This window comes from Sporosarcina sp. FSL K6-5500, assembly GCF_038005665.1.
In the GTDB taxonomy this organism is placed as follows: Bacteria; Bacillota; Bacilli; order Bacillales_A; family Planococcaceae; genus Sporosarcina; species Sporosarcina psychrophila.
This window is the reverse complement of record NZ_JBBOTP010000001.1, coordinates 3,547,401-3,662,743: the sequence shown is the minus strand read 5'-3', so window position 1 is coordinate 3,662,743 and position 115,343 is coordinate 3,547,401. Positions and strand designations below refer to the sequence as shown.

Below are 115,343 nucleotides of genomic sequence, written 5' to 3'. Positions count from 1 at the left end.
AACGCTGCTGCACAACCACCAAGTCCACCACCTATGATGACAACATCTTTATCCACCGTTTTCATTTATAAATATACTTCTTTGCCTGTTTTTGCTGACTCATAGACGGCATTCAACATTCTCATGATTTGCACACCATCAGCAACAGGTGCAATGGTTTCTTTTCCTTCTTTACAACAGTCAACGAAATGATTGATTTCGTTTTTAAAGGCTTTTTCAAAATCGAAGCTCAAATTATCAACTTGTGGTGTAACATTTAAAATCGTGTTGCTTTTCTCCGTTACCATCACTAATTTCGGTTCAATTTCTGCTCCACCTTTTTCACCAAACAATTTAACGTATAACTCATCCTCTTTGGCATGAAGTGTAAAGCTAACATCTACAAACAAAGAGGCTCCATTGTCAAACCGAATGAGTGCATTTGCTAAATCTTCCACATCATTTAATGCAGGGTCGTAATCAGCTGCTTGGTAGAACGATAGATTTTGTATATGGCTACGATTGCCTAACTTTGAATATGTATTACCACTAACTGAGACAGGTCGTGGTTTCCCCATCATATACCAACAGATGTCAATCATATGGACACCTAAATCAATAAGCGGCCCACCACCAGATTTCGACTGATCGCTAAACCAGCCACCAGGATTTCCCAGCCTTCTTAAACAGGAAGCCTTTGCGTAATAAATTTCACCAAGTTCATCTTGTTCAATAAATTGCTTGAGTAGCTTTGTATTGTCTCCATGACGTCTGACAAACCCAACTTGTAGTACTTTACCGGACTTCTTAACCGCCGCTTCGACAGCTAATGCTTGTGCAACAGTCATAGATAATGGCTTCTCAACCAAAACATGCTTACCTGCTTCCAATGCCGCAATTGCAATCACTGCATGTGTGTTATTCCACGTACAAATACTAACCGCATCAATTTCCGGATTTTGCAATAACTCTTCATAGTTACTATATAGTTCAGTGACACTATAGCGCTCACCAACTTTGGCTAGACGCTGTTCATTGCTATCACATAACGCCACTAACTCTACTCCATCGTTTTTCATATATGGAATAATATGAAACTCGGAAATAGAACCTCCTCCAATTACACCAACTTTCAACATAGACATAACTCCCTTCTATATAATAGGAATAGTACGCGATTAAATAGTAAAATTATTCAAAATACTAATTATATAAACTGAATAAAGGCGCCTTACAAGGGATAGCCGAAGCGGATTTGATGGGAATCTTTACTTCGACTTATTAATAGTTAATAATCTTCGTCAATGTCGTTGACTTTTTATTGAACAACTCATCATAAGCAGCTGGTGCATCCTGAAAATCAACTTCATCCGTTAAAAATGATTGGACATTAATCCGCTTGTCATTTACTAAACGTAAGTACTCTGCCACATTTCTTCCCTCTGTCCAGCGAACGTAACCGTATGGATAATCGATTGCCTGTTTCTCATAAACTTGGTCATATCGTCCTGGCCCACCAGCGCGTGAAATAAGTATTTGCGCTTCCTTCGCAAACAGTAAATTTCTAGGAAAGTCCGGTTCAATGTCACCGACAATTACGACTTTTCCTTGATGTCGAATCCACTCTAAACTTTGATTTGTCAGCGATGAACCTTTACCACCCGCACATAATAGAACCGCATCTGCCCCATATTTTTTCGTACATTTCTCGATTTCGCTTTCCATCTCTGGGATAGTAGAAAAAGAACGAATACTCGTTTCTTCATGAAGCATTGCGGCTCTTTCTGCTTGATTATCGAAAGCAATCACATTATATGCAGCAGCATTGGCTATTTTAGCGATCATTTGACCAAGCAGTCCTAGGCCAATAATAACAATTGTTTCCCCGAATTCTAGTTTTGCAATCCTTAGTGCATGTATTGCAATCGCACCAATTCCTGCTAAAGCTGCTTCCTTTGCCTCCACGCCAGACGGAACCTTTGCACATAATGTCGTTGGAACTAATAGACAGTCAGAATGCCCTACATATGGAGCACCATAACAGGCAACAATATCCCCTTTTTGATAATCTTCCACACCTTCACCACACTCCATAACAACACCAACCGCACTATAGCCTAATGTGATATCTCTATCCTCACTAATTCCAATCAAGCTTAGTTCAGTCCCAGGTGAAATGACCGAGTGCAGTGTTTTAATTAATAGATAGGAAGGTTTAATCGCCGGTTCCATACACTTAACAATATGAACATTTTGATTTCTCGTGACAATTGATTTCATTTCATCCGCTCCTTACTCTTTAAACCATTTGTCTAAGTTTTCTTTCACAAAAGCATCATCATGTAAATGCGGATAATCGACATACACACGATCTATTTCCTCCGATTGATTTGGGCTTAATTTTTCTTTATCAAGTAAGCACCAACGACCTTTCAACAGCCCTTGTCTTGCCAACACTTCATTAATACCTGCAATGCTCCCTTTAAATTGATTATTCGGGTCAAAAAAAGCAGCGTTTGCATCGGTTATTTCTTGCCCTAAGGTTAATAATTCGCTTGGAATGTCCTCTTTAGATCGAATGTTTTTTATCTTATTAAACATATCTACTGTTGTTTTCGTCCAGACTGACCAATGCCCAAGTAGCCCCCCGACAATCTGTTTCTCTATCTTTTTACCGTCTACATCAATACGGTAGGTCGTTAACAAGTCATTAACGATATTGTCATCATTTCCAGTGTAAATAGCTATTTCTTCATTTCTTTTGGAATGGCAAACCGCTCGAATCACATCGTGAGATTGATATCGATTAAAAGGTGCGATCTTTATGCCATGAACATTCGGTATATCAGCAAGCTTCCTCCAAAAATCATAGGAAAGAATCCGGCCCCCTACCGCCGGCTGCAAGTAAAATCCAATAACCGGGATAATCCCAGCAATTTTTTCAGTCCGATCAAGTAGCTCTTCCTCAGAAGCGTTGTGTAAACCTCCCATACTTAGCAATCCAAGGTCATAGCCAATCGCTTTTATAAATTCCGCCTCATTAATCGCCTGTTCTATGGGACCACTAATTCCGCCAATTTTTATGAATGAATCGGGAACTAGTGCCTTCCTCATCTCTTCAATCGCAAGGGTTAATACTTTTTCAAATAAACTAAACTGCGGATCACGAATTTCAAACTGAGTTGTATGGACACCAACTGCTACCCCACCCACACCTGCATCAATATAATAGCGAGTAAGTGCGCGCTGACCGGCTTCATCTAGTTGCCGTTCTTCTGTTAGGGCTAATGGATGCGCCGGAATAACAGTTCCCTCAAGTAATTGTTTTTTCACAGCAGGATTCAACATTTAAAATGCTCCTTTTCGTTCTTGAAAATGGGTTGGTTTATTATATGTTTCTCCATTATTCACTAACCACTCTGCCGTCATATCAATCATTTGTTGAAGTGTTACTTTTGGATAGCCAAATAACCGATGCGCTTTGGAAGCATTATTTAACAATGCTGTCGGCTGTTCTTCATTGTCATATATAGGTTTCTTATCAAATCGCGTTCCAAATTCTTCAGCCAACCAACGGACTGAAATGGTCTCCGGTCCAGTCACATTCACTATTTTCGGTGGAGTATCACAATGTAGCAAGGACCGTACTGCGTATTCGTTTGCATCTCCTTGCCAAATTACGTTTACACTCCCCATTGTTAAATCAATAGTTTTACCTTCTAAAACTTGTTGAGCGATTTCTACTAACACTCCATACCTCATATCAATTGCATAATTTAGTCGAAATAGAAGCAGTGGCGTTTCATTTTTACGAGAAAAGTTTGTTAGGATACGCTCTCTCCCTAAACAAGATTGTGCATACTCACCAATCGGACTAACAGCTGTCTCTTCAGAACAATTACCACTCACCACACTCGTCAGTGGATAAATATTACCAGATGAAAATGCAACGATACGGGAATTTTTAAACTTATTTGCAATCCTACCCGGTAAATAAGCATTCATTGCCCATGTGAAATGTTCATTGCCAGCAGTTCCAAATTTATTCCCTGCCATTAAAATAATATTTTTTACATCCGGGAGTGATTGTAGTTGCTCATCATTTAGTAAATCAACAGCGATTGTTTCAATTCCAAAGTCCTCTAACTCTTCTTTTAAACTGCCATTTGAAAACCGAGAAACGCCAATCACCTTCTTATCCAAACCCGCTTCATCAATCGCCCGTTTCGTCATCTTCGCTAATGTTGGTCCCATTTTTCCACCAATACCTAAAATTAAGATATCACCATCTACTAATCTAAGATCATTGATTAGTTCTGTTGATGGTTTCGTCATAAGATCTTCAAGCTCTGCAATTGTCTTCATTTCAACACTCCCTATTTTCATTTAATAAAAACTAGTTATCTGATACTTCTAAATTGCTATTCAATAGTATTGTATGTAGACTTTCATTAAAAGACAAGTCTTATTTGAGTCCTTTTATGTCGAATTTCTTTTATCATGCATTAGCGCTGTTATTTCTCATTTTTGACAGAATTACTAGAAGAAAGTATTATAAACAAAACATTAGGTTAAGAGACACTATCCCGTTATTTCACTTTTCTACAACGATAAGGAGGGAACTATTTATGCATAGAAAGAATAATGTACAAGATAATTCAGATATTAATATCGGTATCATCGGGCCAAAAGCACTTGTCGATCAAACACGGGAAACACTGAAAACGTTTCCAAACTTTAAACCTGTTTTTCGAATCATCGAACCTACTAGTCTTATCACAGAAATAACTAGGGAATTAATGAACGATGTCGAAGTATTAATGTTTACTGAATATCACTCATATAACATCGTCAAACAAGTTGTCGATTTTATAATCCCTGTGCATCATATGCCCTTAATGGGCACTGGACTTTACAGGTCATTATTTATCATTAAAAGTAGGTACAGTTTAAAATGCCTGTCCATTGATACAGTTGAAGAAAAGTATGTTGAACAAATTTTATCAGAACTTGAAGAAGTTAATTATGAACTTCTTATCTATAAAAACCCTTTACAAAGTACAATCATTGAGGAAATAGTACAATTCCATATTGGCAATTATCAGGACTATAATGCAATTGCACTTACAGGGATTCAGGACGTAGCGATTCAATTATCTGCTCGCCATATTCCCCATGAATGGGTAACACCTACTCAACAGGACATGATCGTTTCTTTGGAACGAGCCCTCTTAGCAACGAATACACGCAGAAATAAAGAATCGCAAATTGTTTTCGGTTTAATTAATATAGATAATTTCAAAGGCGTAACGGAAAAGTATTCTTCTGAGCATGATGTTCAATTATTAAAATTAACTATCCAACAAATGCTACTTGATTATATTAAACTGCTTGATGGGCATCTAATCAATTTAGGTGGAGAAGAATATTCATTCATTACCACCCGCGGTATTTTCGAACGTGAAACAAGGGGCTATAAATTCATTCCCTTACTCCAAGATATTAAAAATGAACTTGGCATTACGATAAGTCTTGGTGTCGGCTTTGGCCGTACCGCTGCCGAAGCAGGCAATCACGCACGATTAGCGCTCCGTCAATCAAAAGATTTAGGTGGAAACGTTTGCTATATTGTTCGTGAAGATCGCAGTGTCTTGGGGCCTGTCGATATAACAAGCCATAAACAATATGAAAGATATAATTTAGCCATTACAGACCCACATTTGTTAGATAAAGCTGAAAAGGCCGGGATGTCAGCTTCCTATATGACAAAATTAATGGCACGCGTTTCTAGGCATAAAAAAATTGATTATACTGCCCAAGAATTAGCTTCGACATTAAATGTAACCATTAGGAGCGCCAACCGAATTCTATTAAAATGGATGGATGCTGAACTGGTTGATATTGTTGGCGAAGAAAAATTATCGCACAAAGGAAGGCCCCGTCGTATTTATCGACTAAGCTTTATTGAGGAAGAGCAAAGATAACAAACAACTTTATAAGTCGATGGGAAAATCACTGTATTTTTCATCGGCTTTCATTTGACTACTAAAACCTCAGCTCTGAAAGATATAGTATTTTCACTGTTTGTTAAATAATTATTGTTTTTCTATAATGACTACTTTCGTTAGCCGCCTCAACGAAACGGATAACCTCTTTTGTTTCACTTAAAGGAACCCTCGAAATTCCATCGTGAAAAAAATCCATAATTTGCTCCAATAAACTAGCGTAATAAGGTTTTTGGTATAAATTAATATCGACATATTCAGTACCATTCTCAAAGTGAATCAATGCGCCAAACTGAGCGTTTCCTTTTCGATTACCTCTAACCGTTCCTATACGCCCATCCTTCCAAACACCTGTAATAACGTCATGTTCTTTGTCTGTTATGGTCGTTACCGACTTTGCGCCTTGACCTAGAATAGTAAACAGCATCTCTATCATATGAATCCCATACCCAAAAAAGCCTTGTTGTTTATCCAGTAGTTCCATGGGTCCAAAACAATCAGCACCTATAACTCTTCCTCTATCCGAAATTCTAAGAACGTTTGTTAAATTTTCTGCATAACGTAGCGCAGATGTACTCATAATGGGTGTCTGATTGCCCTCAGCTAATTGAATCATTGCGATAGCAACTTTTGAACTTAGACTAAAAGGTTTATCGATAAAAACAGGTTTTTTAAACGCAACAAGCTTTTGTAATTGCTCATGATGCACTGTCCCATCGACTGATTCCAACAAAATCGCATCACTTTCATGCGCAACTTCCTCAATAGAATCCACGATTTCAACATCAAAGCTATCCCTGAGTTCTCTAGTAAAGCCGTCAATCCGGGACATGCTAAGCTCGAAATTAGGTGATCCTCCTGGAAAAGCAATCACTACTTTTCCACCTTGCACATGGTATCTTTCACTCGGATCATTTAATAACTTGGTAAATGCCAACACATGCGATGTATCTAGCCCAATAATGCCGATCTTCAAAGTACAAACGGTATCCTCCACTCCTTTCTAATCATTTTCACCTATATAAGTTGAACAAATGAATACCTTATATACACTGAGCGAAGACGCTTTACAAGAGGCAGCTAAATCTCTAAGACTAGCGGCGAAACTGCTTGGCTTATGACAGAAGGCATCCTCTAGAGCCGAAGCTTATTCAGTGGGACACTTTATTTCAATCCTGACATTTGAATTCCTTCCGTAAAGTAACGCTGGAAGAATAGGAATATGAGGAAAGTCGGTATAAAAGAAACTGTCGAACCAGCCATTTCAATACCAAAGTTCCCTTCTTTCCCAAGCATTGAAGCTAATCCAAGCGTCACTGGGAACATTTTCTCTTGTGTTAAGTAAATCAGTGGTTGGAATAAATCATTCCAGTTTGAAATAAATGAAAATGTTCCCACTGTAGCTACAACAGGTATCGAAAGTGGTAAAATGACTTTGAAAAATATTTGTATATCATTCGCCCCGTCAATATATGCAGCTTCTTCCAAATCATTCGGTATATTTTGTAGAAATTGTCTAACTAAAAATACACCCATAATTCCCCATAACTCTGGAACAATCAATGCCCAATAAGTATTTATCCAACCGAAATCAGAGAACATAATGAATTTAGGTATAATTAATAGTTGCTGCGGAATCATGATAACTGCCATGAAAACCCAAAATACGATTTCTCGTCCTGGGAATTTCTTCTTCGCAAAAATATAGCCTAAAACCGCACAAAATATCATTTGACTCGCTACTGGAATGACGGTAATAATAACAGAGTTGAAAATCCATCTGATAAATATTCCGTCTCTCATTATATATAAATAGTTTTTCATTGTAGGATGGTCCGGTATCCAGAATAATGGATCTAATTGTGCATATTGAACATCCTTAAAAGATCCTAAAATCATAATAAGAAACGGCAATAGAAAACAAAATCCCAAAACAATTAACGCTATATACGAGATCATTTTTTTAAGCATTTTTTCAATCTCCTTTCTGCGGTCATCTACACATTAGTAATTATTCGATTCTTGTCCTAGATATTTTCTCTGTATAAGCGAGATAACTAGGATAATAAAAAATAATACATAAGAAAGTACAGCTGCATAACTTAAGTTAAGACTTGTAAATCCTTGTTCATACAAATAATATACAATGGTTGTCGTAGCATAATTCGGACCTCCACCTGTTAATAAATAAGCTGAATCGAAAATTTGGAACGAACCGATTGTTGTTGTTATTGCGACAAAAAAGTGAATGGGCTTTAATAATGGAAATGTTATCGTCCAAAATATTTTAAATGATGATGCCCCATCAATTCGTGCCGCCTCATACAATTGTCGATCAATCGACTGAAGTCCAGCAAAGTAATAAATCATCGTACTTCCGGCAACTTTAAATATACTCAAACCCGCTAAAACTGCTAGGGCTTGGCTAGAATTAGATAAAAACAATTGTGGTTCGATACCAATAAAACTAAGCAAGTAGTTGATCATTCCCGCCTCTGTACCTCTAAATAACCAACCCCAGATTCCGGCAATAATTACGAATGAAGTGACCACTGGCAAGAAAAAGATTCCTTTAAAAAATCCTGCTGATTTAACACCCGAATTGATAATTAACGCTAAAATTAACCCTAAGCCCATCGTTGGCACAATATAATATGCTGAAAATTTCACTGTATTCCAAATAGCTTTCCACGCCAATGAATCGGTCAAGAAGTACTTCCAATGTTTAAGTCCTACAAATTCCGGGTCACCAATTACTTTCCAATCCATAAATGTTAAATAAAAGCTCAATGCAAAAGGATATATCTGAAAGATTATGAAATGGATTAAAACAGGGATGAGAAAGATATATACGATAGCATTACGGTTCCACTCACGCTTCACTCTTTCTCCCAGTGGCAATTTACTCTTTTTAGAAGCTACTGCATTACTCAGTGTAATCACCCTTTCATATGTAAGTTAGTAACAGAGAGCTTGATCGTTTATTGATCAAACTCTCTGCTTTACTAACATTTTATTTGCCGATCTTACCTTCAATCGCTTTTGCGGCGGCATCTGCTGCTTCTTTTGGTGTTTTCTTCCCTTCCATCATTGTTTGAAGTTCAGCTTGTATTAACGGCATGATTGTACGTCCTTCTGGATGGATAACTCCCGGTAATGCAAATTGTGTATAATCCGCTAGCTGTGCAAGATATTTTTGCTCTCCAAAGATATCTTTAGCTGATTCTCTAGTAGGGATATACTGTGTGACTGTGTTAAATTTCTTCTGATTATCCGAATCCGTCACGACTTTGATAAATTCTGCTGCAGCTGCTGGATTATCCGTATTAATTGGCGCTACAAACATCCCTGTTGTTCCATATGTTAATTGTTCCTTATTTTTCATTGGTGGAGCAATAACGAATTCAAAAAGGTTTTGACTTAACATACGACTTACTGAAATACCTGAACCTTGAACTGCTAACATTTTTCCGCCTTCCCATAGTGCATCATGTTCTAATGCAGTAATTGAATCTTTCGGAATCCAGCCCTCGTTATACATTTTATTGATGAACTCAAATGCTTCCACTCCTGCTTCATTGTTAATTAATACTTCATTATCTGCCGTAATAACATCTCCGCCAGCTTGCCATAGGAATGGATATAACGTTCCATTCATTGATCCTCCACCTTGAAAACTTGTTGCATAAAAGCCCTTGTCTTTTGCTTTTTCAGCCCACTTTTCAAAATCTTCCCAAGTTGCAGGTAAATTTGCAGGATCTTCACCAATCGCTTTGATTACATCGACATTATATAAATATGTGTAGGCTTCTTGTAAGATTGGCAGTCCATATAACTCATCTTTCCAAGTTGTAGAAACTAACGCTGTATCTACAAAATCATCAATATCAAAGCCTTCTAAATAGGGATCTAACGCTAGTAACATACCCGCATCAGCGTACTGTGGCATCTGATCAGGTATTACGTAAAACACATCAGGACCATTGTTTGCTGCTAAAGCTGTAAGTACTTTTTGATCACGATTGGCCCAAGGAATCTGTTCAAAATTTACTTTCACACCTGTTTGCTCTTCATAAGTAGCGATGACTTCATCCCACATCGCGCCCTCAGTTTCTTGATCACCGGTAAATGGATGTGCCCAAACTGTTATTTCACCAGAGAGCCCCGTTTCCTTTTCTGTTTCTGCTCCCACCACTTCTGGTTTTTCTTCACCAGTTTCTTCTTTTTCAGCGCCAGTGTCAGTAGAACTACATCCTACAATTAAAGCTCCAAGTAATAGTAATAATAGAAAAAATCCAATTCTTCTCATCTAAATAACCCCTCTCAAATTATATTGATTTGATTTAGTTATAATTGGTCTATTAAACTACAATATGAATTACCCCCCCTTTGCAATTCGGTAGCGACTCTCACTGCACAATATACTTTTCTCGGCTCTAAACCGATTGGGTAAGAATCTATTGAGTACTCCTTCAAACTTTCTCTACTACAGTTAACAAAAATACTTGTGATTACCTTTTCAATACAATTAAATAGACTGAAGTAATTGAATTGCGCGTCCATTTTTATCAGATTACATTATTTCTCATCAAGAGACAAGTCTCTAAAGCGTCTTTAATTGGGGACATGCGATTATTATTTTTTTAAAATCCTTCCATATTTGTGCATATTAATGGTTGCTAATTTCAATGTTTTTAATATATAGTTAACTATTGAGAGGTGATCGACATGGTTGGTTGGGAAAAATTTAATAGAATTTCTTATAGAATGATCGAGTTAGCTTATATTAATTTGCTTTGGATCTTTTTTACTTTAGTTGGCTTAATCGCTTTCGGTATCTTTCCAGCTACAGCTGCCATGTTTGCAGTTGTCCGTAAATTAATTCGAGGTGAAGAGAAATTCAAAATACTTCCTATGTTTTGGACTTTATTTCGGACTGACTTTTTAAAGACAAATGGTTTTGGACTTATTTTTCTAGTCATTAGCTACTGCTTTTATTTCAATTTTTATTTCTTACAGTTAAATAGTGGTGAATTACAGTTTTTATTCCCCGTACTAATTTTCATACTTATTTCAAGCATCATCACATTACTATTTTTCTTCCCAGTCTATGTACATTTCAACTTAAAGTTCTTTCAATACATCAAACAGTCTTTCTTAATCGCAATTACATCTCCGATTGAAGTCATCACTATTGGCGCTTTAGCTGGTGGTATCTACTTTGTCTCTACACTTTTCCCTGGGATTATCCCACTATTTACTGGTAGCGTATTTGCATATATAGCTACACTAATAAGTTTCAAATCATTTGCTCGAATAGAGAAGAAGATAGGAGCACTAACTTAACGCTTTTTCCCCAGATTTTTACATTGGCCACATAAATGGTGCTCCTCTTCCCAAAAAGTAAACGCAGATGGGACTTTTCAGTAGTACTTTGTGAACGAATTAATTATAAACAAGCCAGCGGTTCAGTCGGATTAATCGACTGAATCGCTGGCTTATTAATTACTATTTGTGTGAATTACTATCAAGAAAAAGTACCAGATATAGAAACAAATAAGATTTATTTCCTTACCCATAGTTGTGCTTCTCACCTACTAATTATTCACCCTTACTGCAATTCGGCATGCCAGGAACTTTCCCACTCGCTGGCGTCAGTCTTTTTTTTCTGCACTGCTCTTCAAGCACCTTTGTTAACACTCGTTGAATAATAGCCGATTCGATTGTTGCAAATGCTGGATCGGCAAGGTTTGTTTTTTCTAGTGGATCCTTAGTAAGATTGTAGAGCTCATATTGCTCCGGAACTGGTTCTGTTTTTGTTATCGGCACATAACAACCATTTTGTTCAGTTATGACTGTATCACTAGATCCTGGATTCGTCCAAAATTTTGGGTTGTCAAAATATCGGGCGAATTTCCATATCTCATCGCTCTTATCTATTCCAGTTTCTAACTTAGTAATCACCGCCTCGATGTCATTCGGTTCAACAACCGATTTATAGGGTTTGCCCGTGATTGCATTTGTTTGATGTAAACCTTTGAATACATCATCATCTGTCATGAAATAGAGTGGTTCATTTGCACCAAAAAACCTTTCATGCCCATAAAATAATGGAGTCAAATTTCTACCAACTAACGGAAGTGCTTCGGTGTGATCTTTTGAAAGATTTTCACGGATTAAGTCTACGTTTATTCCCGTTAGTCCCAGTAATGTTGGAAGTATGTCGACATGGCTTGTTAGCATATTTGTATATTTAGCTCCTCTGAATAGGGTTGGATTATGAATGATTAATGGGACATGAATCGATTCTTCATACATATTATACCACTTTTGATAGAGTCCGCCATGCGCTCCCAGTTGTTCTCCATGATCAGACGTGAATACAATAATTGTGTTGTCATAGAAACTTGAGTTTTGAAGTGCGGTTAGGACCTTAAGCATTTCATTGTCGGCCTTTTTTTGTAAGCTGTAATACAATTGACGATAAAAATTATTGTCGATTATCGGTTGCAATGCTTTTGGATACGTAACACGATAGCTTTCCTGAGCAGATGGTTTAGTAAACAATGATTCCCCTACTGTTGGTGCCGGTGGGATGTATGGGAGAGTTGGGTCGACTTCAAAATTGAAATTCGGGGAAACTGCGGATAGCACTCCATATAACGCAATATCATGAGGGTTTATGAAGGAGCACTTTATAAACCAAGGTGTCATGTTATTCGTACACTTTGAAATTTCATGTAGGGATTCGATAAGCTTTACTGTTTCAGCAGCGTACACTTCATCCCGCCCACTTGTGCCTATTCCCGCAGACGAACCGGAATTTCGAGGATCCGCGCCATGGGGTTCCGGTCCAATCCAATCGGAGTATCCAAAGTTTTCGAGTCGGTTCGCTTTTTCATATATTTTTTCTTGCTCTTTATTTGGAACGCCAGTTGCTGGATTATAGCTAGGTAATGCATTATGCGTGCCCGGGATTAAGATATCCTCGTCTGAAGCATGCCATTTCCCTTTCCAAAATGTATCATATCCTGCAGATCGAAAGTAATCCCCCATCGTTGGAACAGTGTTTGGATCAAGCCAAAATACATCTGGGTCAAATGATCCCTTAGCAGCACCTGGCGTTTGAGTAACGCCGTGAAGCGAAGGATATTGTCCAGTATATAATGTTGCCCGGCTTGGTGAGCAGGCTGTACTCCCAGCATAATGATTATAAAACTCCATACCATTCTTCCGTAGTAATTCTTGCGCAACTAAATTTTCTTTTCGCCATTCCTTCAATCCCTTTGTTTCATAAACCGATGGAAAGCGTTCCTGATCAACCATTAAGAACAGAATGTTGGGTTGTTTCTTCTTGTAGGGATATTTTCTTTTGTAGGAATCCATTGTTATTATCACCCTTTCTAAAATCATAAGTACTTATATACCATATGTAGAAAGGCGTCGTATTGTATCAGTGATTTGCATAAGTCTTCTTAAATCAAAAAACTGACGTACCCATTTATAGGTCGTCAGTTTTCACTTCCAAGACATTCTCCATATAATCTTTACCCCATTCATACATTGTTTCTAGAATTGGCATAAGACTTCTACCATGTTCAGTAAGTGAATACTCAACTTTTGGAGGAACAACAGCATATACTTCGCGATGGACAATCAAATGGTCTTCAAGTTCACGCAATTGATTTACAAGCATCCGTTGGGTGATACCAGGTATGAGGGTCTTTAATTCACCGAAGCGTTTAGTTCCTTCCTTGCCAAGATGCCATAACACAAGCATTTTCCACTTGCCGCCAATAATAGCAAGCGTCAATTCTTTTTCACAATTAAACGCTTTCTCCCCTAAGTTCGGCATTTACTCCACCTCCATTCTCTATCATAGTATACTTTTCACCACTATGTATGAAAAAAGTACGTACTTTGAATTCAATCATATACAGACTTTATTAAAAACTAAATCATTAACTATTTCCTATTCGATAATCAGCGCTCTCTTTTAATTCCTTTCCTGCTTTGCACATTGCAATACCTAACTATCCTCGCATGTTATTCAGTTAGCTGTCTAGTAAAGCAACTTTGGTTACAGGATAGATATACTAAAAAAGTACACCGATAGTATGAATGAACAAAAGAACTGATTTCCTTTTCGAAAAAGCGAAATCAGTTCTTTTGTTTATTCTTTTAACCATCGCAGATTTGGTTGTACGATTAGCTCACATAAAGTTTGCACACTTTGGACTAGAAACAAATAAGTGCCTTTATAGTCCGAAAATATCCCCTACAGGCTCGGTACATAGGTAAGAGATATCATTCCAAATTAGCATGTCGTCCATACATCACTTCAGAATTCAATCCTTTTTTCTCCATAAATCTCAAAATAACTGCATCATAAAATAAGAGAAGCGATTGCTCGAACAGTGATCCCATCGGTTGGATTGACTTCCCACTATTGCCTTCCCCTTTTGCTTGGGCAGGTATTTCAATTTTAATATCTGCTAACTTCCCAATTGTAGAATCAGAATTAATGGTAACAGCTACCACTGTTGCACCAATGCTCTTCGCTTTTTTAGTCATTGCAGCCAAACTTTGGGTCTCACCGGATCCAGAACCGACAATGAAAATATCATCTGGTTCTAGATTCGGAGTTACCGTTTCGCCTACAATATACGAATCAAGACCTACGTGCATCATTCGCATTACGAATGCCTTAGCCATGAATCCAGATCGTCCCCCACCTGCAACAAATACCTTTTTCGCACATAAAATTCCTTCTACTAATTTTTCGGCTTCTTCACTATTAATTAGATTAATGGTTCGCTTTAGCTCGGCCAAAATTTCATCTGCGTAACTTGTGGTGTTCATGTTACACCATCACGCCTTCTTTAATTAGCTTTTGAATTTGTGCAGCTTCTGCTTTTTTGTCGTCTTTACTTGTGATTCCACCACCAACAATGATTAGATCTGGTTGTGCTTTAATCACTTCTGGTAATGTCTCAAGCTTAATACCACCAGCAATAGCAGTTTTAGCATTTTTTACAATGCTTTTAATTGTGCGTAGGTCTGCGAATGAATCTTTACCTTCTGCTTGCAAATCATAGCCTGTGTGTACACAGATATAATCTACACCCATCAAATCAAGCTCTGCAGCACGTGTTTTAATGTCTTTTACTGCAATCATATCGACCAATATTTTTTTACCGAGTTTTTTTGCTGCTTCAACAGCACCTTTAATAGATGAATCTTCTGCTTGCGCAAGAATAGTAATAATGTCAGCGCCTGCAGCAGAAGCATTACCTACTTCATAACCTGCAGCATCCATGATTTTAAGGTCTGCAAGAACTTCTAGGTTAGGATATGCAGCTTTTACTTCTGCAACTGCTTTTAGTCCTTCTTTGTTTATAACTGGCGTACCGATTTCAACGATATCGATATATTCCTCTACTTCTTTAATAAGTTCGATGGCCTCTGGGATGTTAACAAGATCTAATGCTAATTGTAATTTCATTTTTTCATTCTCCTTTTATTCGTTTTTCGGTGCAAACTTAGTGTATATCCTAAAGTCAAAATTGTGAAGTACGCACTTTTAAATCACATACAGACAAATAGTATACTGTGAAAATCCTTTTAAGTAATGGAGTTACAAGATAACAAATTGATTTCATCATTTCATTACTGCCTCTAAGTCAATATATTGATTATAAAAAAGTTAAGTTTTCTTGAAAAAATTGAGTTCAGAGTCTGTTGACATTACTATCCTCTATATATGTTGAACAAATGAATACGGCGTATGTGCTTTACAAGGACTTTTGGGAAGCAACTGAAAAAATCCCGATACTTAGCACTAATTATAATTCCTTCCAATACCGCTTCGACGCTTTGTGGATGCCTCCCGCGATAAGCCAGAAAGAAGATCACTTTCGGTCTTCTCGCTCCGGCTACCACGAAGTCGCGCCTTCGCTATATAGTCTCTATATAGGGAAGCTCATTTCATTATCGGAGATTAGTGCAGCATGTAGTGCGTCTTTCTTCAATGAAGTTAGTATCAAATAGTAATCACATTATATCTCAATCCATACATCTCTAAATCACAACTCCGTTAATAATGAATTCCCCAGCGCAGGCGCGGCAGAGGCAACCCCAAAGCGCCAAGCGTTCTACAATCCACACCCCGAATTACAACTCTCTCCTTATTGAGCGCCACAGTAAATTCAGTGGGATTCTTTAATTCAACATATATGTATAAGCCAACTGTTTCATTTTCACACTCCTTATCATTTCTTTTTATAATTACAAGCAACAGTATACTTTTAGTCACTATATGATGATAAAGTGCGTACTTACATTAATTGACCACAGTTAGTATAGTGAGAACTGTTGCGATTATCATTCAAAGCTTAAACGGAATATTAATTGTAAAAGTAGGGGGAATCGAATATGGATACCGAAAATCCCTCGGAAGGATTTGATGTTAAACATTGTTTAACGGAATCCCAAGAGGAATGGATCATGCAAGACATGACTTTTATTTTATTTGGAGCAACGGGAGATTTAGCTCAACGAAAGTTATTTCCTGCTTTATATAATTTATTTCTCGATGGAAAAATGCCGGATTCTATCTCAATAGTCGGTTTAGGTAGATACTATTGTTCTAACGAATTTTTTCAATCTAAAGTGGAAAAAGCACTCCGGTTATATTCCAGAAGAGCTGTTCAAACTTTTGGTTTGCAAGATTTCCTAACTAAGTTTCGCTACTTTGCATTTGATGTAACAGACCATGAATCCTATCTGAATTTGTTCGAACTCATCGAAAACAGAGAAAATGAGTTAGATATACCAGAAAACCGACTTTTCTATTTGTCTGTCGCACCGAAGTTGGTTGATGTTATTACGTCAAATCTTTACGCAAATGGTATAAGTCAAACTTTAGGCTGGAAGCGAATCATTGTTGAAAAACCGTTTGGAAGTGACCTGAAATCGGCACAGCAATTGAATGATACTTTGAGCAAAGCCTTCAACGAAAAAGAAATCTATAGAATCGACCACTATCTTGGAAAACCAATGGTCCAAAGTTTTGAAACCTTAGTACTAGCCAACCCAGCATTAGCAGCTTTATTAGATCATAAACAAATTTCCAATGTTCAAATCACAGCAAGTGAAACGGTTGGGGTAGAAACACGAGCTGATTATTATGATCAGGCTGGAGCCTTACGTGATATGGTTCAGAACCACCTTTTTCAGTTAGTGATGATGACAGCACTGCACCTCCCCGGGGAAGTAACGACCAAAGAAAACGAAATCAAGAAAATGGAAATCATAGAATCTCTTCGACCAATTCTTAAAGATAAAGTTTACCTGGATGTTGTTCGTGGACAGTACGAATCTGGAGCGATTCTTGATACACCAGTTGCTGGCTATAAAGAGGAGCCCGGGGTGAATGACTCTTCAATGAATGATACTTATTTCGCAGCGCGTTTATATATTGATAATCCGTCTTGGAATGGAATCCCAATTTATATACGCACGGGGAAGCGGATGGATAAGAAGTCTACACGAATTGTCTTTGAGTTAAAGAATAAGGTAGAAGAATCAAATGTACTTCAAACTGAAGAGATAACTCCTAATTTATTAACATTCGAGATTAGTCCAAACGAAAGTATATCTTTAAGGGTGAATATGAAAAATCCTTCTAGTAACCGTTTTTATCCTGTTTATATGAACCACTCGACCAATTCTAAAGACCAACCAGAAGCATATGAACTACTTCTATTTGATGCAATGCTCGGTAATAAATCATTCTTTGCCCATTGGAAAGAAGTCGAATTATCATGGAAATGGATCCAACCGATTTTGGAGGCATTTCAGGAGGATATGTTGCCTTTATATCCTTACCCTGCTGGCTCTACAGGTCCAGAAGCAGCCAATCAACTATTGCAATCCAATCAATTTAATTGGTGGTAAATAAAAGATAAAGTCCAAAGGAGATAAAAAAATGACAGTTTCATTTGATTACACCAATGTTTTATCGTTCATGAAAAATAGTGAACTTGAAAATCTAAGCGGATTTGTAAAACAAGCTCATAACCAAATCCATCAACAAACAGGACCAGGTTCTGATTTCTTAGGATGGGTTGACTGGCCAGTTACCTATGATACAGAGGAGTTTACCAGGGTGAAAATAGCTGCTAAACGAATTCAACAACAGTCAGACGTGCTAGTTGTTATTGGTATTGGAGGTTCTTATCTGGGGTCTAAAGCAGCAATTGAAGCATTATCACATACGTTTCATAACCAAATCAAAGGTAATACGGAAGTATACTTTGCTGGACAAAATATCAGTTCTACCTACATCGAACATTTACTACATGTGTTAGAAGGGAAAGACGTTTCTATAAATGTTATTTCCAAATCAGGTACAACAACAGAACCCGCTTTAGCATTCCGTATTCTCCGTGAATATATGGAACAAAAGTATGGAAAAGAAGAGGCAAGAAGTAGAATTTATGTAACTACTGATCAAAATGAAGGTGCACTTCGAAACCTTGCTTACGAAGAAGGTTATGAATCATTTGTTATTCCGGATAACATAGGTGGGCGGTACTCAGTTCTGACGCCTGTTGGCTTACTTCCAATCGCAGTAGCCGGTCTCGATATTGACAAAATGATGGCAGGAGCAAAAGCCGCCTATATCAAATACGATGATCCCGTTCTCGCAACGAATGAAAGTTACCAGTATGCAGCGGTAAGAAATATTTTCTATAATAAAGGGAAATCAATTGAATTACTTGTGAATTATGAACCTGGTCTACATTATGTAGCTGAATGGTGGAAGCAGCTCTTTGGAGAAAGTGAAAGTAAAGATGAAAAAGGACTCTTCCCTGCATCAGTTAATTTTACAACGGATTTACATTCGATGGGTCAGTATATACAAGAAGGGCGTCGTCTTTTCATTGAAACAGTCCTACAGATAAAAAAGCCCCAAATTGAACGAACGATTCAAGATGATATAGACAATATTGACGGTTTGAATTTCCTATCAGGAAAAACAATGGATGAGGTAAATAAGAAAGCTGCACTGGGTACTGCCCTCGCTCACATTGATGGAGGTGTTCCAAACTTGCTTATTGAGTTGGATGAACTCAATGAATTTACCTTTGGGGAAATGATATATTTCTTCGAAAAGGCTTGTGCAATAAGTGGAACATTGCTCGGGGTAAATCCATTTGACCAACCAGGGGTAGAAGCTTATAAACAGAATATGTTTGCGCTACTTGGCAAGTCTGGTTTTGAAGTAGAAAAACAAAGTTTAGAAAGTCGCTTAGATAAAATCAAATAACGTATACAAAGGAATGAGAGTAAAATATGATCAAACAACAAATGGGCGTTATTGGTTTGGGCGTAATGGGGATGAACCTTGCGCTAAACATCGAAAGTAAAGGCTATTCGGTAGCTGTCTATGATTATTGGACAGATCGAACAGATGAATTTTCCAACAAAGAAGCGAAAGATAAAGCTATTCATGGTAGCTACAGCATTGAAGATCTAGTCGCTTCGCTAGAAGTTCCACGTAAGATCTTATTAATGGTTAAAGCCGGGGAAACAACAGATACAGTGATCCAGTCCCTTGTCCCTCATCTTCAACAAGGGGATATTCTTATCGATGGAGGAAATACATTCTTTAAAGATACAAATAGACGCACAGCAACCTTAAAAGAATCTGGCATACATTTCATTGGTGCTGGTGTTTCTGGTGGAGAAGAAGGAGCTCGTAACGGCCCATCGATTATGCCTGGAGGCTCAAAAGAAGCTTACGAACAAGTGAAGCCCATTCTTGATGCTATTTCGGCAAAAGTTGACGGCATTCCCTGCAGTGCATATATGGGCCTTGATGGAGCAGGACATTATGTGAAAATGGTTCATAATGGTATTGAATATGGCGATATGCAACTGATTTCCGAAGCCTATTTCATCATGAAACATGCACTTGGTCTTGAAGCGCAGGAGTTGCATGAAATATTTTCAGAATGGAACAAGGGTGAACTCGACAGCTATCTCATTGAAATCACAGCAGATATTTTCACAAAGATGGATGAAGAAACTGGGAAACCGCTCATTGATCAAATTCTAGATGTAGCCGGACAAAAAGGCACAGGAAAATGGACTAGCCAAAATGCGTTAGACTTAGGCGTGTCCCTTCCAATCGTCACAGAGTCCGTATTTGCACGATTTATTTCTTCTATTAAGGGAGAGCGCGTTGCAGCAAGTAAACTACTAAAAGGCCCTGAACTGAAAAAGTATGTAGGTGATCCAAAAGAGTTGATTGAAGCGATTCGTAAAGCTTTATATATGAGTAAAATTTGTTCATATGCCCAAGGTTTTGCGCAAATGCGTGCAGCATCTGAGGAGTATGAGTGGAAAATCCCTTACGGAGAAGTAGCCATGATTTTCCGTGGAGGATGTATCATTCGTGCCCAGTTCTTACAGAATATCAAAGAGGCATTTGATACTAACAGTGACTTGCCAAACCTTTTAGTTGATCCCTATTTCCAAGAAATAGTAGGAGACTATCAGAATTCGCTTCGCGAAGTAGTAGCCGTAGCCACTCAACATGGGATTCCAATTCCTGCTCTCTCAAGTGCATTGGCTTACTATGATAGTTACCGTACGGAGACATTACCGGCCAATCTTATCCAAGCTCAACGCGATTATTTTGGCGCACATACCTATGAACGCCTGGATAAAGAAGGCCATTTCCATACTGAATGGGCAAAAACAAAAGCGCAAGCGCCTGGTCAGGGGCGATAGGCATAAGACGGGTAAAGGAAAGGCAGCCTAAGTTCGCGACTTCGTGTCACAACGACTGCATGACCTGCATCCTGCAGGCCCAAGCGGCGTTCTTTGCCGCACAGCCGGACCGACAAATTAAGGAACACAGCCAAAGTACGCCGCGTCCTGCGGCAAAGTCTGCGTGACCCACATTCTGTGGGCCTCCGAGCCCCTAGGCGCTGGAGTCTAGACGTGAAATAGCCTATTTCGCAGGTTATTCATAGTACGAGATTTTATAGTTTCCTAAGCTCTAAAAAAAGTACCGCGTACCGAAACGACTCATAATCGTTTTGGTACCCGGTATTTTTCACCATGTTTTCAAAAATTGAATCGTGCTGTTGCGTCCCGCATCCATAAGTCCCTCTTTTGTTTCTTGATCCATATCAAACTGGGTTGCACTATAATCATCAACTGGGATGAAAATGATATTTCTTTCATGCTTTCTCGAAATATACCTTTCATCATGCGAATTTTTCATCGTCGAAAAAAGGGCTTCAAATAAATCTAAGGCATTGTCAATTTTATGTCCTGGCATTTCTTCTTGGCTACGACTTAACTTCAAACCAAGGACTGGACGTTCTGTATTTCCACCTTCGTCGTTAAATATCCACATAGGAAAGTTGCTCAACACCCCGCCATCCACAACAATCGTCTCTCCCTTCCCTACTTTTAATCGTACCGGTTCAAAGAAAAATGGAATTCCGCAACTCATGCGTAATGCACGAGCAATTGGAAACGTTTCTGCTGATATTCCATAGCCCTCCAAATCGTCGGGAAGCACAATCATTTTTCCATTCGTTAAATCCGAAGCAACAAGCTTTAGTTTTCCCGGCGGTAAATCTGAAAATGTATAGACATCTTTTGCTGCTAATTTTTCTAAAAACCAATTCTCCAAAGCATTACCTTGGTATAAACCAAGTCGCCAGTACAGTTGAAACCATTTCATTAACGGTAAAGGAATTATTGTTTTCCGTGGATCAAGAAGTACCTGGAAATCTTGTTCATCCAGCATCTTTTCAATTTCCTTAGCCGAATAACCAGCCGCAATGAAACTGGCAAGAATTGCGCCCGCACTCGTTCCAGCTACACGATGAAATCGATACCCCTTTTCTTCGAGGACTTGATAAGCCCCAACTAACGCGAATCCTTTTAATCCTCCTCCTGAAAAAACTCCATCTATTAACATAGATAATCTCCCCCATTTCTATGCCTTGTTACACTGTAGGAGGAACGGGAGGAAATTAGAACGAACTTATGGATTCAAACGCTAGGGAATGGGATGATTTTTATAGATATGCTTGGTTGAGTCTGACTTATGATTGGTTAAGTAGCAGATAGGATTGGTCGGGGCTAACTTATGATTGGTTGAGCAGCATATATAATCGGTCGGGGCTAACTTATGATTGGTTGAGCAGCATATATGATCGGTCGGGGCTAACTTATGATTGGTTGAGTAGCATATATGATCGGTCGGGGCTAACTTATGATTGGTTGAGTAGCATATATGATCGGTCGGGGCTAACTTATGATTGGTTGAGCAGCATATATGATCGGTCATGGCTGACTTATGATTGGTTGAGTAGCATATATGATCGTTCACCTTACAGATATAGTCGGCTAACAAATTCTACTGATGAAAGCTCAACCAAACGACCTTCTATCGTTTTCTACAGAATAAAAAAAGAAGAGGCAAATGCCCCTCCCGTAGATTACTTTTTTCAACACATTTATATTTCTACTACTTTCCTGCTAACAATCTGTTGTATTTCTGAGCCGTCCAGTGTTTCCTTTTGCATTAATAGATCCACCAACTGTTTGAATTCTGACACGTGTTCTTTAATGAGGTTTTCTGTTTTGAGAAGTGCTTCATCAAAAAGAATTTGCATCTTCGCTTCTTTCTCGCTTTTATTGAAAGTTAGCGTGAAGCCGTTTTGTAATAAACCTGTATCAACCATGCGCTCGATGATTTCTTTCGCTTGTTGAACATCGCCGCTTACGCCAATACTGTGTTCGCCAAGATATATTCGTTCGGCAACGCCACCAGCAAGGATCATACTGACTTGGTCTAATAATTCACTATACGTAGACAAGTGAAGCTCTTTCTGAATCGGTGCTACATACCCAAGTGCTTGGCCGCGTGGAATAATTGTTGCTTTCCTTACTGAACCAGGCTTTGTTACTGCAGCTACTAGCGCGTGACCGGATTCATGAATGGCTACTCTTCTCTTCGTCTCCGGGTCATTCATCGAACGGGAGGCGCTTCCAAGAATGGTGCGGTCAATTGCAAAGTCAAGATCACTCTTAGCAATTTGTTCACGTCCATCTCGAATTGCTCTTCTGCTCGCTGTTTTAAAGAGAGAACTCAGTTCAGCTCCTGAAAATCCTGATGTACTTTCGGCAAGAGTATCTAATGCAGCAAAGACTTCATCAGCCAACAGCTTACCTCTCGTGTGAATATCAATAATTTCTCTTCTTCCAGTCGTATCAGGTAAGGGTACTTGGAATGAATAATCGATTCGACCTGGACGAAGAAAAGCTTCATCTAACATATCTTTTCGGTTCGTTGCTGCAATGAATAGCACACCGTCGTTATTATTGCCACCATCTAGCTGAACAAGAAGTTCCGTTAATGTTTTTTCCGCTTCTTCCCCACCATGTGTTTTCCGTTTACCTGCAAGTGCATCGACTTCATCAATAAATATGACTGCTGGTCGTTGCTTTCTTGCATTTTCAAACAGAGATCGTACACGGGAAGCACCTACACCAACAAATAGTTCTGTGAACGCTGACCCGCTGGACGAAAAAAAGGTTGCTCCTATTTCGCGTGCAATTGCTTGTGCAAGTAAAGTCTTCCCAGTACCCGGTGGACCATATAAAAGAATTCCGTTGGGTGGCTGAATACCTACTTGGGCCGACCGTTTCGGATCTTTCACAATAGATAACGTCTGTAAAATCTCTTCCTTCATTTCTTCAGGAAGCCCACCAATATCTTGTAATGTTATATCGGGTAAAGGCGTCGATTTAGATGCGCTATTTTTCATAGAAGAGGCACCTACGCCGATCTTTCCTTTTTTATGAAGCACAATTAATGTAATGAGCAGCGTAATGAACACTCCTCCGAACAATAAACTACTTAATTTGCTTTGATCGGAATAGTTATATGATATATTATATTTTTCGACTAATTGTTCGACTAACTGGCTTTCAGGACGAACTTGAGTTACGTATTGCTCATCTTTCGTCTGTAAGAATAATGTTCCGTTAGACGTTTCTTTAAGCGATACAACTTGATCGTTTTGAGCTTGAATTGTTTTTTCCAATTCGGAAAACGATACTGCGATTCCTTTATTTGCATCAAAGAAGTACCACCCCACACTTGCTACTGTTCCAGTGACTAAGAGGACGAGAACCATAATCTTTGTTGCAAACTTCGAAACATGCTTCAAGCCTACGACAACTCCTTTTAGAATATACTTCTATTATAAGGGCTGATGAGCTATTATAACAGGTGGAATTATTGGATATGCTTGTACAAAGTATGAACGCTTGGTCGTTGGTATTAAATCCCATTAATTTATCACATAATAACAATGTTATCCACAGCACCTATGTCTGCTACACTATACTAGTAAGAAAATACCCGAATGATAGAGGAGAAAAAATGATTAAGAATATATTTACCAGTCTTTATTTAATCGCGGGCCTACTTATTTTTGCAGGTTGCGGTCAAAGTACAACACAGTCACCTATACCTGATAATGTAAATGGGGATTCCGAATTAGTAGAAGAACAAGCAAACGAAGAACAGAACAAAGTTGTTAAAGTGGAAGATGCAGATTCCATTGAACAGCAAAATCTACCGCTCTCGAGGATGAAAGTTCATTACATAGATGTCGGACAGGCAGACGCCACATTGATTGAATACAACCAGGGTGATGAAGCATTTGCAGTACTCATCGATACCGGAGATTGGAGCTCCACAGAAGTTGTGTCCTATCTTCAAGCCCACAACATAACAGACATCGATATTGTCGCGATTACGCATCCCCATGCAGATCACATTGGGCAACTGGATAAAATCATCCGTACATTTGATGTATCAGAAGTATGGATGAATGGTGAAACTACGAATTCGCAAGTTTTCACGAGTGCACTTGCTGCAATTGAAGACAATAACGTAGATTACTATGAGCCTGAGGTTGGCGATGTATTCGACATTGGGCCGCTAGAGGTTGCAGTACTTCATCCGAAATCGCTGTCAGGCGATACAAATAACAATTCGATTGCGATTCGTTTACAATACGGAGAGATTTCCTTCCTCTTTACTGGTGACAGTGAAGAGGAAGCAGAAAGTGAAATGCTTAGTAGTGGTGCAAACCTAAAGGCAGATATTTTACAAGTGGGTCACCATGGCTCGAAAACATCAACAACCGATAGTTTTCTAAAGGCCGTTCAACCAGATATAGCGATTTATTCGGCAAGTGTTGACAATCAATACGGACATCCGCATATCGAAACGATTAATCGGCTTGAAAAAAGCGGTGTTCTCGTTTATGGAACGGATATTCACGGAACAGTTATTGTTGAAACAGATGGTAAGACTTTTAGCGTCCATACAAATAACCAAGGGACTATAAAGCACACACCACCTGAAGTAGAAACTGAAGTTGTACCTACACCTGAACCAAAAAATGAGACACAGCCAGTTTCAAGTGCCTCATGTGTTAATATCAACTCAGCAAGTGAAGTGGAGGTACAGCGAATTATCCACATCGGTCCCGCCCGTTCACAAGATTTAATCCAACTCCGCCCTTACCAATCAGTTGACGATCTTAGGAAAATAAAAGGCATCGGACCTGCCCGGATTACCGACATTCTCACGCAAGGCATTGCGTGCACAGGAGGATAATTATGTATTCAGCATATCTTGATCGATTCACAGACAATGACAAAGCACTTCTTTTAGTTGAAAAGTTGCAGAAAGAATTCCATGTCGACATAAACACGCTCCCAATTGACAGCAAGGCTGGCACATGGTTTTTAGTTGAAATCCAAGGGGATGAAATCACTTCATTCCAAGTGGACGAAGGAAAAACAGCTGAAATGGAACAAGAAGTAGACGACAGAATACAACGGTTAAAACCCAAGAAAACCAGTCGCTTCAAACGAAACTAGTTGTAGTAGCAACTGTCATAAATCAAAGAAAAGCTGTCGCGCCCATTGTAAAAAATGGATGTGACAGCTTTACTGTTTTACTGTTTTTTAGTTACATCTAGTCTTTCATTACCCATATAGAAAACGGCAATAACTGCAATTCCAACTGGTATAAGTGACCAGAGATATGTGGCTGAAATTGATGTAGACATTGCATTTACAATCACATCCAATATATCTGGCGGGATGTTGGCGCGAGCTTCTGGCTGAAATACCGTTTGGATATTTCCAAGTGATTCCGGTCCGCCCTGCCCGCTTCCACCAAGTTTCACAAAACCAGTGCTCATTTCACTTGTTAGCAATTTTGTTTGAATCGCACCGAAGATGGTAATCCCGAGGGCAAGGCCTAACGAACGGAAAAACGAGTTCGTTGAGTTAGCCGATCCCCTATAGCGGTAGTCCATTTCATGCATCGATGCAGAGGGCAGTAATGAAAAAGAAAACCCTACGCCAAATCCAACAAGTACCATAAATAGGGATAATGCGATTCGTGATGTATCAGGTGTGATTGTGCTCATTAACACCATACCGATTGAATAAGCGATAACCGAGATCACCATGATATTGCGATACGATGTTTTCGTCTGCAATATTCCTCCAAGAGCACTTCCAGCGACCGAACCAAGAAGCATCGGCATAAGAATAATTCCCGCATTTGTGGCAGATCCACCGTATACAGCCTGCACAAAAAGAGGGATGAAAATTGTCAGGCCAATAAATGTAGCACCATATAAGAATGCCAGGGCCTGGGATGATGCAAAAAGTCTGTTCTTGAACATCCAAAATGAAATAATCGGTTCTTTTGCTCTCGTTTCAGCCCATATAAAGACAATAAAAAAGACAATAAATATACTAAAGAGGGTAATACTTTGCCATGATAACCACTCAAACTTTTTCCCGCCCAATTCAAGCCCAAACATCAGGCTGACGACAGCTGTAACAAGTGTAATTGCGCCTAGCCAGTCGATTGTCTGCTTGATCGGTTGTGCAGCTTCTTTATAATAGCGAATGATCAAGAATAAAGAAATCGCGCCGATTGGAATATTGACGTAAAATACCCAGTGCCAGCTTATTGATTCCGTAATCCATGCGCCTAGCAAAGGACCTAGAACACTTGAAGCGCCAAATACAGCACCAAGAAGGCCTGTCATTTTACCACGCTGTTCAGGAGGAAATACATCAAAGACAATAGTGAATGCAATTGGTAATAATGCCCCTCCCCCAATTCCTTGGATCGCCCGGAATACCGCAAGCTGCGGAACCGTTTGTGCAAGCCCACAAAGAGCAGACCCAACTAAGAAAACAATGATACCAAATAAAAAGAACCTTTTTCGTCCATACATATCGGATAACTTTCCGAAAATCGGCATACCCGCAAGTACAGCTACTGCATAAGCAGACGTAATCCAAATGTAGCTGTCCACACCGCCCAAATCTCCCAATATTGAACCGAGCGCTGTCGCTACAATTGTATTATCCATTGCAGCCATTAATATTCCCAATAAAATCCCCGTCAAAACGAGGCGTAATCGTATCTTATCTTCCAATGCAGTCTCTCCTTCATTAAACACCGTTGTGAATTTTATAATGCTTTGCTTGTAAAAATGCCCAAACATTTCATAACTAAGTATACGAATTATAGCAGCAGAGTTTCTACATTACAATGCTGTTTCAACACTTATTTAAGTACTGATGCGAATTGTATTCGAGTAAATTTCAGGCTCTAAACTGTAAGAAACTAGAAGTCTTACTAATCTAGCTGGATCTTTCTTAATCTAATTGAAACTTAGACGTAAGGTTGAGCGTCTATATCCAGGTACACTTTTTCGAATGACACCAACTGGAGGAACTATAATGAATCGAGCAGATATGAAGAAAAATAAGAAACGTAGAAAATGGCCATGGGTCATTGCAGTAATCAGCCTAATAATCGGCGGTTTTGCATTGAATGTCTATTTTGACTTGACGTCAACGTTGAAAGCTATGTATAAACCGATTGACCGCGAATTATCTGAGAAGCGAGCAGAAGGAATTACTTTGGGTAACCAAGATCCGTTTTCAGTGCTTGTCTTGGGTGTTGATGAACGCGAAGGTGATAAAGGTCGCTCGGATACGATGATTGTAATGGCTGTTAATCCTAAGTTAAAAACGACGAAAATGGTCAGTATTCCAAGGGATACGTACACAGAGATCATTGGCCACGGGACCACAGATAAATTAAACCATGCGTATGCATTCGGTGGCATTCAGATGTCACTGGATTCGGTCGAGAATCTACTGGATATTCCCATTGATTATGTTATGGAAGTCAATATGGAAGGTTTCCAGACAATTGTAGATACCGTCGGCGGTATCAGTGTTAACAATCCTTTTGAATTTACACAGGATTCGATTCATTACGCTACTGGTGACATCACCTTGGACGGCAAAGAAGCACTATCCTATGTGCGGATGCGGAAAGGCGATCCTAACGGCGACTTCGGGCGTCAAGATCGACAGAAACAGGTAATTGAAGGAGTACTGCATGAAGGAACCTCCATAAAGAGTCTGTTAAAATACCGCAGTGTCTTCAATGCCCTGGGTGACAATGTAAAAACAAATATGACGTTCGATGAAATGGTAGACGTCCAAAAGAATTACCGTGACGCGGCTGGTAAAGTGGAGCAACTTCATTTTGAAAAAGGTGAAGGCAAGCGAATGAACGGCGGTATATGGTATTACATTATGGATGAAACAGAATTACAGGAAGTTACAGGTACCATGAAGCAACATTTGGAATTGAATTAAAGTAATCCGCGGAATGTTAAACTCCGCGGATTTTTTGATGTTGTTTGCTATGGGTTTCCACTTGCTGCTTTCGGGTGTACCCACTGTTTCACGGATTTACCCGCGATTTTCGAACATACCCTCGGATCCACCAATAATTCTCTCTATACCCGCACTTGCCCATTTCCACGGATGACATACTTTGTCGTTGTCAACGCCTTTAATCCCATCGGACCCCGTGCATGCAATTTCTGTGTGCTAATTCCAATCTCCGCGCCATAACCAAATTCAAAACCATCCGTAAATCGAGTCGAAGCATTATGATAGACTGCGGCGGCATCGACATAATTCAAGAAAATCGTAGCATGCTTTTCATCATTGGTGATAATCGCTTCGGAATGCTTTGTCCCGTATTTGGTAATATGAGTAATTGCTTCCTCCATACTCGTTACAATTTTGACACTAACTGTTAACCCGAGATATTCCGTTGACCAATCTGATTCGGATGCAGCTCGCACCTTTTCACATTCTCGAACAACAGTTTCATCTCCGTATATCTCCACATCGTTCTCCTGCAATTTTTCGATAAGTCCTTTTCCATACAACGTAAACCACTTGTCATGGATTAAGATTGTCTCAATGGCATTGCAAACGGATGGACGCTGAATCTTTGCATTCAATGCAATATTAGTAGCCATTTCTAGCTCTGCTGATTCGTCAATATAGATGTGGCAATTACCCGCCCCAGTTTGAATGACCGGAACTGTTGCTTCACGAATTACTGTTTCAATAAGTGTTTTGCCACCCCTTGGAATTAGAACGTCCAAGTATTCATTAAGCCGGAACAGTTCTTTTGCCGTCTCCCTGCTCGTATCTTCAATTAATTGGATAGATATTTTGGGAACATCACTTTTATCAAGAGCAGCATGAATTGACTTTATAAGAGCCAAGTTCGAATATTTCGCAGAAGAACTTCCGCGTAAAATGACGGCGTTCCCCGTTTTAAGGGCAAGCGTCGCCGCGTCAACAGTGACATTCGGTCTCGCTTCATAAATCATACCGATAACGCCAATTGGTACCCGCTTCACTTCAATAAGCAATGCATTGTCTTTTTCAATGGTCTCCACTGTCTCTCCAATCGGATCCTGTAATTCGATTAACAGATGGATGGCATTCGCCATGTCTTCTATTCGTTTTCCAGTGAGTAGGATGCGGTCAAGAATTGCGTCAGTAAAACCTTTCGCTTTTCCATCGTCCAAGTCTTTCTGATTTTCAGCAAGTATGGACGTTTGATCGGCCACTAATTGTTCGGCAATTAATGCCAGTGCTTTGTTCTTTTGGTCGGTTGTGATGTTCACCAACGAATAACTTACTTCTTTTGCAGCTTTCCCTTTTAAGTGTACTTCGCTCATGCTAAATCCCCTCATTTCATATTTGTGCCCAGCGGTCCCGGTGAATGACTTCAACAGCCGATGAAACTAGTTCACCTTCTTTTTCCTTGTTTCTGTCTTCAATCGCGTTTCTTAATTCACCAGAAGAATAACTTACTTCTCCTTTACCTAAAATCCCATTCACGCCAAATACTTCAACAACGTCACCTTTGTGAAAATCCCCGTTTACTTTAACAACACCTGCAGGTAATAAGCTTTTTCCGTTATATAAAATAGCCACTTCCGCCCCTTGATCAACGTGAAGTTCACCTGTCGATTCGGAATGCAACACGATCCATTGTCTGCTCGTATTAATCTTAGCGATAGCTGGATTGGAAATATAGGTGCCGTCGCCTCCCCCCTGTAAAATCGTTAGTAGTTTATTCGAACCTTCTCCCCTTCCGATGAAAACGGAAACACCTAGTGATGTTGCTGTTTTTGCAGCTAGTAGTTTTGATTTCATGCCACCTGTCCCCACTTTTGATCCCGTATCGGCAGCTCCTTTTAGTAAGTCATCTGTAATCTGTTCAAGATAATCAAGTCGTTTCGCTAATGGATATTTGCGTGGATTTGATTCATAAAGTCCATTAATATCCGTTAAAATAATAAGCTGGTCCGCATGGAGAAAGCCACTGACAAGTGCTGACAGCATATCATTGTCACCGAAAGTCAGTTCTTCAACAGAGACTGTGTCGTTTTCATTAATAATGGGCACGATTCCGCGTTCCAACAGTTCCGTCATAGTCGCAAATGCATTTCTATAGCGCTCACGATTCGAAAAATCGATTCGTGTCAATAAAATCTGAGCTGGCACGATTCCATGAACACTAAACTTTTCAATATAAGATTGCATTAACAAACCCTGGCCCACCGCCGAAGCCGCCTGTTTCCCTTTGATTGTTATTGGCCGCGATGAATAGCCTAACTTTGCAAACCCAGCCGCGACTGCACCAGAAGAAACAAGGATCACTTCATGCCCTGCTTTACGTAGTACGGCAAGCGCATCGATATGATCGTTGAATTTCGTTTGATCGATTTCACCTTTAACATTTGTTAAAGAACTGCTTCCTATTTTCACGACAATCCGTTGTTTTTTCATTCCAATACCCCATTCCTTCTTGTGGTGGAAAACAAAAAAAAGCCCACTCGTCCTGATATTAAGGACGAAAGGGCTTAGCTTCCGCGGTACCACCATAATTGGATGCATGCGAACACATCCCACTTATCCCCATAACGCCGAGGGGGGCGCCTATGTTTTACATAAGACTACGAAGGTAGGTTCTGCGATTGTCGTGACGGAATCTTCCAGCTGATAAATTCCGCTCTCTTTCACAACATGGATTCGCATAGTAATCCTTCATCACCGTTCAAGTTTTAGAAGATTTTAAACTATCATACAACACTTAACTGAATTGTCAAGCGTGTATGAGTGAACTACTTTTACTTCAGATATTATGAACGGACAATGAATATCGTCACTGCCCCTCTAAAGTAATGACAAATAGTAATACTCCCATATGTCGGTGCCTTTTCAGGTATTGAAGTTCATTTTATTATGAGCAAGATGGTGACGAGAACAACAGGTAGAATTGCGAATAGAACGAATTTCTTATACATTTTTTCGTTAGTTCAAGCTTAGAACGTTTTTCAACTATTTAGAGCACCCTATAGATTATCCATAACATTTAATCTTTTAAACCATTCAGCATAGTTTCTTAAAATTAAACCGGCTTGCGCTGCGCTAACCAATTCAAAAGTTCTGTCGAAGTCATTGGCTTAGCAAAATAATAGCCTTGGAAGATTAACGACTCCGACTCTTGGCTTAGAAATTGTACTTGCTCTTCAGTTTCTACACCTTCTAGTACAATATCTAAATTTAACGTTCGACCGATTGCGAGAATTGCCTTGAGAATAGATGAATCTTTCTCAGATTGTGGTACATCGTCAATAAATGACTTATCTATTTTCAAAGTCGAAATCGGCAATCTTTTCAAGTAAGACAAAGATGAAACTCCTGTTCCGAAATCATCCAATGCTACAGAAAAACCTTTTTCTCGAAACGTATCGAGGGCTTTCACCGCATCTTCAATCGAATTCACTACACTCGTTTCCGTAATTTCTAATTCTAAATTATACGGTTCCAACTTATACTTTTTCACCATTTCCGTTAATACATTAAGTAGGATTGGTGATGTAACATAATCCCCAGGAATATTAATTGAAACGGGGTGTACTTGGAAAGTCGTTTTTCCCCACTCTGCAATCTGTTTGCAAACTTGCTCGATTATCCAGTTCGTGACGTCTCCTATTCGTGTGCTTTGTTCAAGTAGTGGTATGAAAGTTACTGGAGATAGCATACCGTATTTCGGATGCTTCCAACGAATCAAAGCTTCAAACCCCGACAATTCATTAGTACTAGCCCTTACTTTCGGCTGATAAACCATGAATAATTGTCCTTCGTGCATCGCACCTTCTATACTCTCTAGGATTTCTTCTTCGAATGAATGAGAATGGATTGCATTATCAAAACGAATCACCTGGTAATCATAGCGTGTCGATGGATGCTCTAACACAGTAAGCGCTTCTGTATACAAACGCTTCGGATCCCGATGTTCTTCCGTAGTTGACATCGCGCAGACCGCTTCAATCTTAATTAATTTGCCATCGATTTCAGTCAGTGCTTTAAGTTGCTCTGCAACCTTATTCATGGTGCGTTCAAACTCAACGATTCCGTCCACCCCCTGAAGAAGAAAGACAAAACGCTTGCCCTGAAGCTGGTAAAGTTTCATAGAGGATGATGACCACTGAGAGAAAAAACGACCCAAATACTGAATAACTTTGTCTCCGAAAATATACCCTTGTTCAACATTGATTTTTTCAATGTCGGGGATATACCACATTGCAAGACTTCCATCATAAGAGGGACTGTTCAACATTTTCTCAAAGCTCCGCCTGTTTGGGATTCTCGTTAAGGACTCGAAATAGTTTACGCGGTAATCAATATACCGATCAATAAAACTCGATAATAGTAATAATAGCAGCAATAGACCCAAACCAATTGAAACTGTAATGTTAAGATAGTTCATATCCATTTGATGAATCTCATGCAGACTATCAATCTTGTCACGATGAATATAGTAAGTAGTCCCCATGAGTCCGGTATAATGCATGCTAGAAATTGCTAACCCCATAACGAGCGAAGTAACTGTTTTCAGGAGTTTATTTTTCAAAAGATGCTGAAGAGAAGAAAAAATGTAGATTGCGATAAAAGAAATACTAATTGCAATCGCCACAGATGCAGTAAAAATTGTGCGATCATATGTATAGATAGCATCTGATTCCATAGACGCCATCCCAATATAATGCATGGCAGAGATACCAATTCCCATTGCGACACCCGAAATCAAACTTAATCCAATCGTTTTTCGCGTGCGGTTGACTAAAGTAAACACTAAAAATGAACTTGCAATTGCTGGAATAATCGACAAAAATGTGAGCTCAGGTTTGTAAGTCATCGAAATGGGTAATAAATAGGCACCCATTCCAATAAAATGCATGGACCATATCCCGAACCCCAAAGCAACCGATGCTAATATGAGCCACAAATTTCGATGAAAAAAGCTATTCTCTTGCATTCGCTCATTCATTGATATCGCGGTATAGGAAGCAAAGCTCGCAATGATAACGGACAAAAGAATGATTGAAAAAGAGTATTCACCAACAACTACACTATATGATTCCATGGAAGGATGAGTAAACAAAATCGGTTCTCCTTTACAACTATTATAAGATAATTCTCTACTAATTATAGTTCTATATAATCATGTGTCAACCTGTTCCATTCTACCTTCAAGATTATTTCACAGCATTTCGAAAAAAGTTCCTATCTTCAGGTTAACTTTGGTTAATCAACACATGTTCAATCCGTAACAATAACATTCTGCAATCTAAGATATTACTATTTTGTTATTGTTGTAAAAAGTAGCAAACCCACCTTCTCTTCTTCCTATACCCAGTAAAAGCCCAATCGTCCTGGTATTAAGGACGAAAGGGCTTAACTTTCGCGGCGATAATTCCCTCTATGTTTTTGCATAAGATTACGAAGGCTAATGCAGGAGTTTGTGATGTTGGGATTCGCTAGCTGATAAATCCCATTCTCTTTCACACCTTATTGCCACATATTACTCCTTCTTCACCACTCAATTACCGATAGTTTCAAATAACCAAACAATACTAAATTTGATTTGTGAAGCATTGATTAATTCAAAGAATCTATTTTACCAACTGTTCCTTTTTTCCTTGCCCATGTGAAGATAATTGCAGCAATTAATGTGAAACCTAGGTAGCCCATCACTGGATAGACAGTACCAACAAGTGTGATGAATCCAATAAAACTCGCGCCGAACGCAGCTACACCAAAAATTGTAACGGCACCTTTAAAACGCACTGTTTCAGTTTTAACGATACGAGCTGAAAATGCGTATAACATTCCAACCGCTGTATTGTAAATCATCCCCAATAAGATAATGGACATAATTGCCCCCATTATAGGGCTAATATTATTTGCCAAAAACAGCATTGGCATCGGTACACTTGCAATCGCTTTTAACTGAGTCAGCATTGAGACATTGATAAGCAGGATGAGTAGTCCCAATCCAAGACCACCGATGATTCCACCCCATGCCGCAACCTTCTCATCCTTTACAGTGCCACCCATAACCGTGAGCATCGCGGCTCCAGCTGCCAAATTATAAGAGACATATAAAATTGCGCCCAGTAGCCAATGGGATGCACCTCTATTTTGAGTGACAACAGCGGCTGACAGATCAGCAGTTGCAAAGTCAAAATTTATTAATGAGTAAACTGTAATTACGATCACTATTAATAGTAAAAACGGAGTAAATGCTCCGATGAGTGTAATCACTTTTTGAACACTCAACGTTACCGTCAATATGGTTACAATCGCCATCAAAATACTTCCAATGAAACTAGGAATGCCAAATTGCTGTTCAAAAATTGCTCCAGCCCCTGAGAACATGACTACAGTTACCCCGAAAAGGAAAAATGTAATAATAACATCAACAAGTACCCCTAAATAACGACCACATATATGATAGATTACACGTTGATGAGACTTAGTTTGCAAACGACTTCCCAATTGTGTCAAGTTCATCCCTAAAAATGCAAATAAGACAGTTGCTACAAGTGTTCCAACGATACTAATTGGTCCAAAACTAGTGAAAAACTGTAAAATTTCCTGACCTGATGCAAATCCTGCTCCAACAATCACTCCGATAAAAGCTCCAGCGATTTGAAAACTTTTTCTCATAACTCATCCCCCGTTTTAGCCGCAGTGTCTCTTTATAGTCAAACTACTACAATAGATTTTATTTTCTGATTTCTCCAGTCAGAAAGGACGATTTAAGTCATCCTTCCCTACACCTATTCAGCCTTTCTCATCACACCTCATTCAGCTTTGAAGTGTAACTCGTCTACCGTGAATTTATTCATAGCTTTCAAGTTTGGTTCGTAACCTATTCCATATGCGGTTGGAACAGTAATATAGCCGTCCTCCACTACAACTTCTGGAGTAATAACGTCTTCCTCCCAGTAACGTGAGGATCCAGCAGTGTCCCCTGGTAATATGAAGTTTGGAAGTGTTGTGAGCGCTACATTATGCGCACGGCCGATTCCTGATTCCAGCATTCCGCCGCACCAAACAGGTATTTGACGTTCCATGCAATAATCATGAATTTTCTTCGCTTCAGTAAGACCTCCAACACGACCGATTTTAATGTTAATGATTTGCGTACTACCAAGCTCAATCGCTTTTCGTGTATCTTCAAGGGAGTGAATGCTTTCATCCAAACAGATTGGTGTTTTCAATTGTTTTTGTAATTTCGCATGGTCGATAATATCGTCTGAAGCAAGCGGCTGTTCAATCATCGTCAAGTTAAATTCATCCAGCTGTTTGAGAAGTTCAATGTCGTCCAATGTATAAGCCGAGTTGGCATCTGCCATAAGTGGCACATCCGGGAAATTCTTGCGCAACTCGCGGATTACATCAACGTCATAGCCCGGTTTGATTTTCACTTTAATACGCTTGTATCCCTCTTCCACAAAACCACGTACCGTTTCGACTAGATTAGCAATATTTTCATGGATCCCGATACTGATACCCACTTCAATTTTATCGCGTTCGCCACCAAGAGCCTTCGCCAATGTCAATTTGTTACGCTTAGCATAAAGATCCCAAATTGCGCCTTCCAAAGTGGATTTCGCCATATTATTTTTACGGATGGCAGCGAACAATTCACTTACTTCGTCGGGATGTCCGATTTCCCTTCCTAATACGATAGGTATCAGAAAATCACGGATCATATGTAAATTCGTTTCAAGTGTTTCTTCGCTGTACCAAGGCGAGTGAAATGCCACTGACTCCCCCCATCCCGTATTACCCAGCTCATCTTTCACTTCAAGTAACAGAAAATCTTTATCTTGGAACGTACCAAAACTAGTTGTGAACGGGTGCTTCATTCTCATTTTCATTTTTCGGATGTTGATTTCTTTTATAATCATTCGGATTCTCCTCTATTTTTTATTGTCAGTGGAATTGTGTTTCTTTTTACAAATTGATAATAATGAACGCCTTCTTCAGACCTATTCACTCCTACTAGCGCATAGCCAGAACCAAATAACGATTGAAAAACGGTCCTAATTTTCAATCGCCAGTCGAGCGCTAGTTCAGGTTCATTCTTTTTGATCGACTGAAATTGTTCTGGTACCGGAACTTCAACACCAACACTGTTTAACAGGACATTTTCCGAATCCACAACTAGTGTTGGATTTCCTTTATGGGATTTCTCAACTATAAATGGTCGATCATAGTCGGAAACTTGCGGTGTCCACTTGTCCTCGACCCTTTCGCTCGAAACCCACCATTCGACTTGAAGACGGTCTGATGGTAATCCTTTGTTCAAACCATCTTCCATTTCACCGTAACAATTCACTAAATAAGTATCGCAAATTGCGTACAGTTTCGACACATTTAAATAAGCATTGCGACTTTCCAATGGATCGAATGTCCAAGTAATCAAATTGTATCCCATTTCCTTGGCAATTTTACGCTGTTCATCCTTTAGCAACTTTCCGATTCCCATCAGTTGATAGTTCGGAAGAATGCCAAGCATATGTGAACATAAATACGGCTTACCATTGGTGAAACCCGGAAAACCATATGAAAAGCCAACGATTTCATCACCTAAGAAAGCGCCTAACAATAACCCGCCATTTTTCGCTGCCGTATAGGTTTGATGAGTCGGTATCGGTTCAAGGCCCCAGATTGCTCGTTCAAGCGATTGGACCAGGCGCATGTCTTCATTGGTTTCTAGTTTGCGAATGGATAGGTTGACGTCCATTTGGTTCACTTCCTTCTCTCTAACTGCCCGAATGAATGGATGACCGTTCGAACGAGTATTTCAATTCCGGTCAGTATACTATCATGATTGAATGTCATGTTGGGATGATGAAGGCCTGGCGATAAGTCGCAGCCAAGACCGAGCATTGTCGCTTTAACAGAAGGCCTTTTTAATGTGTAGTAATGGAAGTCTTCTCCGCCTGGTGTGACAATAGGCGGCACCAAAAATTGTTCCCCAACTGTTTCCCTTATCGCTTGTGCCATCATTTCGACAGCAGTGTCATCGACTTGGGCAGCTGCAATTTCCGCGATTATTTCATAATTAATGATAACATCAGACAGTTCTGCAACCGAACTAATCGCTTTATCAACTAAATTCATCAGTTTGTCCATAACCACGTTTGTTTGGGCGCGTAAATCCAGACTAAATACTGCACTTCCGGGAATGATGTTGGCTGACTCTCCACCCGCTTGGAACATCGTCATTTTTGCAGAATGCGGGACCATTGGGTCAACGTGGATGGAGTGGATTGCCTGTACGAGAAGTGCCATCACTTCTATGGCGTTTTGTCCAAGATGCGGTCTTGCTCCATGCGCATCTGTCCCCACGATTGTTCCTTTAATCATTTTTGCAGCACCATGCATAATGGCTGGGGATGCATAGCCATGACCGATTTCTTGAATCGGACGGAGATGGACACCATACAAATAGTCGATATCGTCAACGATCCCTTTTTCCACAAATGATAATGCGCCCGTCCCCTTTTCCTCAGCTGGTTGAAAAATCACTTTTAGTCGCCCGTTTTTCGGATACCTAAGCTTTTTCAAAACGAGTAAAGCGCCAATTGCAATCGTCATATGCGCATCATGTCCGCATGAATGGTTCGCTTGAAAGACCCCATCCACTTCCTGCCAGAGTGCATCGATATCTGTTCGAAGTCCAATACAAGGATCACCAGACCCCAGTGTTACTACAAGTCCCGTTGAATCGTCGAATGTCGTAACTTGAAATCCTTCATTCTCTAACAATTGTTGCAAATAATTTGTCGTCTCAAATTCCTGCCAACTAATTTCAGGATGTGAGTGTAAATGGTTAAAAACCTTTTCAACAATCGGCTTCATTTCTTGTAACACTGCTTTCATTTTCAATCAACTCCTTCAACAAATAAGAAATCGCTTGGTATCGATTGATACGTTTCACGTCTTTTTTCGAAACTGTCCTTCTCCTTCACGGACAATCCTGCAATAATCGCATTCATGAATGAAAATAGAGAAGCCGTTGCATCGAGCGTCGACTTGTTAGGCGAATAAATTGGAAATAACAAATCACTGAATGTATGAATCGGGGCTAACATTGAATCAGTAATTCCGATAATGAAAGCTTGTTGTCTATGTGCCAATTCCGCAATTTGAATTGTTTCTTTCAAGTATCGATGAAACGAAATGGCGATGACAACGGACTTATCGTTCATTTGACTGAGCGTTTGGATTACATCCTCCGTTTCTGGTCGTAACAGTCTGACATTTCCTTTCACTAAACCAAGCGTGTATGAGAGCCAATTAGCTGCAGTATACGAAGAGCGCAGGCCAAGAATATAAATGGTTTCTGCTTGAGAGAGCTGCTCGATTGCCTTTTCGTAGTCTTCTTCTTTAATTTGTTTCATCGTCTCTCCAATCGCTATTCGATCCCGCTCCATCACTTTTGTGAAAAAATGCGGTACCTGTTCAAGTTCCAGTTTAGATTTCTGATATGTTGTGAAGCTACTCTCTTGAAATAGCAATTGTTCACGGATGACCTTTTGTAGTTCCCCATAACCAGAGAGATGTAGGCTATAGCAAAAGCGAATGACTGTCGTTTCGCTGACACCGATTGTCGCCCCAATTTCTTGTGCCGTAGACATCGCAATATTTCTTGGGTTATCGATTATATAAGTCGCGACTTTTTTCTGGCTTTTTGACAATTGGTCGTAATACTCGTGAATCAGGTCCTTTAATTTCATCTTCACTCTTCCTTTTTGAAGTTATTCCGTCATTATCTTTACAAATGAAGTGCTGACTTCACAATTAATTATTTTATTACCTTAACATACTTGTTCGCGGAATACAATGTATTTTCTGATACTTATGCTTTCCTGGGAACCTTTAGCCTCTGTTTCAATTACTACTCGAAAATTATTTGCTCTATATGTTGAATTAATGAATCCCATTGAACCTGCTGTGACGCTCAATAAGGAGAGAGTTGTAATTCCGGATATTAGGTTGTAGAACGCTTGGCGCTCAGCGAAGGCGCGACTTCGTGGTAGCCGGAGCGATAAGACTAAGGAGGGATGCAGTTCAATCCCTCCCAAGCGGTCTTCTTTCTGGCTTATCGCGGGAGGCATGCACAAAGCGTCGAAGCGATATTGGCGGGAATTCTAATTAGTTCTAAGTATTGGGACTTTTTCAGTGGCCTCCCAAAAGCCTTTGTAATGCGCATACGCCGTATTCATTTGGTCAACATATATAGAGGGGTTATACATACGTTAAATATGGTAAAATAGCTATGCGAGGTGGTTATATAATGAATGAAAACGAAAAAATTCTTGGGGATGAACGTCGCCAATTAATCGTCGATACGTTACAGACGTCCGATAAACCTATTACAGGAAGAATACTCGGAGAAATGACAAATGTCAGCCGTCAGGTGATTGTTGGAGATATTACATTGCTGAAAGCAAAAAACGAACCTATTGTCGCAACAAGTCAGGGCTATATTTATATGCATGTGCAAGCGGCACCCAGGAGAATCGAAAAGACGATTGTTTGCAAACATACTCCGGACCAAACGATGGAGGAGTTGAACATTTTTGTCGATAACGGCGTTACAGTAAAGGACGTCAAAATTGAACATCCTGTCTATGGAGATCTTAGTGCGTCAATAATGGTTTCCAATCGGAATGAAGTAAAAGAATTCATCAAGCGAATCAAAGAGGCAGATGCTATTTATTTATCAAAGCTAACAGAAGGTGGTATTCATCTTCATACGGTATTGGCGGACGACGAAGAAAATATCAGAAAAGCGGAAGAAGCACTTAGAAAAGCTGATATTCTCGTCGAATGAAAAAATAAATCGGGAGTTTTATTTACAATCGGAGCAATTAGCATACAAACTTGAAAAGGTCGATTTCCCATACGAGAAATCGACCTTTTCAAGTTTACCAAAAAGTAATTGCCATCCATCTTCTCAAAATTGAATAGGGTATTCTTTTGATTCATTATCATCAACAAATTCTAAGTCCCTATATGACTTCATTCCATAATAATTTTAATGAAAAATTCATGTTCTTCATCTATACCTACGCAATATTGTTTATCAAGTGTTATTTTCATTGGAAAAATTTCAGATTTCTTTTCCGAGAACAGCCATCTTCTACCTATGCTAGTTAAAATAATAAAAACACCATTTTTATTTTCTTGCATAAAGTTTAAAGAAGAAGTAGTAATTGGATCATTATCACTATCAAAAATATTTATTTCTTTGAATTGCTCGCCAACCCTTGGTGAATCTTTTACAATTAAACCAATTTCACTGATATTCAAAATGTTATTTACTGCAAATGTCGATTCACTATTTGGATTTACATAGTATCGAGCTATGAGTTCTACTATATTTCCTGCTGGATCTTCAAAATAGCAAGCATGTGCAGGCCAAAATGCAAAATCAGCCTCGTCTTCTCCGTCTTCTAATAAAAGCGTTGTTTTTCCTTTTAACCATTCCTTCGCTTCTTGAAATTGATTGGGTGGAATATTGAATGCAAAATGATAATATGGTTCCCCTACTACATTTTCATTCGTGAATTCTAAAATGCTTGTTCCTACTTGAATTTGAAAACTTTTTGAACTTTCACCACAAAGAGGAAAACCTAAATATTGCGTATAAAATTCTTTCATTTTTTCTAATTTACCTGTTTGTAATGTCAGTATTTTTATTTCCATAAACAATATTCTCCTCATCAAGAAAATTTAATAGTTCATTTTTTAAATTCTATGTCACTTTTCCACTTATAATGCGTGTAAAATAATTGAATAGGCAAAGTAACTATTAATGCCAAAGTTAATACTATTTTTAGTGAATCAGAGATCTCGGAAATAAGTAGCATTATAATCAGAATAATACTAGGTGGAATCATCCATAAAGTCCTAATAAACTTTTTTCTATAATTCAATCTCCAATAAATTAAACCGCTATTACGACCATTTTTCAATGTAAATACCTCCGCATTATAAAACCACTAAGTAACATTAAGTAATAAAAGATTCTTTCTTCTGTTTTCGTCATAAAGTTAGTGCCATACATAAAAAGTTATCCCAGCTATTAAAGGTAATGAACCTGTATTAGCATCGATAAAGCATTCTCATAAATTCAAATCTACTTCCATTTGTCTCCTGCATAAATGTATCAACTTCATCAAACCCGATTTCCCTATATATTTTTATAGCTCTTTGATTGAAAGTTGCTACTGATAATGTTATTTTTTCTGGTCTGTATTTTGATTTAGCAAAATCCAAACCTGCTTGGACAAATCCCAAACCGTTGCCATTACCAGTTAAATCTGGCCTCATGCCTAACCCTATATCAATGGTGTTTTTAGCTACTTCATTAAAAGTAAAGAAGCCTATAGCATCATTGTCTTTAGTAACAAAGAAGTTTGAGTCACCCCGTTTTTGAGCTTCTAAGAACTCAACTAGATCTTCTTTATCTGCTACCATATCGTAAAAAGAATATTCCGCATTATAGTGCCAATTATATGCAATCTCTTCCGCTTGTTCTTGTGTCAAACTTTCAAACTTATATCCCACAATTATCCCCCTCAAAGACTTCCACACATTCCCTATTACAACTAACTGTCCGCAATAGATAAGCATTTCCTGTTATCCCTGCCTTTTTCCTGTTCCACACGAAACGTGCTAGTTATCTAGCAATCTGTGTTCCATCCCTTCAATCACTTTCTGTTGGTCAAGAATAATTTATAAGAGTCATAAACCTTTTTTATAATAAATAAGTGTCGTGCTGTCATTTATTTTCTTGGTTTCTCCTGTTTTTATAAAGCCCATCTTTTCATATAAATAACAATTACGTTTTTCTTCCGCTATAGTAGCCAACTCCCAACTAACCGCTTGAGGAAAAAGTCCCTCTATTTGTGATATTGCTTTCTGTGCAATTCCTTGCCCCTGGTATTTCGGTTGTATAAACATTGGGCTGATCCAAAATTCAGTTTCCTCTTTCCACCAGACACTAATAGCCCCAACAAGAATAGTATCCGATTTTATTTTATAAACTCCTCCTGACGTGTTGTTTATCCTTGTTATCATTCGCTCGATCGTTTCATTCGCTGGATTAGTATTGTAATCCTCATAAACTTCTAGTAATGGTAAAAATGCATTTACTTGTATATCAAAAAGAGATTGCGCATCAAATTCGTTTGCTTTTTCTAACGTAACTTCCATAACTGGTACCCCATTTCTACTAATAAAATCATTGTTATAGTGAATCAAAAGACAATATAGTCCTTCCAGTTCACAGTGAAATCTCCTACTACTAAAATCAATATTATCAATAGAAATAATCCAATTGGAATCATTAAGCTTATATAAGTTTCGCTCCATTTATACAGAGTTTTTCGCTTGCTTAAATACCTATCTATCATAAAGTAAATTAGAGCCGCGGGCAGACTAATCCAAAGTAATAATAATCCGAAAATCATATGAAAAAGTAACGATAGAAAACACTCTAACTTTACTGACTCATTTTTCGTGAATTTGGATGAAAGTAAGTCGCTTACTAGAAGAAGTAAACACCCCATATAGAAGAATGGCCGGAAAACTGTATAGAATATACCCTTGCGTTGTAACTAAAATCTTTCCCAAATATCGCCATAGTGAGTACACGTTACTTTCGTAGAAGTATGGTGTCACTAACGCTAATAATATTGCATAAATAGGAACTGTAATCGCCGCAGTTATTATTTTCCTCGGCAACTTTCTGCTAATAACTTCTTTAACGCTCAATCTTCCCACCCTAACTGATAAGCAATTCGATCAGGCATTTCGTTTAATCATTTCTTCTGTATAATCTACCAAAGTGCGATAAGATGAAGTTCCGTTTAGAAAGTGAGATGCCTCAATCACAGCCCCTAGCGAATTTAATTGAATTCTTTGTTTCGACATATTTAGTTCTTAATTTACTAATTTTCTAAAAAGATTTTTTCGGTAATCCCGTTCCATACTACCTTCAAAACCAGCTTCTCTTCTTGTTTCGTTGAAGGGCTATTAGAACTTAAACTTTTGTGTTGAAACTTACCTTTTTCGTTCAATGAAACATTGTTTGTACCAAAATTCAGCACTCCATTGGTGCTTGTTTCAACGAAATAATCAAAGGTTTTAACACTGTCTAACTCATTACCTTTATAAATAATCTGAATTTCATATTGTTCATCTCCGTCAGTTTGGGTCACGGTCACTTCTGCCCACCAATTTTCGCCTTCACCAATGAATGTCAATTCTTTTGTTTGCCATACACTAAAAAATACACTCATTGAAACTATGAGAATGAATAAAACTTTTTTCAACGCCTCCCCTTCCTTGCGAAACGATATAGTAAAATAAGAACTGCGATTGCAAACAAAGCAATTACGCAGATATATAATGGATTAAATATATCTGAGTTCTCCTTGTCAATAAGCGCTACATTGTTTCCACTGCTAGGATTCTTGTGACTCGTTTTTAGAAAATCAGCATAATAAGTTGCGATTTCTTCATTTTCATTATTTATTATGCCGTTAAGGACTTGAACCATACCATTTGGCCCTCCTACAGGTGTAAGAAATGTCGCAGAATCACTCTTTTCTAAAAACAGAAGAAACTCACCGCCTTCGTTCTGAAATCCCTCAGCCCAACCGACATCATACATGTCAATTCCAGCGATTATTTGTTTAGTAGCCTCTCCTTTATAAACATTTTCAACGGCAAACGTATATCCTTGAAAAATAAATTCACTGTCTATCGGCTTACTTGAAAAGTCGTAAGTTCCACTTATAACTACTTCAGCTTCGTCGCTAACTTCTTGCGGGTCCATCTCGATCCAACTTGTAGCAGAAACACTTACGCTTACTATCATCATTGATAAAAAGACAGTCATTACGAAAAGTCGATACACTAATCTTTTCATAAAGGCACCTTCCTTTTATTTATTTGACGCCTCTTGAGCAAGAAGGTTCATTATTAAGAATAATTTAATAACAATACAATGGAAATAAAAAAGCAATTCAAATTAAAGCAGTATAGCTTTAATATTTTTTTACAGGCTAATTAACCCCTAATAATTCCATGACTCATTCCAATCAGAACTTCTTTTCCGCTTTGATTATGATAAAAGGTAATCATGGCTATTGTCTTAAATTCAACTTCTGTTATCGTGAATTCACAAGTAATCGTGTCCCCTGACAGGGCGAAGGTAACCACTTAACATCTCTCTTGCAATATTAACTAAATCCCCGATACTCGCAGTAAAAGACCTTGTACATAAAGCTCTTTTTCATCTCATTCCATATGATATTTTCCCTTATCACCTATTACCTCTGAAAACTGTTGTGTTTCTTCCACATTAAACGTTTTTAATCACGTGAAAATAGCCCCAACTTTAAGCTTCATTATTCAATCGCTCCCACTATTAATCTGACTTCATTGAATAAAGAGTATCACTTTCAAGCTTGAATGAATAGTCACTCATTAACAATTACCTGTTAAACATTACTTACTTTTATCGAAAAAGTTATTCCATTTTAAAATTTCCTCAACTTTGGAAAAGGTGTTTAATCTTTAATATATAAAATAACCTTGTCTATGTAACTATCTATTTGTTTTCCGTAATTTACTTCTAAACATTCAAGGGTTAAAGGATTCTTACTAGCCTCTACCTGTTCCCTAAATGCAAATTCGGAGTCAACTTGACTTATTTGGCTAATTATCCGTATACGTTCCTTTAGCCTTATTTGAATCACCTTAAAACCATTCAGATAGTATTCCACATATTTATACCTAAAATAATGTTTCTTAAACAACCCTACTTTTTTAGTGATAAATAGCGTCCTCAAATAATTGGTACGATGAACTTTGTAATATCTAACTTCCCTTTCCGCTTTTACGATCAATAATTATTTCCCTTTTTATTCCTACTGTCTAATTGTTTTAAGGACAAGGGGAAGACAATAACCCTTACACGAGGAATTTAGTTTCATACTGTAATTAAGAATAGGAGGTGAAAAAAATGGGATATCATGAAAATAATCATTATGAGAAGAACTATTGTGAGAAGAAAAAGGATTCAAAAAGCATGGAAGCAAAATTAGAAGATATTTTGATACAACTTCAACAACAAAAGCAATGGCAATTCCAGTATCAAAATCAAAATCAATACCAAAATCAATTACAGTATCAAGATCAAGACCAGAAGCAAGCTCAAGTCGATACTGATACAAGTACCTTCGAAAATATCGGAAGTCCAACAATCACTATTACTAATAACGTAGATGTTGTTGCAGTCGCTGTTGCCGTCGCAGCATTATTACAAGGTCCATTAGGAGCAGGTCTTTCTTTTGATACAGTAAAAGAATTGAAGAATATGCTTCAAGCATAATAGTATTTGTTCCACCTATATATATTGAATAATTGAATAGCTATATAAGCTGAGGGAAGGCGTCTTACACGGGTAGCCTCCTAGCGAATTTAATAGAATTCTTTATTTCAACATATATGATTAAAATTTTCTGCCACAAATTACTGAACTAACGTCCGTGAATACGAATAGCTTTGTAAGGTCTGACTTCTCTTTCCGCTTCTAGCTATTAAAACCCAAGTTTCCTTTTAATTTTTAATTATTAGTTTTTCAGGGTCAAAGAAGAACAAAAAACTTACATGATGGATTTGATTTCATATTGTAATTAAGAATAGGAGGAGAAGAAATGGGAAATCATTCAAAAAAGTGTGATTGTTATCATTGTAATGAAAAGAATCATTATGATAAGTACGATTGTTGTGAGAAGAAAAAGGATTTAAGAAACATGGAAGCAAAATTAGATGATATTTTGATACAACTTCAACAACAAAATCAATGGCAATTCCAATATCAAAATCAATACCAGAAACAATTCCAGTATCAAGATCAAGATCAAAACCAGAAGCAAACTCAAGTTGATACTGATACAAGTACCTTCGAAAATATAGGAAGTCCAACAATCACTGTTACAAATAACGTTGATGTTGTTGCGGTCGCTGTTGCCGTCGCAGCATTATTACAGGGACCATTAGGTACAGGCATTTCTCTTGATGCCGTCAAAGAATTGAAGAATATACTTCAAGCATAATAGTAATCGATTCATCTAATTTGAATTTTCTCAGTAGCGGAGAATGCATAGTTATATTCTCTGCTACTGATTACATAACTAATGTGTACTTAACATATACAATTCCTCTTTGTCTTTTTGTTGTAATAACTCGATTTCTATTTGTTCATCCACTTAAATTTTTTTGCCATTCAATAAAACAACCAAGCTATCAGCGGACCAACGATAGACCCAATAATAGCGGAGAGCGTCATTGCAATGGAACTATAGGATGCTTCCTGCTCCCCGATTTCAATTGCTTTCGATGTCCCAAGAGCATGAGCTGCTGCTCCCAGTCCGATGCCACGACCGATTGCAGTATCGATACGATACCATTTCAAAAATGTTGGTCCTAGAATGATACCGGTAAATCCTGCAATCATGACAAAAGCGATTGTTAGCGAAGTTGCTCCACCCAATTCCGAAGCAATCTGTATAGCTATAGGTGTTGTAATCGATTTAGGTAATAATGACACAACGATTTCTTTTGAGAATCCTGCCATTTTTGCAAAAAGTACACCGCTTACCATACCAAAAAGAACGCCCGTCATTACACCGCCAAGTATGGGAAGCATATTCTGTTTGATTAACTCCCTTTGTTTATATAAAGGGATTGCCAATGATACAATCGCGGGTCCCAGCAACAGGTCAACCCACTTTCCACCGAGCATATAAGTTTCATATGGGACTTTGAAAAGAATGAGGATCAAAATAATGCCAACTGTTGTTGTTAGTATTGGTATGAAAAATGCTTTACGATATTTAAAGTATAACAAGTTCATAACAAGATAAACTGCAATCGTTACAATAACAAAGAGGATTGAATACATCATTACTTGCATGAAATTCCCTCCTTGTTAGCAGATTTCTTGGCAAGAAATTGACTTATATAACTAGAAATCCACATCGTCAAAAACGTGCTAATCATCGTGATTGGTATTAACAGAAATCCTTTTCCTGCAAAAACATGTCCGTAATTCATCACACCGACAGTCGCTGGGATAAAATATAATGGTAAATAAGATAAAAGGAAGAAAGAACCTGATTCAATCCATTCAAGCTGAAATACTTTCAATGAAAGGGCCGCCAACAATACTAAAAGTCCTATTATGCTTCCCGGAAGCGGCAAATGTAGAAAAACTTGAAGCCAGTTCCCCATCAAGACAAAACTGTACAAGACTATTATTTGAAGAACTATTTTTATGTATTTCATAGATAAATCCCGTCTCCTTTCGTATCAGTATAAAGATATATAAGTAAAATATCAAAGACGTAATGAAACTATTTCAAAAATAGAACGTATATTATCTATAACTACCACTCAAAAAACATAAGGAGGTTTTGTACATGTTTTCACCTTTTGGAGAAGCTATGTTTACGTTTGTTCCCATCTTTATCGGCGGAGTTGCAATTATCATTTTTGGTGGAATTATTTTCATTGCTGTGAAATCTATCGGTACGTGGAATTCAAATAATAACTCCCCTATACTGACAGTGCCAGCGGAAGTTGTTACAAAAAGAACCAAGACTTCCGGCGGATCAGGCGATTCATCGGCAAGTACTTGGTATTATGCTACATTTCAAGTAGACAGCGGAGATCGTATGGAATTAGCTGTAAACGGTTCCCAATATGGTATGTTGGCTGATGGCGATGTGGGAATGCTCACTTTCCAGGGGACTCGTTTTAGTGGATTTGAACGGGTAAATAATGGATAAATAATTTTTTACATAAGTTCAAGTATTGAATACGATGGATAAACCAAGAGATGGCATAGAAAAAACTGTAAGACTAGTCTGGCCAAGGGCAGAAGGCTTCCCCTAGTGCCCAAGCATATTTGAATGTAATCTTTACTTCAATTTATTTCTATATAAAAACCCCGAATCTAGACCCTTTTTCATAGGATCCAAGGTTCGGGGTTTATTGTAAAGAGGACTATTCGTCACTCTCTTTTGGTTTCTCTTTTCTAGGTAGCAGTTCGGGTGTCGAGTCGAGCTGATCAAGGAATGATCTCGATTTTAATCGAATCCCTACTTGCTCATCGTAAATTGTTCGGACGAGTTTTTTCATGAAGATTTTTGTCGTCTTCTTTAACGTCAAATTACCGACCCGATTAATTGGAACTGTATAAAAGGTTCGGATCAATTTCAATTGACTGGGTGAAATTCGAATCGCATGCTTATCTACATGGAAGCATCGATGACAAATGAAGCCGATTTGCATAAATGAAAAAGCAAATTCACCTTCTGTCGCTCCACAATTTGCACACTGATGAAGTATTGGATGGATACCAGCGATCGGCAACATTTTCCATTCAACAAATAATGCAATTGCTTCTGGATCATATTGTTCATTGATAGCGTGAAGCGCTTCATACAACAAGCTGTATATACCAGAAATTCGCTCATTATCCTCCGTTAACTTATCAATCAATTCAACAACATAACTTGCATAAGCTGTTGCTTCCAAGTCTTCACGAATATGCCGCATCGAATCAATGGGTTCGCCTTGTTCAAGCGTCCCCATTCCTCTACCCGTACGGATCAAGAATGAACCATGTGTGAAAGGCTGCGTCACAGCAGCTAGCCTGCTCGCCGGTTTCTTCGCTCCACGGGCCATTGCTGTCATCTTACCGCCTTCACGAGTAAACAGTGTCACAATTTTATTGGACTCACCGTACGGGATACCTCTTAGAATGATTCCTTCCCATTTGTTCAGCGAAGCAATCACCTCTTTGTCTAGCTTCAGGTGCCAGCTCCTCGGGGTCACAAGTCATTTTGCTGCGGAGGCTAAAAGACGCCTCCTCACACACTACTTTGTGCCTGTCGGAGCTATGCGGCACCTTACGCTTTTCTTTGTCTAGCTTCAGGTGCCAGCTCCTCGGGGTCACAAGTCATTTTGCTGCGGAGGCTAAAAGACGCCTCCTCACAAACTACCTTGTGCCTGTCGGAGCTATGCGGCACCTTATGCTTTTCTTTGTCTAGCTTCAGCGACCCAGACGCTCGGGTCATAAGTCATTCCAGCTATGCGGCAAAGTACGCCGCTCCGCCAGACTGTCTTATGCCTGTCGCGTCTTGGCGGGCCGCTTACGCTTTGGGCTCACACGAAGTGGGGCATGCATCCGTTGCCGCAGGACGCGGCGAACTTAGGATGCGTTCAATTCATTAATACTCGTCTTCCCTAAATCCGAATTCCTTCAGATGGCCGGGTTTATTACGCCAGTCTTTCTGCACTTTTACCCACAACTCAAGAAATACTTTCGAACCAAGTAGCATTTCGATGTCATGTCTAGCATTTGTTCCAATTTCTTTTAGCAATGCACCTCTTTTACCGATGACAATACCTTTTTGGGAATCACGGTCGACAACAATTGTCGCCATAACATTTACCATTTCCCGTCCTTCTTCGCGTTCAATCTTCTCAATTACAACCGCTATAGAGTGTGGAATCTCTTCTCTCGTTAAATGCAATACCTTTTCACGAACTAATTCAGAAATGATGAATCGTTCCGGGTGATCCGTTACTTGATCATCTGGATAGTATTTTGGTCCCTCTGGTAAATATTTTATCATCGTCTCGAGAAGGCGTTCAACATTATTTCCGTTGATCGCGGAAATTGGCACGATTTCAGCAAAGTCATATTCTGCTGTATACGAAGTAATGATTTTGAATAATTCATCCGGATGAACAAGATCAATTTTATTAATTATAAGGAATACCGGTGTCTTTGAATTCTCAAGAAGTTCCATGATGAAGCGGTCACCACGGCCAATCGGCTCATCTGCATTGACCATGAACATGACCACATCTACTTCTTTCAATGTGTTACGGGCCGTTTTCACCATGAAATCACCAAGTTTATGTTTTGGCTTATGAATCCCCGGTGTATCGATGAATATGATTTGAGATTTTTCTGTCGTGACAACACCTTGCACTTTATTTCGAGTTGTCTGTGGTTTGTCACTCATAATCGCAATCTTTTGTCCGACTACATGGTTAAGAAATGTCGATTTACCTACGTTTGGACGTCCAATAATCGAGATGAATCCCGATTTGAACCCCTTTTTATTGTTCTGCTGCATATGAAAGATCCTCCTTTGAAAATGCGCCTGGTAATAATTTTGCTACAGTTGTTTCTTCAATGTCCCCTTTTAGGTTCGTGAGGTAGACAGGTATCGAGCCATTACAAAACTCCGCAATTACTTGTCTGCATGCTCCACACGGGGAAACAGGTCCTTCTGTATCTGCAACTACTGCAAGCGCTTTGAAGCTACGTACGCCGTCGGAAACAGCTTTAAAAAATGCTGTTCGTTCTGCACAATTGGTCATGCTATAAGCGGAGTTTTCAATATTACAGCCGTGATAGATAGTCCCATCTTCGGCTAACAACGCCGCTCCAACTGGGAATTTTGAATACGGGACATACGCTTGCTCCCGTGCTTTTTTCGATTCAGCAATTAATTTTTCTACATCCATAAAGACACCTCTTTAATTTAGTTAAACCATTTCGGAATAAATAACATTAAACCGATTATTGCACTTCCAATCGCATACACTAAGACCGCGCCTGCTGCGAGGTCTTTCGCTTGTTTCGCGAGTATATGACGTTCAGTTGTTAGTAGATCGACGACACGTTCGACTGCAGAATTCATCAGCTCAAGCGCCAGCATTCCGCAAATCAGAATAATGACGATGAACCACTCTGTCCGCGAAAGACCCGTCATAAAACCCGCTACAATGACGAGGATTGCGGCCATCACATGCACTTTCGTATTCCGTTCCGCTCCTATGCCATAACAAATCCCATTCCATGCGTAGACAAAAGATTGAAGGAACTTCCGCATTGATCAATCACCTCTCGAGTCCGAATGATGCGAGGATCTCCTTTTGCCTGCCGAACATCTCAGCTTCCTCTTCTTCAGTTAAATGATCATAGCCGAGAAGGTGAAGGAAGCCGTGAAGCGCAAGAAATCCAATTTCACGATTAAAATCATGTCCGTATTCCCCTGCTTGCCGCTCAGCTGTTTCTACTGAAATAAGTATATCACCTAAAGCGGTTGGCATGCCTTCTTCAGGAATAATAGCTACTTCACCTTCCGTTAATTCTTCGAGCGCAAATGAAATGACATCCGTCGGTACATTTTTACCGCGATAAGTTGCATTCACTTCCTGAATATCTGCATCTGTCATGAATGTTACCGAAACCTCTAATTCGCCTGCTAGTTCCTCTTCTTTAGCGGTATGGTTTAACAGCTTTCGGATTAAATCCTCGATTTTGTCATCGACTCTAGCTGTTTCATCCTCAAAATGTATTTCCAACATCTACTACTAGCTCCCTTCGTACTCACTTCGGATATTCAATCCGGTTATGGAAAATTCCATTTAACGTTTCACACATAACTCTTTCCGCTTTCTTCAATTCTTTCATAGAAAGATCGCATTCATCGAATTGTCCATCGTTCATTTTATCATTAATGATAGATCGTACGAGAGCTGCAATTTTTTCTGAAGTCGGTTCTTTCATTGATCGTACAGCGGCCTCAACACTATCTGCTATTGAGATAATTGCAATTTCTTTTGTTTGAGGTTTGGGTCCCGCATAACGGAAATCCTCTTCTTTTACATCTTCCCCAGATTCCTTAGCTTTAAAGTAAAAATACTTCAATGTACTTGTTCCGTGATGCTGACGAGCGATATCAATGATTTCTACTGGCATTTTATGCTTTTCCAGAAGTCTCGCACCGTCTTCTCCGTGGGCAATAATGATGTCCCTACTTTTTTCTGGTGGCAATGAATCATGTGGATTTTGACCAGCATGCTGATTCTCGATGAAGTAACCCGGTCTCAGCGTCTTTCCAATATCATGATAATAACTTCCCACTCTGGCAAGAAGTCCATTCGCACCAATCGATTCACATGCTGCGTCGGCTAAATTTGCGACCATAACGCTATGATGATAAGTGCCTGGCGTTTCGGTTAGTACTTTTTTCAGTAGCGGGTGATTCGGGTTCGATAGTTCGATAAGTCGCATATCCGATAATAGTCGAAAGGCAGATTCAAAAAATGGCATAAGCCCAATTGTAAGAGCTCCTGACAATATACCCGAAACAATTGCCGCTATCATATAATACACTAATTCCGTCAAATCGTAAGATGACTGTGTCATTAAGAGGTAAAATCCAATGAACATCATATTTGAAACAGAAACCCCTAAGCTTGTTCGTAAAATATTCGAACGTCTGCCGTTGTCACCGAGTAAATACAAACTGACAATACCTCCGAAAAGTATGTACAATGCGACTTCCATCTGAATGATTGCCGCGTAACCTTCTTGAAGAAGAATTCCTGCTGTTGCTGCTGTGATAATTGTCGTCATTAGTGCAAGTCGCTCGTTCGTCAGAAGCTTAATAAGCATTGGAGCGAGTGCTGTCGGAAACAAGAATGCTAATAGGACATCAAAGTCTTTTTCAATAAGGGAAATGAGTTTCATTATGATGACGAGCAGGAAAAAAACAACTAATACAATGAGCAATGCCTTTTTCTTTACAACCCTATTTTCACTCCAGGATAGGAAATGCATATAAATAATCGCACCGACAAACAGGACAAATAAAATGAGACCTGCCAGCGGTTTCATGGACGACTGATTTGACAATACGCCCGCAAGCTCTAATTGCCTGTATATTTCTTTGTCAATGACCTGCCCTTCACGGACAATCACTTGTCCTTGCAAGATACGGGTAGGTTCAACGCTTTCCCGCGCCTGCTCAACCCTAGCCTTTGTCATTTCCTCATGAATCGATTCCGTCTCTACTACCAGAGAGCGGCTAAGCGTTATTAGAGTCTGTAAGATTGAAGATGAAACTGAATCTGTGAGCCTAATTTTCCGATCTACCTCATAGCGGACTGTCGACAGATCCGCAGTTCGTACCGGCTTCGATAATTCCTCACCTAGTACACCTACTAATACGCTTTGCGCGTTCAGTAAAGCATCTGTACTCTGGGATAAAAGATTAACTATGGCGTCATCACTAAGTCGCAGACTAGGTTCTTCCTTTTCCAAACTGGAAAGTTTAGTGCGCATTTCTGCTACTAATTCTTTAGAGGGCTTAGTAGCTATCTCCGATGTAGTTTGATCAGGCTCATCTTGGTTTTTTACTTCGATTAGAAAATCGAATAAAGACGTAGCGATTGCTTGTCTATTTTTTACAACATCTTCTGAAAATACATAGGAAGGTCCTACTTCATTAGCGGCACGTTCTCTGTCCTGTTCGGTTTTTACTGCGTCCTCAACCGTTTTTAAGGAACGGATAGTATCTGGTGCAATTTGAAAAGCTTTCAATTCATACGTTTCTTTTTTCACACTGCCATACATGAATGAAAAGAGGAGTACAGTGGATAGGCCGATTAAAAATAAGGATAAATAATTGAATTTAAGTGATTTAAATAACTTTCTAATTGGTTGGAACATTGGAATCTCTCCCCCTGCTTCTCTATAGATATAATCAGAGTAGCGATGATTCTAAAGAAAAAGCAGTCACTTTCTATGACTGCTCCTGTTCGTATGCTTCAATTATTTTCGCAACAAGTGGGTGACGAACAACATCACCTTGCTCTAAGTACTGAAAGTGAATATCTCCAACTTTTTTAAGGATTGATTCTGCAACGATTAAACCGGATTCAGTGTTTCTTGGTAAATCAATTTGTGTTTTGTCGCCGTTGATAACCATTTTCGACCCAAAACCGAGACGTGTTAAAAACATTTTCATTTGTGCTTTTGTCGTATTCTGTGCTTCGTCCAGAATAATGAATGCATCATCGAGTGTCCGTCCCCTCATATAAGCGAGCGGCGCAATTTCGATTACCCCTCGTTCCATAAGTCGATCCGTTTGTTCCGCTCCCAGAACATCGTGTAGCGCGTCGTACAGCGGACGAAGGTATGGGTCAACTTTCTCTTTTAAGTCACCTGGAAGGAAGCCTAGACTCTCTCCTGCTTCAACAGCGGGACGGGTTAAGACAATTCGCTTCGCAGAGCCCGTTTTCATAGCTAAAACAGCTAGTACGACCGCTAAGTACGTTTTCCCCGTCCCAGCCGGCCCGATACAGAATACAAGATCTCTCGATCGAATTGCGCTGACATATTCACGCTGACCGATTGTCTTCGCACGAATCGCTTTACCTTTCATATTCCTTGAAATTTCTTCATCGTACAACTCTGCAAAGTATTCAATTGTGCCACTTTTCACCATCTCGAGCGCAGTCGAGACATCTCGTTGATTGATATTAATGCCTTTACGTATTACTTTCAACAACTGTTCCAAAAGCTCTTTAGCCGAATTCCTACTATCTTCAGCACCACTGATTGATATCGTGTCGCCTCTAGTTAATACTGAAACATTTAACTGCTCTTCAATCAGTTTCATATTCTGATCAGAAATTCCGAGAAGCATTACTGTTTCATTCGGGTCTTCAACATGTAGTTGAATCATTTGCTCATCCAATAGGCTCAGTCTCCTTGGGAATCAGTCTTTTTTCAGCAATATTGTCATTGATAAGAAACAATATAGTCCCTCTAACTTTATCATTATCGAATGTCACGTGTAAAACTTTTTCATCTTTAATAATTGCTTTCGAAAAAGATTCCGACATTAATTTGTTTTTTAATAAGGGAATTATAACTGTTTCTTCCATTCCCTCAATCAATTCAAAGTGCCCTGCGGTTTCCTCCATATATCTTTCTGTTTCGATGAAAGACCCTAGAGACCATCCTTCTTTACCTTGCTGCTTCCATGGGAGGTTAAAAGAATAGTTCACAATTTCCTCACCCTGTAACTGGAATTTAATTTTTTTCGGAAGAGTAAAGGTGTATTCAACCCAATAATCCGCATACACGGCACCATCCGCTCCAACAACTGTCGTTTTATCACCTTGTTCCAATATACCTGTGGCTAGCACGTCCCCTTTCTTTACAGTCTGATGAACATGGCCGACCCTTTCCCCTTTTTCTAACGCAAAACGCGTTATAACGCCTCCTGTACGCGCTACAAGGTGTGACGGTGATTCGTTCTCTTCAATAATGTTAGTTGTGGGTGGTGATAACATCGGTATAATTGTCAGAGACGTTCCAACTCGTCTAAATCTAACCCACGATAAAGCAGGATCATCAAGCATGAGCTCTCGTCGAATTTCACCTTCATCAGGAATTAAAGCTAAGGGTCTTAACAAAACGATAGAGCTTTTTTCAAGTTTCTGCTCAATTCTGTCCACTACTTCCGGCATATCCGATTCAACATCTACTGTCCAAAGGAAAAATGAGGCAACAAAAGGAATGAGACATGCGATTAGGAAACGGCTAGATGTGAAAAGTCCAATTGAGCCTGATTCAAGATTCGCAATTGAAATGGCTACTTTTAATCGATAATGCCTTCTGTTACGCCGGATAGCACGAAGTCCGCTACGATCTGTTTGAAAATATGCCACCCCATCGACAACTGATAGCGATGTAATTTTTGTTCCAATTGTGACAAGTTTAGTGAGGAATCTGGAAAGGTTACCGTCGCCTGATATTTTGATAGCATACCTTTTACGCATTGCGCTCCGCTTCCTTGTCTGCACCTGTAGTCACATTCATTGTGGTAATTGAAGTGAATGTGAAAACAGCAACTTCTTCTGATAAAGTTTCAACTGTTAAATCAGTGCCTATCGCCTCAATCCTGTATTCACCACTGCTAATGATCGCGAAATCGGGGCCAAGTTTCAACAAAGAATAAGGGCCATTAATTCGTAATGAAGCGAAATCTTCAATTGTAACTGATGAACCGGTCTGAAATAGTCTTTTCAAAATATAAAACCCCCTATCCACATCGTATGATTCGGATAGAGGGTCAATGCTTATCTTTTTGATTTCGGTGGGCCATAAATTTCAGAGAACACAATGCCTTTCAGCAAGTCCCCTTGACTTTTCGGCATTAAATCGTGCGATTGTATAGCAGACACAGTTGGACGTTGACCACCATGTGCAGACAATCTTCCACTATGTCGATTCACGGATGAATCTGGGCGTTCGATGTGACGATTCGCTGATGAATTAGTACGTTCTTTTCTGTCAGCAGTTGGTCTTGCAGGTGGTACTACTACAGGAGCTGAAGGAACCGTTACTGTTGCCTGTTGCTGCTGTTTTGGCAGCTGGCGGATAGGTGGTTCCGCATCTGCTCCTGCCATTTCTCTCTGCAATTCACGGTACATCTCTTTTAATTTAGTTGTAGGACCCTCTGGAGCGTTCCCCGTTGCCGTGGACGGCTTAGGCTTTGGCCCCTCAGCTGGATCTTTTTTCTTGCCCCTAAAAAAAGATCCGACAATTGCCAAAATGATAAAAATGATTAGCTGTTCCATTCGTGCATCCCCTTTCCAGGAAATGGCTCCTCAAGTATTAGTTCTTCTTAATTTCTGTAGATTCCTTATCTCCGCCAAAGTTACTGATGGAGTCACGCATTCCTGTATCTGCCTGGATATTTTTATAATTCACATAATCCATGACACCAATATTGCCCTTACGTAGCGCTTCTGCCATAGCAAGCGGAACTTCCGCTTCAGCACTGACAACTTTCGCACGCATTTCTTCAACTTTCGCTTTCATTTCCTGTTCGTTTGCAACTGCCATTGCACGGCGTTCTTCTGCTTTTGCCTGTGCAATGTTTTTATCAGCCATTGCTTGTTCAGTTTGAAGTTCTGCACCGATGTTTTTACCAATATCAACGTCTGCGATATCAATCGATAGAATTTCGAATGCAGTACCTGAGTCAAGACCTTTTGCTAGAACAGTTTGAGAAATCATATCAGGATTTTCCAATACTTTTGCATGGTCGATAGATGAACCGATTGTCGAGATAATACCCTCACCAACACGGGCAACGATTGTTTCTTCACCTGCACCACCGACAAGACGGTCGATGTTTGCACGTACTGTAATACGCGCTTTTGCTTTTACTTCAATCCCGTTCATTGCCACACCGGCGATGAATGGTGTTTCAATAACTTTCGGGTTAACGGACATTTGAACCGCTTCTAGAACGTCACGTCCTGCAAGATCGATTGCAGCAGCACGTTCAAATGTAAGTTCGATGTTCGCACGGTGTGCAGCGATCAGAGCATTGACAACACGGTCAACGTTCCCTCCCGCAAGATAATGACTTTCAAGCTGATTAATTGAAACATCGAGTCCAGCTTTATGTGCTTTAATAAGCGGATTAACAATTCGACTCGGAATAACCCGGCGAAGACGCATACCGATCAATGTGAATATACTTACTCTAACGCCTGCTGCCATTGCTGAAATCCACAGCGCCACAGGAACGAGTGTGAAAAATGCTGACAATACGATGATTGCTACAACTGCTATTACAACGACCATTACTAAACTTCCTGAACCTAAGAGTCCTGCCATTATTTAATTTCCCCCTTTTCTACTGATTCCCTGACTACAATCCGGGAACCTTCAACCTTTACAATGATAACATGTATTCCTTTAGCGATGTAGCTTCCTTCAGAAACAACATCGATTCGTTCTCCATCTAACTCAATTGCACCAGATGGTCTAAGTGCAGTCGATGTTTTTGCAATGCGTCCAAGCAATTCAACCCTGTTCACATTCGAAACATAACCACTTTCCGTATCAGTTGTATCCATTAGCACAACCTTGTTGAGCAAGTGCAGTTTTTTACCGAAAAATTTCATAATAATCACCATCCCTATAACAGCGATAGCAACCGCGATAAGGACAGAAATCGCCATATACATCGGATTGCCGCCCGCCATAATGATACTACCTATAATTGCGAGCGTTCCAATGACACCTGCTATACCATGGGGCAAGAAGAATTCCGCTACGATGAGAACGACCCCTATTAGAAACAGGATAATCGTTTCATAACCCGCAAGCCCGGCAACAAGATGTCCGTAAAAGAATAGAGCTAATGAACTAGCAGCCATCGTTCCGGCTACACCAAATCCTGGCGAGTACATTTCCAACACAAATCCAAGTCCCGCAATTGATAAAAGAATCGGTACAACGACCGGATGGGTGATGAAACGAGCAATACTTTCCGTAAATGTTTCATTTGTTGAAATGATTTCTGCATTTTCAAGCCCTGTTACTTTTAGCAATTCATTGAAAGATCCAACTGTTCCTTGACTGTAACCGACTTCTTTTGCTTCATCCGCTTTAAGCGTTAACAGTTTCCCAACTCCAGCCCGATATGCGGGTAAGTCAATATCAGGTTCTGCCATTGCTTCTGCATATTTCGGTTCTCGGTCTTTCTTCGACTCAGCAGCCGTTTTCATTTCAGCGACCCATAAACTATGAGCCTTAGCATCCGCCGCATTTCCCTCCGAATCAATTACTTGTGATGCGCCCATTGTGGCTGTAGGTGACATATAGATTTCATCGGCATAAAGCGCTATGAATGCACCAGCAGAGATTGCTTTATTATTAATGTAAGCGATTACCCGCAAATCACTTTCATTTATCAGCCTGGCAATTTGGTCGGCCGCATCAGTAAATCCACCCGGTGTATTAATCTCCAAGATGATCGCCTCTGCTCCCGCCGCCTCCGCTTCTGTAAATGACCGCTGTAAAAATGCGTACAATCCTTTCTCAACTACGTTCTCAACTGGCACTTTATAGACTTTCGAAGCTGCAGCTCCCGTTTCTAAGAGTGGGAATGCTAACACAGATACGAATAAAATGAACAGGAGAACCCTTCCTATCATTTTATGCATAGTATTTTTCACCTCTCTCTATAGATTCTATTATATCTCTATATACGTTCCAAATGCTCAGAAGTTTCACTTTCCCTTAATTTTTTTGTTTTATCTCATATACAAATAAACCGGAAAACCCATAAAGGATTTTCCGGTTTACCAAATTTTAATTTCAAAACAAGGTCGAACTCATCACCACAGGAAATCAGAATTTACGTTTCCTTGCAGCTTCAGATTTCTTTTTACGTTTTTCACTCGGCTTATCATAAAACTCACGCTTTCTTACCTCTTGTATTGTTCCACTTTTGGATACAGTACGTTTGAAGCGGCGAAGAGCATCTTCAAGCGATTCGTTTTTACGAACAACAGTTTTCGACATATCTCTTGTCCCTCCCTCCAAACACACTTCTAGAACATGACCAAGTGCCATGTACTCATAAATTATACCGCGGATTTAACTATAGGTCAATATAAAACTTTTAAATTAATAATCAGATTGTGATTCAAGACCCTGCATAATCTGAACGCCTGAACTGGCACCAATTCTTGTAGCTCCTGCGTCAATCATTTTCTTCATATCCTCTAAATTCCGGACACCACCTGAAGCTTTAACACCCATTTCAGGTCCAACAACAGCTCTCATTAACTTCACATCATCTTCAGTCGCACCGCCTGTTGAAAAGCCTGTCGATGTTTTCACGAAATCAGCACCCGCAAGGACAGAAAGTTCACATGCTTTCCTTTTTTCCTTATCCGTTAAAAGGGACGTTTCAATGATGACTTTAACAATTGCTTTTCCTTTTGCAGCAGTAACTACCGCTTCGATTTCTTTTTTCACAGTTTCATCATCACCGCCACGAAGTGCGCCAATATTGATAACCATATCAATTTCATTAGCACCGTTTGTAATTGCGTCCCTAGTTTCAAACGCTTTTACTTCGGAAGTTGAAGCTCCTAGAGGGAAACCAATAACTGTACACACTTTAACAGGTGATCCTTCTAGCGCAGCAGCTGCTGTTTTCACCCATGTAGGGTTTACACAAACTGATGCAAACGTGTATTTTCGAGCTTCTTCACATAATGTTACGATTTCATTGTTCTTTGCGTCAGCTTTCAATAATGTATGATCAATGTAAGTTGCAAAATTTGTATTCAAATGAATACCTCCTCGAGTTGTCCGTACTTCTCACATCATATCAAGAACAATTCATTTCTGCACGAAAAAAGCTGTTTCTACTCAAAATAAAGTAGGAACAGCTTTTATGGAAACCTTAAACAAGTTGTATTTCTTCCTCTATAATGCGGACAAACTGCCCTTCGTTATATGGATAACCTGCTTGTGCAATTTTCACACGAACAATTTTCCCTACCATTGATTCATCGGCAGCGAAAACAACTTTCAAATAGTTATCTGAATAGCCTTCATACAGACCACTTTCCGGTTCAAGTTTATACTTCTCTTCTGGGATGACTTCAAGTACTTCATCTTCAAAAGTAGATGCATATTGTTTCGCTAGCTGATCATTCAATTCAATTAAACGGTGAACACGCTCGTTTTTCACTTCTTCCGGAACCTGATCTTCCATTCTAGCGGCAGGAGTACCAGTTCGTTTTGAATAAGGAAAAACGTGAAGTTCGGAAAATCTGTGATCACGAATAAAATTGTACGTTTCCATGAACTCTTCTTCTGTCTCACCTGGGAAACCGACGATGACGTCCGAAGTGATTGCTAGGTGCGGCAACGCTTCACGAAGTCTGTCTAGACGTTCTGCGAAAAACGCCATTGTATATTTCCGGCGCATACGCTTAAGCACCGTGTCTGAACCGGACTGAATCGGAATGTGCAGGTGGCGGACGATAGTTGTTGAATCTCGAAGAACATCAATTACTTCATCCGTCAGCTGACTCGCTTCAATCGAACTAATGCGAAGGCGTTTCAGTCCTTTGACTTGTGTTTCAAGGTCCCGAAGAAGACGAGCAAGATTGTAATCTTTCAAATCTTCACCGTAACCGCCCGTATGTATACCGGTTAATACAATTTCAAGGTAACCCGCATCAACAAGCTGTTGCGCTTGTCGAATGACTTCTTGTGGATCACGTGAACGCATTAGTCCACGCGCCCAAGGAATGATACAGAACGTACAGAAGTTATTGCACCCTTCTTGGATTTTGAGCGATGCACGTGTACGATCCGAAAATGTAGGTACGTCGAGTTCTTCATAAATCCTGTTTTTCATGATGTTGCGGACTGCATTGATTGGCTGACGCTCCGTACGGAATTCATCAATGAGTCCGAGGAGCTTTGTCCGATCTTGTGTTCCAACAACGATATCTACTCCCGGAATCGCCATAATTTCCGCAGGAGACGTTTGTGCATAACAACCTGTTACGCAAATTACAGCGTCCGGATTTTTCCGAACAGCACGACGGATGACTTGCCGGCTTTTTTTATCACCGGTATTCGTCACTGTACATGTATTAATGACATAAACATCAGAATTTTTTTCGAAATCCCCGCGGACATAACCGGCTTCTTTAAAAAGTTGCCAGATTGCCTCGGTTTCGTAATGATTCACTTTGCAGCCCAACGTATGGAATGCGACCGAAGACACAACTGCTCACCACTTTCATTCAAATTCGTATGACATTGCGGACAATAAATACAATGGAGCCGTTTCCGTCCGCAGTATTCGCGGACCTAACGCTATCGGTAAAAAACCTGCCGAACGTAGTGTTTCGGCTTCTGTCCTAGACAATCCGCCTTCAGGACCAAATACAGCAAGTACTGTTTGACCAGGTAATACACTTTTTAAACGGTCCGAAATTTTATGTGGATCCCCACTTTTCGCGTCTTCTTCATCAGCAACTAGAAGGACATCAAAGTTCTCTGATTCAGCGATTAACTGCTTAACAGAAAATGGATTTCGCACTTCCGGGATAACTGTGCGATGACATTGCTCAGCAGCTTCTTTGGCAATTTTGCGAAGCCGTTCAACTTTTTTGTCACCTTTTTTGTCATCCCATTTTACAATAGATCTCTCGGCTTGAAACGGAAAAATCCCTGCCATGCCGAGTTCCGTTCCTTTTTGAACGATTAAATCGAGTTTGTCACCTTTCGGGAGACCACAAGCTACCGTTACTTTAACAGGCATTTCGTTTGACTGAAGAGGTTCTCCTTTGCTACGGATTACGATGCCATCAGGTAAAAGCTCTGTAATTTGGGAGACGAAGGCTTCGCCATTAGTAACAGCGATGACGTCATCATCAACGGTCATTCGCATAACACGCGCGATATGTTTAGCGTCATCACCAGTAATTATTGCATTTCCATCTTCATCAAAAGGAGATTGCAGAAAATAGCGTTGCAAATCGTTACACGCTCCTTTTTTGAGCGATGATAGCAACCCAGTCTTCCATAAGTACAGATTCGACAATCTCAAATCCTTTGCTGATTAGGTCGTCTTTTACTAGATCACGTTTTTGTCCAATGATTCCCGAAACAATAAACAAGCCATTTTCCGGTAAAATTGAATACGCATCTTGCGAAAAGGAAATGATAACTTCTGCAAGGATATTCGCGATGATGATTTCAGCCGGCTCTTTTACAGAATCCAGAAGATTGCCGTGCTTCACTTCCACTGTTTCTTCAACATGATTCAGCTCAATGTTTTCTTTTGCAGCTACAACTGCAACCTGGTCCAAATCAAGTGCGTGGACACGTGAAGCACCTAGAAGTACTGCCCCGATAGATAACACGCCTGAACCTGTTCCCACGTCAACAACTGTGTCTCCCGGCTTGACGTATTTCTCAAGCGCTTGTAAACACATTACCGTTGTAGGATGTGTGCCCGTTCCAAACGCCATGCCAGGATCAAGTTCAATAATCAATTCATCTGATTCAACAGGTTCATATTCTTCCCATGTCGGTACAATTGTAAAGCGTCCAGAAATTTTGACAGGATGATAGTATTTTTTCCAGGCAGTTGCCCAATCTTCTTCATCGACTTCATTTGTCTGAATGGCATTTTCCCCTGCGTCTATTCCGAATTCCGATAAACCTTTGATAGATTGGTCGATATCTTTCACCGTTTCAATAAGAAAAGTAGTGACTGGTAAATAGGCTTTTAAGATAACGCCATCTACTGGGAAATCGTTCTTGTCGAGTGCCCATATTTCACCGAACCGGTCTTCGTGGATTCGACTTGGATCTGCTGAATCTTCGATAACGACTCCACTTGCACCTGCTTCGTGTAAAATATTCGCTACTGCTTCAGTTGCTTCATGCGTCGTATGAATAGAAATTTCCGACCACTTCAAATGAATTCATCCCTTTCAGTCGCCTTTAATTGAACGTTTGATTTTATCGAACAGTGAACTTGAATACTCGTCAAGCGAATCGCCGCTAATTGCCGCAAATTCACGCATCAGTTCTTTCTGTTTTTCTGTCATCTTTTTAGGCGTCAACACTTTCACAACAACATGCTGATCTCCAATACCACGGCCATGAACGTTTTTAACACCTTTACCTTTTAGGCGGAATCGTGTTCCTGTTTGTGTGCCTGCTGGGATTTTCAAATTCACATTACCTTGTACAGTTGGCACTTCAATCTCATCACCGAGTGAAGCTTGCGGGAAGGAAAGGTTGAGTTCCAAATAGATGTCGTCGTCTTCACGGATAAATTTCTCATGAGCCCTGACGCGGAATACGATATATAAGTCGCCCGCAGGTCCACCTTTATGACCAGGTTCTCCTTGTCCAGATACCCGAAGCTGTTGTCCATCATCGACCCCCTCAGGAATCGTTACTTTAATTTTCTTCCTTTTCGTCACTTTACCTGCTCCGTGACAAGTCGAACATTTTTCAGGAATTATTTTCCCAGTTCCTTGACAATGCTGACACGCTCGACGATTAACCATTTGGCCAAGTGGCGTGTTTTGCGTAACGCTGATTTGACCCGAGCCGCCACAATGTGTACACGTCTTAGGTTTAGTCCCTTTTTTAGCGCCTGACCCATCACAAGTATCACAGTCTTCTTCTTTCGGTATTTCAACTTCCGTTTCCTTACCGAAAACAGCTTCCATGAAATCAATGTTCATCGAATACTGTAGATCGTCGCCTTTTCTAGGTGCATTTGGATCACGTCGTCGTGTATTTCCACCGAAAAACGAACTGAATATATCATCGAAGCCGAATCCATCAGCTCCGCTGCCTCCGCCACCAAAACCACCAAATCCTTGATTCGGATCCGTATGTCCGAATTGGTCGTAATTCGCTTTTTTCGAATCGTCGCTCAGCACTTCATATGCTTCGGTCACTTCTTTAAACTTATCAACTGCATCATCTGCTTTGTTCAAGTCTGGATGATATTTTTTTGAAAGCGAACGATATGCTTTCCTAATCTCATCTTTTGATGCCGATTTTGTTATACCAAGCACGTCATAATAATCTCTTTTACTCATTACTTCACTCTCCCGAAATACTTTGAATATCATCTATTGTATCATTAAAAACTGAAAAGCGTAAGCACCTGTTCAGCCTAAAAAAGCGCTAGAAGGCTTGAATTTAAAGGCATTCTTTGCCATTAAAGACTACACTGAAGCTAGGTACTGAAGTATAGAACGCACAATAAAAATCGGAAAAGCCAAAGCCGGAATATCGGACTTTGACTTTTCCGTCAACGATCATTCTTATTTACTTTTTCTCGTCGATTACATCTTCAAAATCTGCGTCGACTATATCGTCGTCTTTAGGTTCGCCTGCGTTTTCAGCGCCTTCAGCAGATTCAGCTGCAGCTTGTTCATACAACTTCATAGTCATCTGTTGGACAATTTCATCCAATTTTTCTTTTTTAGTACGAATTTCGTCAAAGTCAGCAGCTTCGAGCGCAGTTTTCAACTCTTCTTTTGCTTCTTCGACACTTTTCACTTCTTCTTCTGAAACTTTTCCTTCAAGATCTTTCAATGTCTTTTCAGCCATGAATACAAGTTGGTCCGCTTCATTTTTCAAGTCCGCTTCTTCTTTACGCTTTTGGTCCGCTTCAGCATTTGCTTCAGCATCTTTCACCATACGTTCGATTTCTTCGTCAGTTAGACCTGAGCTTGCTTGAATTGTAATATTATGTTCTTTTTGTGTTCCAAGATCTTTCGCTTTAACAGTAACAATACCGTTTTTATCAATATCGAATGTTACTTCGATTTGTGGAACGCCACGTGGTGCTGGCGGAATGTCCGTCAATTGGAAACGACCAAGCGTTTTGTTGTCCGCGGACATTGGACGCTCCCCTTGCAATACGTGAATATCAACCGCTGGCTGGCTATCAGCCGCTGTTGAGAATACTTGTGATTTGCTAGTCGGGATTGTCGTATTACGTTCGATTAGTTTAGTGAACACGTTACCCATTGTTTCAATACCAAGTGATAGAGGTGTTACGTCTAGAAGTACAACGTCTGTAACGTCTCCGCTTAAGATTGATCCTTGAACAGCTGCACCAAGTGCAACTACTTCATCCGGGTTAACACCTTTATATGGCTCTTTACCCGTTTCTTTCTTGATTGCTTCTTGAACTGAAGGAATACGAGTCGATCCACCAACAAGAATTACTTTGTCAATCTCAGATGCAGTAAGACCAGCATCTTTCATGGCCTGACGAGTTGGTACCATTGAACGTTCAACAAGGTGAGCAGTCAATTCATCGAATTTCGCACGTGAAAGTGAAACTTCAAGGTGAAGTGGACCTGCATCTCCTGCTGTAATGAAAGGCAATGAGATTTGTGAAGTTGTTACGCCTGAAAGGTCTTTTTTCGCTTTTTCAGCAGCATCTTTCAAACGTTGCATCGCCATTTTATCTTTCGATAAGTCAACGCCATTGTCTTTTTTGAATTCTTGAACAAGGAAGTCGATGATAACATCGTCAAAATCGTCTCCGCCAAGCTTGTTATCGCCCGCCGTCGATTTAACTTGGAATACACCGTCGCCAAGTTCTAGGATTGATACGTCGAACGTACCGCCACCAAGGTCATAAACAAGAATAGTTTCGTCTTCGTCCGTTTTATCAAGGCCGTATGCCAGTGCAGCTGCTGTTGGCTCGTTGATGATACGTTCTACTTCAAGGCCTGCAATTCTACCAGCATCTTGTGTTGCTTGGCGCTGTGCATCGCTGAAGTAAGCAGGGACTGTAATAACTGCTTTCGTTACTTTTTCTCCGAGATACTCTTCTGCATAGCCCTTCAAATACTGAAGAATCATTGCTGAAACTTCTTGAGGTGTATATTCAGTGTCTTCTGCTTTCACTTTGAAATCTGTTCCCATATGTCGTTTTACAGACATGATTGTGTTTGGGTTTGTGATTGATTGACGTTTTGCTACTTCTCCGACTTGACGTTCGCCGTTTTTGAAAGCAACGACTGATGGAGTTGTACGGTTACCTTCCGGATTTGGAATAACTTTAGGCTCTCCGCCTTCATAAATTGCTACTACTGAGTTTGTTGTCCCTAAGTCAATACCGATAATTTTGCTCATAATCAAATTCCTCCTATATATATGCTACATTTTTTATTCGTTTACTTTAACCATTGCTGGTCTTAATACACGATCTTTCAACATATAACCAGCTTGCATTTGTTCAAGTACGATGCCTGCTGGTTTGTCTTCATCTGAACCCGTCATAATTGCTTGATGGAAATTCGGATCAAACTCCTGATCCAGCGCTTGGATTTCAACAAGACCTTCATCTTCAAGGGCTTGAAGGAATGTACGATAAATCATATCTAATCCCGTCATCATCGTTTGAGCCTCTTCAGTTGTCGCTTCCACAGTAAGTGCCCGTGCAAAGTTATCAAGAACTGGTATTAGATTCGTCACGACGTTCTGTGCACGATACTTCTGTAGCGCTTCTTTATCAAGCGTAGCCCGTCTCTTGAAGTTTTCATAATCTGCTAGAAGTCGAAGTCGTTTATTCTCTTCTTCTTGTAGCTTTTCAGTAAGTTCTTGCACAATAGTCTCTTCCCCGTTTTCAACGATTTCAATCTCCTCAGTATCTTCACCTGATTCGATGATGTCGTCTGTATTATCGGGCGTTTCCATTACTACTTCTTCGTTCTCTTTAAATTCGTCGTTTACATTTGTCATTAGTCGTTCCTCCCTGCTGTTCCGCCGATTGTCAGTCTCGCCAATTCTCTGGACAAATCACTGCTCATTAAATCAAGCATCGTGATAACTCTTGCATAATCCATCCGTTTAGGTCCGATGATAGCGATGGAACCCGTCATATTGTCGCCGGCCGAATATGTCGCTGTAATCACACTACAATCTTCCATCGCATTGTGATTATTTTCAGAACCGATGCGGACATGAATTCCTGTCATACCTTCCTGAAAAAACGTCATTGCTGGTGCGCCCTTGTCCATTAATTCAAAAAATGTTTTCATCTTGTGAATATCATTGAATTCGGGTTGCTTCATCATATTCATTTTGCCGCCAAAAAACAGCCGTTCTTCCGGTTCGATTGAAATCGCCCGTTGGAATGAAGCGAACAAGTCGCCTGCATGGTGGATATGACGTTCCAGCACCATTTGCGTCTCCTGAGCAAGTATCTTCTGAATATGGACAAGCGGAGTACCAATGAGCCGCTCGTTCAGAATGTTTACCATTTTCTCAATATCTGACGCGGTGAAGCCTTCCGGTACATTGAAGAGTCTATTCTCAACACGTCCATTGTCCGTGACAATAATAGCGACAGCTGTCTTCTCATCTAGTGGAACGATTGAAAAACGCTTCACTGCATGTAGCGATGTATCGGGGCCGAGGAGAATCGACGTGTAATTCGTCAAATCAGACAAAATTGTCGCTGACTTTCGTATTAACTCTTCAGTCTCCACAATTTTTTCCCGAAAAACCGAACGCAGGTGAATACTGTCTTCCGTGTTCAACTTTTCTTTTGTTAATAGATTATCTACATAAAACCTGTACCCTTTTTCAGATGGTATTCTGCCGGATGAAGTGTGGGTCTTTTCAAGATAACCCATTTCTTCTAGGTCAGCCATTTCGTTCCGTATTGTCGCAGGACTAAATGGTGCTTCCGGCTTTTTGGATAGCTGCCTCGATCCGACAGGTTGTGCGGATTCGATGAAATCGTCAACCGTCAGTTGCAATATAAGCAATTGTCTGTTCGTCAACATAGTCATCACTCCTGTTAGCACTCTATAACTGCGAGTGCTAATACTACTGATAATTTAACAAATGCAGATCGAAGTGTCAACGAATTGACTCTGGATTATTTAAGAAATTGCTGAAATACATCGTTTCCTCTATAAACACCACGGTGCGTTAACTTAACCGCATCATCCAATCGCTCGACAAGTCCATCTTTAATAAGCGAGTGTAACGTTTCCCCGTAAACCTCTTCAAGTGACCGTCCGAACTTCTCTTGGAATAAAGAGATGGATACACCATTTGATTTGCGTAGGCCAAGAAACATTTCCTCCTCCATTGCTTCGATTGCAGTAACTACATGTGTCTGTTGGACGGGTCGTTCGCCCAATGCTGTTTTCTCCATATATTTCGCAATTGGTCCGATATTGGAATATCGGGTGCCATCTACATAACCATGTGCGCCTGCACCAACACCAGCGTACGTAGCATTTTCCCAATAGATGAGATTATGGATTGATTCGTGACCTGGAATTGCAAAATTACTAATTTCGTAACGTTTGCGTCCTTTACGCTCCATCTGTTCGATTAACATCGTGAACATTTCCGTTTCCATGTCTTCGCCTGGGAGTGGCAATTTGCCTTTATTCATCAAATTATAAAAGACTGTTTTTGGCTCGACAATCAACGAGTACCCTGAATAATGGGGTAGATCAAGGGCAAGTGCTTTATCAAGAGTATCCTGCCATTGCGCGATTGTTTGCCCCGGCAACCCGTAAATTAGGTCGATACTTATATTATCAAATCCGGCTTTTCTCGCTTCTCCTACAACACGTGCAGCGTCGTCTGGACCGTGCGTCCTACCGATTTTTGTCAATAAGTCTGCGTCGAATGACTGAACACCGATGCTCAATCGATCCACGCCGCCATTTTTCAGGACAATCAATTTGCCGAATGTTAGCTCGTCCGGATTTGCTTCCGTCGAAAACTCTTTCAATGAACTGACATCTACATATTCATGGATTATTTCAAGCAACCGTTCAAGCTGTTTTTCAGACAGCGAAGTTGGTGTGCCGCCTCCTAAGAATACCGTTTCCACTTCTTTGAATGAAATACCTTCCTGCCGCATGATCGCCAGTTCCTGACCCATTGATTCGATATATTCATCGACAGGCTGATTTTTGAAAAACACTTTATTAAAATCACAGTAATGACAAATTTGGTGGCAAAACGGAATGTGGATATACATACCCCTCATACCGTCACTTCCTTCCTTTAGTTAACGCCTTGATCAGGGCTTATGACCCCGAATTCCTACGCCTTAGAGTCTATACATGGAAAAGAAGAGGGCTCGTCGCCCCCTTCTTCATTTATTAATCCTCGTCCATCTCCAAGATAGCAATAAATACTTCTTGCTAATTGGATGTACTAACTTGTATCATACAGCATTATGATGTGTCACACAAAGCTTAAATCCCGTACACGACTACCCATCACTTCAACATATATAGATACCAATTGTAATCGTTATAAAATCAATCGAAAGAAGTGGTTTATAGCAACTTAAATGTAGAGGAGTTTTGTTTATGAAAAATCAAAAAGTCACATTAGCTATCTTATTACTGAATTTATTTATTGCCTTTCTTGGTATCGGGCTCGTTATTCCCGTTCTTCCTACGATCATGAATGAGTTAAACATTAACGGGACGGTCGTTGGCTACATGATGGCGGCATTTGCGATTACACAACTTATCGTCTCACCGTTTGCCGGGCGATGGGCTGACAAATACGGTCGCAAAATTATGATCGTGCTTGGCCTGTTTGTATTTGGTTTCTCGGAGTTTTTATTCGGGTTTGGTAAATCCGTTGAGGTACTATTTATCTCGCGCATGCTCGGCGGGGTCAGTGCGGCATTCATTATGCCTGCTGTAACAGCCTTTATCGCAGATATTACAACGAACGCCACAAGACCAAAGGCAATTGGCTATATGTCCGCCGCTATTAGCACTGGCTTTATTATCGGACCCGGGATTGGTGGTTTTTTAGCTGAAATTGGTACACGTGTACCATTCTATTCAGCCGGTGTACTCGGAGCGGTTGCTGCGATTCTTTCACTTATTCTATTAACAGAACCAGAACGCGTGACTGAAGATGCGCCTATCCCAGGACAAAAAACAGGATTTCGTCGGCTCTTCATCCCAATGTACGCTATTGCTTTCATTTTAATTTTCGTTTTGTCGTTTGGCCTTGCAGCGTTTGAATCATTTTTCAGCTTATTCGTCGACCATAAATTCGGCTTCACGCCAAAAGATATCGCCATCGTCATCACGGGTAGCGGAATTGTCGGTGCTCTTGCGCAACTATTGCTTTTCGATCGTTTATCAAAAAGCATTGGCGAAATTAATCTTATTCGCTACAGCTTAGCTGTATCAGCGATTCTTGTCCTATTGATGACCTTCGTAAGCTCGTACTTCACAATATTACTGACAACATTCTTCCTGTTTGTTGGTTTCGATTTAATACGCCCAGCCATTACATCCTATTTATCTAAAATTGCGGGCAATGAACAAGGCTTTATTGGCGGTATGAACTCAACCTTCACCAGTATTGGCAATATTTTTGGCCCGATCATCGGTGGTGTGTTATTTGACATCGACTTAAACTACCCATACTATTTTGCCGCAATCGTATTAGCAATCGGTACGATTATTGCACTGTTTTGGAAGAAGCCGAAGCATATAACGTTATAAATTGCATGAAGTGTATTTCTTTAGTAAAAAAACAAACGCAAAAGGTGACCGTTCCGTATGGAATGGTCACCTTTTGCTTGGAAATTCTTGTTCGCATCAGGATTTTCTTTATTTCATTTTTTAATCTCTACTACGTTTACCAGCCAAAGTTACAACGTTTGCGACGAGATTCTTTACAGTGACATTTCAACCTATCGTCGCGGTCACGATTACGGTCACAATGATGTTTATTATCACGATCAGACCTTACTTCACGACATTCACAAATCAACTCTACCCGCCGATTTCGATTTCGATTTTGATTTTCAAAACACATTTTCTATCCCCCCTTTGTTATTCTTTAAAGCTGGCCAGCCTTCTACGTATTATATGGACGAGTACGCGTAATGATTGGACGAACCATCCGGTGCAAACGAATTTTTTTATTTCCAACTCTTGTTTATTTCGTTAGAGAAAAGTGAACTATGTGAATACCACTAAGAAGGTGACTGTGTCTTGACTCATAAAAAAGAGACCCATCCACTATTGAATCTGTGGATGGATCTCTTTTTCTTTGAATGACTATGGAGGTCACTTTATACGCTATATAACAACTTTAAATTAACTTTTCCATCGTTATATTTGTAATTTCGTAGCCCAACTTTTCGTATAATCCTCGCGCAGTTTTGTTATGACCAAAAACATGAAGTCCAATCTTTTTCATTCCTAAATCCTTTGCAATACATTCAAGTTCTCGCATTGCTTCCTTACCGTATCCCAATCCTTGATATTGCTCAAAAATATTGAAATCATAAATAAAACCTTCATCCTTATTTGTAGGTGATTTTTGTGCGATCCATATCATTCCAACAATCTGTTCGGCGTTAAAGATAGAGAATAAGTAATTAAATTCGGATTCCTCATCTTTTGGCAATAGATCATCAAATGACTGCTTAGATAAATCAATCGCCTCATCTTCCTTCCAATTTCCAGAAGCGACCTTGTCTTTTGCATAGTCATCAATTGCACTACTAATATACTGCTGAAATTCCTGTTGATTCATTGATTTTAAAATAACCACTTGTTTTCCTCCCACTCCGGCGACCTATAGTTAAATATAATGATTATGGGGTACACATATCGCCATCTTTACTTTCATTATACAATTTTTATTAGTACAGATACATCGCAACATTCTTTAAAAATGAGCAAATTAACATCTACTTAATTAAGTTGATGGCTTTCGCATCATATATAGTTAATTAACAGACTTTATCGTACTATGAAACTACTATCAAATAGGAGGAGTAGTCTATTTGGATAGTATACTTTCACTCATCACTTTATTATCGGTGTTTGCATTTTTTTACTTTTTCATACAAACTATTATTGCCATAGTAAAAAAGGACGAGGTGCTGCGCAAAAAGCAGTTGAATTTTTTAGGTATCGCATTTGTAGTAATGTTCGTAGTAGTCAACCTATCCGATACTCCGACTAAGCCCGCAGATATAGAAGAGAGAGAAAAAAACTACTGTAGTAAATTAATAGCGGCGGAATCAGCTAAATGGGATGTATGGAACTACAACTGCTCAATCTGCTTTTCAGTCATAAATCCTCCCCTAATTATCGTCTACGAATTACCAAGCTTGTACTTCTGTTGATTAGTCCCTATCAATTCAGCCCCTTCCTTACCAACCATCTGTTCTTTTGACTTACCTCTTGCCCTGGTACTCTTCTTGTCTAACTAGCATGCATAATCATCAGGAAGACCTTTTCAATCATCTCGTTTGATTAATTTCTACAGTCTTTTCCTCCTCAGTTGCAAGAATCTGTACTAAATTGCAGATTGGTATACATCATCTTTCAAAATCCCCCCTCATCCCAATTAACACTGAGTCACCTTTCTCTTTATGCGCCTTATTAGCATGTGGAGGATTCTCTGCCACCTCGGCCTTACTGCCACTGATTACAATTCCGATAGTTCCGTTGTATCAATATTCAGTACCCCTTGGGAACTAATCTGCAATTCTTTCATTCTCATAAAGGTCCCATTTATTACTCAATATCAAACCAGCTAGGTTTTGTATCTTTCAAGGATTTCCCTACCTCATTAATATCACTCAGCTTAGCGGACCACCTTTCCATTCAATAGCCTGTGTCAAATAAGGTATCCGCAATAAACACTCTTAGCAATTTGATGTGAGTCCTCTTTCTAGTAATCCAGCTAAACCATGAATACCTCGATGAGAAGTTTTAGGAGAAATCCGGATATAACCTCGAACTGCAGAAATATTAGCAGGTGTGTTATGTAAGTTGTTGAATTCACCAGTTGCAATTACACGATCATTGATTTCTTTGAATAAATCAGCATCACCATTAGATGCAAATGAGTATAAGAAACCAGTTGGCTCTGGATTATCTAAATTAACTCTATCGACAAAATCAACGAATGTTGGATAAAGTCCATTAGTTTCTGTTGCACTTGCATTCTTAATGTAGTTTTGGAACTGACCAAGATAAGCTGTTAATGCTAAACCATCATCAGACTTAGATGCATGATGCATTGCGATAGGATTGTTAAGTGTTGTGTTACTTAGCTTTCGACGGTACTCATGACCAAGCTGTTTGGCAACTGCGAAAGCAGTCCCACTTAATTGAGGTGCAGTAGCATATCGATCAGTTACAGTTTCGGTTCCAGATGCATGTGACAGCCATACTAATGCCATAGACACGTATGAATCGTAACCATTTGAGCCTAAGTAGCCTCTCATATGATCTTGAGAGTAATAAGTATTCCCATCGGTAGTACTTGAAGCGTTCAACTGAGAAACAGAAGATACACCAAGTTCAGTAAGACGAGCCTCAGATATTTGAGAAGAAATAAGAGCGAACGTTTGACTTACACCACCAACCCCAAGAGCAAGACCGATGATCGAGCTGAAAGTTGTTGGATTTCCGATTTTGTTAAGGTAGTCAGGGAATTGTTCGAAGTATTGATTTAATTGACCAGTACGTAATGGTGAGTTTGTAGAAATTCCACTTAACAGTTCAGATGTTTCAATAGTCTTGAGTTGTGACTTTGATTTTCCTAGTCCAACTGCTAAATAATAAGCCAATGAAGCAATGTGCGTGTAGATTGTGTTTAGTACACCAGTTGCTGCTTTGAAACCATCAGTTGTAGAAAGATCTGTAGCAATACCAATATCGAAGATTTGTAAGTCAGAAGAACCGTAGTTCTCTGCTAAACGAGCGATAGTTGTATGTGTAAAATCAAAGTCAGAAGTAGCTTGATTTTTCTCGGTAAATTTAGGGTTTTGAGCATAATAAATTGCGAGCTTTTGGAACATAATTTTTGCCCCTTCTTCTACATGAGTTCGGACTGTAGGGTCTAGGGATGATAGTAAAGTTAAATTAGCTAAGATGTTCGTATATCCCACTAAAATAAGACCAAATCCCGGATCTGTTTCAAATCCACCATCAATATAGCCAAGATCTTTTGAGTAGTTATCTAACGTCGGTTCAATAATACCATCTGAAACCGTCGGAGTTGAAAAGTACTTATTGCTTGTAGATACTCCATTGACTATTTCTTTCGAACCCGTAACACCGCTTGTGTTTTTAGTATAGCCAGTGATAGTAGGGGCTAGAGTAATGAAAGTATAAGACTTAGTCCCAACATGTGATCCTACACCAGAGACAGTTTCACCATTAATAATGGCTTCAATCTCTTGAAGGACCCCGGATTTTGTTCCCTTATCAGTAGTTTTTTCGTATAAAGCTGTTAGGAAAATTAATTGATGACCGATACGTTGTAGGGTCAAAGCAAAAAATCCAGTTTCGTTTAAACGTGATTTAAAAATACCAGCTTGTTCATGACGAGCCTGCAACGGTGAAAAGCCTTTTTCAAATTGTTCATCGAATACTTTACGTGACTCTGCAGCTGTTTCAAAATATGTCAAAATAAAATCTCTCCAATTCTATATATATTTTCAGAAGATAAAGTCCATTGCTTGTTTGTATTGAACTTAATTACTTTCAACGATGGCTCGTAGAACCAAAATCGCTTTCCTTTTGACGTTGTAGAAATTTCATTCGTGGATCGTGTAGAAATTCTTCTTCTAGGAATGTTCTGCCCATACACAACCGTTTTGACATTTCATTGATATCCCAAAACCTCGCGATTAGCCTCGTCCATTTTTCCATTCAAGTACTCTCTAATCAAATCCTAGTCAACTTCTACTCTGTCCTTCGCAATCGGCATGCAACCTTCATCTCCTTTTTACCCACAATACAGAATATACGTTCGTATTGCAAGTAAATAAAAAACACCTCGTGAGAGCTGCTTTTTTAGATAAATTTATTTAAACGATTCTAAAATTATTAACTTCATCTTTAGTGATTCCGTTTTCAGAGCACAGCTCATTTATTGCTCCTAATGCCCTAGACTTACTTGACTCGGCCTGATGTTGCGTAATCCAATTATCACTATCCAAGTTAAAAGCTGATTTCAATGATGGTGATATAATCCTATAAAGCATTAAAATCCCAACTTTTAATTGCGTGTCAAATGGAACAACTTCACCAGCAGGGCTAGTTTCCATCGTCATAGAACAATAAACCATGAGACCCTTCATTAGTAGTCATTGTTGTTCCTACACTATCTAACCTACTATTTATCCCCATCCAGTTTTAAACATAGCTTCATCCAAAAGATTTGTTCCTTCACTTTCATGACTAATATCTTTTCAATCAGCAGATTGGGCCAAGAATCTACTATCACTTACTACTAAGTTATAATTCCCTCGATTAATATCTCCCCATCAAAGACTCAATGACTCAAGTTCAGCTAGTGAGTTCAGAAGAGCTTGCCGCAATGAAGCTGATTATTGTCTGCGCTGTTTTCTTTTTGGAATGGATGGCATATGGATTCACTCTTCCGTTGGTACATGAATCTCGTTATCCTGCAGTGAGTGGCACTTATTTTGGTCCTACTATTTTTATTTCTTTCTGAGTTGAATCCCCAGCATTCTTAATATATTTGAATATACTATTTAAGAGCTGTAGGTACACATGCGCGCTCTCTCTCACACTCGCTCATCGTGCCTACAGCGAATAAAGAATATTTTTTTACTAAACAAATGAACCAGACAATCGATAATTACCGGCATAGAATGAATTAATTCGTTTTAGGAGGTGTACTTTATGGGTTATGCAGGTTACGGATACGGTTGCGGACCTGAAAATCGTTCAGGGTTCGGTTCAGGATTCGCCTTACTAATTGTTCTGTTTATTCTTTTGATTATTGTTGGCGCATGTTTCTTAAACAACGGAGGAGACGACTGTTGAGTTTTGAGCTGATTACCAAATTTCGTTTCCCTTCCCTGTAAGGAATTAGCAGTACCTTCCCTTTATAAGTCAACAGTCCAGGAGTTAATACCATTTGGTACGGGGTACTACTTTTCTATGGAAACAGCACCCACTACTAAAATCCAGTCATTTAGGATATAGTGGTGACATATAGTATTGGGTTACCCCCACTTTTTGCTCACTTTCTAAGTTACAGCTTAGAAAGTGAGTTTTTTATTTCACGACTTTTAAGTATTTCGGCCGTGGTTTTCTTGCTTTTGTACTTCATCAGTATCATTGTTCACGAGGATCTACTTACCATTGTCGTCCTCAGTCATCGTTTAAGTAGTGATGTCTTTCTCTTCAAGGAACTTCCTTCCATTATTCCTTTGCCGCCTTCTAAATAGCGTATATCACTCATGATGTCCATATTTTCAATCGCGAAGAAACTAATTTTCCAGTTGTGAAATCCCCAAAAAAATTCTGATAGAGGTACGCTAAGGATTGAACAGGCAATGATTAACAAAGAAGGTGTTTGGGTTTTAGATCCAACAAAGGCTGCTTCCTCAGAAAGAGAAATTCATATTGGTCAAACCTTAGTGTATATATTAAAAAAGCACCGCATTTGGCTTATAAAGAATAAGCTAAAATACGGTGCTCACTATACTGAATCAAATCATGTATGCGTGAAGGAATGTGGAAGCATCGTCACGCCGTCTGTTATTAAATATAATACACAAAAAATGCAAGAAAAACTTGGAATTGAATTCAACTTCCATTCGCTACCCCACATTCATGCCACGATGCTCATGGAGAACGGCGCAAAGGTGAAAGACATCCAAGCGCGTCTTGGTCACAGTAGGTCTGCTATCACGATTGATACCTACTCACACTTAACGCAGAAGATGCAAAATGCGTCAGTTGATATTTTCGAACAAGCCATGCGTGATATTGAATAACTTGCCATCCCGCTTTTTCAAAGGATGGCAAGGGGATGGCAAACGACCATTTTCGCAAGTTCTACAAACTCCAAAAGCCTATACCTAAAATGATTAATCCTCGTCCATCTTCAATACAGCCATAAATGCTTCTTGAGGCACTTCAACCGATCCTACTTGTTTCATACGTTTTTTACCTTCTTTTTGTTTATCAAGAAGTTTACGTTTACGGGAGATATCTCCGCCGTAACATTTAGCAAGAACGTTTTTACCCATTGACTTGATTGTTGAACGTGCGACAATCTTTTGTCCGATAGCTGCCTGTACAGGCACTTCAAACTGTTGTCTTGGGATTAGTTTACGTAACTTTTCAACAATCGCTTTTCCGCGATCATATGAGAAGTCTTTGTGGACGATGAAACTGAATGCATCGACGTGCTCGCCGTTTAGGAGAATGTCCATTTTGACGAGTTTCGATTGTTTGTAGCCAATCAGTTCATAGTCAAGTGATGCATACCCTTTCGTACCAGATTTCAATTGGTCAAAGAAGTCATAGACGATTTCTGCAAGTGGCAGTTCATAAATGATATTGACACGTGTTGAATCCAGGTAGTCCATTGTCATGAAGTTCCCCCGTTTATGCTGGCACAGTTCCATAACAGAACCGACATATTCGTTAGGCACCATAATAGATGCTTTTACATATGGTTCTTCAACATAATCGACTTTTTGTGCATCCGGCATCATTGCAGGGTTGTCCACTTTCATTTCAGAACCATCTGTAAGTACGACATTATAAATAACACTCGGTGCTGTTGTGATCAAGTCTACATTGAATTCTCGTTCAATCCGTTCCTGAATAATCTCCATATGCAAGAGACCAAGGAATCCACAACGGTAACCGAAACCAAGTGCTTGTGATGTTTCTGCTTCGAATTCAAGTGCTGAGTCATTCAATTCTAATTTCTCAAGTGCATCACGCAGTTCATTATATTTTGATGTATCAATTGGATATAGTCCACAGAACACCATCGGATTCATCCGGCGATAACCAGCTAGGGGTTCGCTTGCAGGGTTTTTCACGCTTGTAATCGTGTCCCCAACTCGTGTATCTCCAACATTCTTAATCGAAGCTGATAAATAGCCAACGTCTCCGACAGTCAATTCATCTCGAGGTGATATTTTTGGTGTGAAGACACCTGTTTCAAGTACCTCGAAATCTTTACCAGTCGCCATCATGTGAATCTTATCGCCTGGCTTAACCGTACCTTGCATAATTCGAATATTAACAATAACCCCTTTGTATGGGTCATAATGCGAGTCAAAAATAAGCGCTTGGAGCGGAGCATCCGGATCCCCCAGTGGAGCTGGAACCTTTTCTACAATCTGTTCCAAAATATCTACGATTCCGATACCTGCTTTTGCCGATGCAAGGACTGCTTCTGAAGCGTCCAGCCCAATAACATCTTCAATTTCTTTTCTCACACGTTCCGGATCTGCTGCGGGTAAATCAATTTTATTGATAACCGGTAAAATTTCAAGCTCATTATCAATTGCCAAGTAAACGTTTGCCAGTGTTTGTGCTTCAATTCCTTGCGCCGCATCGACAACAAGGATTGCACCTTCACAAGCTGCAAGGCTTCGAGACACTTCGTATGTAAAGTCGACGTGTCCTGGCGTATCGATCAGGTGGAATGTGTATTCCTGCCCGTCTTTAGCTGCATACGTCAACTGCACCGCATTCAATTTGATTGTGATTCCGCGTTCTCTTTCAAGATCCATCGAATCCAACGTTTGTGTCTTCATTTCTCTTGCTGTTAACGTTTGGGTTTGTTCTAGAATACGATCCGCCAATGTTGATTTCCCGTGATCGATATGAGCGATGATGGAAAAGTTCCGGATATTCTTTTGACGTGCTGCTCTCTGTTCATGATTCATAGTCAGTTCACTCCTATTTTAGCTATATGAATTATAGCAGTGAACCGCGCATACTTCAATATTCGGCACGATTAGAATTTTCAATGACAGTTGTAGCCGCCTTCGCTAAGACAGCAATTGTTCGATTTAGTTGATCTTCAGTGTTGCCGATTCCTCCTAGTTCCACGACAAGAAGAGACGGATCAAGGTCCTGATTATACTTTCCATCAACACCTGGCCCGTGCTTCATGACTAGGTTTCGTGTTATCCCCGGTACAAGCAGTTCCATTTCATTCTTCAGTAGCACAGCATTTGCTCGATTACGCTCAAAGTTCGAATGTTCCATGCCTATAACAAATGCCACTTTCGCATATTGTTCATCATTGAACGCAATTGTTGTTATATCCGGACCAGCCGAATCCCTGTGAAGATCGATTATCAAATCATACTTTTTTTCCTGTATTTTCTTCTTGACATGTGGTCGGATTGCATTATAGGCACCGGTATGGGGCACCTCTACAGCTATCATATCCGTTTCAATTCCGTTGAATTGTAGTTGCGTTTTTAATTTCTCACCAAATTTTGTAATGTTTTCAGTTTGGTGGGATACAGTGATTTTTCCTTCTTTCGCCTGTGTCACAGGTTTAAAGGCTTCGTGGTAATGGGTGAAATAGAGTAACGCTTTCCCTTCTGCCTCTGATGCTTGTATTGGCATTAGCTCCGACTCTGGTTCTGGCTCTTTTTCCGTTTCTGTTTCCTCTTCCAAAATATTTGCGGCGTATACCATGTAAGTAGACTCTTTCACGAGATTAGAAGATTTCGCCGACTGTCCCTTCGGAAATGTTGTGATAATCATTGGAAACAGGAAGAGAAATAAGATAAGTGTGCCCCATATTTGCAGTGTTTTTTTCAAATGGCATCCCTCCGTGTTCCAACTATATGCGTTGGAACACGAGTTAATGACTGTTTTTTATAGTCGAAATCCAGTTCGTCAATGAATCGGCAAGTGATTCCGCATAAAGTGAAACCCATGAATCAATCTCTTTCGGAGAGACAAATGTCCGTAATTCATGGTTCGTCAACACTTCTTCAAACAACTGGATACGGTCTTCGTGCGGCCACGTCGCCCAATCACCAAAGATTGGTAGCAGATTAGCTCGGTCAGCATCCTTATTTTCAGTGTGCAGCCACGGCGTAACGGAAAGTCTTGATGAAGGACTGTCCTTCTCCTCTATTTTTGAAGCAATATAACCAAACATGGAATTGATGGCATCCGCTATTAGAACAGGACCGTCAACGACAGTCGGTATTCCGATTGCGATTACAGGTATTCCAAGTACTTCTTTTGAAATCTCTTTACGGCTATTGCCAACACCAGATCCTGGATGGATACCCGTATCCGTCAATTGAATCGTTCGGCAAAGCCTTGAACTATCTCTTGCCGCAAGTGCGTCGATGACGATAAGTAAGTCGGGTTTTATTTCAGTAACCAGAGCTTTTACAAAGTCCGATGTTTCCAAACCCGTTTGAATCGTCACACCAGGCGCATAGACGAATACTTCGCTGCCCTCTTCGGAATAATAGCCAGGCACAATATCTCGCAACCTGTCCATCGTCAGTGGGCCCACAGCATCGGGCGTGATGTCACGATTACCAAGACCTATTAAAAGAATCTTTCCCGTTTTGAGCGTGGTAATATCCACAAGGATTTCATCCAGTTTTTCGATTAACACACGCGACATATCAGCAAGCCCTTCTCGATCATCCGCTGTAAGTGCCGGAACTGTCAGCGTAATATAAGTTCCCTGCTTCTTCCCGATCTTTTCCTCACCTTGCGCATCGACTTTTACAGAAGTCACAATGACCCGACCTAATCTTTTTTCGCCAAACAAAACCCCATCTGATTCTTTCAACTTATTTTTGTCATCCGCCGTTCGGTGACGGACTACTTCTTCACTCTCATCTAGAAGATCCGTTCGATAAAAATCATACTTCTCCATACAATCACCTCACCTTTAAGTTTGTGCGATGTGACTCAGAAATATTCTTTGTTCTTTGATTAATTATCCTGTCTCCAGCAGCTCTATGCTCAGGGCCGACAGAACGCTACGAACTACGCCGCCACTTCTTTAAATTTCTAGTTGCTGGGGGATTAATAAAAATCTCGACTTGTAGATATTTTCTAACATAAGGATTTCACGTCCAGTACTTGATGGGGCTGAACAGATGCTTGCGCATTTGTTCTTGCAATCTGGCGCTTGATTTGATAAAATAATGCTTGTTGTGAAAGAGATATCCGAAACTTCGTGGAAACACTCTTGCCTTACCTGAAATTGGAGGTGAATGAAATGCCAAACATTAAATCTGCAATCAAACGCGTAAAACAAAGCAATGCTGCGAACGAGCAAAACTCGAATACAAAGCACGCGATGCGTACTGCTGTACGTAAAGCTGAAACTGCTCTTGACGCTAAAGACGAAAACGCTACTGGCCTACTAAGAGATGCGATCAAAAAAATGGATACTGCTGCACGTAAAGGCCTTATCCATAAAAATACTGCATCACGTCAAAAAGCACGTCTTACTAAAAAAGCACTTTAATTTTCAACCTAAGAAAGGCCGCCCGATTATCGGACGACCTTTCTTTTTTTATTGTCATTTTCTATTTTCTCAACGGCTCCATAAAGAACAACTCCAGAATTCGTTCTCTTTTCCCACTTGATGATTTCAATTTATAGTCAATTGCCGCGAGCTTACTTATGATCAATAGCAAACGCTCAGAACTTGGCAGACTTCTATTCTCCATCATTAATTTCACACGGTACGGATGAACACTTAACGTTTTTGCAATTTGATGTTGCTGGTATCCTTTTTTCTGAAGTAAACCCACATGGACCATGAGCCTAACTTGACTTGCAATAAGTGAAGTCAACATGATTGGCTCTTCACCGTTACGTAATAAGTCATGGTAGATGGCCACGGTATTCGACACTTTTCCAGAAACGTAGGCATCTGTTAATCGGAAGACATCCATTTCTGGAGTCCGTGGTACGAGCGACTCAATTACTTCTGCCGTAATATCCCCATTACCATTCAAATAGGTAGCCATTTTACCAATTTCAGATGACAAAGCAAGCAGGTCATCCCCCGCCATTTTCACGAGAAATTCTGCTTCAGTTGGTCCAATTCGTGATCCATTCGCCCCCGCTTCCTGCTGAATCCACGTGAACAGATCCTTCCCTTGCAGTCGTTTTGATTCTATGACAGTCGCATGTTCTTTTATTATTTTGGTAATCCGTTTTCGTGCATCCAGTTTTTCATATGGTGCTATAAATACAACCGTTGCCGTTGGTGAAGGATTTGCCAGCCAAGCTTCCAACAGCTCCAAATTATGTGTCACTTTTTCTCTGGTTTTATCTGATGCTTTTAAAAATGATGCGTTTCCAGCTATAATTAATTTTCGGTCTTCAAGGAATGGTAGTGTATCCGCCTCTTCAATGACTGCTTCTACAGGTGTCTCATCCAAATCAAACCGAATGACTGATGCAGCATCAATGTCAGGTAATGCTTTTTTCAGCCGTGTAATTGTGGAGTCGAATAAATGTTGTTCGAGACCAGTCAATAAGTAGACCGGATCGATTTCCCCAGCAGCTATTTTTTTCCATATTGCATTTGCCACATTATTCACCTCTTCCAAATCGATTACGCCTCAGCGCAATTTCGTCCAAATTTTTAATTGCACTTGTGCCCGCAGGACCCGACGATTTTAGTCTGGGTTCCCCTAATCAGCAAGAAACTTGCCCACCATCGATGTATAAGCGTTTTACCATTCATCCCACTGCTTATAAATAGGGGGAACTTCTATATCTGACGCTTCGCTTTCAGTACAAAAAAATTGCTGAATCAAATTAAATACATTCCAATTATACAGTATAGCAAAACGACTGTATGGACAAATTGTGTCATTTCCAGCCGGACATGTTTAAAAAGTTGATTGCTATGGATTTTTACTATGGAATCATCTATACTATAATGGAATCAGGAGGTGTAGCAATGAATGAGTTTGAACATGATGTACAGTCCAAACGTAATGATTTAATCGATTCAGGAATCGGCTTTGTAGTCGCTTTCGTAGCATTCTCAGCTATTTTTGTTATTGCTACTATAATCGACGTAGTCGCTGGCTAATATGTTTGAAAAAAACGGACAACACATCCTATCCAGGGTGTTGTGTTCGTTTTTTTATTTTTTCATACTCGAAACTTCGAAATGATCTTTTTTTACAGTTACAGTAACCGACCCAAATTCAGCGGTTGACATTGTCGGTAACCCTTTCTTTTCAAACGTTGCGACGACCTCAGGATGAGGATGTCCGTATCTGCTGTTTCGCCCTGCCGAAAAGATGGTTAGTTCTGGACGAAGCACGTCGACGAATGGCTCCGTACTCGATGTCCTGCTACCATGATGCCCTGCTTTCAAAATGACGGGACCGAAATCAGAATGCCCGTAGTCGCGAAGAAATTGAGCTTCTCCCTCTTTTTCCATATCTCCTGTCAATAAAAACGAAGGTCCCGATGTTTTCATGAAAAGGACAAGTGAACTTGCATTCCCATCATATTTCCCTTCTTTAGGTGCCACATAATGAAAATCCGAGCTTCCTTTTGTCCAAGAGACTCCTTCTTTCATCGACATCATCGGAATGCGTTTGTCCCCTACAATCTGTATGATTTCTTTCATCGCTACTTCAAATTCACTTCCTGGTGCAATATGAATTTCACCAACTGTCAGCTCTTCTAAAACTTCATCTGCCCCTTCCATATGATCCGCATCGGCGTGAGAAATAATTAGTTTATCAATTTTTGCAATACCTCGGCCTTTCAAATAAGGTACGACGATTTTTCGACCTACTTCAAACTGCTTTGTAGGCGTTTTCCAATTCGGGTCGCCAAATGTAATCGTTCCGCCCGCGTCAATCACATATACCGCTTGCCGATAAGGCAATTCGATAACGATACTGTCCCCTTGTCCGACATCTAAAAATGTAACCTTTAACGAGCTGTCCATGTACGGTATGAAATGAATGACGAGTGCAGGCACGAGCACAATTGGCAACGACTTAAAAACATTGGCCCCTTCTTCACTGCGCATAAAGAACAGCAAGACTCCTGCTACAGCTATAGATATCCAAAGCGCATCCGGTTTTCCTGGAGTCCATAGTTGATAGGGTAAAGAAGATATCCAACTTGTTACTCCTCCTACGATTTCCCTGAAAGGCTCATATACCATGAATAATAGACCAGCAACCTTCGGCAATATCGATGTCATGATTAGTAAAACAATGTTTGCTGGTAAAATGATGAGCGAATACAACGGAACATAAACAAGATTAACAACAAATGATGAAATCGACAGCTCATGAAAATGAAATAGTAATACTGGATACAAAGAAAGTTGGCTGATTGACGTGACGAGAAACGATACACCAAAAGCAGTCTTTGCCTTGGCTAAAATACCGGAAGAATAGACGAGTGAACAAGCTGCCAAGTAAGACAACTGAAAACCTGGCTGAAATAGAACAAATGGTTGATAAAGGATAAAACAAGTTGCACTTATCGCCAGTGCATCATCCAGTCTCACCTTCACCCTCCCTGACGACGCAAGAAGGACGAGTATAGTCACCGATACCGCACGCCAGACAGAAGGTGCCCCTCCAGCCATAACGGCATACAGAGGCAACAGTGCCATAACAAGTGTATCAATTGTTTCTTTCCTTATAGTTGCTCTTAGTAGCAATTCCCGCAACATGAATGTCAGCAGTCCGACGTGCAACCCTGAAATCGCAAAAAGATGTGTAATGCCAAGCGTCCGATAATTTGATGCCAGTTCTTCATCCATCCCGCTTCGATCACCAATAAGCAAAGCTTCAGCTTCCACTTTCAGCGTCTCTGGGAATGTAGCCCCGATATGATTTTTCACTTTCCGCCTCTGTCCAGATAATCGTGTCCTGATACCAGAATTTTTTTCTACCTGAATAATCGTCTCCGATTCAAATATCCCTGATGCTCCATACATTCTCATATACTTCGTCATGTCGAAAGAATAATCATGTGAAGGAATATCCGGTTTGCGAAATGAACCTGACATCGTGAATGTCACGGACGGGATATTCATCTCAAGAAAACGAGTTTTTTGTTGTTCACTGCTAATTGTATAGATGGCGTAAACTGTTTCACCGGTAGATGTTTTAGCAAATCCCTTCATCTTACCACCATCAATTTTCACATTATCGGTCCAAGAGATGCTAAGGGTTGCATCGCCGGATTCTTTGATTATAGGAATCGTCGCTGAAATATAGAAAAAAGAGAAGGTAGCGGTCGCAACCGCGAGGATAGGTGTGAGGAAATCTTCTTTTCTACTCAAGAAGATGGGAAGAAGAAATAAATTACAGAGTAATAGATAAACCGGACCGTATACAGCAAATGCTGATACGGCGACCGGGATTGCTAAATACATGAAACGTACACGTGAAATCATTTGTCGAATAAGCTATCCACCCTTTTTTTATAGGGGGCAAGTTCTTCATTTCCAGCGCCTAGTGCCTGCATTTTTAGAAGCATTTCATTGATAAGTTCTAACTTACTTTCGCTGGAAAAGTCGACTTTCTTTTCATCGAACGGAATATGCTGAACGGAAACATCCGACTGTGTAAATAACTTTAATGCGTATTCGTCGTTTTTATAATCTGTTGCATAGATGACATGCTTAATGCCTGCTTGAATAATTGCTTTCGAACATTGTAGGCATGGGAAGTGCGTCACATACAGCGTTGATCCTGCAACGGGTATGCCATACTTCGAACATTGCAGCAATGCATTCATCTCTGCATGGATTGTCCTCACACAGTGGCTCTCAATGACATAGCAACCATGGTCAATACAGTGGTCTCCCCCTGATATGGAACCGTTGTAGCCGCCTGCAATGATCCGGTTATCTCTGACAATTGATGCTCCGACAGAAAGTCTTGTACATGTACTTCTTACTGCTAATAGATGGCACTGGGCCATAAAAAACTGGTCCCACGTTATTCGCTCCATTGTGAATGCCTCCAATATTTATTTCGTTTAGTATGTTTCCCTACTATATAGGCTATATGAAAGATTCCACTCCATACCGCTTCGGCTACCCCTGGAAGGCGCCTACGCTAAGCTCTTATATGAAATTCAATAGTTCAATTAATATAGAATGTACTCCATTTAATTCACAGTAATCTGAGATTCTAGTTTTTCAAATGTTTTCTGACCGATTCCAGACACTTCCATCAATGATTCCGGTGATTTAAAATCGCCATGATCCGTTCGGTATTGAACAATTGCTGCCGCTTTTGAGGGTCCCACACCTGGGATCGTCATCAATTCTTTTTCATCCGCGGTATTAATATTGACTTTTCCGTCATCTTGGGGCGCACTTGCACCGCTTAATGGAGTGAAAGAAATATCTAGTACTTCTTCTCCAATGATCGGTACATAGACGACGAATTCATCCGCCAGTTTCATAGCATGGTTCAACATTCTAGAGTCAGCGTTTGGTAAATAGCCGCCTGCTGCGTTTATAGCATCTATCAGGCGGTCTCCATCTTGCATCGAATAGACACCGGGGTGCCTAACAGCGCCTTTCACATCGACAACGATGGGAGCTGGAGCAATTTGAATACTACTTACAATTTCTTCTTCAATCTTTTCTTCAATCAATTCAGGGAATGGGTTTTGTTCGCTCATGACAAACGTATTATCGTCAGCCTGTCCTTTGGGGAAGAACAGAAAAGCGGATATGACAGCGATTGCTGCAATTGGGGTTATAATCTTACGCCATTTACCGGATACAAACGAAAGAAACAGTACAGTCACCCTTTCTTCGGCGGCATCCATATGGAGTACATTCAACTATAAATGAATGCCGACCAAAAATCAAATCTGCCTTGGCGTATTTGCGTCCAGATCAAGTAAAGAAGTTAGCCAAAGAACGTCGCATCCTTGCGACAATGGCTAACTGACCTGCATCACGCAGGCCTGACCTTGCTCGATAATTCATCTGAAAATCTGTGACATCCGTCGGAGGCTTAATTTTATTCAGTGAGGGCTAACCCCTCACCGAATAAAATGAAAAGGTTTATTTTCTGACTTGAAAAAATATTCGTTCGCTTTCTTCGTGTGGCGCTTCATCTTCCCAATCTGCAAAAATCCGTTCAATCGAAAAACCTGTGTCCATAAGCATATCTGCATAGTCACTTACTGGAAACGTTCGTTGCGTGTGAACCTCATCAAAACGCCTATACAACCCACTTTCGCTCTTAACGAAAAAAGCCAGTTCAGAATAAACGGAGTGAAGTTCTTCGCCTTCTTCCGTTATCCATATGTATGTTATTCGACCATTATCAAACGTAAAAGGACCTTCCATGAAGATGACATCCGTTTTAAAAGTTGAATGGACATCAAAGATCAATTTTCCACCAACCGCAAGGGCCGAATGGATTTGCCGAAATGTCGACAGCACATCTTCACGATTCGATAAATAGTTTAACGAATCAATGGCGATAACCGCGATATCATAGTCCGCAAACCCCTCTAGCTGTTGCATAGGTTGTTCGATAAATTGCACAGGCAAAGAAAGCGACTGTGCACGCTCTTCTGCCACCACTAACATGTCGGCAGAAAGATCGATCCCAGTCACTTGTGCTCCTTGCTTAGCAAGTTTCATGGATAAAAGGCCTGTTCCACATCCGATATCTAGCACACGTTTACCATCAATCCCCCCTGCCGCTACATCAATAATATCAATGTAGGCGTCATAGGGAATATCGGTCATTAGTTCATCGTAGACAGAAGCGAATTCGGAATAAGCCTGATTCATCTTTCTTCAGCCATGTCCAACATTGGTGCGTCTCCCCAAAGCTTTTCAAGGTTGTAGTAACCGCGTTCATCTTTATGGAATACGTGAACGACAACATCGCCTAAATCAACGAGTACCCATCTTGCCATATCCATTCCTTCGATTCTTTTTGTAATAAATCCAGCTTCAGAAGCTTTGTCAGCTACTTCTTTTGCAATTGCTTGGACTTGGCGTCCTGAATTTGCATGACAGATAATAAATTGGTCCGCGATAAGTGATACCCCTTCCATATTCAGTACAACAATGTCCTCGCCTTTTTTATCGTCGATTGCTTTATAAGCTGTTTCTAGTAATGTAGTAGTCATAATTTCACTGTTCCCTTCTTATTAACTGATTGTAACAGTCTATTGAGTCCGGAAAAACCGGTACTCTTTTATTCACAAGAAACTGCACTGACTGATAAATGCAAGCTTCCATTGCTGTATCAAGGTTTTCTTCAGCTTTTACTCTTAACTCATCCACTCCTGGAAAGCTGCGTCCAGGTTCAATCATATCAGAAACATAGATCAACTTTTCGAGCGGGGACATAGTCGCCCGACCGGTTGTATGATAGCGGATTGCGTTTAGGGTATCCGCGTCACTAATCCCAAATTCATCTCGTGCGATAATCGCCCCAACTGGAGCATGCCACAACTCATGATGAAATGACAAGAGCCGTGAATCTTCGTTTGCTGTGTTTAAAACATGATGCAGGTCAGCCTTGTCCATGAATTTTGCAATATCATGAAATAGCGCCGCTTGCTCAGCTTTAATCACTGGAAGTCGATACTTCTCAGCTAATCTTTTTGCCGTTTCCGTTACCCGTAAAACGTGTTCATAACGTTGTTTCGGCATACGTTTAGCGATTTCTATTTTCAACTGTGCAACTTCCATACAAACCCTCCTCGCGAATAAAAGCTTCCACTGCAGGCGGGATAAGCAATTGGACGGCACCATTCTCAGAAAAGCGTTGTCGAATCAATGTTGAAGACAACTCAATTTGCGGGATATCCACCATAATGATTGGATAATCCGTTGTTCCGTTAGTCCCTGGACGTCCAACACCTATGAAATTGACAAGCGTGACAAGTTCTTCAATCCGGTGCCATTTAGGCAACAAATCAATCATATCACCGCCGATTATAAAGTAAAATTCAATCTCCGGTTCAATTTGTGTCAATTGTCTCATTGTATCAAACGTATAAGAAACACCGCCACGTCCTACTTCAAAAGCAGACACAGTCAAGCCATCAATAGCCATCACAGCAAGTTCCACCATCTGCAAACGCTGTTCAGCAGTCGCATCACCAGGTGCAGTTTTATGCGGTGGAACTGCCGTCGGCATTAATCGAACTTCATCAAGACCGAGAGATTGCTTTACTTCATTCGCAACAATCAGATGACCGATATGAGGCGGGTTAAATGTACCGCCAAGAATGCCAATCTTTTTCATATGGGCTTACCTCACTTATGGAAGTTCGATCCGTTTTTTCTCAACTGATTCTTTATATAAAACAATGATCTTGCCGATAACTTGAACGACTTCAATGCCTACTTGTTCTTCAAGTTTCGCTGCAATTTCATTTTTATCTTGGTCACAGTTTTGTAGAATTGTTACTTTGATTAATTCTTTTGCTTCAAGCGCTTCTTCAATCTGCGTGATGACCGATTCTGTTAAACCACTTTTACCAATATGGACAAGTGGTTGTAGACGATTCGATTCGCCGCGAAGAAAGCTTTTTTGTTTATTAGTTAACATATTTATTTATCCTCCAAGAGTTGTCGTTATTTTGTCAATCATAAATCCTGTTTCAGGGCGGACTTCTGTCCATGTCTCGAACGCAAGCGCTCCTTGATGGACGAACATGCCGACCCCATTCATTGTGCTTGCTCCCCTTTTACGGGCTTCTGCAAGGAATGCCGTTTCAAGTGGGTTATAGATAATATCAGCAACAACAGTTCCTTCAGACATATTTTCCGGGTTTAAAGGCATTCCTTGTTGTGAAAAGTTCATGCCAACGGATGTCGTCTGGACGATTAAACCAAATTCGGCTAAAGATAATTCTGCCTCTGCTACCGATAGAACCGCCGAATCGGATAGTTCAGTTGCTAATTGTACGGCTTTTTCCAGAGTACGGTTCGTGAAAAAGATAGGGCCGTATCCCGCGGAATGAAGTGCAAAAGCGATACCGCGAGCAGCACCGCCTGCTCCGATAACGAGAACTTTTTTATCCTTACACTGATCAGCACAGGCTTCTTCCAAAGACTGGACAAATCCCTTACCGTCCGTATTGTAGCCCACAAGTGTGCCATCCTCGAGTACGTGGACAGTATTTACAGCGTTCATTTGTCGCGCGGAAGAATCCAACTGATTAAGAAACGGGATAATAGCACTTTTATGCGGAACAGTGACGTTAAATCCTGAACAGCCTAAGTTCTTTAAGCCCTCTACTGCTTCCCGGAGTCTGTCTTCAGTTACATGTATTGGGATATAGGCTGCGTCTATACTTTCTTCATCAAACCAAGCTTCGTGCATGCTCGGAGACATTGACTGTTTGATTGGATCTCCGATAACCGCATACCACTTTTTCATAATGAGTCCCTCCTTAGATTAATGAAGGACGTAGTACAACGTCTACCCCACGAGGTGCATGAATTGCGACTACTACATTAGGATGCTGAATCGTGATCCAACCTAGCCCTGAAATTACAATGTCTGTTTTCGCTTTTTTAATCGAAAATTCATGACGGACAAATGGTGGTAACGTTTCAAGTGATTCACCAGACGGCGGCGCTAGCATCCCACCAAGGTGTTCTTTGTACAAATGATCCGCATTGGAAAGCTTTGTCCGGTGAATTGATAATTCATTCGAAACATGAATTGTAAACGACGAACGGTCACCAGAAATAAAGTCAAAACGTGCAAGACCAGCGATATATAGTGTCTGTTCAGCGTTCAGCTGGAATACTGACGGTTTCAATTCTTTTTTAGGTGTGATTGCCTTCAAATCATTTGCATCCAAATGATGTGCAATCTGATGATGATTAATAATACCAGGTGTATCATAAATTGCTTTGCCATCTTCAAATGGAATTTCAACAAGATCTAAAGTTGTTCCTGGGAAATGAGAAGTCGTAATTACTTCTCCAATACCAGTCGCCCCTTTAATGATGCGATTGATGAACGTTGATTTCCCGACGTTCGTGCAGCCGACTACATAGACGTCTTTCCCACGGCGATGTTTATCAATCGCTGTGAGTGCTTCTTCCATTCCTTTGCCTTTATGAGCAGAAACAAGTAAAACATCAACAGGTTTTAAGCCAAGTTTAGCCGCTTCAGCTTTCATCCAGTTGATAAGACGGTTCGGGTTAATTGATTTCGGTAAAATATCTGCCTTATTACCGATTAATAAAATATCTTTATTGCCAACAAAGCGGTGCAGACCGTTTATCCAGCTACCATTGAAGTCGAAAATATCGACGATTTTAACGACCAAACCGTCTTTTTGACCAATACCATTTAAAATAGCGAGGAAATCATCGCCCGATAATGATACGGGTTGTAATTCATTATAATTGCGCAGTCGGAAACAACGCTTGCAAATAACGTCTTCTTTTTCTAAAGAAGCTGGTGGCGTATAGCCTTCCAATTTCGGGTCTTCAGTCTGGATTGTTATTCCACAACCGATACATTTAATTTCTTCCAAGCTTATTCCTCCCACTTAATCAAGCCACGGCGTTTCAATCCCGCCATGATCCTTCTTTCAATCTTCCTGTTGAACTTCGTAATAGCGGCGTCTGACGTCGCGACAGGCACTACGAGTATCGTATGTAGCCCTTTTCTGTTACCGCCGAGTATATCGGTTAGCAACTGGTCACCGATGACGACGACTTCCTCTTTTTTGACGTTCATAGAAATGAGTGCCTTTTGGAATGATTTCCGCATTGGCTTACGTGCATCATTTATGAATGGAATGCCAAGAGGTTCGCAAAAGGCTTTAACACGCATTTCATTGTTATTTGAAACAATGGTAACCTGTATGCCCGCATCTTGCATTGATGTTATCCATTCGATGATTTCTGGTGTTGCATCCGGCCTGTCCCACGCGACAAGCGTATTGTCCAGGTCCGTGATTACCCCTTTGATTCCTTTATCTTTTAATAATTCAGGTTGAATATGAAAAATGTCTTTTACATACTCATCTGGTAAAAAATACTTATACACGATATCCACTCCGATATAGTACTTAATCTGAAACGATTATAACATAACAATGCAACTTACACGCATTGATAAGAAAAGCGCAAGGCGCCGTTTAGCCCCGAAAAGCGCTGAAAAGCTTGACGATAAAGGCGCTCTTTGCCTTTTCGGCAAGACCGAAGCGACTCGAGGGGCTGGCGCCCGGAGTCTAGACACTAAGAAAAGCGCAAGGCGCCGTTTAGCCCCGAAAAGCGCTGGAAGTCTTGACGATAAAGGCGCTCTTTGCCTTTTCGGCAAGACCGAAGCGACTCGAGGGGCTGGCGCCCGGAGTCTAGACACTAAGAAAAGCGCAAGGCGCCGACTCGATTAGAGAAACGCAAGTTACGTTCATCTCACATCAAGCTGGCTTAAATTAGGACATCCTTTATCGCCTGTCCGACTAAAAAAACGGTGATACGGCAAGAGCCGACCGCATATGCTGTCATACAACGACACAGGAGGTGGCCCGATGAGCGGGTTTGTCATGGCGATTGTCCAGCTATGGCTCGAAATTCCTGCAGTGATTGGCTATATTAGAGGGCAGGCTTTCCAGCGCCCTCTATCCAAAGAGGAAGAAGCAGCTTGCCTGCAACGTCTTGCAGAAGGCGACGAAGATGCTCGAGATGAATTGATTGAACGTAATATGCGGCTCGTCGCCCACATCGTAAAAAAATTCCACCCAAAACACGAACTACTTGATGATTATATCTCAATTGGAACAATTGGACTCATGAAGGCGGTAAACAGTTTCACTCCGGATCGCAAAACGAAACTGGCCACATACGCCGCCCGCTGTATTGAAAATGAAATACTCATGTATTTACGAACACAGAAAAAAGTACAAAAAGACGTCTCCCTCTTTGATCCGATCGGTATGGATAAAGATGGCCAATCCTTGCAAATTGCTGATTTGCTTCAAACAGATGATGAATCGCCGGTCGATGCAGTCGAACAAAAAGAAAGAAAAGAAAGGCTGTACAGACATCTTGGAAAACTTGACGGCCGGGAACTTGAAATCATTCAAAGACGATATGGTCTGTTAGATGACCTGCCTATGACGCAAAAAGAAATTGCCGAGCAGCTCGACATTTCGAGAAGCTATGTCTCTCGTATCGAAAAACGCGCAATCGTTAAACTGTACCAGCTATTCAAACATGAATACAATGATTCAAATTAAGGACCAAAAGCGCAAGCACCTGTTCAGTGGCACTAGATTCTTGACGTGAATTACCTTCATTTGTAGGTTATCCACAGTGCAAGATTTTATAATTCCATAAGTAATAAAGAAAAGGCGTTTCCACGCGGGAGTGATCCCAGCATAGGAAACGCCTCTTCTTTTACAGCTCAGTCCGCGCTAACCTCACGGGAGATGACAACTGCAATAATTGTTGTTGCGATAAACACGCCTGCCATTAAAAATAACATAGTTAAATCCCTCCTCGAAAAAGAATATCTGCAAGATCTATTCATATACCTATCTTACCATGAAATGCTTAAAGTTTCGAGATGACTTTTAAAACAATATCTGTGGAATGACGTGCCGCAACCGGAAGGAACTCATCAAAACTAATTGGTGACTCTTTTCCTGCAATATCTGATAATGCCCGAATGACAACAAACGGCGTACCAAACTGATGGCATACTTGAGCGACGGCCGATGCTTCCATATCCGCAGCGATCATCAGAGGGAATGTCTCTTTCACTTTTTTAACATGTTCAGTATTGCTCATAAACGTGTCACCCGAAGCGATAAGTCCTGTAGCATGTGCATGTGCTCCTACTTCATCGACAGCAGCACGAGCTGCATCCACAAGCCCTAAATCTGCTGGATACGCTGCTGGTTGTCCTGGAACTTGACCATGCTCGTAGCCAAAAGCAGTTACATCGACATCATGATGACGCACTTCATTGGAAATAACGACCGTGCCGACTTCAAGTGAATCATGGAATCCCCCTGCTGAACCTGTATTAAGAACAACATCCGGCTTATAATTGCTTAGTAATAACGTCGTTGCAATCGCGGCGTTTACTTTACCAATCCCACTTTTTACAAGTACAACATCATGCTCACCGATTTTCCCTTCGATGAATTCACACCCTGCAATTGTTGTCGCAAGACCTGAATCTATTTGTTCACGTAAGAGTATTACTTCTTCTTCCATTGCGCCAATTACTGCTATCTTCATAGTATTCCCTCCACTAAACTGCATTTAATAATCAAAGTCCAATGTTGTTAATTTATCCATTTTTACAGGTTTCCAGCCTTCGCCATCCACCCATTCGAGATAGACACGGTATTTCTGTGTACTATCTCTTGACGAAACGATTCCAATAGACTTCTGTGGTCCACCGCCGTTTTTAATCTTCAAAAAGATCATTGAATCTTGTGGTAGACCAGTTGCATAGGCAAGTGCTTGCTTTTTCTCATTCCAATCCACTGAAGTGCCATCATACTGGGATACGTGCTCGCCTGTTTGTGTCGTACCTACAGGCTTCCATGCATTATTGACAATCGTCTCGGCAATGATTGCGTCGTCTGAAGGAACGGATGTAACCGAGCCAGATTCCTCACTACCGTCTTCATTAGTTGTTTCTTCGACTTGTTCGGTTTCTGTAGTGTTTTCTGGTGCAGATCTCTCTTCGTCCTTTGTTGGATTACTATCTTCTGTCGCATTATCCTTATCGTCATCTTCAACGTCTTCTGCCTTATCATCATTGACAGTGGTATCATTTGCAGTTTCTTCAATATCGTTCGGTTCATTATCACTCTTGTTGCCAGAGAAAATGGCCACTGTAGCGATAACAATAAGAACTACAACAACTGCAATCATACTGTTCAAAATTTTATTTCGGTTACGACCTTTTTTTCGTTCAACTCTCGAAAGATCAGGTTCTCGTTCTGTCATTCACATATCAACTCCTGTTAAGATTTTGACGATTGCCAGTATGTAATAGACGAGTAGCAACGTAATTTGTTTCATAAAGTTCTAAAAAGGTATTTCATTGAATTCGCTGCACTGCTCGGGGATGGCATCAGCCTAAGGGCCTCGGTTACTCCTGTTAAGGTGCATTCTCTCAGTTTATTTATAGGCATTCATTTATTCAACTTTTATCGTAAATCATAAAGTACGAAAACCGCCCTCACAATAGAGGGCGGCTATCAGTAAATCATTTTATATCAAGAATTGTAACTGACATTTCTCCACCCGGTGTAATAATTTTCACTTGATCACCTTTAGAACGACCGATAAGTCCTTTTGCAATCGGTGAATCATTTGAAATAAGACCTTCGATTGGATTCGCCTCTGCAGAACCAACAATCGTATACGTCTCTTCATCTCCGTCTGGCAGTTCTTTAAATGTGACGGTTTTCCCAAGGCGTACTTCGTCAGTATTTAGTTCGTCTGCTGTGATGATTACCGCATTGCGGATCATCGACTCAATAGAAGCAATTTTACCTTCAAGGAAACCTTGATCTTCTTTCGCGGAATCGTATTCCGAGTTTTCCGAAAGATCCCCGTGACTACGCGCGATTTTTATGCGCTCGACAACTTCTTTTCGTTTAACTGATTTTAGAAAGTCTAGCTCTTCTTCAAGCTTTTGTTTACCTGATGCAGTCATTGGAAATTTCTTTTCTGTAATCATTACACACACCACTCCCTAATATTCCTGTTCATAAAAATACTATGCCGCTCCTACGACAGGTATGCGACATAGTGCTAAATCTGTATAGAATTCTGTCATTATCATATTACAATTCTGTTCCAGATTCAAGAATTGTTTTTATTTTCGTAACCATTAGGTCGATTGCGACTTCATTATGACCGCCTTCTGGAATAATAATATCGGCATACCTTTTCGTTGGTTCGATGAATTGATTGTGCATTGGGCGTACAACAGACAAATATTGCTCGATGACCGAATCAATTGTTCTACCCCGCTCATTAATGTCACGCATAATACGACGAATGATACGCAAATCCCCGTCTGTATCGACAAATAATTTGATATCCATTAGATCACGTAACCTCGCGTCCTCAAGAACCAAAATCCCTTCCAAGATAATGACATCTTTCGGTTCGATAATAATCGTCTCTTCAGACCGCGTGTGTAATGTATAATTATACACAGGTTTTTCTACGAGCTTTCGGTCAATAAGGGTTTCAACATGATGAATTAGTAGATCTGTATCGAACGCCAGCGGATGGTCATAATTCGTTTTCAACCGTTCCTCAAATTCCAAGTGAGACTGGTCTTTATAATAATAATCCTGTTCGATAACAACCACAGAATGCTCTTTAAACACATCGTAGATTGAATTGGTAACACTTGTTTTACCCGATCCTGAGCCACCTGCAATACCGATGACGAGAGGTTTTCTAGATTTCATTTCAAACTCCCTTTACGCATCAGAATATCCCGTTATTCTAGGATATCCACATTAATGTCTTTTTATTTTTTTACCGCAATTAAAAGCCCGTCTCCAACCGGAAGCAAAGACGTTTCGTACTCAGGATTGTTCATAACCCATTCAGTGAACTCTTTCAAGTTGCGTATCATTGTGCGATTTCGCCTCGGGATATCCTTATCTTCGAGCAGCACTATACCATGCATGAACATATTATCGCAATAAATAACGCCCCCGGCTTTGAGGCTAGACGCATATTTTTCAAAGAATCGTTTATATTGCCCTTTAGCAGCATCAATGAAAAGCGCATCGTAAGTCTTATCGAAAATCTCAGCACTGTCAGTTAACAGCGCGTCCGCTTCAATAATAGCAATCCTTTGTTCAAAACCACTCCGCGTGATGTAGTCAACCGCTTTCAAATACCGATCAGTATCTCTTTCAATAGTCACAATAGAAGCCTTAGGTAGTGCCCCAGCAATCCGTATCGCCGAATAGCCGATTGCACTACCAATTTCAAGGATACGTTCCGGATTTTGAATTCTTAATAGGCTAATAAATAAGTCGATGCCCTCATTATCCATGATTGGAACATGATGTTCTTTCGCATATTGTTCTATCTCAACAATGAGTGTATCTCTTTCTTTCACAAAACTTGCAAGATATGTCTTATAGTTATCCATTGCGTTCATCTCCAGTTCAAGACCGTCAATCCCCTGATAAATAAAGTGTCCGGTTTTTCAAATGCTGATCATAAGAATCCGTAAAATGATTGACACCTTTCTTATCGGCTAAGAAAAATAGATAGTTCGTTTTAGAAGGGTCTATAACTGCTTCGATTGAAGACCTTCCTGCTCCCGCAATCGGTCCAGGCGGCAATCCTTTGACGACATACGTATTATAGGGATCTTCTATTTCAAGATCTGAATAAAGTACTCTATCTTTGTGCTCACCTAGTGCGTAAAGGACTGTTGGATCCGTTTGAAGCGGCATATCTATCTCCAAGCGATTGTAAAATACACTGGCAATCGTTTCTCTATCTGATTGCGCCGTCGCCTCTTCTTCAAGCAGCGATGCGAATGTCAACAACCAATGAACTGATTTATCATTGCTTTGCAGATAATCGAGATAAGGCGTTACATTTAGCGCAGTCCCCTGAATCATCGAATTGACTATTGTTTCAAGAGATGGTTTTTCTTCAAAAAACGGATAAGTTGCTGGGAATAAATAACCTTCCAACGGATATTTAACGTTTTCTGCTTTAATATCTTCTGTCAAGATTTTCGAATATTTCCCCATCAACATATTGACGGTTGCTTCGTCATTTACATAAGCAAGGAATTCTTTCTCTGAAATCCCTGTACTTTTTTCGACAATTTTAGCAATTTGTTTCAATGTCAGTCCTTCTGGAACAGTCATTGTAAAGACTGGTTCTCTATAAACTTTTCCTGTTTTTAAACTTTCGATGATTTCGTCAAGCGTCATCGATTTCGTTAAGCCATACGTCCCTGCTTGAAACTGAGAATTGTTATTGAACTTCACGTAATATTTGAACAGACGAGCATCTTTAACAATCCCATTTTCTTCAAGTTTCGCTGCAATAGTGTCTACACCAGACCCGATAGGAATTTCTACTTCAATGACTTTTTCGGAATCTGGGTCCATGGGTTGAAGGGCCCCTGTTATGTATTTATAGACGTAACGGCCACCAATTAAGCCAATAAGCACTAGAACAAGTACGATTACTAGCACAATCCTTCTAACGATTTTCACTTCTTTCTTCTTTTCACGCATCCGCTCGAACATGATATCTTTTTTCGAACCATCATCCATGCGTAATCCACCTCTTTCGTTCGAAGCATAATAAGAAAAGCGCAAGGCGCCTACCTATAGGGAATGCAGCTTAAATGCGCCACTTCCTATGGCAACAGCTGCATGACCTACATCCTGTTGGCCCGCGACGGGCATAAGTCGATCCAGGGAAGGCAGTCTAAGATCGCGACGTCCTGTCGCAACGACTGCATACCTGCTTCCTGCAGGCACGACGTGGCGCTCTTTGCCACATAGCTGGATTGCTTATGACCCGAGCGGCTGGCGCCTAGCCTAGACACTAAGAAAAAGCGCAGACCGACTAAATTCGCGATGTTCTGTGGCAACGTCGACACTAGTACGTCCTGTATGTCGGAGGGCCTTAAGGACTGAAGCGACTCGAGGGGCTAGGCGCTCGAGTCAAGACATTTCTCAAGGTTCTGACCTACTCTTTCTCATCTCTCAATGAAAAAACGGAACGGCCTGTACCGCACCGTCCCGTCCGTGCACATATAGTTTACTCTTCGTCTTCTTCGTCCTCTTCTGCAAGGAACGTGTTCAACATTTCTTCAATCATTTCCCACTCTGCGTCGTCTTCGATAGGCATCAATTCGCCATCTTCATTGTCTTCAGAAGGTACAAATGCAGATGCATGGATTTCGACTTCTTCGTCGTCATCCGTATCTTCTTCACCAAGTACATGATAAAGAACGTATGATTTACCGAATTCCTCTGAATCAAATGTAAAGATTACTTCACATACGTGTTCCTCGCCGTTTTCATCTACAATCGTCATTGTTTCTTGTCCGTGTTCCATTACGATCACCTCATCTATTTTTTGAATCAAGATACCCTTGGAGTATCATGATTGCTGCCATCTTATCGATAACAGTCTTTCTTTTCTTACGACTAACATCTGCATCGATTAGCACGCGTTCCGCTGCCATCGTCGTCAATCGCTCGTCCCATAATGCAACAGGAAAGCCGAATGTTTGTTTCAAAAGCTCAGCATAATCTTGAGATGCTACTGCTCTTGGTCCGACTGTATTATTCATGTTCTTAGGGAATCCTACCACAAATCCGCTCACTTCGTATTCTTTCACGAGTTCCTGGATTCTTTCCATGCCAAACTGGCCAGCACCTTCATCGACCTTTACTGTTTCAATGCCTTGGGCAGTCCACCCAAGCGCATCACTGATCGCGATGCCAACCGTTTTGGATCCAACATCCAACCCCATTGTCCTCACTCTGTTTTCCCTCCGTTTTCACGAACGTAAAACTTCACAAGTTCTTCTAGGATCTCATCCCGTTCCAACTTTCGGATTAAGTTACGTGCATCGTCATGACGTGGTATATAAGCTGGATCGCCCGAAAGAAGATAACCTACAATCTGATTAATTGGACTGTAGCCCTTTTCGTCAAGTGCCTTGTGCACATGAAGCATAACCTGCTTCACTTCTTGCTCCATTGACTCTTCAGGAAAGTTAAATTTCATCGTCTTATCGTATGACTCCATAATCGACACCCCGCTTTCAGATCATCCGTTTTATGAATCGGATATAATTACATTTCTAATTATACCCGATTTGATTCACCAGTTAAACAGATTTGACATAATCATACACGGATTGAAGGGCATCATCAAGTTTAGACACATCTTTCGCACCTGCCATTGCCATATCCGGGCGACCGCCGCCTTTTCCATCGCACTGTGTAGCTACATGATTGACGATTTTCCCAGCATGATAGTTCCCTGATTTCAAATCTTCTGTCACGCCTGAAACCAGCATCACTTTACCGTCTGCCGCTGCACCTAGGACAATGACTCCTTTTGATAACTTCTGTTTCATTTCGTCCATCATCTGACGAAGTCCATTATTATCTTTCACATCAACACGTGCAGAGATCACTGTCACGTCATTGATTTGCTGAGAAGATGCCATAATGTCCGCCAATTGACTGTTTCCGAGTTTAGCAGATAGTGATTCATTTTCACGTTGAAGTTCTTTCATTTCAGCTAACACTGATGCGATCTTCGTCACAACGTCTTTTGGATTCGATTTTAAAAGGCTTGCAGCGTTAACGAGCACTTCCTCTTCATCTTTGAATGAACGGTAGGCTTGCTGCCCCGTAAGTGCTTCAATGCGTCGTGTGCCTGCGCCGATTCCACTTTCAGATACAAGTTTGAACAAACCGATGACAGACGTTGAAGCGACGTGACATCCACCGCAAAGTTCCAATGAGTAATTCCCAACTGAAACAACGCGAACCACTTTGCCATACTTTTCACCGAAGAGTGCCATTGCACCAAGTTTTTTGGCTTCGTCAATCGGTCTTTCTGCAATATCGACAGCGATGTCTTCCCAGATTTTTTGATTGACAATCTGCTCAATTTTCTCAAGTTCTTCTTTCGTCACTTGACCAAAATGCGAGAAGTCAAAACGCAAACGGTCAGGACCGACGTAGGAACCTGCCTGGTTAACGTGTTCTCCAAGTACTTCTTTCAATGCTTTGTGAAGAAGATGCGTTGCCGTGTGATTTCGAACCGTTAGTTTTCTAGCTGCTTGATTTACTTCTGCTTGAACGGCTGCACCTTTATGCATTTCACCCGAACGAATGATTGCCGTATGCAAGTTTTGACCGTTTGGAGCTTTTTGTACATCTTTAATATCCGCAACAAATGTTGCGCTGCTAATTGTTCCTTTGTCCGCTACTTGTCCGCCACTTTCCGCGTAGAACGGAGTACGATCCAAGATGAATTGAATTTCATCACCTTCTGATGCAGTGTCAACTAATGTTCCTTCGAGTAAGAGCGCGACAACTGTTGCATCACATTGCAGTTGATTGTACCCAATGAATTCGCTTGAATCATGAATTTCACCAAGTACACCCGACTGAACATGCATTGAATCGACGTCTTGACGAGCTGCACGCGCACGCTTACGTTGGCTGTCCATTTCCGAATCGAACCCAGCCCGGTCAACCGTAACCCCTGCTTCTTCAGCAAATTCTTCTGTCAACTCGAATGGGAAGCCATATGTGTCATAGAGACGGAATGCGATAGCTCCTGGAACGATAGAAGTTCCCGATGATTTTGCAGTTTCGATCACGCCAGAAAGGATTGTCATTCCATCCGTTAATGTTTCATGGAAGCGTTCCTCTTCATTTTTAATAACTTTCATGATGAACTCTTTCTTGTCAGTCACTTCAGGATAGAAGTCTTGCATGATTTCTCCTACAACTGGTACAAGTTCAAACATAAACGGCTTGTTGATGCCCAGCTGTTTCGCAAAACGAACAGCTCTGCGTAGCAATCTTCTAAGCACATAACCGCGACCTTCATTGGACGGAAGTGCTCCATCACCGATTGCAAAAGCCACTGTACGGATATGGTCTGCAATCACTTTAAATGCAGTATCTTTTTGTTCATCTGTACCGTATCTCTCTTCGGTAAAGTTTTCAATAGCATTCATGATAGGCATGAATAGATCTGTATCAAAGTTTGTCGGAACGTTTTGGATAACTGATGCCATCCGTTCGAGTCCCATTCCTGTATCAATGTTCTTTTTCGGAAGTGGGGTGTATGTATTATCCGGATTATGGTTAAATTCCGAGAATACAAGGTTCCAAATTTCTAGATAACGTTCATTTTCTCCGCCTGGATATAATTCAGGATCAGAGAAATCGTCGCCGTATGCCGGTCCGCGATCGTAGAAGATTTCTGAGTTCGGACCACTCGGGCCTTCCCCGATGTCCCAGAAGTTTCCTTCAAGACGGATGATACGATCTTCTGCAATCCCTACTTTGTCACGCCAGATTCCATATGCCTCTTCGTCTTCAGGATGGATTGTGATGGATAGCAGCTCAGGGTCAAAACCGATCCATTTTTCATCCGTTAAAAATTCCCATGCCTGAACAATTGCTCCTTCCTTGAAATAATCACCTATTGAGAAGTTCCCAAGCATTTCAAAAAATGTATGATGGCGAGCTGTTTTCCCAACATTTTCAATATCGTTTGTACGGATTGACTTTTGTGCATTGACGATACGCGGATTAGTTGGAACAACACGACCATCGAAATACTTTTTCATTGTTGCAACGCCGCTGTTAATCCAAAGAAGTGATGCATCATCGATTGGTACAAGCGGTGCAGATGGTTCAACACTGTGCCCCTGTTCCTTGAAGTAGTCCAAAAACATGTTACGTATTTGTGACGTTGTTAGTTTTTTCATGAATGAATCCTCCTTTTAAATTGAAAACATGTGGATATCGGGTGTGTGCCTCTTATTGCAACTTTCGAATCGTAATGTCAACTTGGAGGCTCTAATGGCAACTCCGAAATTCTAATCACAACTTTTGATTTCTAATGGCAACTTTCGAATCGTAACGACAACTCCTGATTTCCAAGCGCGACGTCGGGATATAATTGCAAACCGCTGAAGGAATGCAGCCTAAGTGCGCGACGTCCTGTCGCAAAGGCTGCATTCCCGCGTCCTGCGGGCACAAAAAAATCCCCGCCCCTAATGCAAGGGACGAAGATGTTAGTCTCGCGGTACCACCCTAATTACCGGAAGAATTAAATCCGGCATCTCTGGTTGCCTTAACGCGGCGGACGGCAGGGATGAGCTGCACTCGGGAGTAGCTTTTCAACATTTTCGCTCGAGAACCCTTTCAGCCAAGGGGCTCCTTTCTGGACGAGTAAACTTGTCTACTTTCTCCGTCAACGTATTACATATGAATAACATTTGTAATTGGATTATAGAAAAGTTCCGCCTTGTTGTCAATCTGAAACTTCAAGAAATTCATAAGGCGTTACCCCTTTCATGCCAATCAGCGGATCGATTGATAGGAAAGTTTCCATCGTAAGTGAGAAAATGACAGGTTGGGCATCCTCTGAACTCACATGCGCCTCATTAGAAACCTTTGCACGCTCAGGATCAGGAGACTCCATAGCTACCAGTTCAACGACATCGCCGTTTAACCGTTCTTTTAAAGTCGTCTGTCTCTCCAATTCGTCAGTTCGTGCTATACCTGCCCTGAACTCTTCAGGCTCGCCACAGAGGATAAGGAAGTTTTTTGCACGAGTGATGCCGGTATACAGTAAATTACGACGCAACATTTTACGATGACCGCGGACGATTGGCATAATGACGATTGGGAATTCGCTGCCCTGGGATTTATGAATTGAACAGCAATAAGCAAGTGTCAGCTGGTTAAGATCATTGCGTTCGTAGGTAACTTCAATTCCATCGTACGAAACAACTAGTAGTTCTTTTTTATCAATTGTTTCTTTGGCTTTGATAATCGCAATGACTTCACCCATATCTCCGTTAAAAACATTACTCTCGGGTTGGTTGACAAGCTGAAGCACTTTATCACCAATTCGGTAAATCGCTTCGCCAAAAACCACTTCTTTGCGTTTTGGTCCTGGTGGATTGACCATTTCCTGAATCATTTTGTTTAAACCATCAATACCCGCCGGTCCTCTATACATCGGCGCAAGAACTTGGATGTCTTTAATGCGGTGACCTTTGGTAATGGCATTTTTCACGACTTGTTCGACGACTTCGAGAATTCGATCGCTACCCGCTTTGATAAATGAACGATCTGATGTTTTCTTCGTTATGTCATCTGTCCATTCTGACCGTTTAATCATATGAGCCATTTCGATAATCGACGAACCTTCACTTTGCCGAAATACTTCAGTCAGCTCAATGATAGGGACTTTACCAGAATCTAACATATCCCGAAGTACTTGACCGGGTCCTACAGGCGGCAGCTGGTCTTGGTCACCAACGAATAACAGTTGCACATCATTGGCAAGTGCCTTTAATAACTGATGGGCAAGCCATGTATCGACCATCGACATTTCATCAATGATAATGAGACGCCCTTCAACTTCCCGCTCAGTCTCTTCATCCTTTTCCTGCCCGTTGAATCCAAGCAAACGGTGAATTGTCATCGCAGGTAATCCAGTCGATTCCGACATACGCTTAGCTGCACGCCCAGTTGGCGCCGCTAATACAATCGGAAATGGTTCTTTCTTTTTGGCATACTCTTTCGGGTCGAGCGACAATCCGTGAAGTTCTGCATACACTTCGACAAAACCACGAATAACAGTCGTTTTCCCGGTTCCAGGACCGCCAGTTAATATCATTAATGGCGAATGAAGGGCTGTTTCAATCGCTGCCACTTGTGTTTCTGCATAATTAACACCTAGCCGCTCTTCAACTTCCCCGACCGCTTTTCTTATTTCAGACACAGGAAATTGATCCGCTGTGTCATTTTCCATAATGCGCTCAAGCTTCGCAGCGATTCCGATTTCTGAAAAGTAGAGGGACGGTATGTATAATCTACGTTCTTCAGCAGATAGCTTGCCTTCCTCGACAAGCACAATAATTGCCTGGGAAATATCTGCAAATGGAATATCAATGCGCTGACTCATTTCGAGCAGGCGTTTGACATCTGGCAAAATGGCTTCCGCTTCAACGTATACATGCCCCGCTGATTGCACCGCCTGGTTCATTGAATGAAGAATGGCTGCCTTGATTCTTGATGGGTGGTTTCCTGTAATGCCTAGGTTTTTGCCGAGTTCGTCCGCACGCTGAAAACCTACCCCTTCAATTTCTTCAATAAGTCGATATGGATTTTCAGACAGCAATGAAACCGATTCTTCACGATACTTCTGATAAATGCGCATAGCGATTTGCGGTCCGAATCCCCATTCATTCAATTGGATAATTGTCCGCTCAAGCCCCATATTCTGCTCCAAAACGGAAATCAATGTCTCTTTTTTATCATCCGCTAGTTTCGGAATAGTACCAAGAACAGACGGATCGTCAAGTATCTTTTTAATAGCATCCTTGCCTAGCTTTTTAACAATTGTTTGAGCTGTCTTCATCCCGATGCCCGGAAACAAATCACCTGACAGATAATGGACCAGTCCCGTTTCTGTTGCCGGCATCTCTTTCGCAAAGGTATGCACATCAAACTGCGCACCGTATGTCGGATGATTAACTAGTTTACCTGTAAATTTATAGTCATCTTCTGGATTCAGTTGTGGAAAACTGCCTTTAACGATGATTTCTTTATCTTCATTCCCACTATTCGTTTCACGAACTTTTAATTTCGCGATCGTAAAAAGGCTGTCGGGGTTATGGAAGATTGTCACGACTGGTCGTCCAATCAAAAAAACTTCATCCGTATTTCCCGCCATGTTGTTCCCTTCCATCACCGCCACCCCTTCTTATTTACCTTCTTCGCCCAGCTTGATCATGTCATATATATAGCGTGCTTGAACGTGTTCTGGATCGATTGTGAATGCTTTTTCAAGATGATTAAGCGCATCTTGTTTCTCTTCTGTTGACACTGCATATAAGAAACCGAGGTTATAATGAGCATCGGCACTTGCTTCGTCCTGTTCGATGATAAAACGGAATTCATTTCCGGCTTCTTTAAATAGCTCCAAATTGGCAAGAACAATCCCATAAGATAACCGAATTTCAAGATCCTCCGGCGCCAGTTCTGTCGCTCGCTGTAAATAAGGCAACGCTAATTTCTCATTACTTGAACGTTCGAGACTTTTCCCGAGCATGAAATAAGCGTCCGCCTCTTCAACACCTTTGCGGACCGCCTTTTCATATAATTTTGCTGCTTCTTCAAAACGATCTTTATTGTAATAAAGATTGGCAAGACCATAAAACGCTGTGCCAGCTTCAGCATCAAGTGTAATCGCTTTTTGGAAAAATGGTTCTGCTCTTTCAGCATCTCCAAGTGAAGCGAAAACATTCCCTAAATTGATATAACCGACTGCATTTTCGGGGTCCTTTTCGACCCCTTGCATAAATGATTCGACTGCTTTTTCATATTCGCCATTTTGTAGTGCGGCGATTCCAATTTCATTGTATTCCATAGTTAACTTCCCCTTATCCAACATAATCAAGTTGTTTACCATTTTTGATAACTGTATCGATTGTTCCCCCGCCGAGACATTCGTCTCCATCATAGAAAACGACGGCCTGTCCAGGTGTAATTGCACGCACTGGTTGTGCAAAGTGGACGATTGCACTTCCGTCTTCAGTTAGTTCAACTGTGACGTTTGTATCCGGTTGACGGTAGCGGAATTTCGCTGTACAACTGAATGTTTTCGGCAGTTCACGTACAGTCGAAAAACTGACGTCAATTGCTGTCAAACTATCGGAATAAAGTGCATCGTTATCAAAGTTTTGACCAACGAGAAGGATATTTTTCTTCAAGTCTTTGCCAATAACGAACCATGGTTCTCCAGCTCCGCCAATACCAAGACCGTGACGTTGACCAATCGTATAGTACATAAGCCCATCATGACGGCCTACAGTTTCGCCTTCCATCGTCGTCATATCTCCTGGTTGAGCAGGAAGATATTGACCAAGGAATTCCTTGAAATTTCGCTCTCCAATGAAACAAATGCCCGTAGAATCCTTTTTCGCCGCTGTCGAAAGCCCAGCTTCAACCGCTTTTTCGCGCACAGCGCTTTTTTCCATATTGCCAATTGGGAACATCACTTTTTGTAGTTGATCTTGTGTCAATTGATTCAAGAAATACGTTTGATCTTTATTTGCATCTTTCCCGCGCAACATTGATACGCCGCCTTCTACTTCTACGACTTGTGCATAATGACCCGTTGCTAAATAGTCTGCACCTAGACTCATTGCATGCTCAAGAAACGCTTTGAACTTGATTTCTTTATTACACATGACATCGGGGTTCGGTGTACGACCCGCTTTATATTCTTCAAGGAAATACGTAAATACTTTATCCCAATATTGTTTTTCGAAATTGACCGCGTAATAGGGTATTCCGATATCATTACAAACACTGATAACATCTTCATAGTCTTCCGTTGCAGTACAGACACCGAATTCGTCTGTGTCGTCCCAGTTTTTCATGAAAATACCGATAACTTCATAGCCTTGCTCTTTCAGCAATAGTGCTGCAACAGACGAATCTACGCCGCCCGACATACCGACAACAACGCGTGTTTCTGCTGGTGATTTAGTTGTTTTCATTCTATTTTTCATCCTTTATATTTTCATTTCACAGACCGTTTGACGATTTCAGCCGTTAGTTGCGCTGCTTCCTTAATCGTTTCCTCAGTAAGACCGAGACCAAAACTAAATCGGACCGAATTTCGTAATTTGGAAGACCCTTTACCAAACATAGCAGTCAAGACATGCGACGGATCAAGTGAACCCGCAGTGCATGCAGATCCGCTAGACACGGCAATACCCGCCATATCGAGATTCACTAGGAGTGATTCAATATCTGTCCCAGGGAAGCTGACATTCATTATATGCGGCAGTTTTTCCGCACTTTTTACATTCATTTCGTAAGTGACATCTTGTTGGTTAAATACGTCAGTCATAATGGTTGCGTAGTTAGAATAATTCACAGTATTTTGTTCCATCGCCTGTTGTGCAATTAATACTGCTTCAGAAAAAGCAACAATCGCTGGAATATTTTCGGTTCCTGCGCGTCGTTTGCGTTCCTGTTCCCCCCCGAAAAGAACTGGTATTGTATCAAGTCCTTTACGCTGATAAAGGAAACCGATTCCTTTTGGACCGTTCAATTTATGAGCTGAAACTGATAACAAATCAACGCCGAGTTCATCCACATGAAGTGGAACGATTCCATAAGCTTGAACAGCATCCGTATGGAAAACGGCTTGGTGTTCCTTCAGCAATGCCCCAATTTCACGAATCGGCTGAATGGTACCCACTTCATTATTGCCATACATAATCGAGATAAGAACCGTTTTGTCTGTCAGTGCTTTTTGCACTTGTTCCACAGTTATTTGTCCATTGTCATCGACTTCTAAGTAAGTTACTTCGAAACCTAGCAGTTCTAGTTGTTTACATGGATTTAATACAGCGTGATGCTCAATATTCGTCGTGATAATATGGTTCCCCTTGACCTTCATCGCCATAACAGTCCCAAAAACCGCGGTGTTGTCCGCTTCCGTACCGCCCGAAGTGAAAATGATTTCCGACGGTTCTGCGTGGATTGACTGTGCTAGCGTTTTCCGTGCGTCATCTAGCCATTTTCGTGCTTCTCTTCCAAAACTATGGATACTGGAAGGGTTACCGAAAACAGATTCAAGTGTTTCTATATAAGTAGCGCTTACTGCCGGATGAACCGGTGTCGTCGCCGCATGGTCAAGATAAATTTTAGTCATAATAAGACTCCTTTAAATGTAAAACATATAACTATCGCGCTCATCTTTTTCACCCGACTTCATCAAGTCTTCAATCGTTGTTGTATCGAGGACACTGCGTACCGCCTCGCCAATCCGTTTCCAAAGTTCTTGTTGCGGAATATCAGATCCCTCTAGTCCCTCTACAACTTGGATGGGTCCTTCAAGAATTCGGATAACATCTCCCGCAGTAATTTCCGTCGGCGGCTTAGCCAGCATATATCCGCCATAAGCGCCGCGAACACTTTTCACAATTCCACTGTTACGAAGTGGGGGAATAAGTTGCTCCAGATATGCTTCAGACAACTTCTGTTCTTCCGCAATTTTCCGTAGCGGTACTGGACCTTCCCCGAATTTAGAGCCAAGTTCAACAACTATTGTTAATCCATATCTACCTTTTGTAGAAATCTTCATATCTATCCCGTCCTTTTACGATTGCTTCAAAATATTATAGCATAAATGACCCTCAAGCTTCCTTAAAATGATTTACGGTTGTCTAACGTGTATAATAGAGGAACGGATGTACTAGGTAAGGAGTGAATAAGTTGCAAAATGAGCCATTGGCGTTTCGCATGCGCCCAAGAACTATAGATGAAATTGCTGGACAAAAGGATATTATTGGTGAAAAGACGGCACTTTACCGGATGATAAAAAACGGTCATGTTCCATCTATGTTGTTGTACGGGGAACCCGGAATCGGTAAAACGTCACTCGCCCATGCAATTGCAGGTACTAGCAATCTGCCTTTCATCGCCATGAATGCAACAGTTTCAGGGAAGAAAGATGTCGAAGACGTTGTAGCAGAATCACGCATTACAGGGAAAGTTCTACTATTCTTAGATGAAATTCATCGTTTCAATAAATTACAGCAAGATACATTACTCCCACACGTCGAAAGTGGAGCAATCGTCTTAATAGGAGCAACAACTGAAAATCCATACCACGACGTCAATCCCGCCATACGTTCCAGATGTGGTGAAATCCGACAATTATCCAGATTAGAGCCAATAGACCTAATGGAAGTGCTTCAAAAGGCGATGGCAGATGAAGAACGCGGGCTTGGAAAAATGCCGATTACCATAACTGATGAGCAGCTTACATTGATTGCGGAAGGTGTTAACGGTGATGCACGAAAAGCGTTAACTGTTCTTGAATCTGCCGTTTCCGCAAGCGATGAAGTCGATGAAAAAATAATCATCGAAGACTGGCTACTTGAAAATCTGCTTGGACGTATCGGGTTATTTGGGGATAAAAAAGGTTCACACTTTTATAATTTATTGTCAGCACTTCAAAAATCAGTCCGTGGTAGTGACGTTAATGCCGCTATTTATTATCTTGCAAATCTTCTCGAGACTGGCGATTTAGTAGCCGTCAATAGACGCTTGCTTGTGATGGCCTACGAAGATGTCGGATTAGCTTCACCAGAGGTTGGACCACACGTATTAGCGGCGACAGACGCAGCGGTGAAGCTCGGCATGCCGGAAGCGCGTATCCCACTCGCAAACGCTGTTATCGAAATGTGCCTGGCCTCTAAGTCGAATTCAGCTTATAAAGCATTCGATGCGGCTGTAAAAGCGATTAACGAGGGCAAAACCGGAGATATTCCATTGCATTTACGGGACGCACATTATGCCGGTGCGGCGAAGCTCGGTCACGTCGGCTACAAATACCCGCATGACACACCACTCGGTTCCTTCGGAGGCTGGACTAACCAGCAGTATTTACCCGATAAATTAAAAAACACGGAGTTTTACAAGCCGGTTATAGCAGGAGAAGAAAAAAAGATGGCTGCAATTTATGATAGGTTGAAAGAATTTCGGAAAAAGAAGTGACTGGAATATCTAAAACCCCACCCTAAATGAATTTCCCAAGCGATATAAGACCCATATAAACCCCCAAATAGGCAGTCTATTCTCTACAATCTAATAGAGAATAGACTGCCTATTTTTCTTGAATATGATTTCCATAATACAGTCTTCATGCTCATTTCTGTATTCTTCTTACACAGAAGGGAAACAGTCAAAAGTGTAATTTTTCACTTATTCCCATCTAAATTGCCAGTTACAAAAAATGCGCCTCTACTTTTTTGTAGAAACGCACCCAGTTATATAGTCTGTACTTAACGAATGGGATGTTCTTCCAACTATGCTTCTTCTTTTGGTGATGGCCTCACGCTTGTCGCTCCTTCGCTAGATTTGTTCGTTATCTGGGAGAGGTATACCACCTAGTTTACCCAAAATGAGTAGTGCCGCATTTTTAGTTGAGGAATTGTTATTTTTTTAAGCTGTCTAACAAAACATAACCAAATACAATCCCAGCTGTTGACGTGAATGTAGTATCTCCTAATAGCAGAAACTCTTTTGCGAATAACAAATTCAACCCGAAATAAATAGACAGAATAGGTATCATTGCTATATAAAGAGACGGAATTCCAATTGCAACAACCTTAATCCAATCAAACGACCATTGCTTTTTTTCTTTTATCTCTATAATTAATTTAGGGAATCGTAAAAAAAATCCAATAAAAACAGGAAAAATAGTTATAAAAATTAAAAAAGGCATTAAATTAAATGTTGTTGCCGACTCTTCTCTTAATCGCACTTTATAATCCATTCCTAGATAAAAAATAAATCCCATAACTACTACGGAAACGAAATAAAATAAAAATCTTTTAATTTAAGACTCCCCCCTTCAACTTTCCTCTTATTAAAACGGTCCATTTTGCTGGTCATTCCGCGCCACTTCTCGTAGAGAACCGGCTACCGCTGAGTTTTGATTCACTGACTTTTCCTGTTCTTTAAAATCATATTTTCGCCCAGTCAAAAAATCCACAAGATATCCACCTACAAGCAAAGTTACAATGGAACCCCAGAAAACCCACATCACCCAATGCATTACATTCCCTCCCCTTTCCACAATCCAAATACCTAATAAGAGAAGTGTGAATTAATTATTTCAACCTTATAAACTGGAATTTGACATCCTACTTCGCTGCTCGGTCACGATATACAATCAGCGTAATTACATTTAATAGAATGGTAACGATGAGAAGAACTGCCGCAACGAACGCCACAGCACCCGTTGTGTCCATAAGAGCAGACCAATCCTCAATCTTTACCAAGTGATAGTTATAAAAAATCTGGAAACATAGCGAAATAGCACAAGCACTGATGCTCATAATAGTAAGAGGGACCCAATTCTTTTGGTTCTGCTTTTCATATCGCATCAGATTAACAACAGGAAGTATCCAAGCAATTAGCCCAAGCACTAAGCTGCCAAGATTAAGCAAAACAATCATATCTAATCCCCCCTTTATATTTTTCATTTCTTCATTCTTGTTCAACAGTCCTGCCCCTAAACCAAACAAGAGTCGTTAGTTTTGATAGCAAGTCTCATACTGATCTTTCATTATCCAGCTTTGACATACTAACCCACTTTCGTGATAAATTTCTTTGCCGATTTCCAACTCAATACTTCTATTTGAATTTGGATACTTAATTTCTTCATTTATAATATATAAAGTGTTTTCATCCTTCCACTCCATAGAAAAATAACTTTTTGCATCACTATAATAAACTGTCTCAATTTTATCATCCACTTCATTATAAGTGATTTCTATCCATAGATTGACACCTCCAGCGGCACCACCATATGTCATGTAGTAAGCATTAGCTGTATATTTTTCTGTCGGAGAATTGACAGGTCCCTTGTAAAATTCACCTTCAAGATTATCAAATGTGAAAAAATAGTTCGCATATATAAATAGCCCAAAAAACAAAATAGTACCTATCAAAAAAGCAATTAGAAGTTTTTTTGGAAAATGATTCTTTTTTATAAAGTAAATAATTAGTTTGACACAAAAAATGAATAATATTAATATCGTAGTTAAAAAAACTAAGAAACCAAATATATTTAAATAAATATTCACATTTCCTCCTTTAGATGTAAAATCGATCTACACATTACTTAAATTAGGAATCTCTCTACTACTAGTACGTTCATTGTGACTGAATAGTTTCAATAAATAAAAATCAACATTCATTTAACGTTACAAAAATTTGATATTAATTACTCTAAGACCGATAATTAAGTCCATTTACTCTATACTGTTAGTACCAAAAGATTAATCGCTATCTAACTCTAGCTATAAATTTTAAGCGGAAAATTACGAAAAAAGAGAGATAACAGTATGTTTAAAAACAAAAACACTGAAATCTTATATGACCGTTTTTGATTCTTGGAATAGCTTAATTAACTATCTACAAAAAAGTATTCACCTTATTACTTTTTCTGGTTAAAAGCTACATTTTGGATAATATACAATTAATTGAAAGAGTAATAACAATCTTCAACTACAATATCTTTACAGTGGAGGGTTAACATGATTCCAGAAGTGATGATCGTCGGGGTGTATCATTTAGGAGACACATCGGATTTAATCAATGTTGAACGCAAAAACGATATTGATTTAGAGCTAGAAGCAAAGGAAGTTGTTGACGCACTAAGTCGGTTTAATCCGACAAAGTTAGCTGTCGAAGCTGATCGGGAAGTACAATCGAAGTTAAATGAAAGTTATCGAAAGTATCTATTGAATGATCCGACCCCAATGAAAAATGAAATAGAAACGATTGGTTTCCCTTTAGCGAAGGAATCGGGCATAAGCGAAGTTTCTTGTATCGATTGGAGGGGGGACGATAATGAAATAGCAACAATAGGCGATATTTTTCAGTATGCAAAAGAGTATGAACCCGAACGCTATAAGAAAATAATGACAACGTACATGGAACCCATGCAACGTGAGGCAGAAGAATGGTCCAAACTCCCGATTTTAGAAGGCTATAAACGTGTGAATGAAGTAGAAACTGTTAAAAAGATGCACCAATTTTACATGGAATTTGCGATGATTGGAAAAGAGAAAGATTATTACGCAATGGATTGGTTAACTTGGTGGTACAAACGAAATTTAATACTCTATACAAATGTGAGAAGGTTGATATCAACTCCACAGGATAGAGTTTTGCTATTAATCGGCGGCGGCCACGTTCATCTTATTAAACAGTTTTTGGAGGAATCCGGAGTATGTACGGTGGTTGATGCGAATAAATACTTAAATTAAATAGGTGGAGTGTTCTTTCAGTGGGTAACATTAAATTAGATTATGAGTAAGAATATAATAAGTACCCCTTTTTCTGGGGCGCTTATTATATGCTTTACTTGGTTTTATTTAGGATTTGATAATCAAATGAAATACGTTTTTCCACAGAACCTACCCCAATCTGTACTTATCTTCATGTTCCTAAAATCCAGGAAATATTAATTACATTCGAACATATTTTTTCAACAAAGAAATTAGGAATAAACTTAGTAAAGAAGAGTCTATAATTCTAACGACCAATATCCCATAACTGGTTATCGAAACAGGGTCAATAAGACACCACAACGATACAAATAATACTGTTAAAATGAATAAAGAAAACCAAAAAATAATTTTTTTCTTAGGATAAACAGTAATATGCTTATGTTTTCTCTGGGTCAATGCTCTATAATACATGTAAACTAAAATCATTGTTATTCCAAATAATGTACTCCCATGTTGTAAAAATTTATACAAAGGTATAGCAAAACCATAGATGTTATAGCTGTGAGTGAATAAAGCCGGAAATTTTAACACCATATATCCGTTTATATGAGTGAAAGAATCCCATACAACGTGAGTTAACATACCGAACAGGGCAGAATAACAAAATACAACTACCTTTAATATAATAGTCGAATCTACTCTTTTCATATAAGTATCTTGTAGAATAGTTGGTAAATGATTGAATAGAATTTGGTGTACAAATATA

Annotated in this window: 112 protein-coding genes (2 of these 112 cut by a window edge); 20 read left to right on the top strand and 92 right to left on the bottom strand. The window is 40.2% G+C overall.

What is annotated here, in order from left to right:
- The 5 genes from MKX62_RS17525 to MKX62_RS17505 all read right to left on the bottom strand — a co-directional run.
- Positions 1-65: the 5' portion of an FAD-dependent oxidoreductase gene (locus MKX62_RS17525; protein WP_338652609.1), read on the bottom strand. It extends 1,495 nt beyond the left edge of the window; 65 of the gene's 1,560 nt are visible here — the first part of the coding sequence; it begins with the start codon at positions 63-65; its stop codon lies beyond the left edge, outside the window.
- On the bottom strand, positions 66-1,118 hold the full coding sequence (locus MKX62_RS17520; RefSeq protein WP_338652611.1) for a Gfo/Idh/MocA family protein: 1,053 nt from the start codon (positions 1,116-1,118) through the stop codon (positions 66-68). It lies immediately after the preceding gene.
- 142 nt (positions 1,119-1,260) lie between these two features.
- Positions 1,261-2,259 carry a zinc-dependent alcohol dehydrogenase gene (locus MKX62_RS17515; RefSeq protein WP_338652612.1) on the bottom strand — a complete coding sequence of 333 codons (999 nt, stop codon included), beginning with the start codon at positions 2,257-2,259 and terminating at the stop codon, positions 1,261-1,263.
- Positions 2,260-2,271: 12 nt separating this feature from the next.
- Complete coding sequence (locus MKX62_RS17510) at positions 2,272-3,327, bottom strand: dihydrodipicolinate synthase family protein (RefSeq protein ID WP_187047536.1); 1,056 nt, start codon at positions 3,325-3,327, stop codon at positions 2,272-2,274.
- The gene (locus MKX62_RS17505; RefSeq protein WP_187047535.1) at positions 3,328-4,344 is read right to left on the bottom strand and encodes an NAD-dependent epimerase/dehydratase family protein; all 1,017 of its coding nucleotides are present in this window, start codon (positions 4,342-4,344) and stop codon (positions 3,328-3,330) included.
- Between the two features lie 263 nt (positions 4,345-4,607).
- Between MKX62_RS17505 and MKX62_RS17500 the strand changes: the two genes are divergently transcribed.
- Complete coding sequence (locus MKX62_RS17500) at positions 4,608-5,963, top strand: hypothetical protein (protein WP_187047534.1); 1,356 nt, start codon at positions 4,608-4,610, stop codon at positions 5,961-5,963.
- A gap of 103 nt (positions 5,964-6,066) precedes the next feature.
- Here MKX62_RS17500 and MKX62_RS17495 read toward each other — a convergent pair whose 3' ends face one another.
- The 4 genes from MKX62_RS17495 to MKX62_RS17480 form a co-directional block, all read right to left on the bottom strand.
- Entirely contained in the window at positions 6,067-6,960 is an 894-nt protein-coding gene (locus MKX62_RS17495; RefSeq protein ID WP_338652614.1) for a Gfo/Idh/MocA family oxidoreductase, read from the bottom strand.
- Positions 6,961-7,148: 188 nt separating this feature from the next.
- The gene (locus MKX62_RS17490) at positions 7,149-7,955 is read right to left on the bottom strand and encodes a carbohydrate ABC transporter permease (protein ID WP_067208479.1); all 807 of its coding nucleotides are present in this window, start codon (positions 7,953-7,955) and stop codon (positions 7,149-7,151) included.
- 33 nt (positions 7,956-7,988) lie between these two features.
- Positions 7,989-8,867: a carbohydrate ABC transporter permease gene (locus tag MKX62_RS17485; protein WP_255428645.1), complete on the bottom strand. Its 879-nt coding sequence runs from the start codon at positions 8,865-8,867 to the stop codon at positions 7,989-7,991.
- 130 nt (positions 8,868-8,997) lie between these two features.
- Complete coding sequence (locus tag MKX62_RS17480; RefSeq protein ID WP_340741970.1) at positions 8,998-10,293, bottom strand: sugar ABC transporter substrate-binding protein; 1,296 nt, start codon at positions 10,291-10,293, stop codon at positions 8,998-9,000.
- Positions 10,294-10,712: 419 nt separating this feature from the next.
- On the opposite strand from MKX62_RS17480, the gene MKX62_RS17475 reads away from it, so the two are divergent.
- Positions 10,713-11,330, top strand: a complete 618-nt coding sequence (locus tag MKX62_RS17475; RefSeq protein ID WP_067208475.1) for a YesL family protein — start codon at positions 10,713-10,715, stop codon at positions 11,328-11,330.
- 255 nt (positions 11,331-11,585) lie between these two features.
- Here the strand turns inward: MKX62_RS17475 and MKX62_RS17470 are convergent, their stop codons facing one another.
- From MKX62_RS17470 to hxlA, 4 genes are all read right to left on the bottom strand, one after another.
- The gene (locus MKX62_RS17470; RefSeq protein WP_340741969.1) at positions 11,586-13,370 is read right to left on the bottom strand and encodes a sulfatase-like hydrolase/transferase; all 1,785 of its coding nucleotides are present in this window, start codon (positions 13,368-13,370) and stop codon (positions 11,586-11,588) included.
- Between the two features lie 115 nt (positions 13,371-13,485).
- Positions 13,486-13,839: a winged helix-turn-helix transcriptional regulator gene (locus MKX62_RS17465; RefSeq protein WP_067208470.1), complete on the bottom strand. Its 354-nt coding sequence runs from the start codon at positions 13,837-13,839 to the stop codon at positions 13,486-13,488.
- Positions 13,840-14,291: 452 nt separating this feature from the next.
- A complete protein-coding gene (gene hxlB / locus MKX62_RS17460; protein WP_340741968.1) occupies positions 14,292-14,846 on the bottom strand; it encodes a 6-phospho-3-hexuloisomerase in 555 nt (184 codons plus the stop codon).
- 1 nt (position 14,847) lies between these two features.
- The gene (gene hxlA, locus MKX62_RS17455; protein WP_340741967.1) at positions 14,848-15,489 is read right to left on the bottom strand and encodes a 3-hexulose-6-phosphate synthase; all 642 of its coding nucleotides are present in this window, start codon (positions 15,487-15,489) and stop codon (positions 14,848-14,850) included.
- A 1,001-nt stretch (positions 15,490-16,490) separates the two neighbouring features.
- On the opposite strand from hxlA, the gene zwf reads away from it, so the two are divergent.
- The 3 genes from zwf to gndA are packed head-to-tail and all read left to right on the top strand — an operon-like array spanning position 16,491 to position 20,786.
- On the top strand, positions 16,491-17,942 hold the full coding sequence (gene zwf, locus MKX62_RS17450; protein WP_421103095.1) for a glucose-6-phosphate dehydrogenase: 1,452 nt from the start codon (positions 16,491-16,493) through the stop codon (positions 17,940-17,942).
- A gap of 31 nt (positions 17,943-17,973) precedes the next feature.
- Positions 17,974-19,317, top strand: coding sequence for a glucose-6-phosphate isomerase (locus tag MKX62_RS17445; RefSeq protein WP_340741965.1), 1,344 nt, complete (start codon positions 17,974-17,976; stop codon positions 19,315-19,317).
- A 26-nt stretch (positions 19,318-19,343) separates the two neighbouring features.
- Positions 19,344-20,786 carry an NADP-dependent phosphogluconate dehydrogenase gene (gene gndA, locus MKX62_RS17440; RefSeq protein WP_340741964.1) on the top strand — a complete coding sequence of 481 codons (1,443 nt, stop codon included), beginning with the start codon at positions 19,344-19,346 and terminating at the stop codon, positions 20,784-20,786.
- 328 nt (positions 20,787-21,114) lie between these two features.
- On the opposite strand, the gene MKX62_RS17435 is transcribed toward gndA, so the two are convergent.
- Together MKX62_RS17435 and MKX62_RS17430 are read right to left on the bottom strand one after the other, a co-directional pair.
- Complete coding sequence (locus MKX62_RS17435; RefSeq protein WP_067208457.1) at positions 21,115-21,993, bottom strand: patatin-like phospholipase family protein; 879 nt, start codon at positions 21,991-21,993, stop codon at positions 21,115-21,117.
- 541 nt (positions 21,994-22,534) lie between these two features.
- Positions 22,535-24,253: an AAA family ATPase gene (locus MKX62_RS17430; RefSeq protein ID WP_445683536.1), complete on the bottom strand. Its 1,719-nt coding sequence runs from the start codon at positions 24,251-24,253 to the stop codon at positions 22,535-22,537.
- Between the two features lie 215 nt (positions 24,254-24,468).
- On the opposite strand from MKX62_RS17430, the gene MKX62_RS17425 reads away from it, so the two are divergent.
- Positions 24,469-25,716, top strand: a complete 1,248-nt coding sequence (locus tag MKX62_RS17425) for an MBL fold metallo-hydrolase (protein WP_340741963.1) — start codon at positions 24,469-24,471, stop codon at positions 25,714-25,716.
- Positions 25,717-25,718: 2 nt separating this feature from the next.
- The gene (locus tag MKX62_RS17420; RefSeq protein WP_340741962.1) at positions 25,719-25,982 is read left to right on the top strand and encodes a DUF3006 family protein; all 264 of its coding nucleotides are present in this window, start codon (positions 25,719-25,721) and stop codon (positions 25,980-25,982) included.
- 77 nt (positions 25,983-26,059) lie between these two features.
- Here the strand turns inward: MKX62_RS17420 and MKX62_RS17415 are convergent, their stop codons facing one another.
- Positions 26,060-27,511, bottom strand: a complete 1,452-nt coding sequence (locus MKX62_RS17415) for an MDR family MFS transporter (RefSeq protein ID WP_445683556.1) — start codon at positions 27,509-27,511, stop codon at positions 26,060-26,062.
- A gap of 364 nt (positions 27,512-27,875) precedes the next feature.
- On the opposite strand from MKX62_RS17415, the gene MKX62_RS17410 reads away from it, so the two are divergent.
- Positions 27,876-28,808, top strand: coding sequence for an LCP family glycopolymer transferase (locus tag MKX62_RS17410; protein ID WP_067208451.1), 933 nt, complete (start codon positions 27,876-27,878; stop codon positions 28,806-28,808).
- Between the two features lie 143 nt (positions 28,809-28,951).
- On the opposite strand, the gene MKX62_RS17405 is transcribed toward MKX62_RS17410, so the two are convergent.
- The 8 genes from MKX62_RS17405 to MKX62_RS17370 form a co-directional block, all read right to left on the bottom strand.
- A complete protein-coding gene (locus MKX62_RS17405; protein ID WP_340741960.1) occupies positions 28,952-30,199 on the bottom strand; it encodes a glutamate-5-semialdehyde dehydrogenase in 1,248 nt (415 codons plus the stop codon).
- Positions 30,200-30,215: 16 nt separating this feature from the next.
- Positions 30,216-31,316, bottom strand: coding sequence for a glutamate 5-kinase (proB, locus tag MKX62_RS17400; protein WP_340741959.1), 1,101 nt, complete (start codon positions 31,314-31,316; stop codon positions 30,216-30,218).
- A gap of 622 nt (positions 31,317-31,938) precedes the next feature.
- On the bottom strand, positions 31,939-33,978 hold the full coding sequence (locus tag MKX62_RS17395; RefSeq protein WP_340741958.1) for a bifunctional diguanylate cyclase/phosphodiesterase: 2,040 nt from the start codon (positions 33,976-33,978) through the stop codon (positions 31,939-31,941).
- Positions 33,979-34,475: 497 nt separating this feature from the next.
- Positions 34,476-35,546, bottom strand: a complete 1,071-nt coding sequence (locus tag MKX62_RS17390) for a YkvI family membrane protein (RefSeq protein WP_340741957.1) — start codon at positions 35,544-35,546, stop codon at positions 34,476-34,478.
- A gap of 137 nt (positions 35,547-35,683) precedes the next feature.
- Positions 35,684-36,796 carry an o-succinylbenzoate synthase gene (gene menC, locus MKX62_RS17385; RefSeq protein ID WP_067208439.1) on the bottom strand — a complete coding sequence of 371 codons (1,113 nt, stop codon included), beginning with the start codon at positions 36,794-36,796 and terminating at the stop codon, positions 35,684-35,686.
- Positions 36,793-37,635 carry a GNAT family N-acetyltransferase gene (locus tag MKX62_RS17380; RefSeq protein WP_187047523.1) on the bottom strand — a complete coding sequence of 281 codons (843 nt, stop codon included), beginning with the start codon at positions 37,633-37,635 and terminating at the stop codon, positions 36,793-36,795. The genes menC and MKX62_RS17380 overlap by 4 nt, the downstream gene beginning before the upstream one ends.
- Before the next feature lie 5 nt (positions 37,636-37,640).
- Positions 37,641-38,777: a M20 peptidase aminoacylase family protein gene (locus tag MKX62_RS17375; RefSeq protein WP_187047522.1), complete on the bottom strand. Its 1,137-nt coding sequence runs from the start codon at positions 38,775-38,777 to the stop codon at positions 37,641-37,643.
- A gap of 2 nt (positions 38,778-38,779) precedes the next feature.
- Positions 38,780-39,634 (bottom strand): MurR/RpiR family transcriptional regulator, encoded by an 855-nt coding sequence (locus MKX62_RS17370; RefSeq protein ID WP_340741956.1) that lies wholly within the window; start codon positions 39,632-39,634, stop codon positions 38,780-38,782.
- Positions 39,635-40,194: 560 nt separating this feature from the next.
- On the opposite strand from MKX62_RS17370, the gene MKX62_RS17365 reads away from it, so the two are divergent.
- Positions 40,195-40,734, top strand: a complete 540-nt coding sequence (locus MKX62_RS17365; protein ID WP_187047520.1) for a transcription repressor NadR — start codon at positions 40,195-40,197, stop codon at positions 40,732-40,734.
- Between the two features lie 188 nt (positions 40,735-40,922).
- Here MKX62_RS17365 and MKX62_RS17360 read toward each other — a convergent pair whose 3' ends face one another.
- From MKX62_RS17360 to MKX62_RS17340, 5 genes are all read right to left on the bottom strand, one after another.
- Positions 40,923-41,609, bottom strand: a complete 687-nt coding sequence (locus tag MKX62_RS17360; RefSeq protein WP_340741955.1) for a VOC family protein — start codon at positions 41,607-41,609, stop codon at positions 40,923-40,925.
- Positions 41,610-42,008: 399 nt separating this feature from the next.
- Positions 42,009-42,473: a GNAT family N-acetyltransferase gene (locus tag MKX62_RS17355; protein WP_340741954.1), complete on the bottom strand. Its 465-nt coding sequence runs from the start codon at positions 42,471-42,473 to the stop codon at positions 42,009-42,011.
- A gap of 177 nt (positions 42,474-42,650) precedes the next feature.
- Positions 42,651-43,121 (bottom strand): GNAT family N-acetyltransferase, encoded by a 471-nt coding sequence (locus tag MKX62_RS17350; RefSeq protein WP_340741953.1) that lies wholly within the window; start codon positions 43,119-43,121, stop codon positions 42,651-42,653.
- Between the two features lie 737 nt (positions 43,122-43,858).
- Positions 43,859-44,242 carry a hypothetical protein gene (locus tag MKX62_RS17345; RefSeq protein WP_340741952.1) on the bottom strand — a complete coding sequence of 128 codons (384 nt, stop codon included), beginning with the start codon at positions 44,240-44,242 and terminating at the stop codon, positions 43,859-43,861.
- Positions 44,239-44,841: a hypothetical protein gene (locus tag MKX62_RS17340; RefSeq protein ID WP_338652642.1), complete on the bottom strand. Its 603-nt coding sequence runs from the start codon at positions 44,839-44,841 to the stop codon at positions 44,239-44,241. The genes MKX62_RS17345 and MKX62_RS17340 overlap by 4 nt, the downstream gene beginning before the upstream one ends.
- A gap of 1,098 nt (positions 44,842-45,939) precedes the next feature.
- On the opposite strand from MKX62_RS17340, the gene MKX62_RS17330 reads away from it, so the two are divergent.
- Both MKX62_RS17330 and MKX62_RS17325 read left to right on the top strand, forming a co-directional pair.
- Positions 45,940-46,308, top strand: coding sequence for a hypothetical protein (locus tag MKX62_RS17330; RefSeq protein WP_187047516.1), 369 nt, complete (start codon positions 45,940-45,942; stop codon positions 46,306-46,308).
- 325 nt (positions 46,309-46,633) lie between these two features.
- Positions 46,634-47,035 (top strand): hypothetical protein, encoded by a 402-nt coding sequence (locus MKX62_RS17325; protein ID WP_340741951.1) that lies wholly within the window; start codon positions 46,634-46,636, stop codon positions 47,033-47,035.
- A 170-nt stretch (positions 47,036-47,205) separates the two neighbouring features.
- On the opposite strand, the gene MKX62_RS17320 is transcribed toward MKX62_RS17325, so the two are convergent.
- Together MKX62_RS17320 and MKX62_RS17315 are read right to left on the bottom strand one after the other, a co-directional pair.
- Positions 47,206-47,895, bottom strand: a complete 690-nt coding sequence (locus MKX62_RS17320; RefSeq protein ID WP_187047514.1) for an LrgB family protein — start codon at positions 47,893-47,895, stop codon at positions 47,206-47,208.
- Positions 47,886-48,266: a CidA/LrgA family holin-like protein gene (locus tag MKX62_RS17315; RefSeq protein ID WP_187047513.1), complete on the bottom strand. Its 381-nt coding sequence runs from the start codon at positions 48,264-48,266 to the stop codon at positions 47,886-47,888. Before MKX62_RS17315 ends, MKX62_RS17320 begins: the two co-directional genes overlap by 10 nt.
- 134 nt (positions 48,267-48,400) lie before the next feature.
- Between MKX62_RS17315 and MKX62_RS17310 the strand changes: the two genes are divergently transcribed.
- Positions 48,401-48,769, top strand: coding sequence for a DUF2500 domain-containing protein (locus MKX62_RS17310; RefSeq protein WP_340741950.1), 369 nt, complete (start codon positions 48,401-48,403; stop codon positions 48,767-48,769).
- A gap of 217 nt (positions 48,770-48,986) precedes the next feature.
- Here the strand turns inward: MKX62_RS17310 and recO are convergent, their stop codons facing one another.
- The 22 genes from recO to hemW all read right to left on the bottom strand — a co-directional run bounded on the left by recO (position 48,987) and on the right by hemW (position 70,216).
- The gene (gene recO / locus MKX62_RS17305; RefSeq protein ID WP_067213913.1) at positions 48,987-49,769 is read right to left on the bottom strand and encodes a DNA repair protein RecO; all 783 of its coding nucleotides are present in this window, start codon (positions 49,767-49,769) and stop codon (positions 48,987-48,989) included.
- A gap of 446 nt (positions 49,770-50,215) precedes the next feature.
- The gene (era, locus tag MKX62_RS17300) at positions 50,216-51,133 is read right to left on the bottom strand and encodes a GTPase Era (protein ID WP_067208394.1); all 918 of its coding nucleotides are present in this window, start codon (positions 51,131-51,133) and stop codon (positions 50,216-50,218) included.
- Entirely contained in the window at positions 51,117-51,527 is a 411-nt protein-coding gene (locus MKX62_RS17295; RefSeq protein WP_340741949.1) for a cytidine deaminase, read from the bottom strand. The genes era and MKX62_RS17295 overlap by 17 nt, the downstream gene beginning before the upstream one ends.
- Positions 51,528-51,544: 17 nt before the next feature.
- Positions 51,545-51,895, bottom strand: a complete 351-nt coding sequence (locus MKX62_RS17290) for a diacylglycerol kinase family protein (RefSeq protein WP_067208388.1) — start codon at positions 51,893-51,895, stop codon at positions 51,545-51,547.
- Between the two features lie 7 nt (positions 51,896-51,902).
- Positions 51,903-52,373: an rRNA maturation RNase YbeY gene (gene ybeY, locus MKX62_RS17285; RefSeq protein WP_067208386.1), complete on the bottom strand. Its 471-nt coding sequence runs from the start codon at positions 52,371-52,373 to the stop codon at positions 51,903-51,905.
- A gap of 22 nt (positions 52,374-52,395) precedes the next feature.
- Positions 52,396-54,522 carry an HD family phosphohydrolase gene (locus MKX62_RS17280; RefSeq protein WP_187047509.1) on the bottom strand — a complete coding sequence of 709 codons (2,127 nt, stop codon included), beginning with the start codon at positions 54,520-54,522 and terminating at the stop codon, positions 52,396-52,398.
- A 73-nt stretch (positions 54,523-54,595) separates the two neighbouring features.
- Positions 54,596-55,540 (bottom strand): PhoH family protein, encoded by a 945-nt coding sequence (locus MKX62_RS17275; protein WP_370569999.1) that lies wholly within the window; start codon positions 55,538-55,540, stop codon positions 54,596-54,598.
- 4 nt (positions 55,541-55,544) lie between these two features.
- Positions 55,545-56,642, bottom strand: coding sequence for a sporulation protein YqfD (locus MKX62_RS17270; protein WP_340741948.1), 1,098 nt, complete (start codon positions 56,640-56,642; stop codon positions 55,545-55,547).
- Complete coding sequence (locus tag MKX62_RS17265) at positions 56,635-56,892, bottom strand: hypothetical protein (RefSeq protein ID WP_067208378.1); 258 nt, start codon at positions 56,890-56,892, stop codon at positions 56,635-56,637. Before MKX62_RS17265 ends, MKX62_RS17270 begins: the two co-directional genes overlap by 8 nt.
- A 50-nt stretch (positions 56,893-56,942) precedes the next feature.
- The gene (locus MKX62_RS17260; protein WP_340741947.1) at positions 56,943-57,443 is read right to left on the bottom strand and encodes a hypothetical protein; all 501 of its coding nucleotides are present in this window, start codon (positions 57,441-57,443) and stop codon (positions 56,943-56,945) included.
- A 37-nt stretch (positions 57,444-57,480) separates the two neighbouring features.
- Positions 57,481-58,461 (bottom strand): flotillin-like protein FloA, encoded by a 981-nt coding sequence (gene floA, locus MKX62_RS17255; protein ID WP_156476156.1) that lies wholly within the window; start codon positions 58,459-58,461, stop codon positions 57,481-57,483.
- A gap of 32 nt (positions 58,462-58,493) precedes the next feature.
- Positions 58,494-59,828 carry an NfeD family protein gene (locus MKX62_RS17250; protein WP_067208371.1) on the bottom strand — a complete coding sequence of 445 codons (1,335 nt, stop codon included), beginning with the start codon at positions 59,826-59,828 and terminating at the stop codon, positions 58,494-58,496.
- A 187-nt stretch (positions 59,829-60,015) separates the two neighbouring features.
- Complete coding sequence (gene rpsU, locus MKX62_RS17245; protein WP_067208368.1) at positions 60,016-60,189, bottom strand: 30S ribosomal protein S21; 174 nt, start codon at positions 60,187-60,189, stop codon at positions 60,016-60,018.
- A 105-nt stretch (positions 60,190-60,294) separates the two neighbouring features.
- Positions 60,295-60,966, bottom strand: a complete 672-nt coding sequence (deoC, locus tag MKX62_RS17240) for a deoxyribose-phosphate aldolase (RefSeq protein ID WP_187047506.1) — start codon at positions 60,964-60,966, stop codon at positions 60,295-60,297.
- 115 nt (positions 60,967-61,081) lie between these two features.
- Entirely contained in the window at positions 61,082-62,422 is a 1,341-nt protein-coding gene (gene mtaB, locus MKX62_RS17235; protein WP_187047505.1) for a tRNA (N(6)-L-threonylcarbamoyladenosine(37)-C(2))-methylthiotransferase MtaB, read from the bottom strand.
- A 15-nt stretch (positions 62,423-62,437) separates the two neighbouring features.
- Positions 62,438-63,178, bottom strand: coding sequence for a 16S rRNA (uracil(1498)-N(3))-methyltransferase (locus MKX62_RS17230; protein ID WP_340741946.1), 741 nt, complete (start codon positions 63,176-63,178; stop codon positions 62,438-62,440).
- 4 nt (positions 63,179-63,182) lie between these two features.
- Positions 63,183-64,127 (bottom strand): 50S ribosomal protein L11 methyltransferase, encoded by a 945-nt coding sequence (gene prmA, locus MKX62_RS17225; protein ID WP_340741945.1) that lies wholly within the window; start codon positions 64,125-64,127, stop codon positions 63,183-63,185.
- A gap of 15 nt (positions 64,128-64,142) precedes the next feature.
- Positions 64,143-65,270, bottom strand: coding sequence for a molecular chaperone DnaJ (dnaJ, locus tag MKX62_RS17220; protein WP_067208352.1), 1,128 nt, complete (start codon positions 65,268-65,270; stop codon positions 64,143-64,145).
- A gap of 232 nt (positions 65,271-65,502) precedes the next feature.
- Entirely contained in the window at positions 65,503-67,329 is a 1,827-nt protein-coding gene (dnaK, locus tag MKX62_RS17215; protein WP_067208349.1) for a molecular chaperone DnaK, read from the bottom strand.
- Positions 67,330-67,362: 33 nt separating this feature from the next.
- Complete coding sequence (gene grpE, locus MKX62_RS17210; RefSeq protein WP_067208347.1) at positions 67,363-67,938, bottom strand: nucleotide exchange factor GrpE; 576 nt, start codon at positions 67,936-67,938, stop codon at positions 67,363-67,365.
- A complete protein-coding gene (gene hrcA, locus MKX62_RS17205; RefSeq protein ID WP_067208344.1) occupies positions 67,938-68,987 on the bottom strand; it encodes a heat-inducible transcriptional repressor HrcA in 1,050 nt (349 codons plus the stop codon). Before hrcA ends, grpE begins: the two co-directional genes overlap by 1 nt.
- Positions 68,988-69,082: 95 nt before the next feature.
- A complete protein-coding gene (gene hemW, locus MKX62_RS17200; RefSeq protein ID WP_067208341.1) occupies positions 69,083-70,216 on the bottom strand; it encodes a radical SAM family heme chaperone HemW in 1,134 nt (377 codons plus the stop codon).
- Between the two features lie 328 nt (positions 70,217-70,544).
- On the opposite strand from hemW, the gene norA reads away from it, so the two are divergent.
- Positions 70,545-71,708, top strand: coding sequence for a multidrug efflux MFS transporter NorA (norA, locus tag MKX62_RS17195; protein ID WP_187047502.1), 1,164 nt, complete (start codon positions 70,545-70,547; stop codon positions 71,706-71,708).
- A 595-nt stretch (positions 71,709-72,303) separates the two neighbouring features.
- Here the strand turns inward: norA and MKX62_RS17190 are convergent.
- The 4 genes from MKX62_RS17190 to MKX62_RS17175 all read right to left on the bottom strand — a co-directional run bounded on the left by MKX62_RS17190 (position 72,304) and on the right by MKX62_RS17175 (position 76,294).
- Complete coding sequence (locus MKX62_RS17190; protein ID WP_187047501.1) at positions 72,304-72,768, bottom strand: GNAT family N-acetyltransferase; 465 nt, start codon at positions 72,766-72,768, stop codon at positions 72,304-72,306.
- 1,105 nt (positions 72,769-73,873) lie between these two features.
- Positions 73,874-75,646 carry a hypothetical protein gene (locus MKX62_RS17185; RefSeq protein ID WP_340741944.1) on the bottom strand — a complete coding sequence of 591 codons (1,773 nt, stop codon included), beginning with the start codon at positions 75,644-75,646 and terminating at the stop codon, positions 73,874-73,876.
- Between the two features lie 76 nt (positions 75,647-75,722).
- A complete protein-coding gene (locus MKX62_RS17180; RefSeq protein ID WP_338652659.1) occupies positions 75,723-75,890 on the bottom strand; it encodes a hypothetical protein in 168 nt (55 codons plus the stop codon).
- Positions 75,891-76,048: 158 nt separating this feature from the next.
- Positions 76,049-76,294, bottom strand: coding sequence for a hypothetical protein (locus MKX62_RS17175; RefSeq protein WP_340741943.1), 246 nt, complete (start codon positions 76,292-76,294; stop codon positions 76,049-76,051).
- Between the two features lie 595 nt (positions 76,295-76,889).
- Between MKX62_RS17175 and MKX62_RS17170 the strand changes: the two genes are divergently transcribed.
- Positions 76,890-77,033 (top strand): YjcZ family sporulation protein, encoded by a 144-nt coding sequence (locus tag MKX62_RS17170; RefSeq protein ID WP_082786542.1) that lies wholly within the window; start codon positions 76,890-76,892, stop codon positions 77,031-77,033.
- 503 nt (positions 77,034-77,536) lie between these two features.
- Positions 77,537-77,992 carry a tyrosine-type recombinase/integrase gene (locus tag MKX62_RS17165; RefSeq protein ID WP_340742596.1) on the top strand — a complete coding sequence of 152 codons (456 nt, stop codon included), beginning with the start codon at positions 77,537-77,539 and terminating at the stop codon, positions 77,990-77,992.
- Positions 77,993-78,085: 93 nt separating this feature from the next.
- Here the strand turns inward: MKX62_RS17165 and lepA are convergent, their stop codons facing one another.
- The 3 genes from lepA to gpr are packed head-to-tail and all read right to left on the bottom strand — an operon-like array spanning position 78,086 to position 81,888.
- Entirely contained in the window at positions 78,086-79,909 is a 1,824-nt protein-coding gene (gene lepA, locus MKX62_RS17160; RefSeq protein ID WP_067208324.1) for a translation elongation factor 4, read from the bottom strand.
- A gap of 55 nt (positions 79,910-79,964) precedes the next feature.
- A complete protein-coding gene (gene spoIIP, locus MKX62_RS17155; protein WP_338652705.1) occupies positions 79,965-80,801 on the bottom strand; it encodes a stage II sporulation protein P in 837 nt (278 codons plus the stop codon).
- Positions 80,802-80,844: 43 nt separating this feature from the next.
- Positions 80,845-81,888, bottom strand: coding sequence for a GPR endopeptidase (gene gpr / locus MKX62_RS17150; protein ID WP_067208319.1), 1,044 nt, complete (start codon positions 81,886-81,888; stop codon positions 80,845-80,847).
- Positions 81,889-82,236: 348 nt separating this feature from the next.
- Here gpr and rpsT point away from each other — a divergent pair, with 348 nt between their 5' ends.
- Positions 82,237-82,488: a 30S ribosomal protein S20 gene (gene rpsT / locus MKX62_RS17145; protein WP_067208317.1), complete on the top strand. Its 252-nt coding sequence runs from the start codon at positions 82,237-82,239 to the stop codon at positions 82,486-82,488.
- Between the two features lie 61 nt (positions 82,489-82,549).
- Here rpsT and holA read toward each other — a convergent pair whose 3' ends face one another.
- Positions 82,550-83,566: a DNA polymerase III subunit delta gene (gene holA, locus MKX62_RS17140; protein WP_340741942.1), complete on the bottom strand. Its 1,017-nt coding sequence runs from the start codon at positions 83,564-83,566 to the stop codon at positions 82,550-82,552.
- A gap of 374 nt (positions 83,567-83,940) precedes the next feature.
- Here holA and MKX62_RS17135 point away from each other — a divergent pair, with 374 nt between their 5' ends.
- Positions 83,941-84,075: a YqzM family protein gene (locus MKX62_RS17135; protein ID WP_082786541.1), complete on the top strand. Its 135-nt coding sequence runs from the start codon at positions 83,941-83,943 to the stop codon at positions 84,073-84,075.
- A 54-nt stretch (positions 84,076-84,129) separates the two neighbouring features.
- Here MKX62_RS17135 and MKX62_RS17130 read toward each other — a convergent pair whose 3' ends face one another.
- From MKX62_RS17130 to MKX62_RS17080, 11 genes are all read right to left on the bottom strand, one after another.
- A complete protein-coding gene (locus MKX62_RS17130; RefSeq protein ID WP_340741941.1) occupies positions 84,130-86,400 on the bottom strand; it encodes a DNA internalization-related competence protein ComEC/Rec2 in 2,271 nt (756 codons plus the stop codon).
- Positions 86,401-86,417: 17 nt separating this feature from the next.
- Positions 86,418-86,981 carry a ComE operon protein 2 gene (locus tag MKX62_RS17125; RefSeq protein ID WP_067208309.1) on the bottom strand — a complete coding sequence of 188 codons (564 nt, stop codon included), beginning with the start codon at positions 86,979-86,981 and terminating at the stop codon, positions 86,418-86,420.
- Positions 86,982-87,140: 159 nt separating this feature from the next.
- A complete protein-coding gene (locus tag MKX62_RS17120; protein WP_340741940.1) occupies positions 87,141-87,812 on the bottom strand; it encodes a helix-hairpin-helix domain-containing protein in 672 nt (223 codons plus the stop codon).
- Between the two features lie 241 nt (positions 87,813-88,053).
- Positions 88,054-88,794 (bottom strand): class I SAM-dependent DNA methyltransferase, encoded by a 741-nt coding sequence (locus tag MKX62_RS17115; RefSeq protein ID WP_067208305.1) that lies wholly within the window; start codon positions 88,792-88,794, stop codon positions 88,054-88,056.
- A complete protein-coding gene (gene rsfS / locus MKX62_RS17110) occupies positions 88,791-89,138 on the bottom strand; it encodes a ribosome silencing factor (protein ID WP_067208302.1) in 348 nt (115 codons plus the stop codon). Before rsfS ends, MKX62_RS17115 begins: the two co-directional genes overlap by 4 nt.
- Positions 89,139-89,142: 4 nt before the next feature.
- Positions 89,143-89,706 carry a bis(5'-nucleosyl)-tetraphosphatase (symmetrical) YqeK gene (gene yqeK, locus MKX62_RS17105; protein ID WP_340741939.1) on the bottom strand — a complete coding sequence of 188 codons (564 nt, stop codon included), beginning with the start codon at positions 89,704-89,706 and terminating at the stop codon, positions 89,143-89,145.
- Complete coding sequence (locus tag MKX62_RS17100; RefSeq protein WP_340741938.1) at positions 89,672-90,265, bottom strand: nicotinate-nucleotide adenylyltransferase; 594 nt, start codon at positions 90,263-90,265, stop codon at positions 89,672-89,674. Before MKX62_RS17100 ends, yqeK begins: the two co-directional genes overlap by 35 nt.
- A gap of 15 nt (positions 90,266-90,280) precedes the next feature.
- Positions 90,281-90,571 (bottom strand): ribosome assembly RNA-binding protein YhbY, encoded by a 291-nt coding sequence (gene yhbY, locus MKX62_RS17095; protein ID WP_067208293.1) that lies wholly within the window; start codon positions 90,569-90,571, stop codon positions 90,281-90,283.
- A 6-nt stretch (positions 90,572-90,577) separates the two neighbouring features.
- Positions 90,578-91,405, bottom strand: a complete 828-nt coding sequence (gene aroE, locus MKX62_RS17090; protein ID WP_067208290.1) for a shikimate dehydrogenase — start codon at positions 91,403-91,405, stop codon at positions 90,578-90,580.
- A gap of 13 nt (positions 91,406-91,418) precedes the next feature.
- Positions 91,419-92,519, bottom strand: a complete 1,101-nt coding sequence (gene yqeH / locus MKX62_RS17085; protein ID WP_187047491.1) for a ribosome biogenesis GTPase YqeH — start codon at positions 92,517-92,519, stop codon at positions 91,419-91,421.
- A gap of 2 nt (positions 92,520-92,521) precedes the next feature.
- Positions 92,522-93,040, bottom strand: a complete 519-nt coding sequence (locus tag MKX62_RS17080; RefSeq protein ID WP_067213911.1) for a YqeG family HAD IIIA-type phosphatase — start codon at positions 93,038-93,040, stop codon at positions 92,522-92,524.
- A 481-nt stretch (positions 93,041-93,521) separates the two neighbouring features.
- Between MKX62_RS17080 and sigK the strand changes: the two genes are divergently transcribed.
- On the top strand, positions 93,522-94,229 hold the full coding sequence (gene sigK / locus MKX62_RS17075; protein WP_067208284.1) for an RNA polymerase sporulation sigma factor SigK: 708 nt from the start codon (positions 93,522-93,524) through the stop codon (positions 94,227-94,229).
- A 316-nt stretch (positions 94,230-94,545) separates the two neighbouring features.
- Here the strand turns inward: sigK and mtnN are convergent, their stop codons facing one another.
- The 15 genes from mtnN to cymR form a co-directional block, all read right to left on the bottom strand.
- Entirely contained in the window at positions 94,546-95,238 is a 693-nt protein-coding gene (mtnN, locus tag MKX62_RS17070) for a 5'-methylthioadenosine/S-adenosylhomocysteine nucleosidase (protein WP_187047490.1), read from the bottom strand.
- Positions 95,239-95,262: 24 nt separating this feature from the next.
- Complete coding sequence (locus tag MKX62_RS17065; protein WP_187047489.1) at positions 95,263-95,958, bottom strand: YrrS family protein; 696 nt, start codon at positions 95,956-95,958, stop codon at positions 95,263-95,265.
- A 262-nt stretch (positions 95,959-96,220) separates the two neighbouring features.
- Positions 96,221-96,697, bottom strand: a complete 477-nt coding sequence (gene greA / locus MKX62_RS17060) for a transcription elongation factor GreA (protein WP_067208276.1) — start codon at positions 96,695-96,697, stop codon at positions 96,221-96,223.
- 106 nt (positions 96,698-96,803) lie between these two features.
- The gene (gene udk, locus MKX62_RS17055; protein ID WP_067208274.1) at positions 96,804-97,442 is read right to left on the bottom strand and encodes a uridine kinase; all 639 of its coding nucleotides are present in this window, start codon (positions 97,440-97,442) and stop codon (positions 96,804-96,806) included.
- 62 nt (positions 97,443-97,504) lie between these two features.
- Complete coding sequence (locus tag MKX62_RS17050; protein WP_082786540.1) at positions 97,505-98,140, bottom strand: O-methyltransferase; 636 nt, start codon at positions 98,138-98,140, stop codon at positions 97,505-97,507.
- Between the two features lie 25 nt (positions 98,141-98,165).
- Positions 98,166-99,290, bottom strand: a complete 1,125-nt coding sequence (gene mltG / locus MKX62_RS17045; protein ID WP_340741937.1) for an endolytic transglycosylase MltG — start codon at positions 99,288-99,290, stop codon at positions 98,166-98,168.
- Positions 99,291-99,783: 493 nt separating this feature from the next.
- Positions 99,784-100,083, bottom strand: coding sequence for a DUF1292 domain-containing protein (locus tag MKX62_RS17040; RefSeq protein ID WP_067208268.1), 300 nt, complete (start codon positions 100,081-100,083; stop codon positions 99,784-99,786).
- A 10-nt stretch (positions 100,084-100,093) separates the two neighbouring features.
- Positions 100,094-100,513 carry a Holliday junction resolvase RuvX gene (gene ruvX, locus MKX62_RS17035; RefSeq protein ID WP_067208266.1) on the bottom strand — a complete coding sequence of 140 codons (420 nt, stop codon included), beginning with the start codon at positions 100,511-100,513 and terminating at the stop codon, positions 100,094-100,096.
- The gene (locus MKX62_RS17030; RefSeq protein ID WP_067208264.1) at positions 100,510-100,782 is read right to left on the bottom strand and encodes an IreB family regulatory phosphoprotein; all 273 of its coding nucleotides are present in this window, start codon (positions 100,780-100,782) and stop codon (positions 100,510-100,512) included. The genes ruvX and MKX62_RS17030 overlap by 4 nt, the downstream gene beginning before the upstream one ends.
- An 82-nt stretch (positions 100,783-100,864) precedes the next feature.
- Complete coding sequence (gene alaS / locus MKX62_RS17025) at positions 100,865-103,498, bottom strand: alanine--tRNA ligase (protein ID WP_340741936.1); 2,634 nt, start codon at positions 103,496-103,498, stop codon at positions 100,865-100,867.
- A gap of 548 nt (positions 103,499-104,046) precedes the next feature.
- Positions 104,047-106,497: an SF1B family DNA helicase RecD2 gene (recD2, locus tag MKX62_RS17020; RefSeq protein WP_340741935.1), complete on the bottom strand. Its 2,451-nt coding sequence runs from the start codon at positions 106,495-106,497 to the stop codon at positions 104,047-104,049.
- Between the two features lie 15 nt (positions 106,498-106,512).
- Positions 106,513-107,178: a tetratricopeptide repeat protein gene (locus tag MKX62_RS17015; RefSeq protein ID WP_067208256.1), complete on the bottom strand. Its 666-nt coding sequence runs from the start codon at positions 107,176-107,178 to the stop codon at positions 106,513-106,515.
- Positions 107,179-107,191: 13 nt separating this feature from the next.
- Complete coding sequence (gene mnmA, locus MKX62_RS17010; RefSeq protein ID WP_338652729.1) at positions 107,192-108,313, bottom strand: tRNA 2-thiouridine(34) synthase MnmA; 1,122 nt, start codon at positions 108,311-108,313, stop codon at positions 107,192-107,194.
- A 23-nt stretch (positions 108,314-108,336) separates the two neighbouring features.
- Entirely contained in the window at positions 108,337-109,479 is a 1,143-nt protein-coding gene (locus MKX62_RS17005; protein WP_340741934.1) for a cysteine desulfurase family protein, read from the bottom strand.
- Between the two features lie 12 nt (positions 109,480-109,491).
- A complete protein-coding gene (cymR, locus tag MKX62_RS17000) occupies positions 109,492-109,911 on the bottom strand; it encodes a cysteine metabolism transcriptional regulator CymR (protein WP_067208248.1) in 420 nt (139 codons plus the stop codon).
- A gap of 131 nt (positions 109,912-110,042) precedes the next feature.
- Here cymR and MKX62_RS16995 point away from each other — a divergent pair, with 131 nt between their 5' ends.
- On the top strand, positions 110,043-111,329 hold the full coding sequence (locus MKX62_RS16995; RefSeq protein WP_067208245.1) for a replication-associated recombination protein A: 1,287 nt from the start codon (positions 110,043-110,045) through the stop codon (positions 111,327-111,329).
- A 439-nt stretch (positions 111,330-111,768) separates the two neighbouring features.
- Here MKX62_RS16995 and MKX62_RS16990 read toward each other — a convergent pair whose 3' ends face one another.
- The 4 genes from MKX62_RS16990 to MKX62_RS16975 form a co-directional block, all read right to left on the bottom strand.
- Entirely contained in the window at positions 111,769-112,134 is a 366-nt protein-coding gene (locus tag MKX62_RS16990) for a hypothetical protein (RefSeq protein ID WP_340741933.1), read from the bottom strand.
- Positions 112,135-112,203: 69 nt separating this feature from the next.
- Positions 112,204-112,392: a hypothetical protein gene (locus MKX62_RS16985; RefSeq protein WP_340741932.1), complete on the bottom strand. Its 189-nt coding sequence runs from the start codon at positions 112,390-112,392 to the stop codon at positions 112,204-112,206.
- 88 nt (positions 112,393-112,480) lie between these two features.
- Positions 112,481-112,795, bottom strand: a complete 315-nt coding sequence (locus MKX62_RS16980) for a hypothetical protein (protein WP_067208236.1) — start codon at positions 112,793-112,795, stop codon at positions 112,481-112,483.
- A gap of 75 nt (positions 112,796-112,870) precedes the next feature.
- Positions 112,871-113,425, bottom strand: a complete 555-nt coding sequence (locus MKX62_RS16975; protein WP_338652732.1) for a DUF5412 family protein — start codon at positions 113,423-113,425, stop codon at positions 112,871-112,873.
- A gap of 453 nt (positions 113,426-113,878) precedes the next feature.
- Between MKX62_RS16975 and MKX62_RS16970 the strand changes: the two genes are divergently transcribed.
- Entirely contained in the window at positions 113,879-114,613 is a 735-nt protein-coding gene (locus MKX62_RS16970) for a DUF5694 domain-containing protein (RefSeq protein ID WP_340741931.1), read from the top strand.
- Positions 114,614-114,814: 201 nt separating this feature from the next.
- Here the strand turns inward: MKX62_RS16970 and MKX62_RS16965 are convergent, their stop codons facing one another.
- Positions 114,815-115,343: the 3' portion of a DUF4184 family protein gene (locus tag MKX62_RS16965; protein WP_338652734.1), read on the bottom strand. Its footprint extends 209 nt past the window's final position; the window shows 529 of its 738 coding nt (coding positions 210-738); the start codon falls outside the window, past its right edge; the stop codon is at positions 114,815-114,817.

What these genes read in the sequence shown, in the direction of transcription:
- MKX62_RS17520 (WP_338652611.1), bottom strand. Translation starts at nt 1,118, where the DNA reads ATGTTGAAAGTTGGTGTAATTGGAGGAGGTTCTATTTCCGAGTTTCAT.
- MKX62_RS17515 (WP_338652612.1), bottom strand. Translation starts at nt 2,259, where the DNA reads ATGAAATCAATTGTCACGAGAAATCAAAATGTTCATATTGTTAAGTGT.
- MKX62_RS17510 (WP_187047536.1), bottom strand. Translation starts at nt 3,327, where the DNA reads ATGTTGAATCCTGCTGTGAAAAAACAATTACTTGAGGGAACTGTTATT.
- MKX62_RS17505 (WP_187047535.1), bottom strand. Translation starts at nt 4,344, where the DNA reads ATGAAGACAATTGCAGAGCTTGAAGATCTTATGACGAAACCATCAACA.
- MKX62_RS17500 (WP_187047534.1), top strand. Translation starts at nt 4,608, where the DNA reads ATGCATAGAAAGAATAATGTACAAGATAATTCAGATATTAATATCGGT.
- MKX62_RS17490 (WP_067208479.1), bottom strand. Translation starts at nt 7,955, where the DNA reads ATGCTTAAAAAAATGATCTCGTATATAGCGTTAATTGTTTTGGGATTT.
- MKX62_RS17480 (WP_340741970.1), bottom strand. Translation starts at nt 10,293, where the DNA reads ATGAGAAGAATTGGATTTTTTCTATTATTACTATTACTTGGAGCTTTA.
- MKX62_RS17475 (WP_067208475.1), top strand. Translation starts at nt 10,713, where the DNA reads ATGGTTGGTTGGGAAAAATTTAATAGAATTTCTTATAGAATGATCGAG.
- MKX62_RS17470 (WP_340741969.1), bottom strand. Translation starts at nt 13,370, where the DNA reads ATGGATTCCTACAAAAGAAAATATCCCTACAAGAAGAAACAACCCAAC.
- MKX62_RS17465 (WP_067208470.1), bottom strand. Translation starts at nt 13,839, where the DNA reads ATGCCGAACTTAGGGGAGAAAGCGTTTAATTGTGAAAAAGAATTGACG.
- hxlB (WP_340741968.1), bottom strand. Translation starts at nt 14,846, where the DNA reads ATGAACACCACAAGTTACGCAGATGAAATTTTGGCCGAGCTAAAGCGA.
- hxlA (WP_340741967.1), bottom strand. Translation starts at nt 15,489, where the DNA reads ATGAAATTACAATTAGCATTAGATCTTGTTAACATCCCAGAGGCCATC.
- zwf (WP_421103095.1), top strand. Translation starts at nt 16,491, where the DNA reads ATGCAAGACATGACTTTTATTTTATTTGGAGCAACGGGAGATTTAGCT.
- MKX62_RS17445 (WP_340741965.1), top strand. Translation starts at nt 17,974, where the DNA reads ATGACAGTTTCATTTGATTACACCAATGTTTTATCGTTCATGAAAAAT.
- gndA (WP_340741964.1), top strand. Translation starts at nt 19,344, where the DNA reads ATGATCAAACAACAAATGGGCGTTATTGGTTTGGGCGTAATGGGGATG.
- MKX62_RS17435 (WP_067208457.1), bottom strand. Translation starts at nt 21,993, where the DNA reads ATGTTAATAGATGGAGTTTTTTCAGGAGGAGGATTAAAAGGATTCGCG.
- MKX62_RS17425 (WP_340741963.1), top strand. Translation starts at nt 24,469, where the DNA reads ATGATTAAGAATATATTTACCAGTCTTTATTTAATCGCGGGCCTACTT.
- MKX62_RS17420 (WP_340741962.1), top strand. Translation starts at nt 25,719, where the DNA reads ATGTATTCAGCATATCTTGATCGATTCACAGACAATGACAAAGCACTT.
- MKX62_RS17415 (WP_445683556.1), bottom strand. Translation starts at nt 27,511, where the DNA reads ATGGCTGCAATGGATAATACAATTGTAGCGACAGCGCTCGGTTCAATA.
- MKX62_RS17410 (WP_067208451.1), top strand. Translation starts at nt 27,876, where the DNA reads ATGAATCGAGCAGATATGAAGAAAAATAAGAAACGTAGAAAATGGCCA.
- MKX62_RS17405 (WP_340741960.1), bottom strand. Translation starts at nt 30,199, where the DNA reads ATGAGCGAAGTACACTTAAAAGGGAAAGCTGCAAAAGAAGTAAGTTAT.
- proB (WP_340741959.1), bottom strand. Translation starts at nt 31,316, where the DNA reads ATGAAAAAACAACGGATTGTCGTGAAAATAGGAAGCAGTTCTTTAACA.
- MKX62_RS17390 (WP_340741957.1), bottom strand. Translation starts at nt 35,546, where the DNA reads ATGAGAAAAAGTTTTCAAATCGCTGGAGCTTTTATCGGAGTGATTGTT.
- menC (WP_067208439.1), bottom strand. Translation starts at nt 36,796, where the DNA reads ATGATTATAAAAGAAATCAACATCCGAAAAATGAAAATGAGAATGAAG.
- MKX62_RS17380 (WP_187047523.1), bottom strand. Translation starts at nt 37,635, where the DNA reads ATGGACGTCAACCTATCCATTCGCAAACTAGAAACCAATGAAGACATG.
- MKX62_RS17375 (WP_187047522.1), bottom strand. Translation starts at nt 38,777, where the DNA reads ATGAAAGCAGTGTTACAAGAAATGAAGCCGATTGTTGAAAAGGTTTTT.
- MKX62_RS17370 (WP_340741956.1), bottom strand. Translation starts at nt 39,634, where the DNA reads ATGAAATTAAAGGACCTGATTCACGAGTATTACGACCAATTGTCAAAA.
- MKX62_RS17365 (WP_187047520.1), top strand. Translation starts at nt 40,195, where the DNA reads ATGAATGAAAACGAAAAAATTCTTGGGGATGAACGTCGCCAATTAATC.
- MKX62_RS17360 (WP_340741955.1), bottom strand. Translation starts at nt 41,609, where the DNA reads ATGGAAATAAAAATACTGACATTACAAACAGGTAAATTAGAAAAAATG.
- MKX62_RS17350 (WP_340741953.1), bottom strand. Translation starts at nt 43,121, where the DNA reads ATGGAAGTTACGTTAGAAAAAGCAAACGAATTTGATGCGCAATCTCTT.
- MKX62_RS17340 (WP_338652642.1), bottom strand. Translation starts at nt 44,841, where the DNA reads ATGAAAAGATTAGTGTATCGACTTTTCGTAATGACTGTCTTTTTATCA.
- MKX62_RS17330 (WP_187047516.1), top strand. Translation starts at nt 45,940, where the DNA reads ATGGGATATCATGAAAATAATCATTATGAGAAGAACTATTGTGAGAAG.
- MKX62_RS17325 (WP_340741951.1), top strand. Translation starts at nt 46,634, where the DNA reads ATGGGAAATCATTCAAAAAAGTGTGATTGTTATCATTGTAATGAAAAG.
- MKX62_RS17320 (WP_187047514.1), bottom strand. Translation starts at nt 47,895, where the DNA reads ATGCAAGTAATGATGTATTCAATCCTCTTTGTTATTGTAACGATTGCA.
- MKX62_RS17315 (WP_187047513.1), bottom strand. Translation starts at nt 48,266, where the DNA reads ATGAAATACATAAAAATAGTTCTTCAAATAATAGTCTTGTACAGTTTT.
- MKX62_RS17310 (WP_340741950.1), top strand. Translation starts at nt 48,401, where the DNA reads ATGTTTTCACCTTTTGGAGAAGCTATGTTTACGTTTGTTCCCATCTTT.
- era (WP_067208394.1), bottom strand. Translation starts at nt 51,133, where the DNA reads ATGCAGCAGAACAATAAAAAGGGGTTCAAATCGGGATTCATCTCGATT.
- MKX62_RS17295 (WP_340741949.1), bottom strand. Translation starts at nt 51,527, where the DNA reads ATGGATGTAGAAAAATTAATTGCTGAATCGAAAAAAGCACGGGAGCAA.
- MKX62_RS17290 (WP_067208388.1), bottom strand. Translation starts at nt 51,895, where the DNA reads ATGCGGAAGTTCCTTCAATCTTTTGTCTACGCATGGAATGGGATTTGT.
- ybeY (WP_067208386.1), bottom strand. Translation starts at nt 52,373, where the DNA reads ATGTTGGAAATACATTTTGAGGATGAAACAGCTAGAGTCGATGACAAA.
- MKX62_RS17280 (WP_187047509.1), bottom strand. Translation starts at nt 54,522, where the DNA reads ATGTTCCAACCAATTAGAAAGTTATTTAAATCACTTAAATTCAATTAT.
- MKX62_RS17275 (WP_370569999.1), bottom strand. Translation starts at nt 55,540, where the DNA reads ATGATTCAACTACATGTTGAAGACCCGAATGAAACAGTAATGCTTCTC.
- MKX62_RS17270 (WP_340741948.1), bottom strand. Translation starts at nt 56,642, where the DNA reads ATGCGTAAAAGGTATGCTATCAAAATATCAGGCGACGGTAACCTTTCC.
- MKX62_RS17260 (WP_340741947.1), bottom strand. Translation starts at nt 57,443, where the DNA reads ATGGAACAGCTAATCATTTTTATCATTTTGGCAATTGTCGGATCTTTT.
- floA (WP_156476156.1), bottom strand. Translation starts at nt 58,461, where the DNA reads ATGGTCGTTGTAATAGCAGTTGTAGCAATCATCGTATTGTCAGCATTT.
- MKX62_RS17250 (WP_067208371.1), bottom strand. Translation starts at nt 59,828, where the DNA reads ATGCATAAAATGATAGGAAGGGTTCTCCTGTTCATTTTATTCGTATCT.
- rpsU (WP_067208368.1), bottom strand. Translation starts at nt 60,189, where the DNA reads ATGTCGAAAACTGTTGTTCGTAAAAACGAATCGCTTGAAGATGCTCTT.
- dnaJ (WP_067208352.1), bottom strand. Translation starts at nt 65,270, where the DNA reads ATGAGTAAAAGAGATTATTATGACGTGCTTGGTATAACAAAATCGGCA.
- dnaK (WP_067208349.1), bottom strand. Translation starts at nt 67,329, where the DNA reads ATGAGCAAAATTATCGGTATTGACTTAGGGACAACAAACTCAGTAGTA.
- grpE (WP_067208347.1), bottom strand. Translation starts at nt 67,938, where the DNA reads ATGACAAATGTAAACGACGAATTTAAAGAGAACGAAGAAGTAGTAATG.
- hrcA (WP_067208344.1), bottom strand. Translation starts at nt 68,987, where the DNA reads ATGTTGACGAACAGACAATTGCTTATATTGCAACTGACGGTTGACGAT.
- hemW (WP_067208341.1), bottom strand. Translation starts at nt 70,216, where the DNA reads ATGAGGGGTATGTATATCCACATTCCGTTTTGCCACCAAATTTGTCAT.
- norA (WP_187047502.1), top strand. Translation starts at nt 70,545, where the DNA reads ATGAAAAATCAAAAAGTCACATTAGCTATCTTATTACTGAATTTATTT.
- MKX62_RS17180 (WP_338652659.1), bottom strand. Translation starts at nt 75,890, where the DNA reads ATGGAAAAATGGACGAGGCTAATCGCGAGGTTTTGGGATATCAATGAA.
- MKX62_RS17175 (WP_340741943.1), bottom strand. Translation starts at nt 76,294, where the DNA reads ATGACGATGGAAACTAGCCCTGCTGGTGAAGTTGTTCCATTTGACACG.
- MKX62_RS17170 (WP_082786542.1), top strand. Translation starts at nt 76,890, where the DNA reads ATGGGTTATGCAGGTTACGGATACGGTTGCGGACCTGAAAATCGTTCA.
- lepA (WP_067208324.1), bottom strand. Translation starts at nt 79,909, where the DNA reads ATGAATCATGAACAGAGAGCAGCACGTCAAAAGAATATCCGGAACTTT.
- gpr (WP_067208319.1), bottom strand. Translation starts at nt 81,888, where the DNA reads ATGGAGAAGTATGATTTTTATCGAACGGATCTTCTAGATGAGAGTGAA.
- rpsT (WP_067208317.1), top strand. Translation starts at nt 82,237, where the DNA reads ATGCCAAACATTAAATCTGCAATCAAACGCGTAAAACAAAGCAATGCT.
- MKX62_RS17135 (WP_082786541.1), top strand. Translation starts at nt 83,941, where the DNA reads ATGAATGAGTTTGAACATGATGTACAGTCCAAACGTAATGATTTAATC.
- MKX62_RS17130 (WP_340741941.1), bottom strand. Translation starts at nt 86,400, where the DNA reads ATGTATTTAGCAATCCCGGTCGCCGTATCAGCATTTGCTGTATACGGT.
- MKX62_RS17125 (WP_067208309.1), bottom strand. Translation starts at nt 86,981, where the DNA reads ATGGAGCGAATAACGTGGGACCAGTTTTTTATGGCCCAGTGCCATCTA.
- MKX62_RS17120 (WP_340741940.1), bottom strand. Translation starts at nt 87,812, where the DNA reads ATGGATGCCGCCGAAGAAAGGGTGACTGTACTGTTTCTTTCGTTTGTA.
- MKX62_RS17115 (WP_067208305.1), bottom strand. Translation starts at nt 88,794, where the DNA reads ATGAATCAGGCTTATTCCGAATTCGCTTCTGTCTACGATGAACTAATG.
- rsfS (WP_067208302.1), bottom strand. Translation starts at nt 89,138, where the DNA reads ATGACTACTACATTACTAGAAACAGCTTATAAAGCAATCGACGATAAA.
- yqeK (WP_340741939.1), bottom strand. Translation starts at nt 89,706, where the DNA reads ATGGAAGTTGCACAGTTGAAAATAGAAATCGCTAAACGTATGCCGAAA.
- MKX62_RS17100 (WP_340741938.1), bottom strand. Translation starts at nt 90,265, where the DNA reads ATGAAAAAGATTGGCATTCTTGGCGGTACATTTAACCCGCCTCATATC.
- yhbY (WP_067208293.1), bottom strand. Translation starts at nt 90,571, where the DNA reads ATGTTAACTAATAAACAAAAAAGCTTTCTTCGCGGCGAATCGAATCGT.
- aroE (WP_067208290.1), bottom strand. Translation starts at nt 91,405, where the DNA reads ATGAAAAAGTGGTATGCGGTTATCGGAGATCCAATCAAACAGTCAATG.
- sigK (WP_067208284.1), top strand. Translation starts at nt 93,522, where the DNA reads ATGAGCGGGTTTGTCATGGCGATTGTCCAGCTATGGCTCGAAATTCCT.
- mtnN (WP_187047490.1), bottom strand. Translation starts at nt 95,238, where the DNA reads ATGAAGATAGCAGTAATTGGCGCAATGGAAGAAGAAGTAATACTCTTA.
- MKX62_RS17065 (WP_187047489.1), bottom strand. Translation starts at nt 95,958, where the DNA reads ATGACAGAACGAGAACCTGATCTTTCGAGAGTTGAACGAAAAAAAGGT.
- greA (WP_067208276.1), bottom strand. Translation starts at nt 96,697, where the DNA reads ATGATTACAGAAAAGAAATTTCCAATGACTGCATCAGGTAAACAAAAG.
- udk (WP_067208274.1), bottom strand. Translation starts at nt 97,442, where the DNA reads ATGAAATCTAGAAAACCTCTCGTCATCGGTATTGCAGGTGGCTCAGGA.
- MKX62_RS17050 (WP_082786540.1), bottom strand. Translation starts at nt 98,140, where the DNA reads ATGGATAACTATAAGACATATCTTGCAAGTTTTGTGAAAGAAAGAGAT.
- mltG (WP_340741937.1), bottom strand. Translation starts at nt 99,290, where the DNA reads ATGGATGATGGTTCGAAAAAAGATATCATGTTCGAGCGGATGCGTGAA.
- MKX62_RS17040 (WP_067208268.1), bottom strand. Translation starts at nt 100,083, where the DNA reads ATGGAACACGGACAAGAAACAATGACGATTGTAGATGAAAACGGCGAG.
- MKX62_RS17030 (WP_067208264.1), bottom strand. Translation starts at nt 100,782, where the DNA reads ATGGAGTCATACGATAAGACGATGAAATTTAACTTTCCTGAAGAGTCA.
- alaS (WP_340741936.1), bottom strand. Translation starts at nt 103,498, where the DNA reads ATGAAAAAACTAACAACGTCACAAATACGTAACATGTTTTTGGACTAC.
- recD2 (WP_340741935.1), bottom strand. Translation starts at nt 106,497, where the DNA reads ATGGAAGGGAACAACATGGCGGGAAATACGGATGAAGTTTTTTTGATT.
- MKX62_RS17015 (WP_067208256.1), bottom strand. Translation starts at nt 107,178, where the DNA reads ATGGAATACAATGAAATTGGAATCGCCGCACTACAAAATGGCGAATAT.
- mnmA (WP_338652729.1), bottom strand. Translation starts at nt 108,313, where the DNA reads ATGAAAACAACTAAATCACCAGCAGAAACACGCGTTGTTGTCGGTATG.
- MKX62_RS17005 (WP_340741934.1), bottom strand. Translation starts at nt 109,479, where the DNA reads ATGACTAAAATTTATCTTGACCATGCGGCGACGACACCGGTTCATCCG.
- cymR (WP_067208248.1), bottom strand. Translation starts at nt 109,911, where the DNA reads ATGAAGATTTCTACAAAAGGTAGATATGGATTAACAATAGTTGTTGAA.
- MKX62_RS16990 (WP_340741933.1), bottom strand. Translation starts at nt 112,134, where the DNA reads ATGGGATTTATTTTTTATCTAGGAATGGATTATAAAGTGCGATTAAGA.
- MKX62_RS16985 (WP_340741932.1), bottom strand. Translation starts at nt 112,392, where the DNA reads ATGCATTGGGTGATGTGGGTTTTCTGGGGTTCCATTGTAACTTTGCTT.
- MKX62_RS16980 (WP_067208236.1), bottom strand. Translation starts at nt 112,795, where the DNA reads ATGATTGTTTTGCTTAATCTTGGCAGCTTAGTGCTTGGGCTAATTGCT.
- MKX62_RS16970 (WP_340741931.1), top strand. Translation starts at nt 113,879, where the DNA reads ATGATTCCAGAAGTGATGATCGTCGGGGTGTATCATTTAGGAGACACA.